At 70.5% G+C, this 111,995-nt stretch carries 110 protein-coding genes and 3 pseudogenes (2 of these 113 cut by a window edge); 63 read left to right on the top strand and 50 right to left on the bottom strand.

The features are described 5' to 3' along the window. The 7 genes from BMY97_RS33625 to BMY97_RS33655 all read left to right on the top strand — a co-directional run. Window positions 1-359 carry the end of a substrate-binding domain-containing protein gene (locus BMY97_RS33625; protein ID WP_091625402.1) on the top strand. 661 nt of this gene lie to the left of the window's left edge, so 359 of the gene's 1,020 nt are visible here — the last part of the coding sequence; the start codon falls outside the window, past its left edge; its stop codon occupies window positions 357-359. Next, window positions 356-1,351 (top strand): ABC transporter permease, encoded by a 996-nt coding sequence (locus BMY97_RS33630; protein WP_091625033.1) that lies wholly within the window; start codon window positions 356-358, stop codon window positions 1,349-1,351. Before BMY97_RS33625 ends, BMY97_RS33630 begins: the two co-directional genes overlap by 4 nt. Beyond that, window positions 1,348-2,166 carry an ATP-binding cassette domain-containing protein gene (locus tag BMY97_RS33635; protein ID WP_091625035.1) on the top strand — a complete coding sequence of 273 codons (819 nt, stop codon included), beginning with the start codon at window positions 1,348-1,350 and terminating at the stop codon, window positions 2,164-2,166. The genes BMY97_RS33630 and BMY97_RS33635 overlap by 4 nt, the downstream gene beginning before the upstream one ends. A gap of 7 nt (window positions 2,167-2,173) precedes the next feature. After that, the gene (locus BMY97_RS33640; protein WP_091625038.1) at window positions 2,174-3,022 is read left to right on the top strand and encodes a PfkB family carbohydrate kinase; all 849 of its coding nucleotides are present in this window, start codon (window positions 2,174-2,176) and stop codon (window positions 3,020-3,022) included. After that, a complete protein-coding gene (locus BMY97_RS33645) occupies window positions 3,019-3,654 on the top strand; it encodes a nucleoside/nucleotide kinase family protein (protein WP_091625042.1) in 636 nt (211 codons plus the stop codon). Before BMY97_RS33640 ends, BMY97_RS33645 begins: the two co-directional genes overlap by 4 nt. Continuing rightward, the gene (locus BMY97_RS33650; RefSeq protein WP_091625045.1) at window positions 3,651-4,394 is read left to right on the top strand and encodes an SDR family oxidoreductase; all 744 of its coding nucleotides are present in this window, start codon (window positions 3,651-3,653) and stop codon (window positions 4,392-4,394) included. The genes BMY97_RS33645 and BMY97_RS33650 overlap by 4 nt, the downstream gene beginning before the upstream one ends. Before the next feature lie 243 nt (window positions 4,395-4,637). After that, window positions 4,638-5,051: a VOC family protein gene (locus BMY97_RS33655; RefSeq protein WP_091625048.1), complete on the top strand. Its 414-nt coding sequence runs from the start codon at window positions 4,638-4,640 to the stop codon at window positions 5,049-5,051. 36 nt (window positions 5,052-5,087) lie between these two features. On the opposite strand, the gene BMY97_RS33660 is transcribed toward BMY97_RS33655, so the two are convergent. From BMY97_RS33660 to BMY97_RS33675, 4 genes are all read right to left on the bottom strand, one after another. Next, window positions 5,088-5,762, bottom strand: coding sequence for a DedA family protein (locus tag BMY97_RS33660; protein WP_091625050.1), 675 nt, complete (start codon window positions 5,760-5,762; stop codon window positions 5,088-5,090). Window positions 5,763-6,544: 782 nt separating this feature from the next. Further along, entirely contained in the window at window positions 6,545-7,369 is an 825-nt protein-coding gene (locus BMY97_RS33665) for a YceI family protein (protein ID WP_091625053.1), read from the bottom strand. Then, complete coding sequence (locus BMY97_RS33670) at window positions 7,366-9,978, bottom strand: MFS transporter (protein WP_091625055.1); 2,613 nt, start codon at window positions 9,976-9,978, stop codon at window positions 7,366-7,368. The genes BMY97_RS33665 and BMY97_RS33670 overlap by 4 nt, the downstream gene beginning before the upstream one ends. After that, window positions 9,975-10,502, bottom strand: coding sequence for a MarR family winged helix-turn-helix transcriptional regulator (locus BMY97_RS33675; protein WP_091625058.1), 528 nt, complete (start codon window positions 10,500-10,502; stop codon window positions 9,975-9,977). The genes BMY97_RS33670 and BMY97_RS33675 overlap by 4 nt, the downstream gene beginning before the upstream one ends. A 231-nt stretch (window positions 10,503-10,733) precedes the next feature. Here BMY97_RS33675 and BMY97_RS33680 point away from each other — a divergent pair, with 231 nt between their 5' ends. Beyond that, window positions 10,734-11,159, top strand: coding sequence for a PPOX class F420-dependent oxidoreductase (locus BMY97_RS33680; protein WP_091625061.1), 426 nt, complete (start codon window positions 10,734-10,736; stop codon window positions 11,157-11,159). A gap of 50 nt (window positions 11,160-11,209) precedes the next feature. Here BMY97_RS33680 and BMY97_RS33685 read toward each other — a convergent pair whose 3' ends face one another. Next, window positions 11,210-11,737, bottom strand: coding sequence for a TetR/AcrR family transcriptional regulator (locus tag BMY97_RS33685; RefSeq protein ID WP_091625063.1), 528 nt, complete (start codon window positions 11,735-11,737; stop codon window positions 11,210-11,212). Window positions 11,738-11,825: 88 nt separating this feature from the next. Between BMY97_RS33685 and BMY97_RS33690 the strand changes: the two genes are divergently transcribed. After that, entirely contained in the window at window positions 11,826-13,364 is a 1,539-nt protein-coding gene (locus BMY97_RS33690) for an MFS transporter (protein ID WP_091625066.1), read from the top strand. Window positions 13,365-13,856: 492 nt separating this feature from the next. Then, on the top strand, window positions 13,857-15,251 hold the full coding sequence (locus tag BMY97_RS33695) for an FAD-binding oxidoreductase (protein ID WP_177231667.1): 1,395 nt from the start codon (window positions 13,857-13,859) through the stop codon (window positions 15,249-15,251). A 54-nt stretch (window positions 15,252-15,305) separates the two neighbouring features. Here BMY97_RS33695 and BMY97_RS33700 read toward each other — a convergent pair whose 3' ends face one another. From BMY97_RS33700 to BMY97_RS33715, 4 genes are all read right to left on the bottom strand, one after another. Beyond that, complete coding sequence (locus BMY97_RS33700; RefSeq protein WP_091625069.1) at window positions 15,306-16,016, bottom strand: DedA family protein; 711 nt, start codon at window positions 16,014-16,016, stop codon at window positions 15,306-15,308. A gap of 547 nt (window positions 16,017-16,563) precedes the next feature. Further along, on the bottom strand, window positions 16,564-17,415 hold the full coding sequence (locus BMY97_RS46355) for a TrbL/VirB6 family protein (protein ID WP_143086359.1): 852 nt from the start codon (window positions 17,413-17,415) through the stop codon (window positions 16,564-16,566). A gap of 34 nt (window positions 17,416-17,449) precedes the next feature. After that, window positions 17,450-18,643: an N-acetylglucosamine-6-phosphate deacetylase gene (gene nagA, locus BMY97_RS33710; RefSeq protein WP_091625072.1), complete on the bottom strand. Its 1,194-nt coding sequence runs from the start codon at window positions 18,641-18,643 to the stop codon at window positions 17,450-17,452. Window positions 18,644-18,701: 58 nt separating this feature from the next. Next, window positions 18,702-19,277, bottom strand: a complete 576-nt coding sequence (locus tag BMY97_RS33715) for a SigE family RNA polymerase sigma factor (protein WP_091625408.1) — start codon at window positions 19,275-19,277, stop codon at window positions 18,702-18,704. A 235-nt stretch (window positions 19,278-19,512) separates the two neighbouring features. Here BMY97_RS33715 and BMY97_RS33720 point away from each other — a divergent pair, with 235 nt between their 5' ends. Next, window positions 19,513-19,791, top strand: a complete 279-nt coding sequence (locus tag BMY97_RS33720; RefSeq protein WP_091625075.1) for a YciI family protein — start codon at window positions 19,513-19,515, stop codon at window positions 19,789-19,791. On the opposite strand, the gene BMY97_RS33725 is transcribed toward BMY97_RS33720, so the two are convergent. From BMY97_RS33725 to BMY97_RS33750, 6 genes are all read right to left on the bottom strand, one after another. After that, window positions 19,792-20,799 carry a PDR/VanB family oxidoreductase gene (locus BMY97_RS33725; protein ID WP_091625077.1) on the bottom strand — a complete coding sequence of 336 codons (1,008 nt, stop codon included), beginning with the start codon at window positions 20,797-20,799 and terminating at the stop codon, window positions 19,792-19,794. Beyond that, window positions 20,796-21,692 (bottom strand): metal-dependent hydrolase, encoded by an 897-nt coding sequence (locus BMY97_RS33730; protein WP_091625080.1) that lies wholly within the window; start codon window positions 21,690-21,692, stop codon window positions 20,796-20,798. The genes BMY97_RS33725 and BMY97_RS33730 overlap by 4 nt, the downstream gene beginning before the upstream one ends. Continuing rightward, window positions 21,689-23,161, bottom strand: a complete 1,473-nt coding sequence (locus BMY97_RS33735; RefSeq protein ID WP_091625082.1) for a flavin-containing monooxygenase — start codon at window positions 23,159-23,161, stop codon at window positions 21,689-21,691. The genes BMY97_RS33730 and BMY97_RS33735 overlap by 4 nt, the downstream gene beginning before the upstream one ends. Before the next feature lie 83 nt (window positions 23,162-23,244). After that, a complete protein-coding gene (locus tag BMY97_RS33740; protein WP_091625085.1) occupies window positions 23,245-23,718 on the bottom strand; it encodes a pyridoxamine 5'-phosphate oxidase family protein in 474 nt (157 codons plus the stop codon). Window positions 23,719-23,790: 72 nt separating this feature from the next. Beyond that, window positions 23,791-24,687 carry an SDR family oxidoreductase gene (locus BMY97_RS33745; RefSeq protein WP_091625087.1) on the bottom strand — a complete coding sequence of 299 codons (897 nt, stop codon included), beginning with the start codon at window positions 24,685-24,687 and terminating at the stop codon, window positions 23,791-23,793. A gap of 97 nt (window positions 24,688-24,784) precedes the next feature. Next, window positions 24,785-25,702, bottom strand: coding sequence for an aldo/keto reductase (locus tag BMY97_RS33750; RefSeq protein ID WP_091625088.1), 918 nt, complete (start codon window positions 25,700-25,702; stop codon window positions 24,785-24,787). Between the two features lie 72 nt (window positions 25,703-25,774). Between BMY97_RS33750 and BMY97_RS33755 the strand changes: the two genes are divergently transcribed. Both BMY97_RS33755 and fbaA read left to right on the top strand, forming a co-directional pair. Further along, window positions 25,775-26,596: an LLM class F420-dependent oxidoreductase gene (locus tag BMY97_RS33755; RefSeq protein ID WP_091625091.1), complete on the top strand. Its 822-nt coding sequence runs from the start codon at window positions 25,775-25,777 to the stop codon at window positions 26,594-26,596. Window positions 26,597-26,699: 103 nt separating this feature from the next. Further along, window positions 26,700-27,731: a class II fructose-bisphosphate aldolase gene (fbaA, locus tag BMY97_RS33760; protein WP_091625093.1), complete on the top strand. Its 1,032-nt coding sequence runs from the start codon at window positions 26,700-26,702 to the stop codon at window positions 27,729-27,731. A gap of 63 nt (window positions 27,732-27,794) precedes the next feature. On the opposite strand, the gene BMY97_RS33765 is transcribed toward fbaA, so the two are convergent. From BMY97_RS33765 to BMY97_RS33775, 3 genes are read right to left on the bottom strand one after another with little or no spacing between them, the layout of a single operon-like run. Continuing rightward, on the bottom strand, window positions 27,795-28,199 hold the full coding sequence (locus tag BMY97_RS33765; protein ID WP_091625096.1) for a PIN domain-containing protein: 405 nt from the start codon (window positions 28,197-28,199) through the stop codon (window positions 27,795-27,797). After that, entirely contained in the window at window positions 28,192-28,473 is a 282-nt protein-coding gene (locus tag BMY97_RS33770) for a type II toxin-antitoxin system Phd/YefM family antitoxin (RefSeq protein ID WP_245787631.1), read from the bottom strand. Before BMY97_RS33770 ends, BMY97_RS33765 begins: the two co-directional genes overlap by 8 nt. Before the next feature lie 32 nt (window positions 28,474-28,505). Continuing rightward, window positions 28,506-29,678, bottom strand: a complete 1,173-nt coding sequence (locus BMY97_RS33775) for a hypothetical protein (protein ID WP_177231668.1) — start codon at window positions 29,676-29,678, stop codon at window positions 28,506-28,508. Between the two features lie 243 nt (window positions 29,679-29,921). Here BMY97_RS33775 and BMY97_RS33780 point away from each other — a divergent pair, with 243 nt between their 5' ends. Beyond that, on the top strand, window positions 29,922-30,332 hold the full coding sequence (locus tag BMY97_RS33780) for a DUF3151 domain-containing protein (protein WP_091625104.1): 411 nt from the start codon (window positions 29,922-29,924) through the stop codon (window positions 30,330-30,332). A 95-nt stretch (window positions 30,333-30,427) separates the two neighbouring features. Here the strand turns inward: BMY97_RS33780 and BMY97_RS33785 are convergent, their stop codons facing one another. Continuing rightward, window positions 30,428-31,609, bottom strand: coding sequence for a sensor domain-containing diguanylate cyclase (locus BMY97_RS33785; protein ID WP_091625107.1), 1,182 nt, complete (start codon window positions 31,607-31,609; stop codon window positions 30,428-30,430). Between the two features lie 313 nt (window positions 31,610-31,922). Next, the gene (locus tag BMY97_RS33790; RefSeq protein ID WP_091625111.1) at window positions 31,923-33,182 is read right to left on the bottom strand and encodes an MFS transporter; all 1,260 of its coding nucleotides are present in this window, start codon (window positions 33,180-33,182) and stop codon (window positions 31,923-31,925) included. Window positions 33,183-33,499: 317 nt separating this feature from the next. Between BMY97_RS33790 and BMY97_RS33795 the strand changes: the two genes are divergently transcribed. After that, complete coding sequence (locus BMY97_RS33795) at window positions 33,500-35,443, top strand: FAD/NAD(P)-binding protein (RefSeq protein WP_091625114.1); 1,944 nt, start codon at window positions 33,500-33,502, stop codon at window positions 35,441-35,443. Here the strand turns inward: BMY97_RS33795 and BMY97_RS33800 are convergent. From BMY97_RS33800 to BMY97_RS33810, 3 genes are all read right to left on the bottom strand, one after another. Then, window positions 35,440-36,339: a glycosyl hydrolase family 18 protein gene (locus tag BMY97_RS33800; protein WP_091625411.1), complete on the bottom strand. Its 900-nt coding sequence runs from the start codon at window positions 36,337-36,339 to the stop codon at window positions 35,440-35,442. The two genes, BMY97_RS33795 and BMY97_RS33800, sit on opposite strands and share 4 nt — an antisense overlap. A 79-nt stretch (window positions 36,340-36,418) precedes the next feature. Beyond that, window positions 36,419-37,057: an HNH endonuclease family protein gene (locus BMY97_RS33805; RefSeq protein WP_177231670.1), complete on the bottom strand. Its 639-nt coding sequence runs from the start codon at window positions 37,055-37,057 to the stop codon at window positions 36,419-36,421. A 109-nt stretch (window positions 37,058-37,166) separates the two neighbouring features. After that, window positions 37,167-37,844 carry a hypothetical protein gene (locus BMY97_RS33810; protein ID WP_425425362.1) on the bottom strand — a complete coding sequence of 226 codons (678 nt, stop codon included), beginning with the start codon at window positions 37,842-37,844 and terminating at the stop codon, window positions 37,167-37,169. Between the two features lie 75 nt (window positions 37,845-37,919). Between BMY97_RS33810 and BMY97_RS33815 the strand changes: the two genes are divergently transcribed. Beyond that, window positions 37,920-39,206 (top strand): adenylosuccinate synthase, encoded by a 1,287-nt coding sequence (locus BMY97_RS33815; protein WP_091625117.1) that lies wholly within the window; start codon window positions 37,920-37,922, stop codon window positions 39,204-39,206. Window positions 39,207-39,359: 153 nt separating this feature from the next. Here BMY97_RS33815 and BMY97_RS33820 read toward each other — a convergent pair. Beyond that, window positions 39,360-39,658 (bottom strand): annotated as a pseudogene (locus BMY97_RS33820) (OsmC family protein). A 123-nt stretch (window positions 39,659-39,781) separates the two neighbouring features. On the opposite strand from BMY97_RS33820, the gene BMY97_RS33825 reads away from it, so the two are divergent. After that, on the top strand, window positions 39,782-40,705 hold the full coding sequence (locus BMY97_RS33825) for a TIGR03564 family F420-dependent LLM class oxidoreductase (protein WP_091625120.1): 924 nt from the start codon (window positions 39,782-39,784) through the stop codon (window positions 40,703-40,705). Here BMY97_RS33825 and BMY97_RS33830 read toward each other — a convergent pair. The 5 genes from BMY97_RS33830 to BMY97_RS33850 form a co-directional block, all read right to left on the bottom strand. Further along, window positions 40,686-42,320, bottom strand: a complete 1,635-nt coding sequence (locus BMY97_RS33830) for a Na+/H+ antiporter (RefSeq protein WP_091625122.1) — start codon at window positions 42,318-42,320, stop codon at window positions 40,686-40,688. The two genes, BMY97_RS33825 and BMY97_RS33830, sit on opposite strands and share 20 nt — an antisense overlap. 43 nt (window positions 42,321-42,363) lie before the next feature. Then, window positions 42,364-42,780, bottom strand: coding sequence for an alpha/beta hydrolase (locus BMY97_RS33835; RefSeq protein ID WP_091625125.1), 417 nt, complete (start codon window positions 42,778-42,780; stop codon window positions 42,364-42,366). Between the two features lie 786 nt (window positions 42,781-43,566). Further along, window positions 43,567-45,111, bottom strand: a complete 1,545-nt coding sequence (locus tag BMY97_RS33840; RefSeq protein ID WP_091625128.1) for an amino acid permease — start codon at window positions 45,109-45,111, stop codon at window positions 43,567-43,569. 85 nt (window positions 45,112-45,196) lie between these two features. Then, on the bottom strand, window positions 45,197-46,183 hold the full coding sequence (locus BMY97_RS33845; protein ID WP_091625131.1) for a serine hydrolase domain-containing protein: 987 nt from the start codon (window positions 46,181-46,183) through the stop codon (window positions 45,197-45,199). Window positions 46,184-46,253: 70 nt separating this feature from the next. Then, on the bottom strand, window positions 46,254-47,390 hold the full coding sequence (locus BMY97_RS33850; protein WP_091625134.1) for a glycerophosphodiester phosphodiesterase: 1,137 nt from the start codon (window positions 47,388-47,390) through the stop codon (window positions 46,254-46,256). Between the two features lie 208 nt (window positions 47,391-47,598). Here BMY97_RS33850 and purD point away from each other — a divergent pair, with 208 nt between their 5' ends. The 10 genes from purD (at window position 47,599) to BMY97_RS33900 (ending at window position 56,530) form a co-directional block, all read left to right on the top strand. After that, on the top strand, window positions 47,599-48,864 hold the full coding sequence (purD, locus tag BMY97_RS33855) for a phosphoribosylamine--glycine ligase (RefSeq protein WP_091625137.1): 1,266 nt from the start codon (window positions 47,599-47,601) through the stop codon (window positions 48,862-48,864). Window positions 48,865-48,956: 92 nt separating this feature from the next. Then, on the top strand, window positions 48,957-49,346 hold the full coding sequence (locus tag BMY97_RS33860) for a PE domain-containing protein (RefSeq protein WP_091625139.1): 390 nt from the start codon (window positions 48,957-48,959) through the stop codon (window positions 49,344-49,346). Beyond that, window positions 49,327-49,929: a DUF3558 domain-containing protein gene (locus BMY97_RS33865; protein WP_245787632.1), complete on the top strand. Its 603-nt coding sequence runs from the start codon at window positions 49,327-49,329 to the stop codon at window positions 49,927-49,929. The genes BMY97_RS33860 and BMY97_RS33865 overlap by 20 nt, the downstream gene beginning before the upstream one ends. 9 nt (window positions 49,930-49,938) lie before the next feature. Further along, on the top strand, window positions 49,939-51,531 hold the full coding sequence (locus BMY97_RS33870; RefSeq protein WP_091625142.1) for a hypothetical protein: 1,593 nt from the start codon (window positions 49,939-49,941) through the stop codon (window positions 51,529-51,531). After that, window positions 51,528-52,286 (top strand): ESX secretion-associated protein EspG, encoded by a 759-nt coding sequence (locus BMY97_RS33875; RefSeq protein WP_091625144.1) that lies wholly within the window; start codon window positions 51,528-51,530, stop codon window positions 52,284-52,286. The genes BMY97_RS33870 and BMY97_RS33875 overlap by 4 nt, the downstream gene beginning before the upstream one ends. 321 nt (window positions 52,287-52,607) lie before the next feature. Continuing rightward, entirely contained in the window at window positions 52,608-52,925 is a 318-nt protein-coding gene (locus BMY97_RS33880) for a hypothetical protein (protein ID WP_091625146.1), read from the top strand. Between the two features lie 34 nt (window positions 52,926-52,959). Beyond that, the gene (locus BMY97_RS33885; RefSeq protein ID WP_091625149.1) at window positions 52,960-54,093 is read left to right on the top strand and encodes a WXG100 family type VII secretion target; all 1,134 of its coding nucleotides are present in this window, start codon (window positions 52,960-52,962) and stop codon (window positions 54,091-54,093) included. Between the two features lie 211 nt (window positions 54,094-54,304). Next, entirely contained in the window at window positions 54,305-55,015 is a 711-nt protein-coding gene (locus tag BMY97_RS33890; RefSeq protein WP_091625422.1) for an NPP1 family protein, read from the top strand. 37 nt (window positions 55,016-55,052) lie between these two features. Then, window positions 55,053-56,219 (top strand): aminotransferase class I/II-fold pyridoxal phosphate-dependent enzyme, encoded by a 1,167-nt coding sequence (locus BMY97_RS33895; protein WP_091625152.1) that lies wholly within the window; start codon window positions 55,053-55,055, stop codon window positions 56,217-56,219. 125 nt (window positions 56,220-56,344) lie between these two features. After that, window positions 56,345-56,530 (top strand): hypothetical protein, encoded by a 186-nt coding sequence (locus BMY97_RS33900; RefSeq protein ID WP_091625154.1) that lies wholly within the window; start codon window positions 56,345-56,347, stop codon window positions 56,528-56,530. A gap of 75 nt (window positions 56,531-56,605) precedes the next feature. On the opposite strand, the gene BMY97_RS33905 is transcribed toward BMY97_RS33900, so the two are convergent. Next, complete coding sequence (locus BMY97_RS33905) at window positions 56,606-57,106, bottom strand: HAD-IA family hydrolase (protein ID WP_425425363.1); 501 nt, start codon at window positions 57,104-57,106, stop codon at window positions 56,606-56,608. A gap of 97 nt (window positions 57,107-57,203) precedes the next feature. Further along, complete coding sequence (locus BMY97_RS33910) at window positions 57,204-58,226, bottom strand: threonine aldolase family protein (RefSeq protein ID WP_091625157.1); 1,023 nt, start codon at window positions 58,224-58,226, stop codon at window positions 57,204-57,206. A gap of 135 nt (window positions 58,227-58,361) precedes the next feature. On the opposite strand from BMY97_RS33910, the gene BMY97_RS33915 reads away from it, so the two are divergent. The 3 genes from BMY97_RS33915 to BMY97_RS33925 are packed head-to-tail and all read left to right on the top strand — an operon-like array spanning window position 58,362 to window position 60,206. Then, window positions 58,362-58,871: a SigE family RNA polymerase sigma factor gene (locus tag BMY97_RS33915; protein WP_091625160.1), complete on the top strand. Its 510-nt coding sequence runs from the start codon at window positions 58,362-58,364 to the stop codon at window positions 58,869-58,871. Beyond that, a complete protein-coding gene (locus BMY97_RS33920) occupies window positions 58,864-59,565 on the top strand; it encodes a hypothetical protein (protein ID WP_091625161.1) in 702 nt (233 codons plus the stop codon). The genes BMY97_RS33915 and BMY97_RS33920 overlap by 8 nt, the downstream gene beginning before the upstream one ends. Before the next feature lie 32 nt (window positions 59,566-59,597). Further along, on the top strand, window positions 59,598-60,206 hold the full coding sequence (locus BMY97_RS33925; RefSeq protein WP_091625164.1) for a TetR/AcrR family transcriptional regulator: 609 nt from the start codon (window positions 59,598-59,600) through the stop codon (window positions 60,204-60,206). 8 nt (window positions 60,207-60,214) lie between these two features. Here the strand turns inward: BMY97_RS33925 and BMY97_RS33930 are convergent, their stop codons facing one another. Continuing rightward, window positions 60,215-60,919 (bottom strand): FadR/GntR family transcriptional regulator, encoded by a 705-nt coding sequence (locus BMY97_RS33930; protein WP_091625167.1) that lies wholly within the window; start codon window positions 60,917-60,919, stop codon window positions 60,215-60,217. 190 nt (window positions 60,920-61,109) lie between these two features. On the opposite strand from BMY97_RS33930, the gene BMY97_RS33935 reads away from it, so the two are divergent. The 4 genes from BMY97_RS33935 to BMY97_RS33950 are packed head-to-tail and all read left to right on the top strand — an operon-like array spanning window position 61,110 to window position 66,265. Then, on the top strand, window positions 61,110-62,411 hold the full coding sequence (locus BMY97_RS33935) for an ABC transporter substrate-binding protein (protein ID WP_091625170.1): 1,302 nt from the start codon (window positions 61,110-61,112) through the stop codon (window positions 62,409-62,411). Window position 62,412: 1 nt separating this feature from the next. Then, window positions 62,413-63,324 (top strand): carbohydrate ABC transporter permease, encoded by a 912-nt coding sequence (locus tag BMY97_RS33940; protein ID WP_091625172.1) that lies wholly within the window; start codon window positions 62,413-62,415, stop codon window positions 63,322-63,324. Between the two features lie 2 nt (window positions 63,325-63,326). Beyond that, complete coding sequence (locus tag BMY97_RS33945) at window positions 63,327-64,214, top strand: carbohydrate ABC transporter permease (protein WP_218156934.1); 888 nt, start codon at window positions 63,327-63,329, stop codon at window positions 64,212-64,214. Between the two features lie 20 nt (window positions 64,215-64,234). Then, complete coding sequence (locus tag BMY97_RS33950; protein ID WP_218156935.1) at window positions 64,235-66,265, top strand: alpha-galactosidase; 2,031 nt, start codon at window positions 64,235-64,237, stop codon at window positions 66,263-66,265. A 495-nt stretch (window positions 66,266-66,760) separates the two neighbouring features. Here the strand turns inward: BMY97_RS33950 and BMY97_RS33955 are convergent, their stop codons facing one another. The 3 genes from BMY97_RS33955 to BMY97_RS33965 are packed head-to-tail and all read right to left on the bottom strand — an operon-like array spanning window position 66,761 to window position 68,636. Further along, window positions 66,761-67,021, bottom strand: coding sequence for a class I SAM-dependent methyltransferase (locus BMY97_RS33955; protein WP_091625178.1), 261 nt, complete (start codon window positions 67,019-67,021; stop codon window positions 66,761-66,763). Beyond that, window positions 67,018-68,022 (bottom strand): lactonase family protein, encoded by a 1,005-nt coding sequence (locus BMY97_RS33960; protein ID WP_091625181.1) that lies wholly within the window; start codon window positions 68,020-68,022, stop codon window positions 67,018-67,020. Before BMY97_RS33960 ends, BMY97_RS33955 begins: the two co-directional genes overlap by 4 nt. Continuing rightward, window positions 68,019-68,636, bottom strand: a complete 618-nt coding sequence (locus tag BMY97_RS33965; RefSeq protein WP_091625183.1) for a bifunctional 4-hydroxy-2-oxoglutarate aldolase/2-dehydro-3-deoxy-phosphogluconate aldolase — start codon at window positions 68,634-68,636, stop codon at window positions 68,019-68,021. Before BMY97_RS33965 ends, BMY97_RS33960 begins: the two co-directional genes overlap by 4 nt. A gap of 177 nt (window positions 68,637-68,813) precedes the next feature. Between BMY97_RS33965 and BMY97_RS33970 the strand changes: the two genes are divergently transcribed. From BMY97_RS33970 to BMY97_RS34010, 10 genes are all read left to right on the top strand, one after another. Further along, window positions 68,814-70,877, top strand: a complete 2,064-nt coding sequence (locus BMY97_RS33970) for a DUF8189 domain-containing protein (RefSeq protein WP_091625186.1) — start codon at window positions 68,814-68,816, stop codon at window positions 70,875-70,877. 25 nt (window positions 70,878-70,902) lie between these two features. Beyond that, window positions 70,903-71,592, top strand: coding sequence for an SDR family NAD(P)-dependent oxidoreductase (locus BMY97_RS33975; protein WP_091625427.1), 690 nt, complete (start codon window positions 70,903-70,905; stop codon window positions 71,590-71,592). Between the two features lie 17 nt (window positions 71,593-71,609). After that, a complete protein-coding gene (dgoD, locus tag BMY97_RS33980; protein ID WP_091625189.1) occupies window positions 71,610-72,758 on the top strand; it encodes a galactonate dehydratase in 1,149 nt (382 codons plus the stop codon). Beyond that, a complete protein-coding gene (locus BMY97_RS33985; RefSeq protein ID WP_091625191.1) occupies window positions 72,752-73,648 on the top strand; it encodes a DUF4380 domain-containing protein in 897 nt (298 codons plus the stop codon). The genes dgoD and BMY97_RS33985 overlap by 7 nt, the downstream gene beginning before the upstream one ends. 28 nt (window positions 73,649-73,676) lie before the next feature. Next, on the top strand, window positions 73,677-75,104 hold the full coding sequence (purB, locus tag BMY97_RS33990; protein ID WP_091625194.1) for an adenylosuccinate lyase: 1,428 nt from the start codon (window positions 73,677-73,679) through the stop codon (window positions 75,102-75,104). Window positions 75,105-75,243: 139 nt separating this feature from the next. Beyond that, window positions 75,244-76,044, top strand: coding sequence for a substrate-binding periplasmic protein (locus BMY97_RS33995; RefSeq protein WP_091625196.1), 801 nt, complete (start codon window positions 75,244-75,246; stop codon window positions 76,042-76,044). Then, window positions 76,044-76,184 carry a hypothetical protein gene (locus BMY97_RS47345; RefSeq protein ID WP_177231665.1) on the top strand — a complete coding sequence of 47 codons (141 nt, stop codon included), beginning with the start codon at window positions 76,044-76,046 and terminating at the stop codon, window positions 76,182-76,184. The genes BMY97_RS33995 and BMY97_RS47345 overlap by 1 nt, the downstream gene beginning before the upstream one ends. Before the next feature lie 9 nt (window positions 76,185-76,193). Next, window positions 76,194-76,964 carry an ABC transporter substrate-binding protein gene (locus BMY97_RS34000; protein ID WP_091625199.1) on the top strand — a complete coding sequence of 257 codons (771 nt, stop codon included), beginning with the start codon at window positions 76,194-76,196 and terminating at the stop codon, window positions 76,962-76,964. Window positions 76,965-77,004: 40 nt separating this feature from the next. After that, window positions 77,005-77,757: an amino acid ABC transporter permease gene (locus BMY97_RS34005; RefSeq protein WP_091625201.1), complete on the top strand. Its 753-nt coding sequence runs from the start codon at window positions 77,005-77,007 to the stop codon at window positions 77,755-77,757. Beyond that, window positions 77,754-78,500, top strand: coding sequence for an amino acid ABC transporter ATP-binding protein (locus BMY97_RS34010; protein WP_091625204.1), 747 nt, complete (start codon window positions 77,754-77,756; stop codon window positions 78,498-78,500). The genes BMY97_RS34005 and BMY97_RS34010 overlap by 4 nt, the downstream gene beginning before the upstream one ends. On the opposite strand, the gene BMY97_RS34015 is transcribed toward BMY97_RS34010, so the two are convergent. Next, entirely contained in the window at window positions 78,497-79,288 is a 792-nt protein-coding gene (locus tag BMY97_RS34015; RefSeq protein ID WP_091625430.1) for an SAM hydrolase/SAM-dependent halogenase family protein, read from the bottom strand. The two genes, BMY97_RS34010 and BMY97_RS34015, sit on opposite strands and share 4 nt — an antisense overlap. A 47-nt stretch (window positions 79,289-79,335) precedes the next feature. Between BMY97_RS34015 and BMY97_RS34020 the strand changes: the two genes are divergently transcribed. The 5 genes from BMY97_RS34020 (at window position 79,336) to BMY97_RS34040 (ending at window position 83,796) form a co-directional block, all read left to right on the top strand. Then, window positions 79,336-80,226, top strand: coding sequence for a phosphoribosylaminoimidazolesuccinocarboxamide synthase (locus tag BMY97_RS34020; RefSeq protein ID WP_091625207.1), 891 nt, complete (start codon window positions 79,336-79,338; stop codon window positions 80,224-80,226). Between the two features lie 65 nt (window positions 80,227-80,291). After that, window positions 80,292-81,113 (top strand): helix-turn-helix domain-containing protein, encoded by an 822-nt coding sequence (locus BMY97_RS34025; protein ID WP_091625209.1) that lies wholly within the window; start codon window positions 80,292-80,294, stop codon window positions 81,111-81,113. 43 nt (window positions 81,114-81,156) lie between these two features. Further along, window positions 81,157-82,017, top strand: coding sequence for a patatin-like phospholipase family protein (locus tag BMY97_RS34030; RefSeq protein WP_245787633.1), 861 nt, complete (start codon window positions 81,157-81,159; stop codon window positions 82,015-82,017). A 511-nt stretch (window positions 82,018-82,528) separates the two neighbouring features. Further along, window positions 82,529-82,999: an NADPH-dependent FMN reductase gene (locus BMY97_RS34035; RefSeq protein WP_245787645.1), complete on the top strand. Its 471-nt coding sequence runs from the start codon at window positions 82,529-82,531 to the stop codon at window positions 82,997-82,999. An 89-nt stretch (window positions 83,000-83,088) separates the two neighbouring features. After that, window positions 83,089-83,796 (top strand): DUF2334 domain-containing protein, encoded by a 708-nt coding sequence (locus BMY97_RS34040; RefSeq protein ID WP_177231672.1) that lies wholly within the window; start codon window positions 83,089-83,091, stop codon window positions 83,794-83,796. A 44-nt stretch (window positions 83,797-83,840) separates the two neighbouring features. On the opposite strand, the gene BMY97_RS34045 is transcribed toward BMY97_RS34040, so the two are convergent. Together BMY97_RS34045 and BMY97_RS49665 are read right to left on the bottom strand one after the other, a co-directional pair. Next, the gene (locus BMY97_RS34045; RefSeq protein WP_091625212.1) at window positions 83,841-84,476 is read right to left on the bottom strand and encodes an MBL fold metallo-hydrolase; all 636 of its coding nucleotides are present in this window, start codon (window positions 84,474-84,476) and stop codon (window positions 83,841-83,843) included. Between the two features lie 28 nt (window positions 84,477-84,504). Continuing rightward, window positions 84,505-85,896 carry a DUF5937 family protein gene (locus BMY97_RS49665; RefSeq protein ID WP_425425364.1) on the bottom strand — a complete coding sequence of 464 codons (1,392 nt, stop codon included), beginning with the start codon at window positions 85,894-85,896 and terminating at the stop codon, window positions 84,505-84,507. A 150-nt stretch (window positions 85,897-86,046) separates the two neighbouring features. Between BMY97_RS49665 and BMY97_RS49670 the strand changes: the two are divergent. From BMY97_RS49670 to BMY97_RS34075, 4 genes and pseudogenes are all read left to right on the top strand, one after another. Continuing rightward, window positions 86,047-86,565, top strand: a pseudogene (locus BMY97_RS49670) (hypothetical protein); the annotation flags it as partial. 648 nt (window positions 86,566-87,213) lie between these two features. Next, a pseudogene (locus BMY97_RS49675) lies at window positions 87,214-87,747 on the top strand (MFS transporter); the annotation flags it as partial. Window positions 87,748-87,940: 193 nt separating this feature from the next. Continuing rightward, window positions 87,941-89,437, top strand: a complete 1,497-nt coding sequence (locus BMY97_RS34070) for an aldehyde dehydrogenase family protein (protein ID WP_091625217.1) — start codon at window positions 87,941-87,943, stop codon at window positions 89,435-89,437. A gap of 138 nt (window positions 89,438-89,575) precedes the next feature. After that, window positions 89,576-90,748, top strand: coding sequence for a lactate 2-monooxygenase (locus BMY97_RS34075; RefSeq protein WP_091625220.1), 1,173 nt, complete (start codon window positions 89,576-89,578; stop codon window positions 90,746-90,748). A gap of 157 nt (window positions 90,749-90,905) precedes the next feature. Here the strand turns inward: BMY97_RS34075 and BMY97_RS34080 are convergent, their stop codons facing one another. Next, the gene (locus tag BMY97_RS34080; RefSeq protein ID WP_091625440.1) at window positions 90,906-91,781 is read right to left on the bottom strand and encodes a LysR family transcriptional regulator; all 876 of its coding nucleotides are present in this window, start codon (window positions 91,779-91,781) and stop codon (window positions 90,906-90,908) included. 128 nt (window positions 91,782-91,909) lie between these two features. On the opposite strand from BMY97_RS34080, the gene BMY97_RS34085 reads away from it, so the two are divergent. Continuing rightward, window positions 91,910-92,803, top strand: coding sequence for an MBL fold metallo-hydrolase (locus BMY97_RS34085; RefSeq protein ID WP_091625222.1), 894 nt, complete (start codon window positions 91,910-91,912; stop codon window positions 92,801-92,803). 17 nt (window positions 92,804-92,820) lie between these two features. Here BMY97_RS34085 and BMY97_RS34090 read toward each other — a convergent pair whose 3' ends face one another. After that, on the bottom strand, window positions 92,821-93,735 hold the full coding sequence (locus tag BMY97_RS34090; protein ID WP_091625225.1) for a LysR family transcriptional regulator: 915 nt from the start codon (window positions 93,733-93,735) through the stop codon (window positions 92,821-92,823). A 113-nt stretch (window positions 93,736-93,848) separates the two neighbouring features. Between BMY97_RS34090 and BMY97_RS34095 the strand changes: the two genes are divergently transcribed. Both BMY97_RS34095 and BMY97_RS34100 read left to right on the top strand, forming a co-directional pair. Continuing rightward, window positions 93,849-94,478 carry an NADPH-dependent F420 reductase gene (locus tag BMY97_RS34095; protein WP_091625228.1) on the top strand — a complete coding sequence of 210 codons (630 nt, stop codon included), beginning with the start codon at window positions 93,849-93,851 and terminating at the stop codon, window positions 94,476-94,478. A 14-nt stretch (window positions 94,479-94,492) separates the two neighbouring features. After that, entirely contained in the window at window positions 94,493-95,464 is a 972-nt protein-coding gene (locus BMY97_RS34100; RefSeq protein WP_091625230.1) for an LLM class F420-dependent oxidoreductase, read from the top strand. On the opposite strand, the gene BMY97_RS34105 is transcribed toward BMY97_RS34100, so the two are convergent. Continuing rightward, window positions 95,421-96,989: a GMC family oxidoreductase gene (locus BMY97_RS34105; protein ID WP_091625233.1), complete on the bottom strand. Its 1,569-nt coding sequence runs from the start codon at window positions 96,987-96,989 to the stop codon at window positions 95,421-95,423. The genes BMY97_RS34100 and BMY97_RS34105 overlap by 44 nt on opposite strands. 206 nt (window positions 96,990-97,195) lie before the next feature. Here BMY97_RS34105 and purS point away from each other — a divergent pair, with 206 nt between their 5' ends. Both purS and purQ read left to right on the top strand, forming a co-directional pair. Then, window positions 97,196-97,435, top strand: a complete 240-nt coding sequence (gene purS, locus BMY97_RS34110) for a phosphoribosylformylglycinamidine synthase subunit PurS (protein ID WP_091625235.1) — start codon at window positions 97,196-97,198, stop codon at window positions 97,433-97,435. After that, window positions 97,432-98,109, top strand: a complete 678-nt coding sequence (gene purQ, locus BMY97_RS34115; protein WP_091625238.1) for a phosphoribosylformylglycinamidine synthase subunit PurQ — start codon at window positions 97,432-97,434, stop codon at window positions 98,107-98,109. Before purS ends, purQ begins: the two co-directional genes overlap by 4 nt. 58 nt (window positions 98,110-98,167) lie before the next feature. On the opposite strand, the gene BMY97_RS34120 is transcribed toward purQ, so the two are convergent. Both BMY97_RS34120 and BMY97_RS34125 read right to left on the bottom strand, forming a co-directional pair. Then, entirely contained in the window at window positions 98,168-99,910 is a 1,743-nt protein-coding gene (locus tag BMY97_RS34120; RefSeq protein ID WP_091625240.1) for an ABC transporter ATP-binding protein, read from the bottom strand. Beyond that, the gene (locus BMY97_RS34125; RefSeq protein ID WP_091625243.1) at window positions 99,907-101,541 is read right to left on the bottom strand and encodes an ABC transporter ATP-binding protein; all 1,635 of its coding nucleotides are present in this window, start codon (window positions 101,539-101,541) and stop codon (window positions 99,907-99,909) included. Before BMY97_RS34125 ends, BMY97_RS34120 begins: the two co-directional genes overlap by 4 nt. Window positions 101,542-101,649: 108 nt before the next feature. On the opposite strand from BMY97_RS34125, the gene purL reads away from it, so the two are divergent. Next, window positions 101,650-103,956: a phosphoribosylformylglycinamidine synthase subunit PurL gene (gene purL / locus BMY97_RS34130; RefSeq protein ID WP_245787634.1), complete on the top strand. Its 2,307-nt coding sequence runs from the start codon at window positions 101,650-101,652 to the stop codon at window positions 103,954-103,956. On the opposite strand, the gene BMY97_RS34135 is transcribed toward purL, so the two are convergent. The 5 genes from BMY97_RS34135 to BMY97_RS34155 form a co-directional block, all read right to left on the bottom strand. Beyond that, window positions 103,953-105,017 carry a pentapeptide repeat-containing protein gene (locus tag BMY97_RS34135; protein WP_091625244.1) on the bottom strand — a complete coding sequence of 355 codons (1,065 nt, stop codon included), beginning with the start codon at window positions 105,015-105,017 and terminating at the stop codon, window positions 103,953-103,955. The genes purL and BMY97_RS34135 overlap by 4 nt on opposite strands. Before the next feature lie 4 nt (window positions 105,018-105,021). Beyond that, the gene (locus BMY97_RS34140) at window positions 105,022-105,912 is read right to left on the bottom strand and encodes a hypothetical protein (protein WP_091625247.1); all 891 of its coding nucleotides are present in this window, start codon (window positions 105,910-105,912) and stop codon (window positions 105,022-105,024) included. Window positions 105,913-106,087: 175 nt separating this feature from the next. Beyond that, window positions 106,088-106,984, bottom strand: coding sequence for a lysozyme (locus tag BMY97_RS34145; RefSeq protein ID WP_091625249.1), 897 nt, complete (start codon window positions 106,982-106,984; stop codon window positions 106,088-106,090). A 174-nt stretch (window positions 106,985-107,158) separates the two neighbouring features. Next, window positions 107,159-107,971, bottom strand: a complete 813-nt coding sequence (locus BMY97_RS34150; protein WP_091625252.1) for a lysozyme — start codon at window positions 107,969-107,971, stop codon at window positions 107,159-107,161. A gap of 124 nt (window positions 107,972-108,095) precedes the next feature. Then, window positions 108,096-108,761, bottom strand: a complete 666-nt coding sequence (locus tag BMY97_RS34155; protein ID WP_091625255.1) for a type VII secretion system-associated protein — start codon at window positions 108,759-108,761, stop codon at window positions 108,096-108,098. 59 nt (window positions 108,762-108,820) lie between these two features. Here BMY97_RS34155 and BMY97_RS34160 point away from each other — a divergent pair, with 59 nt between their 5' ends. The 4 genes from BMY97_RS34160 (at window position 108,821) to BMY97_RS34175 (ending at window position 111,121) form a co-directional block, all read left to right on the top strand. Then, window positions 108,821-109,201 carry a sterol carrier family protein gene (locus BMY97_RS34160; protein WP_177231673.1) on the top strand — a complete coding sequence of 127 codons (381 nt, stop codon included), beginning with the start codon at window positions 108,821-108,823 and terminating at the stop codon, window positions 109,199-109,201. A gap of 173 nt (window positions 109,202-109,374) precedes the next feature. Next, complete coding sequence (locus BMY97_RS34165; protein WP_091625260.1) at window positions 109,375-110,256, top strand: helix-turn-helix domain-containing protein; 882 nt, start codon at window positions 109,375-109,377, stop codon at window positions 110,254-110,256. A gap of 270 nt (window positions 110,257-110,526) precedes the next feature. Next, complete coding sequence (locus BMY97_RS34170) at window positions 110,527-110,766, top strand: DUF397 domain-containing protein (protein WP_091625446.1); 240 nt, start codon at window positions 110,527-110,529, stop codon at window positions 110,764-110,766. Then, on the top strand, window positions 110,753-111,121 hold the full coding sequence (locus BMY97_RS34175) for a hypothetical protein (RefSeq protein WP_091625263.1): 369 nt from the start codon (window positions 110,753-110,755) through the stop codon (window positions 111,119-111,121). The genes BMY97_RS34170 and BMY97_RS34175 overlap by 14 nt, the downstream gene beginning before the upstream one ends. A 66-nt stretch (window positions 111,122-111,187) precedes the next feature. Here the strand turns inward: BMY97_RS34175 and BMY97_RS34180 are convergent, their stop codons facing one another. Together BMY97_RS34180 and BMY97_RS34185 are read right to left on the bottom strand one after the other, a co-directional pair. Further along, window positions 111,188-111,847 carry a response regulator gene (locus BMY97_RS34180; protein ID WP_091625265.1) on the bottom strand — a complete coding sequence of 220 codons (660 nt, stop codon included), beginning with the start codon at window positions 111,845-111,847 and terminating at the stop codon, window positions 111,188-111,190. Beyond that, window positions 111,844-111,995, bottom strand: the 3' portion of a protein-coding gene (locus tag BMY97_RS34185) for a sensor histidine kinase (protein WP_245787635.1). The gene runs 1,027 nt beyond the window's last position; 152 of the gene's 1,179 nt are visible here — the last part of the coding sequence; its start codon lies off the right edge, out of view — the gene reads right to left on this strand; it ends in the stop codon at window positions 111,844-111,846. The genes BMY97_RS34180 and BMY97_RS34185 overlap by 4 nt, the downstream gene beginning before the upstream one ends.

The raw sequence follows: 111,995 nt of genomic DNA on the forward strand, positions 1-111,995 counted from the left end.
TGCAGCGCACCACGGACATCAACGCGGTCTACTCGATGAACGAGCCGATGGGCCGCGGCGCGTACGCGGCGCTCAAGGCCCGCGGGCTGACCGGGCAGGTCGTGATGGGCTCGATCGACGGCGGCTGCGAGGGCGTCCAGAACGTCAAGGACGGCCTGTACGCCACCACGGTGATGCAGTTCCCGAAGAAGATGGCCGAGCAGGGCGTGCTCGCGGCGGTCCAGTACGCCAAGACCGGCAAGAAGCCGGCCGGCTTCGTCAACACCGGGTCCGCGGTGATCACCGACAAGCCGATGCCCGGCGTGCCGAGCCAGAACACCGCGTGGGGCCTGCAGAACTGCTGGGGAGGCACGAAATGACCACCGCGACGGTGAACGGGAACCGTGAGCGCGAGTCGCTCGGCGAGTTCCTCCTCCGGGCCCCGGCCGTGGGGCCCGCGCTGGCGTTGATCGTGGCCATCGTGGTGTTCTCCCTTGCCACGGACACGTTCTTCGACCTCGACAATCTGTCCACAGTGGTCCAGCAGTCGCTGGTGGTCGGCACGCTGGCGCTCGGCCAGACGCTGATCATCCTGATCGCCGGCATCGACCTGTCCAACGCGTCGTCGATGGTCGTGGCCACGCTGGTGATGGCGAAGCTGGCCGCGGCGGGCTCGAACGGCTTCTTCGCGCTGATCGTGGGCGTGATCCTGACCGTGGTGGTCGGCCTGTTCATCGGGACGCTGGCGACGCGGATCAAGCTGCCTGCCTTCATCATCACGCTCGGCACGTTCACCGGCCTGACCGCCGTGGCGAAGCTGATCGCGGGCGGCCAGGCCGTGCCGGTGACCGACGGGCTGCTGCAATGGCTCGGCACCAAGCGGTTCCTCTTCGGCGGCATCCCGATCACCTACGGCATGACGCTCGCGCTGATCATGTTCCTGATCGTCTGGTACGCGCTCACGAAAACCGCGTGGGGCAAGCACGTTTACGCCGTGGGCAACGCTCCGGAGTCGGCGCGGCTGTCCGGGATCAAGGTCAACCGCACGGTGATCTCCGTGTACGTCGTCGCGGGCGTGTGCTTCGGCATCGCCGCGTGGCAGGCGCTCGGCCGCACGCCGAACGCCGACCCGAACCAGTTCCAGCTCGGCAACCTCGACTCCATCACCGCCGTGGTGCTGGGCGGCACCAGCCTGTTCGGCGGCCGCGGCTCGGTGCTCGGCACGCTGTTCGGCGCGCTGGTCGTGGCGGTGCTGCGCTCGGGGCTGACGCAGATGGGCGTGGACGGCAACTACCAGGACCTCGCGACCGGCGCGTTGCTGATCGTCGCGGTGGTCGTGGACCGGATCGCACGGAGGGGCCAGCAGTCATGACTTCTGCCAAGGAGACCACGCTGTCGGCCCGCGGCCTGGTGAAGCGCTACGGCCGGGTGACCGCGATCGACGGCGCCGACTTCGACCTGTACCCGGGCGAGGTGCTCGCCGTGGTCGGCGACAACGGCGCCGGCAAGTCCAGCCTGATCAAGGCGTTGTCCGGGGCGGTGGTCCCCGACGCCGGCGAGATCAAGGTGGACGGCAAGACCGTCCACTTCAAGACCCCGCTGGACGCCCGGCACTACGGGATCGAGACGGTGTACCAGGACCTGGCCGTGGCGCCGGCGCTGGACATCGCGTCGAACATGTTCCTGGGCCGGGAAAAGCGGCGCGGCGGGCCGTTCGGATTGCTGGCGCGCAAGCTGGACACCGCGGAGATGCGCAGCGAGGCGCAGCGGATCCTGGACGAGCTGGGCATCCAGGTCAAGTCGATCACGCAGGCCGTGGAGACGCTTTCCGGCGGCCAGCGCCAGGGTGTCGCGGTCGCTCGGGCGGCGGCGTTCGGCACCAAGGCCGTGATCATGGACGAGCCGACGGCCGCGCTGGGCGTCGCGGAGTCGGCGAAGGTGCTGGAGCTGATCGGGCGCATCCGGGATCGCGGCCTGCCGGTGGTGCTGATCAGCCACAACATGCCGCACGTGTTCGACATCGCGGACCGCATCCACGTGCACCGGCTCGGCAAGCGGGTCGCCCTGGTCTCGCCGAAGACGCACACCATGAACCAGGTCGTCGGCCTGCTGACCGGCGCGCTGCGGCTCGACGAGAACGGCGAGGTGGCCGAGGTCGCGGCCACCACCCACGCCGGGCTGACCTGAGGTGAGAGTGCTGCTGGCGGGCCTGTGCACCGTCGACGTCGTCCAGCGGGTCGCCGATTTCCCGGCGCCGGGCGAGAAGGTGCAGTCACTCGCGGTGGACGTCGCGGCCGGTGGGCCCGCGACGAACGCCGCGGTGACCGTGGCCGCGCTCGGCGCGGAGGCGACCCTCGTGACGGTGCTCGGCGCGCACCCGTTGGCCGCACTCGCCCGCGCGGACCTCGCCACGTGCGGGGTCCGCGTCGTTGATCTCGCGCCCGGCCTGGCGACGCCGCCGTCCGTGAGCGCGGTCGCCGTCCGTGACCACGACGGGGAGCGAACGGTCGTCTCGCGCAACGCCGCCGCGCAGGCCGACTTCCCCGTCCCCGAGCCTGATCTCGACGGTGTCAGTGCCGTGCTCGTCGACGGCCATCACCCGGCGTTGGCGCTGAAGACCGCGCGCGCCGCGAAGGAGCGAGGCGTGCCGGTGGTCCTCGACGCGGGCAGCTGGAAACCGGTGCTGGACGAGCTGCTCCCGCTGGTCGACGTCGCCGCCTGCTCCGCGCACTTCCGCGTTCCCGGGCCGAGTCTGACCGCGCGCGGGGTGCCCGTCGTGATCACCACGGCGGGCCCGGATCCGGTGCGCTGGAGCGCTGGGGAAGACTCGGGTGAGGTGGCTGTCCCCGCGGTCGCCGCGCGGGACACACTGGGGGCAGGCGACGTCTGGCACGGCGCGCTCGCCTTCGCGGTGGCAGGCCTGGGAAACGACGTGGCCGGCTGGGTCCGGCACGCGAACGAGGTGGCCGCCGAGCGCGTCCGCCACGTGGGGCCGAGGTCGTGGACGGCCGCGATCAGGGAGCTGGGAAAGGGAGTGCGATGACGGCGTTCGAGGACCTCCTGACACGGGCCGAAGGGCTCGCCAAGCCGCGGCAGCGTTGCGTGCTGGGCATCATCGGCGCGCCCGCGTCCGGCAAGACCACGCTGGCCTGGGCGATCGCGAACGCGCTGGGCTCGCGCGCCGCCGTCGTCGGCATGGACGGCTTCCACCTCGCGCAGGTGGAGCTGCGGCGGCTCGGCCGCACCGACCGCAAGGGCGCCCCCGACACCTTCGACGCCGCCGGGTACGTCCACCTGATCCGCCGGCTCGCGGACGGCAACGAGACCGTCTACGCGCCGGAATTCCGCCGGGAGATCGAGGAGCCGATCGCGGGCGCGGTCCCCGTCGCGCCGGAGGTCCAGCTGGTCATCACGGAGGGCAACTACCTGCTGCTGCCGGACGACCCGTGGAGCGGCGTTCGCCAGCACCTCACCGAGGCCTGGTACCTGGCGCCGGACGAGCCCGAGCGGATCGAGCGGCTGGTTTCGCGCCACCGCCGTTACGGCCGGTCACTGGTCGAGGCCCGGCAGCGCGCGCTCGGCTCCGACCAGCGCAACGCCGACCTCATCTCGAGCACCCGCGACCGCGCCGACCTCGTGCTGGAGAACCTCCCGCTGGTGAACTTCGCCCTGTGAGCGTTCTGGTCGTCACCGGCGGGAGCCGGGGCATCGGCGCGTCCGTGTGCGAGCTGGCCGCTCGGCGCGGTTACGACGTGGTGGTCAACTACTCCGGCGAAGCCGAGCCGGCCTCGCGCGTCGTGGAAAGCGTGCGTGAGCTGGGCCAGAAGGCGCTGGCCGTGCGCGCGGACGTCGCCGACGAACAGCAGGTGAGCGAGCTGTTCGACGCCGCCGGTGAGCTGGGCCCGCTGGCCGGTCTGGTCAACAACGCCGCGATCACGGGCAACACACCGGGACGGCTGGACGAGCAGTCCGCGGCCACCGTGCGGCGGGTCATGGAGGTCAACGTCGGCGGGGTGTTCCTGTGCTGCCGCGAGGCGGTGCGCCGGCTGTCGTCGAAGTACGGCGGACCCGGCGGCGCGATCGTGAACATCTCCTCGACCGCGGCGCGCACCGGCTCGGCCGGCGAGTGGGTGCACTACGCGGCTTCGAAGGCGGCGGTCGACACGCTCACCTTCGGCCTGGCGCAGGAGGTCGCCGCGGAGGGGGTGCGCGTGAACGCCGTCGCGCCGGGCCTCATCGCCACCGGCCTGCACGCGGCCGCGGGGATGCCGGACCGGCTGCAACGGCTGGCCCCGGGCATCCCGATGGGCCGCCCCGGCGAGCCGGGAGAGATCGCCGAAGCGGTGCTCTGGCTGCTTTCACCGGCGGCTTCGTTCACCGCGGGCGCGGTGCTCGAAGTCGGCGGAGGACGCTGAAGCACCTTCTCGTGACAGACGGGTCTCGGACCGGCGTCATCCCGGCTTGTGGGACGCCCGGCGACGAGGAGATCACGATTCGTAGGGGAAGTCGGTGAATCCTCCCATCGTCGCGTGGCGGCTGTCTTACCCTGGCGGAGCCGGCGGTTCACGGGGTGGGTGACGCCCGGCGGCGGGTGAAACCGCACTGGAAAGCGCACCGAGGTGCGTAAATGGGGGGTCGAAAGGACGGCCGTTCTAGTCATGCCCAAGCTCACGTCTGTGCACCATCTGGCGCTCACCGTGACCGATGTGGACCGAAGCGTCCCCTGGTACGCGCGTGTGCTCGACCTCGAGGAAAGCCACCGCCGCGAGGATCCGGACACGGGGATCCACAAGGTGGTGCTGAGATCGGCGGGCGACGGCTTCTCCGTGGTCCTCGTGCAGCACCCGGACACCGAACGCCGCGAGTTCGACGAGCGCCGCACCGGCCTCGACCACGTCGCGTTCTCGGTGTCGTCCAAGGCCGAGCTGGTCGACTGGGAGGCGCGGCTCGCCGAATTCGGCGTGTCCTACCTGCCCTCGACCGCCTCACGCACCTTCGAAGGCTCGTCGGTGGTGGTGTTCCGCGATCCGGACGGGATCCAGCTCGAGATCTGGTCGGAACCGGAGATCTAGGCCGGGCTCTTCCGGGACGGTCCCGGCGCTCGGGTTTCAGGCGGGCGCGTTGGTGTCGTCCGGCTCGTCGACCGGGCGGCGCATCTCCTGGCGGTAGCGGTACACGCCGTAGCCGGTGCCGAGCACGAAGAACGCGACGCTCGCCCAGAGCGCGGCCGTCTTGAGCCAGGGCAGCGCGTCGAGCAGACCGGCGCCGTAGTAGCCCAGCAGCACGAGCGTCGGCACCCAGAGCAGCCCGCCGGTGGCGGTCGCGAGCAGGAAGCGGCGCGGGTCCATCCGCGCGGCCCCGGCGACCAGCGGCGCCAGCGTCCGGATCCACGGGATCCACCGCGCGGCGACGATCGCGAAGAACCCCTTGCGGTCGAGGAACGCCTGCGCCCGATCGAGGTTGTGCCGGTTCAGCACCTTCCCGCCACGGCGCGCGATCAGCCGCGTGCCGGTACTGCGCCCGATGTAGTAGCCCACCTGGTTCCCCAGCACCGCCACGACGAGCGCCGCCGCCGACAGCAACCAGGCATTGGCGTCCGACCCGTGCTGCGCGAGCACCACCCCCGCCGCGAACAGCAGCGAATCGCCCGGCAGAAAAAGCCCGACGATCAACGCGCACTCCGCGAACACAAAGCCCAGCACGATCACCCAGACGAGGAACGGCCCGGCTGTGTCCAGCCAGCTCACGCCCACGCCCGCGGCCTCGATGCTTTCGACCTTCACGCGTAGAGCCTACGTGGCCGTGCAGCGGGGTAATACCGAACCATCGGATCCTGCCTTCCGGTCACTTTGGGTATTCCTGCCGTGAACGGGTCGTTCACGGCTGGTTTTGGAGGGTGGGGTTCTTGGTTGCTTTTCGCCATCGCTGTGGTGTGTGACCGGGGTTGTTCGTGCCGGCGCGCGGTTGCGAATGGCCCTCTCGTATCGGCACCCTGGGTTACGAACGGTCCTTTCGCGCCGGTGCCAGGGTCGCGAATGGCCCTCTCGCGGCGGTGCCCGGTCGTGAACGGTCCTCTCGCACCGATGCCCGGCCGTGAATGGCCCTCTCGCAGCATCGCCCGGGTCGCGAACTGTCCTTTCGCACCGATACCCGGTCGCGATCGGTCCACTCGCATCGATGCCCGGCTGTGAAAGGTCCTCTCGCGCCAGCGATCGGTCGCGACTGGTCCACTCGCGCCGATGCCCGGCCGTGAAAGGCGCTCTCGCGCCAGCGATCGGTCGCGACCGATCCACTCGCACCGATACCCGGTCGCGAACGGTCCACTCGCACCAAACCTCGCCCACAAGTCCCTTTCGCGTCAACGGTTCGCGATGAACACCCTCGTTCGCGCCACCGTCCGCCATGCGCAACTCCCACCGGCGCCTAGCGAAGCCCGCGAGGCCCCACCAGAGCGGCGAGCATCGCGAAAGTCCCCCTCGCGACACCGGCGGAGAACCCCCTTTCAACCCAACGAAAAAGCCGCCCGTGACAGTTCCCGTCACGGGCGGCTTTTCTCGGTGCGGCCTCAGAACTGTGGCAGCGACTCGCCTTGCACAGCTTCGATATCGAGTTCCACCTTGACCGTCGTGCCGATCACGGCGACGCCGGCGCGGACCATCGCGCTGTAGTTGATCGAGAAATCGTTGCGGTGCAGCTGGGTTTCGGCGTGGAACGAGGCGCGGACGCCGCCCCAAGGGTCGGGGCCGTGGCCGTTGTAGCGGAGGTCCAGTTCGACCTGGCGGTGCTCGCCGTGCAGGGTCAGGTCGCCGGCGAGGACCCAGGTGTCCGTGCCGCGCTGGGACAGGCCGGTGCTCCGGAAGCCGATCACCGGGTGCGCGTCGACGTCCAGGAACTCAGCCGAGCGCAGGTGGTCGTCGCGCATCTTGATGCCCGACTCGATGCTGGCGGCCTTGATCTCGGCCTGCACCGAGGACCGCTCGACCGGGCGGCCGATCTCGATCCGCCCGACGACGTCCGGGAACCGCACCTTGATGCTGGCGATGCCCATGTGCCGCGCGGTCGCGACCACCGACGAGTGCACCGGGTCGATCATCCACGGGCCCGCCGGCGGCAGGGCCACGGCCTCCGCGACCGGCGCGAGGGAGATGTCGCCCAGCAGGCCGGCACCGTCCGAGCCGACCTGCACCGTGCGCGCCATCGGGTTGTAGCCCGGCGCGGTGATCACGGCGGTGTAGACGCCCGGGGGCAGCGGCTCGGTCGCCACCGCCCCCTTCGCGTCCGTGACCTGCCGCGCCACCTGGCGGCCGTTGAGATCCGTCACCGTCAGCACGGCGTTCTCGACCGGCCAGCCCCCGTTCGCGCGGAGCTGCGCGCGCAGGCCCCCGCTCATGACCGGTCGACCAGCTCGTCGAACGCCTGGTCATAGCTCAGGCGGACGTCGTGCTCGGCCTCGCCGTCACTGAGCGACACCCGGCTGGTGGCCGGCGGGTAACCGCTCGCCACCACCGTGTAGGAGCCGGTCGGCAGGTCGCTGACCACATACCGGCCCTCGCCGTCCGTGCGGGCCACGGCCGCGACGTTGCCGTTCTCGTCCAGCACCGTGATCCGCGCGTCCGGCACGATCCGCTCGCCCTCGGTGCGCGCGGTGCCCTGCAGCAGCACGGCACCGGCCAGCTCGACGTCGTGCCGCAGCACACCGCTGTCCGGCACGGTCAGCGTGACCGCGACGGGGCGGTAGTGCGCGCCGCTCGCGACCAGCGTGTACTGCCCGGCTCCGACCCCGTTGAAGGTGTAGACGCCGTCGTCGGCGGTGATGAACGCGCCGTTGACCTCGCCGCGCGAGTCGGTGAGCGTCACCGTCGCGTTGACCAGCGGGTTGCCCATGCCGACCGACCGGACCACGCCGGTCAGCTCGCCCGAGCCGGTGAGCGTCACGTCCAGCTTCGCCGGGCCGCCGCCGACCACCACGCTGGAGGCCTGCGGCTGGTGCCCGGGGGCCGCCACGATCAGCACGTACGTGCCAGGGCCCTGCGTCGGCACGGAGTAGCTGCCGTCGCCGTTGCCGGTCGCCCGCGCCACCTGACGGCCCTGCTGGTCGATCAGGGTGAGCGCGGCGCCGCTGACGTGGCTGCCGTCCTGCCGCCGCACGTGCCCGGTCACCGGCACCCCGCCGTTGCCGGTCGGGAGGTCGAGGCCCGCGCCCGCGGCCGAGTTGGTGATCGGCATCGGCAGGGCGCCGGAGATCGCCTCCGGGTCGCCGTGACCGTTTCCGTTCAACGAGTGCCTTCCGCCCGCGCCGACCAGTACCGGCTCACGCGGGGCTTCTTCGAACAGGGAACCCGGCTTGGCCGCCGGCTCGATGACCTCGGTCGGCGCGCTGTCCTCGTCGAGCAGCGCCTCGGCGCCCTCCATGGTCGACGCCGCGGACATGCCGGCCAGCGGGATCTCCTTGAGGAACAGCAGCACGATCGTGGCCAGCAGCGCCACGCCGCCCGCGACGTAGAACACCGTGGTGATCGACTCGGTGAAGCCGATCAGGATCGGCGTCTTGAGTGCCGGCGGCAGCGTCTCGATGATGCTGGTGTTGCTCTGCAGGTCGGCCAGCTTCGCCCCGGCGCCGGTCGGCGGGTTGCCGCCGAACGCCTTGGTGATGTTGCCCGGCAGCACGTTGAACAGGATCGTCAGGAACACCGCGACACCGGCGGTGCCACCGATCTGGCGGAAGAACGTCGCCGCGGCGGTGGACGCGCCCATGTCGCTGCGCGGCCCGGCGTTCTGCACCGCGATCACCAGCGTCTGCATGCACTGGCCGAGGCCGAGGCCGATGATGGCCGCGGCGACCAGCGGGTGCCACAGCGGCGAGTCGTACTTGACCTGCGCGAAGAAGAAGGCGCCCGCCGCGATCAGCAGGGTGCCGACGATCGGGAAGACCTTGTAGCGCCCGGTCTTCGACATGATCCGGCCGGACCCGATCGAGCTCAGCATCAGGCCGCCCATCAGCGGCAGCATCAGCAGCCCGGACTGGGTCGGCGTGTAGCCCTGCACCACCTGCATGTACTGCGGGATCATGGTGATCGCGCCGAACATCGCGACACCGACGATGATGCCGCCGATGATCGCCACGGTGAACGTGGAGTTCTTGAACAGCCGCAACGGGATCAGCGCGGCGTCCTTCATGGCCCGTTCGACCAGGATGAACGCGATCACGCCCACCGCGCCGACGGCGTAGCAGAGGATCGCCTTGCCGTCGCCCCAGCCCCACTTCTGGCCCTGTTCGGCGACGATCAGGAACGGCACCACAGCGACGATCAGGCTCAGCGCGCCCCACCAGTCGATCTTGTGCTTCTGTGGCGTGTGCGGGACGTTCAGCACCTTGGCGACCACGAACAGCGCGACGATGCCGATCGGCACGTTGATCAGGAAGACCCAGCGCCAGCCGTCGAAGCCGCCGAGCTTGTCGAAGCCCGCGAAGAAGCCGCCGAGCACCGGGCCGAGCACAGTGGACAGACCGAAGACGGCGAGGATGTAACCCTGGTACCGCGGGCGTTCCCGCGGCGGCACCACGTCACCGATGATCGTCATGGCCAGCGACATCAGACCGCCGGCGCCGAGGCCCTGAACCGCGCGGAACGCGGCCAGCTCGTACATCGAAGTCGAGAACGACGAAGCCAGCGAGCCGGCGACGAAGATCGAGATCGCGGCCAGGTAGAACGGCTTGCGTCCGTAGATGTCGGACAGCTTGCCGTAGATCGGCGTGACGATGGTCGAAGTGATCAGGTACGCCGTGGTCGCCCAGGCCTGCAGCTCGAAGCCGTGCAGGTCGTTGGCGATCTTGACGATCGAGGTACCCACGATCGTCTGGTCCAGCGCGGCCAGGAACATGCCGCACATCAGGCCGCTCAGGATCGTCACGATCTGGCGGTGTGTCAGCCCCAGAGCCCCCGGCGACGCGGGTGCTCCCCCTTGGGTCTGAGGTTGTTTCTCGACTGTGGACGTCATAACGCTGAGGCCCCCTTGGCCTGCGACACCGCGGCGGTGTCGGACAGTGGTGGAAAGTTGTTCTCGATACCGGTGTTCAGCCGCTCGAACAGGTTGTTCAGCTGCTCGCGGTCCTGCTGGCTCCAGTCGCCGAGCACGTCGGCCAGCCACTGGTTGCGCTGCTTGCGGTTCTCGTCGAAGACCCGAAGGCCTTCGGCAGTGGGCGCGAGCAGGCAGGCCCGGCCGTCCTCGGGGTCGGCCTGGCGTTCCACCAGCCCGTGTTGCACGAGCGAGCTCGACTGCCGGCTGATCGTGGAGATCTCCGAGTGCAGGAATTCGGCGAGCTTGCTGGTGCGCTGCGGACCCTCGTGGATGAGGCAGAAGAGGATCGCGTACGCGGCCCTCTCGATCCCGTCCGGACCCTGCTTGGCCACCTGGGACTTGGCCTTGGTGATCAGGCGCATGAACCGGACCAGCTCGTTGCTGAGCTGGTCGGCCAGTTCCAGTTCGGCCTTGGGCCTGGTGGCGGAGCTGTTCGGTGCCATGGGTGGGGTCTTCCTCGCGGGTGGAACGAACCGTTGTTTGGCGGCTGCAACTAGTTGCCTAAGGCAAGGGTGTTCTCAATTCAACGTTTGTGCAAGCGAGAAGAGCCCGGTTGTGTCACACAACACCTTAGTTGTTGCATGCAAGCAGATTCCCGCGTGGTGGTTGGTCCGTTTCGTCCTGTGGACGGTTACCTGCGGGAACAAGACGGTGACGCACCGGTTGAACAGGGTATGACCGACGACACAGCGCTCTACGACCTCATCGGCTCCCGGCGCAACGGCGTGCTGGCCACCCTCAAGCGCGACGGGCGCCCGCAGCTGTCCACCGTTTCGCACCACTTCGACGCCGAGGCGCGCACCCTGCGCGTCTCCATCACCGAGACGCGCGCGAAGACCAAGAACATGCGCCGTGACCCGCGGGTCAGCTACCACGTGGGCAGCGAGAACGGCTGGTCGTACGCGGTCGCGGAAGGCACTGCGGAGCTGTCGCCGGTCGCCGCCGCCCCCGACGACGCGACGGTGGAGGCCCTGATCGCGCTGTACCGCGAGGTCGCCGGCGAACACCCGGACTGGGACGAGTACCGCGCCGCCATGGTCGCCGACCAGCGGCTGCTGCTCACGGTGCACATCGACCGGGTTTACGGCATCGCCCGCTGACCCCGCCGGGCTCGCCGGGTGAAAGCCGTGCCGGGCAAGGCTTTCCTGGCTCAGTGGTCCTCCAGGCGCACGGCGATGTCGTCGATCCGGTCGAGCAGGCCGCGGTCTTCCTCGCCGAGCGCCGCGCGCATGTAGAGGCCCTCGGCGACCAGCATCACCAGCTCGGCGGACAGCCGGTCTTCGGCGTGTTCCAGCAGCAGCTCGCGGGTGTCGTTCATGCAGCGCTGTGACACCTCGGCGGCGGTGGGGTCGTTGAGCACCAGCCGGATGGTCGCCATCGTCGTGCGGTGCAGCGGCAGGTTGCGGGTCACGTCGGTGATCGCCGTGCGCAGGTAGTAGCGGAAGACGCCCTCCGGGGCGGCGCGCGCGAGTTCGAGGTCCTCGGTGTTGAGCCGGACCAGCCGCTCGAGCAGGCCGTCGCGCAGGGCGTCCTTCGAGCCGAAGTGGTACAGCAGGCCGCCCTTGGACACCCCGGCGTGCGCCGCGACCGCGTCGAGCGTGATCTCCTGCGGCCCGCGCTCGATGAGGATGACCTCGTAGGAGTCGAGGATGCGCTCGCGAGCGGAGGGTTTCGGCACTTCTTGACTGTACCGTCCGGACGGTTTATCTTCTACACCAGGAGCGAAACTGTACCGTCCAGACGGTGCAAGAAGGGAAGAGTGCGCCATGGAAAGGCGCGGACAGTGGTGGGCGCTGGCGGTACTGGTGTTGCCGGTCCTGCTGATCAGCGTGGACTCGACCGTGCTGGGGTTCGCCCTGCCGTACCTGAGCGAAGACCTCGGGCCCACAGGGGCGGAACAGCTGTGGATCGTCGACGTCTACTCGTTCGTGCTGGCCGGGCTGCTGGTGTTCATGGGCACGCTGGGCGACCGCATCGGCAGGCGGCGGCTGCTGCTGGCGGGCGCGGTGGCCTTCGGGCTGGCGTCGGTGCTGGCGGCGTTCTCGACCACGCCGATGATGCTGATCCTCGCCCGCGCGCTGCTGGGTGTCGGCGGCGCGACGCTGATGCCGTCCACGCTGTCGCTGATCCGCAGCATCTTCACCGACGACCGGCGCCGGCGTACCGCGGTGGCGGTGTGGAGCGCGGCGTTCTCCGGCGGCATGGCCGTGGGGCCGGTGATCGGCGGCTGGCTGCTGGAGCACTTCTGGTGGGGCTCGGTGTTCCTGATCAACGTGCCGGTGATGGTGGTGCTGCTGATCGCCGGGCCACTGCTGCTGCCGGAGCACCGCGACCCGAACCCGGGCCGGTTCGACCTCCTGTCCGCGCTGCTCTCGCTGGGCGCGATGCTGCCGGTGGTGTACGGCGTCAAGATCGCGGCCACTTCGGGCTTCACCTGGTCCGCGGCGCTGGCGGTCGTGGTGGGGCTGGGCCTCGGCGTGCTGTTCGTCGGCCGTCAGCGCCGGCTGGAGCGGCCGATGCTGGACCTGGCGCTGTTCTCGAACCGGATGTTCACCGCGTCGGTGGTGACCAACCTGCTCGGCGTGTTCGCGTTGGTGGGGCTGCTGTTCCTGGTGCCGCAGTACCTGCAGCTGGTGCTGGGGCTGTCCCCGGTGACGGCCGCGCTGTGGATGCTGCCGGCCACGGTCGCGGGCATCGCCGGGGCGCTGCTCGCGGCTTGGCTGGCCCGTCGGGTCCGGGTGCCGGTGCTGGTCAGCGTGGGCCTGCTGCTCGGCGCGGCCGGGTTCCTGGTGCTCACTTCGCTGGGCACCACGGCGGGCCTCGCGGCGGTGGTCGTCGCGTTCGTGCTGGTGGGCGGCGGCGTGGCGTTGTCCGAGACGCTCACCAACGACCTGGTGATCTCCGCGGCCCCCGTCGACCGCGCTGGCGCGGCCTCGGCCATCTCCGAGACCGGCTACGAACTGGGCGGCGCCCTCGGCACCGCGCTGCTCGGCAGCCTGGCGACGGCCGTCTACCAGTCCGGCGTGACCGGCTCCCTGAGCGCGGCCCCGCACGACCCCGCGATGGACACCGCCGTCGCCGCCGCCCACGACACCCTGGGCGGCGCCGTCAGCGCAGCGAAGTCCCTGCCCGCCCCGGCCGCGGAGGCCCTCGTGACGTCCGCCCGCGAGGCGTTCGTCTCGGGCCTGCACGTCACAGCCTGGGCAGGCGCCGCGATCCTCCTCTACACCGCGGTCCAGGCCTACTTCCTGCTCACCCGCGGCCGCCGCCCGGCCAACACGAAGGAGACCCCACTACCCGTGTGATCCGGCTGTCGCTCGTGCTGTCGCCCATGCCGCTGCTGCTGACGCGGGTGCCGCCCATGCCGCTGCTGCTGACGCGAGTGCCGCCTCCTGTACGCGTAGCGTGCGCGGCTGCCGCCTCCCACGCTGCTGCTGCCGACGCTGCTGCTGCTCGGGGTGCCACCGGTCGTGGCGTGGTGCTGCTTACGCGGCCGCCGTTCACGCAGCTGCCGTTCGCGCCGCCACTGCTTGCGCAGCTGCCGTTCGCGCGACGGCCGGTCCGGGCGCCATGTCCAGCGTGAACTGGCTCCCGCGGCCGTCGTCGCGGGCCTGCGGACGCGAAGCCCTCCGTCGACCCGAGACGGTCGCGTCGCGGACCCGGGGTGCAGCGGCGCCTCGGCCAGGCCGCTCAGTCGCCGGCTAGCGCTGGACATTCCAAGGCTCCCGAACACGGCCATCCTGTTGAACTGGAAGAAAAATTCCGTACTGCGGAGATATTTCGCCTACGATGGTGGCATGAGCAACGAGGCCCTGGTCCAGCGACTCCGTGACGAGCTCGGCAAGGACGCCGTGCTCACCGACGCCGACGTCACCGACAGCTACGCGCGCGACATGATGCCGTTGGCTCCCGGCGGGAAGCCGCTGGCGGTGGTGCTGCCCGTCGACACCGCGGGGGTGCAGGCCGTGGTCAAGGCGTGTGCCGAGGCGGAGGTCCCCATCGTGCCGCGTGGTGCGGGCAGCGGGCTTTCCGGTGCGGCCAACGCGATCGACGGCTGTGTGGTGCTGGTGCTGACCAAGCTCAACGAGATCGTCGAGGTCGACGCCGGCAACCGGCTCGCCGTGGTGCAGCCCGGCGTGGTCAACCTGGATTTCCGCAACGCCGTCGAGAAGCATGGCCTGTTCTATCCGCCGGACCCGTCGAGCTACGACTGGTGCACCATCGGCGGCAACCTCTCCACCAACGCCGGCGGGCTGTGCTGCGTGAAATACGGCGTCACCACCGATTCCGTGCTCGGGCTGGAAGTCGTGCTGGCCGACGGCTCACTGCTCAAGACCGGCCGCCGCACGGTGAAGGGCGTGGCGGGTTACGACCTGGCGAAGCTGTTCGTCGGCAGTGAGGGAACGCTCGGTGTGATCACGCAGGCGACCGTCGCGCTCAAGCCGCTGCCGCAGGCGCCCGCGACGTTCGTGGCCGGGTTCAGCAGCACCGAGGCGGCGGGTGAGGCCGTCGCGCGTGTGGTGCGGGAGGGGCTGGTGCCGTCGCTGCTGGAGATCATGGACGCGGCGTCGATCAAGGCGTCGGAGACCTACCTGAAGACCGACCTCGGCGCGGGCTCCGACTGTCGCGCCCTGCTGCTCGCCCAGTCCGACGCCGGTGGCGAAGCCGCCCGCCGCGAACTGGCCGCGCTGGAGCAGATCTGCACCGACTGCGGCGCCGACCTCGCGTACGCCACCGAGGACCTCGAAGAGGGCAAGATGCTGCTGCAAGCGCGACGGGTGGTGCTCACCGCGCTGGAGACGTACGGGGTCTGGCTGACCGACGACGTCTGCGTGCCGCGCACCCGCATCGCCGAGCTGATCCACGGCTGCGAGCAGGTCAGCGAGAAGGTCGGTCTGAAGATCGCTGTCGTCGGGCACGCGGGCGACGGCAACATGCACCCCACGATCGTCTACGCCCCCGACTCCGAGGACGAGTTCGCTCGCGCCAAGCAGGCGTTCGACGAGATCCTGGAGATCGGCCTCGCGCTGGGCGGCACCGTCACCGGCGAGCACGGCGTCGGCAAGATCAAGCGTGACTGGCTCGTGCGCGAGATCGGTCCGGTCGGCCTGCGGGTGCACCGGCAGATCAAGCAGGCGCTGGACCCGGGGAACCTGTTCAACCCGGGCTCGATGTTCTCGATGACGGACTGAAACGGCGCCGGTCCCCCGAGGGGAGCCGGCGCCGTTTCGCGAGTTCGGTTGTGGTCAGTCGCGCACGCGCGGGATCCGCTGCGTGACCTCGGCGGGAGTCTCGGCCGCGTCGCCCCGCGCCTTCTTCGCGCGGCGCCCCTTCAGGTACTCCAGGCCGATCGGGACGACCGACACGAGCACGATCACCACGAAGATGGCGTCGACGTTGTCGCGGATGAAGCCGATGTTGCCCAGCAGCGAGCCCAGCACCGTGATGCCCGCCGCCCACAGGATGCCGCCCAGCACCGTGTACGTGAAGTAGCGCTTCGGGTCCATGCGGCCGACGCCGGCGATCCAGGTGATGAACGTCCGCACGAACGGCACGAACCGCGCCAGCACCACGGCCTTGGGCCCGTGGTGGTCGAGGAAGGCGTGCGTCTTGTCGACGTACTCCTTCTTGAAGAACTTCGAATCCGGCCGGTTGAACAGCTTCGGGCCGACGAAGTAGCCGAGGTAGTAGCCGCCGACGTTGCCGAGCAGCGCCGCGGCCGTCACCAGCACGCAGACCAGCCACAGCGGCGCCTTCAGCGTGTCGTTCGCGATGAACAGTCCCGCGGTGAACAGCAGCGAATCGCCCGGCAGGACCGGGAAGATGCTGCTCTCGATGAAGATGATCAGGCAGAGCACGGCGATGACCGGCGCGGTGAGCCCGGTCAGCAGGTGCTGCGGGTCCAGCCACGACGGCAGGAGGGACATGGTTGTCACTGTGCTCTGGGCGAGAATCACACCGAAAACGGTACAGGGTGACGCTGTGTGCCCTCACCGGGCAAGGAACCCCAGGTCACATGGCGACCGGACCGCAAGCCCGACACCCGCCCCCCGGACGTCTCGCATCCAGGGAATCGGGTGTACCGGACAGACCACGGCGGTGACGTCGGACGCCCGGGCCACCAGGGATTCGGCCTTCCGGGACTGCGACGGCTGGACGCGGATTGTGCGGCGCGGAGGCGGCGGCCGGGTGCGCAGTGTGAGAGGGGAACGCGGCCAGGGTGGGCTGTGGGAAGGCGGCAGCTGGGATCCGCAGCGGACCCAGAGGCAGCTGGGTTGGCCACGCGGGCAGAGGTGGCCGAATAACGCCGCGGGGGGCTGCCGGGGTGGGGCGCGTGGAGGTGGCTGGCCGGGTAGGCCGCGTGGAGGTGGAGGCCGGGGTGGGGCGCGTCGAGGTGGCGGCCGGGGCGGGCCGCGCGGAGGTGTTGACCGGGTAGGGCGCGCGGAGGTGGCTGCCGGGGTGGGGCGCGTGGAGGTGGGAGCCGCAGTGGGACCGTTGGAGGGGTCAGACCAGCGTGAGGAGCCCGATTACCGAGCCTGCGGCTAGACCGAGGAGTAGGGCGAGCAGGAGGACCCAGTGGACCGGCAGCGGGGTGCTCGCCGGGGCGGGGGTTTGGCGGACGGTCGCGGCGTCGGGCGAGAGGGACGGGGCATGGGGGGTCGCGGCCCCAGCGGGGTAACCAGAGGCTGGCTGGCCGCCGCCGTTGCCGGACGCGTAACCCGCCTGGCCATAACCGGCACCGGCCTGAGCGTTGCCGCCGGAGGCGTAACCAGCGCCTGCCTGATTGCTGCTGCCGGATGCGTAGCCGGAGCTGGTCTGGCCACTGCTGCCGGAGGCGTAACTAGCGCCGGTCTGACCGCTGCCGCCGGACGTGTAACCGGCGCCGCTGCCGCCGGAGGCGTAAGCGGCGCCTGCGTGACCGCTGCCAGGTGCGTAACCGCCGTTGGCGGGATAGCTGCCGCTCGGCTGGCTTGGGTAGCTGCCGCTTGCGCCGGCGTAGCCGGAGCCTTGGCCGGTGGTGCCGGAGCTTGTTGTGCCGTCGGCCCAGTCGAGGGCGGCGCGTTCGCGTTCCAGGGAGTCCGCGCTGGCGCCTGACAGTAGGCCGTAGCGGGGCGGTAGTTCGGCTGTTGGGCCGGTGCCGGTCGCGCTGCCGCTGCCGGAGCCTTCGACCGGGGTGGTGCCGGTCGAGCCGCCGTTGCCAGTGCCTTCATCCGGGACGGAGGCAACAGCGCCAGTTCCGCCGTCGGCGGGTTCGGGGTCCTCGCGAGGCAGGCCGGGCGAGGTGTGCGGGGCGAAGACGGCTTGGGCGCGCAACGCGTCGGCCAGCAGTCGCTCCGGGTCCTTCGGCTCGGTCATCCCGCTCGTCTTCCCCCGTGTCGTGGCTGGATCGTTACGTGCTCAAGGTAGCCCGGCCGACCTCGGCGACCCATTCGCCCCGGCGGAGCACCTTCACCGGGCGCAGGTCGTCGTCCAGCACTACCACGTCGGCGGCCAGGCCGGGGCGCAGCGAGCCCGTGCGGTCCGCGACGCCCAGCAGCTCGGCGGGACGCCCGGAGGTCGCCCGGACGGCGTCGAGGACACCGAGTTTCGCACCCTTCACCAGGTTGCGGAAGGCGTTGTCCATCGTCAAGGTGCTGCCGGCCAGCGAGCCGTTGTCGGCCAGGGTGGCGACGCCGTCGTGGACGTCGACCTCCAGCCGGCCCAGCGTGTAGCGGCCGTCGGCGGCGTCGGTGGCCGACATGGCGTCGGTGATCAGGACCGTGCGGCCGCGGCCGGCATGGGACGCCGCCAGCCGCACCACCGTCGGGTGCAGGTGGACGAGGTCGCAGATCAGCTCGACCGTCACGCGCTCGTCGTCCAGCAGCACGCCCACCGGGCCCGGCTCGCGGTGGTGCAGCGGACGCATGCCGTTGAACAGGTGCGTGGCCACGGTGGCGCCCGCGTCGATGGCCGGGACCAGCTGCTCGGCGACGCCGTCCGTGTGCCCGATCGCCGCGGTCACGCCCGACTCCGCGAGCTGCCGGACGGCCTTGACGCCGCCGTTCAGCTCCGGCGCGAGCGTGACCATGCGGATCGCGCCGTGGCCCGCGCGCAGCAGCTTCTCCACCGTGCCGGTGTCCGGTTCGAGGAGCGTGTCCGGGTCGTGCGCGCCGCAGCGGGCGCGCGAGATGAACGGGCCCTCCAGGTGGATGCCGGCCAGCTCGCCGTCCTGCACCAGCTCGCGCAAGGCCGCGATCTGCTCGGTCAGCAGGTCGACGGGGTCGGACACCAGGCTGGCCAGCGTGGTCGTGGTGCCGTGCCGGCGGTGCGCGCGCACCGCGGTGAGCATCTCGTCCGGGTCCAGCGTGGAGAACGAGCCGCCGCCGCCACCGTGGCAGTGCGTGTCGATGAACCCGGGGACGACCAGCGCCCCACCCACGTCGACGCGCGGGAGTTCGGGGCCGCCCGGCGGCGTGCCCGTGCCCACTGCGGCGATCCGCCCGTCGGCGACGGACAGCCAGCCGTCGTCGAGTACGCGGTCCGGGGCGGCGACCCGGCCGCCCGTGATGACGAAGTCTGCGGCGTGCTTCACGTCGCCCAGCATATATTGGTCTGGACCAAGCGTGGCTACGCTACTCGGTGATGGGATTGCTCCACCCGGGTCACTTCTGGGTCTGCATGGCCTTCTGCAAGGCCTCCAGGGCCCGGCTGGCGGTCGATTTGACCGTGCCCTTGGAAATGCCGGCGGCTTCGGAGATCTCGGCCTCGCTCAGCCCGCCGTAGTACCGCAGCACCAGCACCTCACGCTGGCGCGGCGGCAGCTTCGAAAGCGCGCTGACCACGGCCTGGTGCTCGCTGGACAGCATGGCGAGGCTCTCCGCGGACCGGGCGTTCACCGCGTGCGGCGGCACGTACTCACGCGCCGTCTTGCGCCGGCGCAGCACGCTGCGCGACCCGTTGACCACGGCGGTGCGCAGGTAGCCGACGGCCGCGGCCGCGTCGCGCAGCCGGCCCCAGTTCCGGTGCAGCCCGGTGAAGGCCTCCTGCACGACGTCCTCGGCCGTGGCCGGCTCGTCGACCAGCAGGATCGCCAGCCGGACCAGCCGCATCCGGTGCTGGCGGTACAGGTCCTCCAGGTTCAGCGGCGCGGCCGGCGGCTGCACCGCGACCGGTCCGTCGATGGTCCGCAGGTGGCCGAGGGTCGCCTCGACGCTGCGTTCCGCGTTGCCCTCCAGCATGAACCCCTGCCTGTCCTCGACCCCGCCGAATCCGTGCCGGTCGTCCCGGACGGGATCAGGCACGGTGTCCCGCGCCGGCGGCCTGGTCACGGTATTCACAGCGTTCACACAGCCACTGACGCACGCCTAGCGTATCGGGTCGCCCCCCACCCGCCACCGATCGGATGCTGAGACCGGCACGGTAGTGACAGGTAGCGTCGGGACCGTCACCGCCGCACTAGCCCGGGAGATCCACATGGCCTGGTACCTCGTCGAAATCCGTTACGTACAGGAGAAGCTGGCCGAGGTCCGGCCCCGTCACCGCGAGTACCTGTCCGGCCACGCCGCCGAGGGCCGGGTCGCGGTCGCGGGCCCGCTCGGCGACGGCACCGGCGGCCTCACGCTCTGGCAGGCCGACGACGAGGCCGCGCTCACCGAATTGATCAACACCGACCCGTATTACCTCGAGGGTGTGGTCGCGGAGCGCTCGGTGCGCGAGTTCAAGCCCGTGCTCGGCGCCTGGCTGCCGAGCTAGTCACAGCTCCAGGACGGCGGGTCCGCGGTCCACGCAGATCCGCACCGATCCGCCGTCCGGGGTGGGCACCGCGCAGGTGCCGCAGAAACCCTGGCGGCACGAGTAGGGGACGTCCGGCAGCCGCTCCCGCACCACGTCGAGGGTCGAGCGGTCCGCGGGCACGTCCAAGGTCACGCCGGTGCGCCGCAGCTCCACCCGGTACGGCTGCCCGTCGACGATCGGCGGCGTCGAGAACCGTTCGAAGTACACCGCCGCGGCGCCCGTGAGCGCCAGGTCCACGCGCACGCCGGTGATCATCGGCACCGGCCCGCAGCAGTAGACCGAGGCGCCGTCCGGCACGCCTTCCAGCAGCTCCGCGCCCGAGGCGGGGATCCCGTACTCGGTGTCCGGCCGGATCCACACCCGTTCCGCCGGCAGGTCCGCCAGCTCGTCGAGGAACGGCATCGACGCGCGGTCCCGTCCGGTGTAGACGAGCCGCCAGCCGACGCCGTTCGCGGCCGCGCGGCGCACCATCGGCAGGATCGGCGTGATCCCGATGCCGCCGGCCACGAAGAGGTAATCCGGCGCGGCGACGAACGGGAAAGCGTTGCGCGGCCCGCGCACCATCACCTTCGTGCCCGGCCGCAACGTGTGCACCTCCGCCGAAGCCGTCCCGATCCGCCGCACCGCCACGCGGTAGTACGACGGGTCCTCGGGGTCGCCGCACAGCGAGTACTGCCGCAGCCGGCCCGACGGCAGGTGCAGGTCCAGGTGCGCGCCCGGCCGCCAGCCCGGCAGCGGCCCGCCGGCCGGGCGCGCGAGCCGCAGGCTGACCACGCCGTCGGCTTCCTCGCGCACGGCCTCCACCAGCAGTTCCAGGTCCCGGTCGACCTCGCGTACGGGCGGGCGGCTGCGCCCCGATCGGTCGGCGAGCCTGCGGTAGGCCGCGGTCACCCCGATCAGGGTGGACATCAGCCGGTCGCGCCGCCCGCTGCCGTCGAGCTTCGCCGGGAAGTCGGGCGTGCTCACTTCGGCGCGTCGGCCGCCTGCGCCGCGGGTGAGCTGGCGAGGTACGCGACGGCCTGGTCGGTGTTGCCGGTTTCCGTGGGGTGATAGGACTTCCGGAAGTACGGCCGGATCTCCCGCAGCAGCTCGCGCGGGCCCGGCAGGAGCCCTTTTCTCGCCGCGTCCCGGTATCCGCGCAACGACGCCTTCCCGGGCCGGGACGGGTCGTTCGCCATCAGGAACCGCGTGCCGCGCGCGAAAACCCAGAACAACGCGGGCGTCACCACGGCCATGCTCCGCACCCGTCGCGAGTAACGGCCGTCGAGGTGGCAGAACAGGTCGTACGCCACGGAACGGTGCTCGACCTCCTCCGCGCCGTGCCAGCGCAGCAGGTCGAGCATCGTCGGGTCGGCGCCCGCCTCGTCGAGCGCCTTCGCGTCGAGCACCCACTGGCCGAGGAACGCCGTGTAGTGCTCGATCGCCGCGATCAGCCCGAGCCGCTCGATCAGCCACTCTTCCGGCGAGTGCCCGGCGCGCCTGGTCCGCCCGCGCGGGTCGCGGTCGCCCAGCAGCTTGCGGAACAGCCACTCCATCTGCGCGACGTACGGCCGGACGTGCAGTCCCGCGGTTTCGAGGTGCGCCGCGGCGCCGTCGTGGGCCTCGGCGTGCATGGCCTCCTGGCCGATGAAGCCGAGCACGTCCTCCTTGAGCCGCGCGTCGCGGATCAGCGGCACGGCCTGCTTGAACACCTCGACGAACCAGCGCTCGCCCTCGGGCAGCGCGATGTGCAGGACGTTGATGGTGTGCGTGGCCTGCGGTTCGCCGGGGACCCAGTGCATCGGCAGCGCGGCCCAATCGAACTCGACGTCACGCGCGTGCAGCACGATCTGCTCGTGGTCGATGGGCTCCGCGCTCATGACGCTCGCCCGCTCAGCTCGTAGTCGCTCGGGTCCACGCGGCGGGTCTCCAGCCAGTACCGCCAGGTGAAGCCGGGCCAGATGGTCCGGTTCACGCCCTTCGCGTCGAGGTACCAGCTCTTGCAGCCGCCCTGCGTCCAGACGCCCTTGGCCAGCCGGTCCTGGATCTCGGCCTGGAACTTCGCCTGCACGGACGGGCGCACGTCGAGCGCCGCGGCGCCGTGGGAGTCCGCCAGCCTGATCGCGTCGACCACGTACCGCGACTGCGACTCGATCATGAACACCACGGAGTTGTGGCCCAGCGCGGTGTTCGGGCCGAGCAGGAAGAACAGGTTCGGGAAGCCGGCGACAGTGATGCCCTTGTGCGTCTGGATCCCTTCGGTGGCCCAGGATTTCGCCAGGCCGCGGCCCTCGGCGCCGGTGATGTCCAGGTATTCCAAGGCATCCGTGACGTGGAAGCCGGTGCCGTAGATGATCGCGTCGACCTCGTGCTCGACGCCGGCACCGTCGATCACGCTGTGCGCCTTGACTTCCCGCACGCCTTCGGTGTTCACCTCGACGTTGTCGCGGGCCAGCGCCGGGTAGTAGTCGTTGGACAGGAGCACGCGCTTGCAGCCCATGGTGTAGTCCGGCGTCAGCTTGCGCCGCAGTGCCCGGTCCTTGATCGCCTTGGCCATGTGCCGCTTCGCGATCTGCTGGCCGGCCTTCATGATCGCCGGGTGGCCGTTGAAGCCGATGCCCTGCGCCTCGCGGCCCCAGTAGACGAAGCCGCGGTACAGCCGCTGGGCGCCCGGGACCCGCTTGAACAGGGTCTTCGCCCAGCCGGGCATCTCGTGGTCGGGCTTCGGCATGATCCACGGCGGGGTGCGCTGGAACAGCGTCAGCTCACCGACGGCCGGCGCGATCCGCGGCACGAACTGGATGGCGCTCGCGCCGGTGCCGACCACGGCGACCTTCTTGCCGGTCAGGTCGAACTCGTGGTTCCACTGCGCGGAGTGCCACGACTGGCCCTTGAACGCCTCGATGCCGGGCAGCTTCGGGATCTGCGGGATGTGCAGGCCGCCGACGCCCGACACCAGGAACTGGGCGGAGAACTCCTGGCCGCTCTTCGTGCTCACGGTCCAGCGGCGCTCGCCGTCGTCCCAGTGCGCGCCGGTGATCTCGACGCCGAACCGGGTCTTCTCGCGCAGCCGGTGCTTGTCCGCCACGCCCTTCAGGTACTCGAAGATCTCCGGCTGCGGCGAGAACGACCGAGACCAGTCCGGGTTCTGCTCGTAGGAGAACGAGTACATGTGCGACTGCACGTCACAGGCGCACCCGGGGTACGAGTTGTCCCGCCAGGTGCCGCCCACTTCGTCGGCCTTCTCCAGGATCACGTAGTCCCGGATACCGGCCTTTTCGAGCTGGATCGCCTGGCCGAGCCCGGAGAACCCGGTGCCCACGATCACGACCTTGAACCGCTCGGTCATCTCCTCGGCCTCCGCTGCGCTGGGGGGTCTGCCGAAGATGACGTTACCTCAGGTAACAGTTACTTGGAAGTACAACCTACTCGCTAGTATGAACCGCCGAGCTTCGTGTGGTCCCAGCTGACCAGCTTCGTCGGGCGGAAGACCAGCCCGATTCGCTTCGGGGCCTGGCCTTCGATGAACGAGCGCAGCTGGTCCGGCACCGGGTCGCCCGGCTTGGCGCCGGCGTAGCGCTGCATCAGCGTGATCCCCATCCGCGTGACCTCGGCGGTGTCCTCGACGAGCTGGACGTCGGCCTCCATGGAGATGCCGCGCAGCTTCTCGTAGGAGTCGCCGTCCTCGAGCAGCACGGTCGCCTCGGGCAGCCGTTGCAGGTTCTTCGCCTTCTGCGACGTGGCGTACGTCCAGGTCGCGACCCCGCTCTCGTACGGGTAGTACCAGAGCGGCGTCAGGTGCGGCCTGCCGTTCGGCCCGATCGAGGCGACGTTGATGACCTTCTGCTGGTCGAAGTACTCGCGGACCTCGTCCTCGGTCATCCTGATCTGGTCACGACGCGACACGGGCGGCCTCCCCGGGGAGTAGTTGTCAGTGCGTCAACCATCCTCCGGGCGGCCGCCCGTGTCGAGCCCGAGCTAGCGCTTGGTCGCGGCCCGGCCGCCGTGGCCGGTGACCGCCGATTCGAACGCGCCGCGCTCCTTGATGTCCGCGAGCGCGGCCTTGTCCGCGGCCGGCACCCGGGACCGCGAGCCGAGTTCGATGATCGGCGGGAGGAACGCGCGCAGCAGCTTGAGCCCGCCCACCCAGCGCGGCACGTGGATCGTCCTGGCGCGCTTGAGGATGCCGGCCTCGAGGTCGTCCAGCGCCACGCTCAACGGGTAGGTCTTGCCGATCAGCCCGGGCATCGACGAGCGCAGCTTGCCGAACACCGGGTGCGTGTCCGCGCTCTCGACCAGGTCGGTGCGGATCCACGAGGGGTGCGCGACGCCGACCTTCACGCCCAGGTGCGCGACCTCCGCGCGGAGGCTGTTGGAGAACGCTTCGACGCCGGCCTTCGCGGCGGCGTAGTTCGCCATGCCGGGCGCGTGCGTGATCGCGGCGAGCGAGGAGATGGCGAGCAGGTAGCCCTTGCTCTCGATGACGTGCGGCAGCGTGACGCGGAAGGTCCGCCAGACGCCCAGCAGGTCGACCTCGATCACCTTCTCGAACGCGGCCGGGTCGACGGACCGCACGAAGCCGGCCGTGGCGATCCCGGCGTTGGCGATCACGATGTCGATCCGGCCGAAGTGCTCGACGACGCCGGCGGTGGCTTTTTCGAGGGCGTCCCAGCTGGTGACGTCGGCTTCCCAGGCGTGCGCGCTCGGGCCGATCTTCGCCGCCACCTTCGCCTGCTCCTCGGCCTCCAAGCCCACCAGTGCGACCTTGGCGCCGCGTGCCGCCAGCCGCTCCGCGAGCCCGGCCCCGATGCCCCGAGCCGCCCCGGTGATCAGCACGACCTTGCCGTCGACCCCGGTGTTCCTGAGCAGTGCCACGGTGCCCTCCTTGGCCTCGTTTCCGCCTCTGGAGGGCACCGTAGCTCAACCTACCCCGAGTAAGCTACTGCTAAGTAGGTTCGGTTCCGCGGCCGGATCAGCTCGCGGAGGCCTCGCTCAGCGCGGCGATCTCGCCGGTCGACAGCTCCAGCGAGACCGACGCGACCAGGTCTTTCAGCTGGTCCGTGTTCCGGGCGCTCGCGATCGGCGCGGCGATCGTCGGCTGCGAGCGCAGCCACGCCAGCGACACCGCGGCCACCGACGCGCGGTGGGCTGCGGCGACCTCGTCGAGGGCGGCCAGCACGCGCTCGCCGCGGTCGTCGAGGTACTTCAGGGCCCGCGGCGCGCGGGGTGAGTCGCCGGGCTCGTCCTTCGAGCGGTACTTGCCGGTGAGGAAGCCGAGCGCGAGCGCGAAGTACGGCAGCGTCGAGAGGTCCTCACGCTCGACCAGCGGCGCGAAGTCCTTCTCGTAGTCCCGCTCGACGAGGTTGTAGTGCGGCTGCAGCGCGACGTACCGCGCGAGGCCTTCACGGTCCGAAATGGACAGTGCTTCGGCGAGGCGGTCCGGCGCGTAGTTCGAGGCGCCGATGTAGCGCACCTTCCCAGCTCGCACTAGGGCGTCGAACGCTGTGAGGGTCTCCTCGAGCGGGGTGTCCCGATCGTCCTCGTGCGCGTAGTAGAGGTCGATGTGGTCGGTTTGCAGGCGTCGCAGGGAATCCTCCGCCGCGGCGGCGAGGTTCTTCGCGGACAGGCCGGGCCGCTCGGCCCACTTGGCGACCTTCGTCGCGATCACCACGTCGTCGCGGCGGCCGCGTTTGGCCAGCCAGGTGCCGATGAAACGCTCGGAGCCGCCGCCTTGGCCGTACGTGTCGGCGGTGTCGAGGAAGTTCCCGCCCGCCGCGGTGTAGGCGTCGAGCACCTCGTGCGAGGCGGGCTCGTCGGCGGTGTAGTTGAAGACGTTGCAGCCGAGATTGAGGCCGTACACGTCGAGTTCGGAGCTGCCGATCTTCGTCATGCTTCGAAAATAGCTGCGATCCGAGCGGGCCGATCGGGAGGAAATCACCGCCCGGGTGCGTTTGACTGAGGCATGGCTATCGAACTGGGCAGGATCGGCATCTGGCGGGCCGCGACGCAGACCAACGGCGAGTTCGCTGCGGAGGTGGAGAAGCTCGGCTACGGCGCGCTGTGGCTCGGCGGCTCACCCGGCGGCGACCTGAAGATCGTCGAAGAGCTGCTGGACGCGACCGACCACCTCGCCGTCGCGACCGGCATCGTCAACATCTGGTCGGACAGCGCGGAAAGCATCGCGAAGGCCTTCCACCGCATCAACGACAAGCACCCGGACCGCTTCCTCCTCGGCATCGGCGCCGGGCACCCGGAGGCGACGCAGCAGTACACCAAGCCGTACGGCGCGCTGGTCGAATACCTCGACGCGCTGGACGCCGCCGGCGTCGCGAAGGAGGCCCGCGCGCTGGCGGCGCTGGGCCCGAAGGTCGTCAAGCTGTCCGGCGACCGCTCGGCGGGCGCCCACCCGTACCTCGTCACGCCGGAGCACACGCGCTCGGCGCGGGAGATCCTCGGCGCCGGCCCGCTGCTGGCGCCGGAGCAGAAGGTCGTCTTCGACACCGACCCCGAGCGGGCGCGCGTGCCCGGCCGGCAGTCGGTCAGCTTCTACCTCAAGCTGTCCAACTACACCGCCAACCTGCGGAAACTCGGCTTCACCGACGAGGACCTCGCGGGCGAGGGCAGCGACCGCCTGGTCGACGCGCTGGCTCTGCACGGCGACGCGGCGACCATCGCCGCGGGCGTGCGGGCGCACCTCGACGCGGGCGCGGACCACGTGAACATCCAGGTGCTCGGCGAGGATCCGTGGCCCGCTTACCGGGCACTGGCGGCCGAGCTGATCTGAATCGGTCCACGTTCCGCTTCGTTTGTGAGGTGGGACCGGTCCGCGTGACCGGTCCACCTCGTACGATGCGGCTGTACAGGCCAGCCGTCTCGAGGAGGAAACGATGCCCATCGCCACCCCCGAGGTCTACGCGGAGATGCTCGACCGGGCGAAGGCGAACGAGTACGCCTTCCCGGCCATCAACGTGACCTCGTCGGAAACCGTGAACGCCGCCATCCGCGGGTTCGCCGAGGCGGAGAGCGACGGGATCATCCAGTTCTCCACCGGCGGCGCCGAGTTCGCGTCCGGGCAGAAGGTCAAGGACATGGTCGTCGGCGCCGCGGCGCTGGCGGAGTTCGCCCAGGTCGTGGCCGCGAAGTACGACGTGCACGTCGCGCTGCACACCGACCACTGCCAGAAGGACAAGCTGGACGGATTCGTCCGCCCGCTGATCGAGATCTCGGCCGAGCGGGTCAAGAACGGCCAGAACCCGCTGTTCCAGTCGCACATGTGGGACGGCTCCGCGATCGACCTCGACGAGAACCTCGAGATCGCGCAGGAGCTGCTGGCGAAGACCGCCGCCGCGAAGATCATCCTCGAGGTCGAGATCGGCGTCGTGGGCGGCGAGGAGGACGGCGTCGCGCACGACATCAACGAGAAGCTCTACACCGCCGAGGGCGACTTCCTGAAGACGATCGACGCGCTCGGCTCCGGCGAGCACGGCCGCTACCTGCTGGCCGCGACGTTCGGCAACGTGCACGGCGTGTACAAGCCGGGCAACGTCAAGCTGCGCCCGGACGTGCTCAAGGGCGGCCAGGAGGCGGCGTCGAAGAAGCTCGGCCTGGCGGCCGGCTCGAAGCCGTTCGAGCTCGTCTTCCACGGCGGCTCGGGCTCGCAGCCGGAGGAGATCCGCGAGGCGGTGTCGTACGGCGTGGTGAAGATGAACGTCGACACCGACACGCAGTACGCCTTCACCCGCCCGATCGCCGACCACTTCTTCAAGAACTACGACGGCGTCCTGAAGATCGACGGCGAGGTCGGCAACAAGAAGGTCTACGACCCGCGCAGCTACCTCAAGGCCGCGGAGACCGGCATGGCGCAGCGTGTCGTCGAGGCGGTCGAGGCACTGGGTGCGGCGGGCAAGAAGCTCGGCTGATTCCGGTTCCGCAGCAACGAGAACGGCCCTTCCCGGCTCGAACCGGGGAGGGCCGTTTCCGGTTCAGACCGCGACCATTTCCAGCATGCTCTCGAGCCCCTTGAAGTCCGCGGCGTTGCGCGTGTAGAGCGGCAGCCCGCAAGCGGACGCCACGGCGGCGATCATCAGGTCGAGCTTGCGGGGCTTGGGATCCCGGTTCGCCGCGATCGTCAGCGCGACCAGGGTCCCGTAGCGGGCCGCGGCTTCGTCGTCGAACTGCGGCGGCGTGAATTCCGTGAGCGCGGCACCCAGTTGCTCGGTTCGCGCGGCGCGCACCAGAGGATCCTTGGCCATCGCGATGCCCTGGTGCAGCTCGGCCATGGTGATCGAGGTGAGCGCCGGGAAATGCGGCAGATCGCGGGGATTCAGCTTGGCGAGGTCGATGTACGCGCAGGTATCGAGGATGCCTGCGTCGTGGCGGTCAGCCACGCGAGCGCTCCCACGGATCGGTGGCGTCGATGCGCTCGTCGCCGAAGTGCTCATCCGAGTCCCGGCGCAGTTCGGCGGCGTCCACCTGCGGAAGCCGCTTGTGGCGGGTCACCAATTCCTCCGCGGTGAGCCGACGACGACGAGGGATCGGGCGCACTTCGGCGACCTCGACCCCGTTGCGGGTGATGCGGAACGTCTCGCCCGCCTCGACCGCGTCCATGACCGCAGCCGAGTTGTTGCGGAACTCCCGCTGGCTGATCAGGCTCATTGTCATAAGCCCAGTGTAGCCCCCTGTAGCACCCAGGGCTACTGGGCGATCTGCCGCGCGGCCCACCACCGGGTCGTCGGAGCAGCCGCCGCCCACAGGGCAAAAACACCCGCCAACGCGACCAGCGCGGTCCAGTACGCGACCGGTGGAGCGGACTCCGTGTGCGCGTCGCCCAGCAGCCACGGGCGGAACTGGGACTGGAGCCACAAGGCGCTGTACCCGAAGGCCGTCACCAGCAGCGCGCCGATGCCCGCCGTGGCGACGCGGTGGCCGGCGCCGACGCGGAAGGCCAGGTCCACGGCGAGGCCGACGGCCGGCAGGTAGAACGGGACCGTCGAGACCGGGAAGCCAAGGCCCAGCAGCAAAGGCCACATCACCGAGCGGTACCCCACGTACGCCGCCGCCACCGAGAGCGCCGACCAGCGGCGGCCGAGCGTGTGCCGCGCCAGCGCCAGGATCAGGCCCGAAACCGCGATGCCCCACAGCGGATACACCCACGACGGGATCGGCATCGTGAAGTGCAGGATCGCGGCGCGGTCCACCGGGTGGCCGATCTGGTTCGCGGCGAAGGACAGCAGCGTCGGCTCGGCCTCGGGCGTCCCGCGTTCCCACGCGCGCAGGCCGAGGATGCCGTACTCCTGCTGGCCGTTCGGGAAGAACGTGTTCTCCAGGAAGAACGCCCAGAGCGCCAGGAGCACGCCGGTGCGGAAGCGCCCCGGCGGCGCCAGCCGGAACCACGCGAGCAGCACGCCGGCCTGCATGACGCCGGTGCCCAGGTACAGCATCAGGTGCGAAGGGCTCCACGCGGTGAGGTCGAGGCCGTTCACGCGGTGGTTGATCACGTCCAGCGGCGCGGCCACGAGGAACACCACGAGCCCGGTCTGCATCAGCCGCAGCGAAGGCTTGTCGCAGCCGAGGCCCGTGTAGCTGTGGATGGCCACCAGCACCACGATGATCACGGTGCCGACGGTGTTGATCAGGTGCGGCGGCGCGAGGTCGTCACGCAGCCAGCGGAAGTGCCACGACATGTCCCACGAAGAGCCGACCAGCTTGAACGCGAACGCCGTCAGCCACATGCCGAAGCAGAACCGCAGCACCCACGCGGGTGTCGGCTGACCCGGGGCGCCGCGGTGCCAGTGCCGCGCGAAGAAGAGCCTGGTCTTCCCGAGCGGGCTGCGCGGGACGACGAGGCCGGCGACTGCGTTGGTCATGGCGGACATCATTCCGGGCCGGGACGCCCAAGCGGGCCGGAAAGTGGCAAACCGCTCGAAGACCAGGGTTCACCCCTACGGGTGGCGGATTTGCCTCCGCGGCGGCGGGTTCGGCATCCTGTCGCGCCATGATGCCGAAACGCGTGGTTGCCGCTGTTGTGATCGCCGCCCTGGTGCTGGCCGGCGGCGGGGTCCTCGCGGGCCTGTTCCTCTGATCCGCCGGGCAGTGGGCAGAATGGCAGCATGACGCACAACCTGCTCGGCCCCGAGCCGACCCTGCTGCCCGAGCACACCGCCGCGCAGGCCGCGCTCGACGCGGGCACCGATCCCGCCGCCGTCGCCGCCGAACACCCCGACTTCAGCGCGGCGTGGGCCGCGCTCGCGGAGAAGGCGCTGGAGTCCGGCGAGACCGTCGCCGCCTACGCCTACGCCCGCACCGGCTACCACCGCGGCCTCGACCAGCTCCGCCGCGCGGGCTGGAAGGGCTTCGGCCCGGTGCCGTGGTCACACGCCCCGAACCAGGGGTTCCTGCGGGCGCTGGCCGTGCTCGGCCTCGCCGCCGGCCGCATCGGCGAGACCGAAGAGTACGAGCGCTGCCGCACCTTCCTCGCCGACTCCGACCCGGCCGCGGCCGAGGCGACCGGCCTGAAGTGACGGATGACCTGACGCCGTGAGGATCGGCGCCAGGTCAGAAGCAGTGAAGAAGCGGGCCCGGCCGCTGGGGGGAGGAGGGCCGGGCCCGCCGGCTGTCAGGCGACTGCCGCCAGGGCCGGTTTGGTCACCGAGCCGACCACGCGGTTGCGGCCGCTGTCCTTCGCCACATACACGGCGGCGTCGGCGGACGCCATCACTTCCTCGATGCTGGAGCCGTCCATCGGGAAGGACGCGACGCCGATCGACGCCGTCCTCCGTTCGATCTCGACTTGTTCGCCTTCGTTGGTACGGGTCGGGATCACCAGCTCGCTGATGCGCTGGCGGATCCGCTCGGCCGTCACGATCGCGTCCTCTTTGGAGGTCGACGGCAGCAGCGCCACGAACTCCTCGCCGCCGAACCGGCCCACCAGGTCGTGGGCGCGCGTCTCCTGCTTGACCACCGCGGCGACGGCCTTGAGCACGTCGTCGCCCGCGAGGTGGCCGAAGGTGTCGTTGATGTGCTTGAAGTGGTCGAGGTCGATCATCAGCGCGCCGAAGGTGCTGTGCTCGCGCTCGGCGCGGGAGATCTCGCGCTGCGCGCCGTCCTGCCAGGTGGTGGCGTTGAGCAGCTGCGTCTTCTGGTCGGTGGTGGCCAGCTCCTCGAGCCGCTTGATCAGCACCGACCGCTGCAGGATGTAGAGCGGCAGGATGACCAGCAGCGACAGCAGCGGCTCGTTGGTGAGCACCATCGTCAGCAGGCCGCCGACACACAGGATCGACGCCTCGAGGAGGTTGTCGTCCATGGTGCCGAGGCAGGACGCGGGCGTCGCCTTCGCCGGGTTGGCCAGGTACAGGCCGAGGCCGGTCAGCGCGGTGTTCACGAGGAAGTAGCCGAGCGCGGCCGCGGCGACGGTCGCGACACCCTGCTCGCCCGCGAGGTGGCCGGCGAGCCCGGCGCCGAACCCGGACAGGACCATCGTCGTCGCGTTGGCCGCGACGCGGTGGGCCTCACCCGCGCCGATGCCGTTCCAGCTCCGCAGGGCGAGGTAGGCGTAGAGCACGACGGCCAGCGCGGCCACGAGCTGCGGCGGCACCAGCAGCGCGGCGGGCAGCAGCCACACCGAAGTCACGTTGATGTGCGGGCCGTGGCTCAGCATCCGGCGCTGGCGCTCGATCCGCCGCGTGACCTCGGTCTGCGCGATGGCCAGACCGGTGATCAGGGCGAACAGCCGCAGGTCGGCCATGGTGACGGAGATCAGCACAGTGCTCACGACCGTGAGCGCCGCGGCGGCGGCCATGCTCGTGAGCGTGACGGCGATCCATCGCCGCGGGCGTGACCACAGTGCCCACCCCCGGGCGATAGTGATCAAACCTTGTCCAGACCATTCCCCCGATGTGACCATTTTTCCCCCATGCTCTTGCGCGGCTGTCCGGTGACAACTTCCTCACTGACAGTTTCAGACCGTTTGCCGCCTGTCCACAAGAGCCTTAGGTGTGTACATTTTTCCCGAACACGCCGAAGGAAGGGTGACCAGCTATGCGCAGCAAGGACCAGTGACCGCGTAGCAGCACCGTAAGGTCGCGCAGGTCAAAGCCCACGCGCGGAACATGTCATGCATGTTCGGCGCGTGTGGCTTCCCTACCTGTGCCCTCTTCGGTCCCCCCGGACAACGCCCGCTGCCACATCAGCGTTAGCGGAATCGTAATCAACAGGCCCACCACGCCGAAGATGCCGACCGTCGTCTGTGCGGTCAGGTGATCGGCGAGTACTCCGCCGATCAGGGGAACTACGCCCATGGTCGTGGTCAGGCCGGTGTTGGACAGGCCCATCGTCAGCGCCCGGGTGTCGTCCGGCACCGCGACGGTCAGCGAGGCGGTCGCCTGCAGCAGCGCGATCGTGCCGAACCCGCCGGAGACCACGAACAGGACGATCGACCAGACCGGCCCCGGCTGCAGGAAGCACAGCAGCAGCGGGATCGCGGCGAGGGCCGTCATCGGCCCGATCAGCTTCGGCCGCACGTGAGCCGGGACCCAGCGCGTGTAGGCGAAGGTGAAGATCACGCTGCCCACCGGGTCGGCGGCGAGCAGCAGGCCGATCACGGACGGGCCGCCGCCGGACGAAGCGACGTACGGCGCCGCGATGCCCTCGTACACCGGCATCAGCCCGGCCAGCCAGGTGAACAGCATCAGCGAGCGCAGCGCCGACGTCGCGAAGGCGATCTTGCTGCCCGTGCCGAGTGAAGAGAAGAACGGCTTGCGCTTCTCGGTGCTGGTGGCGGCCGGGCGAGCCTTCACGCCGAAGCGCACGAACGTGGCCGACAGCAGGAATGTCGCGGCGTCCATCACCAGCGCCAGCCGCGGGTCGAGCGCGAGCAGCAGCGCGCCGCCGCCGGCGAAGCCGAGCAGCTGGGCCGACTGCACCGTCATGCTGCGGATGCCCATGCCGACCACGAACCGGTCGCCCTCCAGCACCTGCGGCAGCAGTGCGAGCTGGGACGCCTTGAACGGCGGGTTCAGCAGTGAGACGCAGCCGACCAGGATGCACAGCGCCCAGAACGGCAGCCCGGGGATCGCGACGAGCAGGATCAGCACGGCGCGCATCAGGTCGACCGTCACCATCACCGACCGCCGCGAGAAGCGGTCGGCGATGCCGGTCAGGAAGATGCCGCCCAGCAGCGACGGGAAGAACGTGAGCGCGTAGGTGAGGCCGGTCAGGGTGGCGGAGCCGGTGTTGGCGTAGACGAGCACGGAGAGGGCGACGCGGGCCAGCTGGTCGCCGGCTATCGACAGCAGTTCGCCGAACCACATGGCGCGGAACTCGGCGACTCCGAACACCTCGCGGAACGTGACCCGTTCCGGTGCTGCCGTCATGCGTGTTCTCCCCGACATCGTGTGCAGACCGTGCCGCACTGGTGATCAGTCGGTGACCTTAGGACCCACTGGTCACGGCCCGATCACAAAACGTGAGTTACCAAGGTCAGTGTCTCGTGACTGTTGGTGAATCTCTAGGTTCTTTCGCCGGTATCCAACGGGTCGCAGACAATTCTCCGGGTGTCCAGACGATAGCGCTCCGCACCGACACGATCACGACCAAGCCGGGTTTGTGGTTTGTGCCACACCGGTTGACCAGTGCGTCCGCACTCTGGGACCGGGTCCCTCCGGCCCTGGCCGCGCGTACCTTCGATCGAGTGACCGATCTCGCGACGTTCACGCTCGCCATCGTGGGCGCCGGACCTCGTGGGGCCGGCGTCCTGGAGCGGCTGTCCGCCAACGCCCCCGAGCTGCTGACCGGCAGGCGGCGCCTCGTCGTCCACCTGATCGACCCGTTCCCGCCGGGCGCGGGCCGGGTCTGGCGGTACGAGCAGTCGCCGCTGCTGCGGATGAACTCGATGCCCGAGGACGTCACCGTGTTCACCGACGAAAGCGTGTTGATCGAGGGCCCGGTGGTGCCCGGCCCGTCGCTGATCGAGTGGGTGCGGCAGGTGCGTGAGGGCCGCATCGGCTGGGACGTGCCGGACGGCCTGCGTGAAGAACTCGACTCGCTCGCGGCCACGGACTTCCCCACCCGGCAGCTGCAGAGCCTGTACCTGACCTGGTTCTACCGGAAGGTGGTCGCCGAGCTGCCGCCCGGGATCGAGGTGGTGGAGCACCGGGCCACGGCCGTGCACGTCGAAGACGGGGCGCCGCAACGGGTGTGGCTGGCCGGCGTCGAGGAGCCGGTGTTCGCGGACGCCGTGGTGTTCACCGTCGGCCACCTCGACGCGCGGCCGGACCCGGCGGAGCGGGTGCTGCAGGACTTCGCCGAGCGCCACGAGCTGGCCTATTACCCGGCCGGCTACACCGCCGACGTCGACTACTCCGCCGTGCCGCCGGGTGAGCCCGTGCTGGTGCGCGGGTTCGGGCTCGCGTTCGTCGACCTCATGCTGCTGCTCACGGAGGGCCGCGGCGGCCGGTTCGAGGAGCTGCCGGGCGGCGGCCTGCGCTACCACCCGAGCGGCGCGGAGCCGGTGCTGCACGTCGGCTCGCGGCGCGGCGTGCCGTACCACGCGAAGACGGGCTACCGGCTGCGCGGGAAACCGTTGCAGCTGCCCAGGTTCTTCGACTCGTACGCGATCGGGAAGCTCTGCGAGCGCCCCGGCCCGATCGACTTCCGCGCGGACGTGTGGCCGCTGATCGCGAAGGAGCTCGCCTGGGCGTACTACACCGAGCTGTTCACCGGCCACCCCGACCGGGTGCGGATGGACTTCGCGGTGTTCGCGGACGCCTTCGCGGACACCGGCTGGGGAACGTCCGAAATGGACGAACTGGTGCTCGCCGCCGTGCCGGGCGCCGAAGACCGGCTCGACCTGGAGAAGCTGGACCGCCCGCTGGCCGGGCAGCACTTCGATTCGGCGGAGGAGTTCGGCAAGGTCGTGCGCGAGTACGTGGAGGCCGATCTGGCGCGGCGCGCGGATGTCCGCCACAGCGCGGACCTCGGCGCGTTCATGGCCCTGCTTTCGGTGGTCGGCCAGCTGCCCGCGCTGCTGTACACCGGCCGCCTGTCGGCGACCTCGCAGGTGTCCGAAATGGACGGATGGTTCCACGGCTTCTTTTCCTATTACGCCAGCGGCCCGCCACCGCGTCGCCTGGAGGAGCTGCTGGCACTGGCCGACGCCGGGCTGATCTCCTTCCTGGGCGCGGAAACGCTCGTCACGGCCGACGAGGAGGCGGGGGTGTTCACGGCGTCCGGTGCGAGCTTCCCGGAGACCGTGACGGCCCGGACGCTGATCGAGGCCCGCCTGCCGGAGCCGAGCATCCGCCGCGCCGCCGACGAGCTGCTGCGGCAGATGCACGCCGAGGGCATCATGGCCGAGGAGACGGTGCCCGACCCCTCCGGCGACCACCTGCCGTCCGGCCGCATCGCCACGCGCATCGGGGACTCACGCCTGCTCGACGCGGCGGGCTCGGCGCACCCGTACCGGTTCGCGATGGGGCCGCACACCAGCATCCGCTCGGCCGCCGCGTTCACCCGTCCACGGACGAACGCCATTTCGTTCCGCCAGAACGACGCGCTGGCCCGGGAGATCCTGAAGCTGGTGAGTGTTCGTGACGGTTCCAACCGTCACGAACACCCACGAGCCGGTTGTCACTAGGCCTTCACCGTCGGGGCGATCTGCTGCGCCCACTGCCACGGCGCGCCCGTGCCGCCGGGCAGCGAGTTGAAGTACTCCCAGCCGTCGATGCCGCCGAAGTCCGGGTACTTCCGCACCAGGCTGCCGACGGTCGACTGCAGCGTCGGCATGTCGACGTAACCACTGCAGTTGGCCGGGTTCGTCACGGTCCCCGCGACGACCTTGCTCGCCGGGACCACCCCGCGGCCGATGATGCCATCGTAGCCGCTGGTGTCCTGCAGCGAGCCCCAGCCGCAGTAGAACTGCGTGTTGAACCAGGAGATCTGCGCGCCACGGTCGCGGTAGAGCTGGTCGTAGTCCATCCCGGACAGCCCGCCGCCGCCGCTCAGCTCGGTCGCCACCGGCGCGAGCGTGATCAGGAAGTCCGCGCCGAAGTCCGCGCGCAGGGCGTCGATCAGGCGGTTCATCGCCGCGTTGGACATGTGCTCCTCGACGTCGAGGTCGATGCCCGACAGCGAGTAGTCCTGGATCAGCTTGCGCAGCACCGGGTAGTAGGTGTCGAAGTCGTTCTCGAGCTTCTGGAAGCTGCCCTGCGCCGCGCCGCCGACGAAGGCGAGCGTGTGCACGCCCTGGCTGCGGAGCGTGCCCAGGTCCTGCCACATCTGCGTGAACTTGGCCGCGTCCGGCGGGTCGTCGTTGAGGTGCACGACGCCGCCGTCGTTGAGGTGGATCGCGCCGACGACCACGTCGGTCACGCCGGAGTTGTTCTGCGTCAGCGCCAGCGGCGAGACGTAGGTGCTGCCGTCGTAGATGGTCTGGTAGTAAACGATCACTCTGCGCCCGGTGGCAGCCGAAGCCGGCACCGCACCGAAAAGCACCAGGAGCACGGCCAGGCCGGCCGCAGCGATCTTCTTCATGGTCCAGACCATAGGTTCGCCGGCGGGTCCGCGGTACCACCGTCGGTAGGGCACCGCAGCCCGCCGGTGAAAACGCAGGTCAGCAGCGGCCGAGCATGTCGGTCAGCGCGGACTTCTCGGCGGTGTTCACGGTGAGGTCGAACTTCGCCTTCACGGCCACCCACATCTCCGCGTAGGTGCACCAGTAGCTGGTCAGCGGCGGCTTCCACTGGTCGGGCGACTTGTCGCCCTTCTGCTGGTTCACGTTGTCGGTGACGGCGATCAGCTGCGGGTCGGTCAGGTCGTTGGCGTAGGCCTGCCGCTGCGCCGTGGTCCAGGCCGAGGCGCCGGTGCGCCAGGCGTCGGCCAGCGGGACGACGTGGTCGATGTCCACATCGGACGCCGCGGTCCAGGTCGCGCCGTCGTAGGGCGAGAACCAGCTGCCGGAGGTGGGCGCGCAGTCGGAGCCGGTCTTCACGTTGGTGCCGTCGCGCTTGAGCACGACCTCGCGGGTGTTGCAGCTGTTGCCCTGGTCGATCCAGTGCGGGAACTTGTCCCGGCTGTAGCCGTCCAGCGAGCCGTCGGCCTTCACGGTCAGCCCGGCCAGGTCGCTCTTGGCCGTCGCCGCCGACGGGATGCCGGGCGGGGTCGCGCCGGCGACGCCGACCACGGTCGCGGAGAGGACGGCGGCGCTGGCCAGGATGGTCAAGGAGTTGCGAACAGCACGCGTTGTGGGCATATTGCTGCCTCCGAGTCAGGTGTGGGGACGGATTCACCCTTAACCACGGAAGTGGCATTTGCAACACCTGTGGGTGACGTGTAACAAACCTTTACGAGACGGTCCGTGTTCACGTTCCGGCTGGTCGCACCAGTCGCAGGTCCTCGATGTGGCGGTACCAGGTCCATTTCGTCACTTCACGCGGATGGCGGACACCGTCGCTGACCAGCGACGTCGGGTGGCAGCCGAGCTGGAACGCGCGCCCGCGCAGGGTCGTGGACCGTTTGACGAGCTTGCCGCGGGTGACGCGCGCGGCGATGCCGGCGGCGTCGGGCGAGACCTCGATCGTGGCCGCCGTGCCGTCGAAGGCGACCGTTTCGTCGCAGTAACCCTGTCCGTGGACGTCTCGCAGGGTCGCCCGGCCGACGAGCACCCCGCCGTTGTCCTCGCGCACGAGGGGGACCGCCGCGTCCTCGCCCGTCAGCGCGAGTTCGAGGGCCTCGGCCGGGTCCGCGGGCAGCCGCCAGAGCGCGGCGACGGCCGAATCGGCGGCCGAAGGCACGAAGCCGACCGACACGCCGGAGACGCGGTCCTTCCGCAGCAGCCGCAGCACCACGGCGGCCAGGTCCGCGTCCGTCCCCAAGATCACCAGCCGGTCGTGTTCACCCAGCAAGGGATCGATTTCCGCCTTGCCAGGGCGGCTCGGGACGCGGATCATGGGCGCGTCGCCGCCGTCGGCGAAAGTGTGCTGATCCGCACCGCAGGCCACCACGATTCCGCGCACCCCGGCGACCTCCGTTACAGTCATGCACCGGCATTTACCAGCGCCACCCGTGTCCCACCGGGGACACTTTTCCCTGTTGCCGAACACCTGGAGTGTCACATGCCGGCCATCGTGCTCATCGGTGCCCAGTGGGGGGACGAAGGCAAGGGCAAGGCCACCGACCTGATGGGTGACCGAGTCCAGTGGGTCGTCCGCTACCAGGGCGGCAACAACGCCGGTCACACCGTCGTCCTGCCCAATGGCGAGAACTTCGCCCTGCACCTCATCCCGTCGGGCATCCTGACCCCCGGCGTCACCAACGTCATCGGCAACGGTGTGGTGGTCGACCCGGGTGTCCTGCTGGACGAGCTCGCGGGCCTGGAGGAGCGCGGCGTCGACACCGGCAAGCTGCTCATCTCGGCCGACGCCCACTTGATCATGCCGTACCACGTCGCGATCGATAAGGTCACCGAGCGTTACCTCGGGAGCCGCAAGATCGGCACCACCGGCCGTGGCATCGGGCCCTGTTACCAGGACAAGATCGCCCGAGTCGGCGTCCGCGCGCAGGACCTGCTGGACGAGAAGATCTTCCGGCAGAAGGTCGAGGCCGCCCTGGAGTTCAAGAACCAGGTGCTGGTGAAGGTCTACAACCGCAAGGCCCTCGACGCCGACCAGGTCGCCGACGAGGTGCTCGCCGCGGGTGAGAAGTTCGCGCACCGCATCGCGGACACGCGGCTGCAGCTGAACCAGGCGCTGGAGCGCGGCGAGACCGTGCTGCTCGAGGGCTCGCAGGGCACGCTGCTCGACGTCGACCACGGCACGTACCCGTTCGTAACCTCGTCGAACCCGACGTCCGGCGGCGCCAGCGCGGGCTCGGGCATCGGCCCGGGCCGCATCACCACCGTGCTGGGCATCCTGAAGGCGTACACCACGCGCGTCGGCTCCGGCCCGTTCCCGACCGAGCTGGACGACGAGTCCGGCGAGTACCTGCGCAAGCAGGGCGGCGAGTTCGGCGTCACCACGGGCCGCTCGCGCCGCACCGGCTGGTTCGACGCGGTGATCGCCCGCTACGCCGTGCGCGTCAACGGGATCACCGACTACTTCCTGACCAAGCTGGATGTGCTGTCCGGCCTGGAGAAGGTGCCGGTCTGCGTGGGCTACGAGGTGGACGGCTTCCGCACCTCCGACATGCCGATGACCCAGACCGACGTGCACCACGCCATCCCGATCTACGAGGAGCTGCCGGGCTGGTTCGAGGACATCTCGGCCTGCCGGACCTTCGAGGAGCTGCCGGCCAACGCACGGTCCTATGTGGAGCGTCTGGAGGAACTCTCGGGCGCCCGCATCTCCGCGATCGGCGTCGGCCCCGGCCGAGAGCAGACGATCGTGCGGCACGAGTTCGTCTGAACTGCTGCTTGACGGGGCCCGCCACCGGTTTTCGCCGGCGGCGGGCCCCTTTTACGCTCATCTCCGCGGGCTGGGCGCTCTTCGGCAACCTCCAGCCTGAGTTGGAAGGGCTCGGTCCGAATGGGAAAGGCGGCCGGACAACCGCCCCCACCCTCAAGCGAGCTTGGTGCTCACCGGTGTCTCGTTGCGGAACAGGTCCAGCACCGGGCAGTGCTCGTCCACGGTTACGCGGACTGCGGTCAGTGGGATGCCCAGGCGCGCGGCCCAGAACTGGTAGGTGACCACCTGGCACGAGCCCAGCGCGGCGAGCGCGAGTGGTTGCGCACCCGCACGTCGACCACGGTCGCGGTGTCCGGTACCAGTGCGTTGGCCACGCTGAACGACACGGCCGCGTTGTGCGGGTCGCTTTTGACGGCCTGGCGGGTTCCTTCGATGACATCGGTCAGCGACACGAGTGCTCCTCGGGAGTCGGGACGTCGGGCCCCCCAGAGTGCGGTCCGCGCCGAATGGCCACATCGGCGTCCCACGCGGTGGGAAGCCGGAAACCGTTGCCGCGGCTGGATAGCGTGGGGTGCATGACCATCGGGATCACCCTGCCGGCGGGACTGCCCGCCGGAGTGGACGAGTTGATCGGGCAGGCGCGGCAGGCGGCGGGGGCCGGCGTCGGGTCCGTCTGGTTTTCGCAGCAGCCGTTGTCCTACGACGCCATCGCGGTCGCCGGGCTTGCCGGGCGGGAGGTGCCCGGGCTGGCGGTCGGGACGTCGGTCGTGCCCGTGTACCCGCGCCATCCCCTCGTGCTGGCGAGCGCCGCGCGCACCGCCCACGCCGCGACCGGCGGGCGCTTCACGCTCGGTCTCGGGCTGGGAGCGCAGAACTTCCACCAGCCGATCTACGGCGTCGAGTACCCGCCGCCGATCCGGCACCTGCGCGAGCAGCTCACGGTGCTGCGCCAGGTTTTCGCCGGGGAGGTGGTGGACTTCGCCGGCGAAACGCTCGACGTCCACCCGGCCGAGGCTGCTGCCGAGCCCGCGGACGTGTCGATCGTCGTCGCGGCGATGGGGCCGCAGGCGCTGCGCGTGACCGGTGAGCTGGCCGACGGCACCCTGCCCTTCCTCGCCGGGCCGCGGACCTTGGCCGAGGAAGTCGTGCCGACGCTCACGAAGGCCGCCGAACGCGCCGGTCGGCCGGCGCCGCGGGTGATCGCGGCCGTCCCGGTCGTCGTGACCGGTGACGTCGCCGCCGTGCGCCAGATCGCCGCCGCCGAGCTCGGGTTCTACTCGACGATCCCGTCCTACCAGAAGGTGCTGGCCACCGAGGGTGTCGACCACGCCGCGCAGCTCGCGCTGATCGGCGACGAGGAGGCCGTCGCCGCGGGGGTCCGGCAGTATTACGAGGCCGGCGCCACCGAAGTCCTCTTCGCGCAGACCGGCCTCAACGGCCCGGCGGACCGGGAACGCACGTGGCGGCTCGCCGGGGCGCTCAACTCATCCGGTTCGTGAGCGAGTTCGACACCGACAGCTCCTCCAGGTCCAGTTCGCGCAGCACCTTGTTCAGCACGACGTCGTCGAGGCGGCCCGCGCGGTTCTCCTCGATCAACGCCGCGCGCTGGGTGAGCAGCAATTCCTTGCGCGCCTTCGCGAACTGGGCCTGCGGGCTCGCACTGCGCTCCTCGCCGGACATGGTGATCGCCGCCTTCGCGAAGCGGTAACGGGTGTCCACGAGCCGCTCCAGCCGTTGCCGCAGCCGCGCCACCTTCTCCTCTGGGATGTCCAGTGTGGACAGTCGTTCCTTCGTGATTTCCCGCAGTCGCTCGTGGGCGGCTTTCTGGGCGACCTCGCGTGCGGCCAGCTCCTCGGCCTCGTCGCGGGCTGCCTCGCCCGGGTCCTGCACCTTCAGCAGCCGGATCAGCGGCGGCAGCGTCAGGCCCTGGATCAGCACCGTGCCGACCGCGACGGTGAACGCGAACAGCTGGATCTCCTCCCGCCCCGGCGTCCCGGTCGGCACACCGGCCGCCGCCGCGAGCGTGACCACCCCGCGCATGCCGGTCCACGACACCACGGCCAGCGCCCGCCACGACGTCCCCTCTCTGGCCCGGCCGAACAGCCGCAACGTCCGGGGCAGGTAACTCGACAGGAACACCGCCGGGATCCGCACCAGCATCGTCACCGCCAGCACCACGAGGGCGACCAGCGCGAGAGTCCCGTTGTCGCGCGCCGCGTGCTGCGCGCCGTCCAGGACGAACGGCAGCTGCAGGCCCATCAGCGCGAACACCAGCGCCTCCAGCAGCACGTCGATCGACGCCCACACCGAGCGGTCCTGCATGCGCGTGGCCGGCGACGCGTTCAGCGCCCGGTGTCCGAGGTACAGCCCCGCGGTGACCACCGCCAGCACGCCGGAGCCGCTGAACTCCGAGCCGAACGGGTGCAGGTGCTCCGCCGTCACGTACGCCGCGAACGGGACGATGATGCCGAACGCCGACTCCAGCAGCGGATCGTCGAGCCGCCCGCGGATGAACACCACCACGAACCCGGCGACCAGCCCGACGGCGATGCCCAGCACCGTCGCCACCGCGAACACGGCGAACCCGTGCCCGATCGACCCGGCGGTCCCGGCGACGGCCGCCAGCGCCACCTTGTACAGCGTCAGCGCGGCGGCGTCGTTGACCAGGCTTTCCCCGGTCAGCACGGTCATGATCCCGCGGGGCAGGCCGAGCTTGCGCCCGATCGCCACGGCCGTCACGGCGTCCGGCGGGGACACGACGGCGCCGAGCACCAGCGCGGACGCCCACGGCAGGTCCGGCAGCAGCAGGTGCACCACGAACGCGACCACGGCGGCCGTCAGCACCACCAGCAGCACGCCGAGCGAGATGATCGGCCGCAGGCTCGCGCGGAAGTGCGTGAGCGAGCTTTCCAGCGACGTCGAGTACAGCAGCGGCGGCAGGACGACCGTCAGGATCAGCTCGGGCTCCAGCTCGATCCGCGGCACTCCCGGGATCAGCGCGATGCCGAGCGCGACGACCACGATCAGCAGCGGCGCGGACAGGTTGTAGCGCCGGGCCAGCGCCGTCAGCCCCAGTGAACCCGCGAGGACGCCCACCAGCGTCAAGGTCTCCATGCCCGCATCTTGACCCACCCGCCGGGATCGCGCTCGTGCTCCGTTACGGGGTGGCCCCGCAAGCGGCGTCGTTGGTCGGGAGCTGGTTGTGCAGCAGGAAGTCGGTCAGCCGGGCGGCGGTGCACGGCTTGGTGAGGTCGACGCCGTGGCCCACGTCGTCGACGGGGTCAGCTCGGCGGCCACCCAGCGCGGTGCGCATCCGCAGGGCGTCGGAGTAGGCGGTGACGGCGTCGCGCGGCCAGAAGGCGCATGCCCAGATGTTCGCGGTGTTCACGTACGGCGGTACGCCCCGCCGTTGGCCGCCCAGCCGTCCGCGACCTGCTTCGCCAGCGCCGAAGCCGCGGTCCGCTTCGGACAGTCCATAGTGGATCGTCGGGGAGTGCCCGATTCCCCGGCCGTCGAACCCGATCAGGTCGTACGCCCCGAGCACCTGCCGCCCGACCGCCGTGCCCGACCACACTGGGCTCGTCCAGCCCGATATCCCAGGCCACCGGGCGCGACGACCAGCGCCTGGTCCCGAACCCCGGCAATCCGCGAGACGGTGAGGGCGATCGCGGCGCCGCGCGGCTTCGCGTAGTCGAGGGGAACGGCCAAGGTGGCGCACCGCTGCCGCGGGTCCCGAGTGGTGACGGCGCCGTTCGCACCGGGGGTTGGGGGTGGGCAGCTGCCCCAGCGCAGGGGCGCGTTGGGTGTCTCGGCGAGCGCGGTTGTTACTGGGGCGGCTGTGGGCGCGCCTGTCGCTGCGGCGGTGGTGGGTGTCTCGGCGAGCGCAGCTGTTGCTTGGGCGGCAGTGGGCGCGGCGGCTGCGGGCGTGTCCGCGAGCACGGCCATTGGTGCGGCGGCGGCTTCTCTGGTGATGGGTGTCGCGGCGGGCGCGGCTGTCGCTGGGGAGGCGGTTGCGGGCGTGTCGGCGAGGGCGGCGGTGTCTGTGGCGGCGAGCGCGGCTGTCGCTGGGCGGTTGTGGGGTGCGGTTGTTGCTGGGGCGGTGGGCGTGTCGGCGGCTGCGGGTGTCGCTGCCGCGGCGGCTGCGGGGGTGGCGGCGGGTCCGGTTATTGATACGGCGGCGGCTCCTCTAGCAGTCGGCGTCGCGGCGAGGGCGGAGGTTTGTGAGGCCGCGGCGGTGGTGGCGGCCAAGGCGACGGCGGCGAGGGTGATGATCCGGCGAAGTGTTACCGCCGTGATCCTCACCGTGGCCGCCGGGCCGCGCCTTCGCCTTCGGGTCCGGCCCGGGTTGATCTCGCGGGGATCAGCCGAGTTCCTTCAGCTCCTGTTCGACGGCCTCGAGTTCGGCTGCGGAGCCCTGGACCTTCGGGCCGGTGAACCACTTCCGCGCCGAGAGGGCCCACCACAGGGCCGCGCCGCCTAGGACTACCAGGAAGGCGATCGGCGTGTAGTTGAACGAGTCGACCGTGACCGGGAAGGCTTGTGGCAGCATGAACAGCACGAAGATCACCACGACCCACGCTGTCGCGACGATGCCGATCGGCTTGCCCCAGCGGCCGAGGTTCCACGGGCCCTTCTCGAAGCTGTCGCCGCGGCGCACGCGGAGGAACACGGGGATCACGTACGCCACGTACAGCCCGACGGTCGCGATCGAGGTCACCGCCGCGTAAGCCGTGGCGCTCCACAGGTAGGGCAGCGCCAGGATCAGCGCGCCGCCCGCGGCGAGCCACACGGCGTTGGTCGGGGTCTGCGTGCGCTTGTTGATCCGGTGCCAGAGCTTCGAACCCGGGATGGCGCCGTCGCGGGCGAAGGCGTAGATCATCCGCGAGTTCGCCGTCACCGAGGCCATGCCGCAGAACAGCTGGGCACCGATGCAGATCAGCAGCAGGAACTTGCCCGTGACGGCGCCGGTAGCGTCGATGAAGATCTGCGCCGGCGGCACACCCGTGGCCGAGTTGACCGCGCCGTCGTAGTTCTGGATCGCGAAGGTCAGCCCGATCAGCAGGATCCACCCGGCGACCAGCGACACCAGGATCGAGTTGATGATCCCGCGCGGCCCCGCCTTCGCGGCGTTCTTGGTCTCCTCCGTCATGTGCGCCGACGCGTCGTACCCGGTCAGCGTGTACTGCGCCAGCAGCAGCCCGAGCGCGAACACGTACACCGACGAGCCCCAGCCCGTCTGGTTCACGAAACTCCCGAACACGAACGACGCTTCCTGGTGCTTCGCCGGCACGAAGATCAGCACGCCCACGATCACCAGCACCCCCACCAGGTGCCACCAGACGCTGACGCTGTTGAGGATCGCCACCACCCGCACGCCGAACGTGTTCAGCGCGCCGTGCACCACCAGGATGATCGCCAGCAGCAGGATCGTGTGTCCCGGCGTCGCGCTGAAGCCCCATTGCAGGTCGAGGAACGCGTTCAGGAACAGCGCCGCGCCGAAGTCGATGCCTGCCGTGACGGCGATCTGGCCGATCAGGTTGAACCAGCCGGTGAACCACGACCACGCCGGGCCGTTGCGCGTCGCCAGCCGCGCGGCCCAGTAGTACAGGCCGCCCGCCGTCGGGTAGCTCGAGCACACCTCCGCCATGCCGAGCCCCACGAGGATCACGAACAGCCCGACCAGCGGCCAGCCCCAGATCATCGCCGCCGGACCACCGGTTTTCATGCCGAAGCCGTACAGCGTCAGGCAGCCGGACAGGATCGAGATGATCGTGAACGACACCGCGAAGTTCGAGAACGACGACATCGTCCGCCTGAGTTCCTGCGCGTAGCCGAGTGCATGCAGGCGTGCGCTGTCCTCATCGGTTTCGTCGGGCTCGGCGGTCTGCTGGTTGGAGACATCCATCGGGCACCCACCTGAAAGGTATGTGGACAGACCATTGAAGTTCCGGAGAAGCTAGCCCGGCCGCTCGACAGGTGTCAAGGTCGCGTCAAGAATCCCCGGGCGGCTCCTGTTCCAGCAACGCGGCCATCGGCCAGGCGCCCTCCGCGGTGTTCGACAGCACGGTGCAGGTCAGCCCACTCGACGGCCGGTACGTGCTCCGGAACGAAACGCCGTGGTCGTAGCCCTCCAGCAGCACCGCGTCGCCTCGGGCGGGCAGCCAGAACCCCAGCCCGTACCGGTATTCCTGCCGGGTCCCGGTCGACGCGCTGTGCACGGCCGTCATCCGCGCCACCCACTCGCGCGGCACGATCCGGCCCGCCGCCAAGGCCGTCCAGAAGGCGCGGAGATCCGGCGCCGTCGAGTAGCTGCCGCCGTCGCCGAAGCCCACGACCGGCAGGCTGAACACGTTCGCCCGCCCGCTCTCGAGGTACCCGATCGCGGTGCGGCCGGGCAACTCGTCCGAACGCAGGAACGCCGTGTCCGCCATTCCGGCCGGCGCGCACACCCGCTCGCGCACCAGCCGCTCGAACGGCTCGTTCGCCGCCCGCGCGGCGACGATCGCCAGCACGGCATAACCACCGTTGTTGTAAGCGAACCGCGCGCCCGGCGGAAACTGTTGCGGGAACCCGCCGAGCGCGCGCAGGTAGCCCTCCGGCCCCGACAGCTCCTGCGGCCGCGGCGGCGGCTCCGCGTCCTCGTCGTAGTAGTCGCCGATGCCGGACCGATGCGCCAGCAGGTGCTCCACCGTGACGCCGTCGTCGATCAGCGGCAGGTCCGCGCCCAGCAGCGTGCGCACCCGCGTGCCGAGCGAAAGCAGCCCTTCGACGATCAGGCTCACGATCACCAGCGCCGTGAAACCCTTGGTGCCGCTGGCGATCGCGAACCTTGTGTCCACCGTGTTCGGTACCGCGTACCCCCGGTGCGCCATTCCGTGCGCACTCGAGAGCACCGTCTCTTCTCCGCGACTGGCCAGTACGACGCCGGAAAACCGCGTCTCCCCGGCCAGCCGGTCGATCTCCTCCCCGAGGTCCATGCCGCGACTCTAACGGCCGGTACCGACAAAAACCGGAAACTGTTGTGGGACAAGGACCTCGGGGAAGAAATCAGCGGCTGAGGAAGTCGTGCAGCGACTCCAGCGCGGTGTCCGACTGGTCCGCGAAGAACCCGTCGACCCCGGCCTTCAGGAACGCGGCCTCCTCGGCGAACACGTTGCCGAACGCGGTGGGGCTGTTCGACGAGCGCAGATTCGCCGGCAGGAACGGGTTTTCGTTGCGGAAGGTGTACGGCTGCACCTTCAGGCCCGCCCGGTGCGCGTCGGCGACCAGCGAACTCGGCTTGCCCAGGTTCCCGGCGGAGTCGAGCGGGATCACCTGCGACTTGTCCGGGCCCAGATACGTCGCGTACTTCGCGACCTCACGCAGCCCCGCGGGCGTCACGAGGTCGGCGTACGTGCGCTTGTCGCCGGAGGCGACGAAGTCGGCCGGCGCGCCCGTCGCGGAGGTGAGCTGAAGCAGCGGCACCCGCACCTGCTTGTGCAGCGCGATCAGGTTCGCCACCTCGAACGACTGGATGGCCACCGGCGCGTCCGCCCGGTTCAGCCCGTTGCGGTTCAGGATCGACACCAGCTTCGGCTCGACCGGGTTGCCGAGCTGCTGGAAGTGCGTCGAGTGCTTGACCTCGGGGTAGGTGCCCAGCGTCCGGTGCAGCTCGCGGCCGAGCCGCCGGGTCAGGTCCAGCACCTCCTGGTAGGTCGGCACCTCGAACCGCCCGTTGTACAGCTGGTTGTTGGGCCGGTTCTCCGGGATCCGCTCCTTGGCGCGCAGCGTCTTCAGCTCCGCCAGCGTGAAGTCCTCGGTGAACCAGCCGGTCAGCGGGACGCCGTCGATCACCTCGGTCTTCTTGCGCGAGGCGAACTCGGGGTGGTCGGCCACGTCGGTGGTGCCGCCGATCTCCGGCTCGTGCCGGGCGACGAGCTGGCCGTCCTTCGTCGGCACGAGGTCGACGTCGACGTAACTCACGCCCATCCGGAACGCGAGCTCGTAGGAGGCGAGCGTGTGCTCGGGGCGATAGCCGGGCGCGCCCCGGTGGCCGATGATCACGGGGTCATCGTGCCCGCGGCCCTGCGCCGCCGCACCCGCCGCGGCCGGCTCGCTCGCCGCGGCGGGGCCGATCGCCAGGCCCGCGACGCCGAGCAGGGCCAGTCCGGACAGTACGAGCACACCGACACGTTTGCGCTTCATGGAGCACCTCTCTTTACGGCAGCCTGCCTCGACGACGGGCGTGCCACGACATACCGCGTCACCCTCACAGCCGCAAGCGACGGGCGCGAGACGGAGGAGGGGGCAAAGGACCGACAACCGGGTAAACGGCGCATGGAATCCGCTTCCGGGCGGGCCCACCCGGACGGCGACATGTTCCGCCCGGCGGCCCCCGGTTAGGCTGTTCGGCGTGCGCGTACTGGTAATCGGGTCCGGCGCCCGTGAGCATGCACTCGTCCTCGCGGTGTCCGGCGATCCCGCCGTCACCGCGCTCGCCTGCGCGCCCGGCAATGCCGGTACCGCCGCGGTCGCCGAGCAGATGGGTGTCGAGGCGGCCGATCCCGAGGCGGTGGCCGCCCTGGCCAAAGAATGGCAGGCCGACCTCGTGGTGGTCGGCCCCGAGGTGCCGCTGGTCGCGGGCGTCGCGGACGCGGTGCGCAAGGCCGGCATCGCCTGCTTCGGCCCTTCGGCGACGGCGGCCCGGATCGAGGGCTCGAAGGCGTTCGCGAAGGACGTGATGGCCGCCGCCGAGGTGCCCACCGCGCGCAGCGAAGTCGTCGACACCCCGGCGCGCCTCGATGCCGCGCTCAACCGCTTCGGCCCCACCTGGGTGGTGAAGGACGACGGACTGGCCGCGGGCAAGGGCGTCGTCGTCACCGAGGACATCGAGGTGGCGCGCAAACACGCGCTGATGCTGCTCGACGGCGGCCACCCCGTGCTCCTGGAGTCCTTTTTGGACGGACCGGAGGCCTCGCTGTTCTGCTTCGTCGACGGCCGCACGGTCGTGCCGCTGCTGCCGGCGCAGGACTTCAAGCGCCTCGGCGACGACGACAAGGGACCGAACACCGGCGGCATGGGTGCGTACGCGCCGCTGCCGTGGGCCCCGGAAAACCTCGTGGCCGAGGTCGTCGAGAAGGTCGTGCAGCCCGTGGTCGACGAGCTCGACGCACGCGGCGCCACGTTCTCCGGCCTGCTGTACGCGGGCCTGGCGCTGACCTCGCAGGGTCCGCAGGTGATCGAGTTCAACTGCCGGTTCGGCGACCCCGAGACGCAGGTCGTGCTGGCCCTGCTGCGCTCGCCGCTCGCGGCGCTGCTGCATGCGACGGCCACCGGCAAGCTCGCCGAGCACCCGCCGCTCGAGTGGTCGGGCGGCGCGGCGGTCACCGTCGTGATCGCGGCCGACGGCTACCCCGGCAAGCCCCGCACCGGCGACGTGATCGGCGGCGGCGAGATCGAGGGCGTGCTGCACGCGGGCACGCGGCGCCGTGAAGACGGCGCGGTGGTCTCCTCCGGCGGGCGCGTGCTGTCCGTGGTCGGCACCGGCAAATCGTTGAAGTCGGCGCGAAAGCACGCGTACGAGACGGTGGACCGGGTGCGTCTCGCGGGCTCGCACCACCGCACCGACATCGCGTTGAAGGCGGCGAGCGGCGAGCTCGACGCGACCGTCGGCGCCTGAACTTTCCGGCGGACTTCGCCTCGGCGGTACGCGGTCGTTGGTAGCCTCGTAACGGGTCCGTCCGGTCACCGTCTGTAGGTGAGGGGTAGCGCATGCCAGGAAGCAGTCCGCTGTCCGACCTCGCGTCGTCCGTCCCGGCGGCGCCGGGGGTCGCGGACATCGTCGTCGCGCCCGGGAAGCTGCTGGACGTCGCGCGCGTGGTCGAAGAGCAGGTCGGCGCGTTGGAGGACAAGCTGCTGACGCGCCTCGGCGAGCTGCGGATCGACACGCCGTCGGCCGACACGGTGAGCGTGAACGCCGTCGCCGCGTGGAACACCGTCGTCGCCGAGGGCGATCACTCGTACGTCGCGCAGGTGCGCGAGTACGTCGCCAACCTGCACCAGCTCGTCGCCCAGCTGCGCGACGCCGCCAAGACCTACCAGGCCAGTGACGCGGACAAGGCCGCGGCGTTCGGGGACCGCGGTGCCCACGGCGTCCAGTAAGCGGCTGGTCGCGGTGGCCCTGCTCTTCGGCGCGGCCGGCTGCTCCTCGGGCGACCCCGGCACGGCGTACCCGGTGCAGACGGCCGTGAGCGCGATGTCGCAGGCGGCGAAGGCCTCCGACCTGCCGCAGCGGCCCGCCGACCTTTCCGTCGCCGGGCTCGACCCGTGCGACCTGCTGTCCCAGATCCAGCTCGACGAGCTGAAGATCACCGGCGCCCCGCGCAAGGCCGCCGACCAGCAGGACGGGCCGACCTGCGTGTTCGACGTCGGCCAGGCCCCGCCGTTCTCCGCCTACCACCTGCGGGTCGTCGGCGCCGACGTGCAGGAGTGGCTGACCGGGGCACGGCGGAAGAACAGCATGACCACGGCGCCGGCGACCGTCGGCGGCTACCCGGCGATCACGAACTACCGCGCGGCGGGCACGCCTTCGGACTGCGAGACGCTGGTCGGCGTCGCGAAGGGGCAGACCGTGGCCGCGCAAGCGTTTGCCATCACCGCCGGCGCCTACAACCAGCAGCAGCTGTGCGACATGTCGACCCACGCCGCCGGCCTGGCGCTGCAGAACCTGAAGTCACGGAGCTAGGGAGGGCGCGTGGAGATCTCCGACCTCGCGGGCAGGATCCGCGACCACCGTTTCGACGGCTGGACCGACACCGCCATCGCCACCGAGATCGAGCGGTTCGGCACCGGCGACGGGATCGGCAGCATCGGCACCGCGGTCGACGCGCTGAAGGCCGTCGCGTCCGCGCTCGCCGACACGGACAACACGTTGCGCACGCAGCTGACGCAGCTCGGCGTCGAATGGCAGAGCGAGGCGGGCGGCCAGGCCGGGCAGGTGTTCACGCAGCAGGCCGGCTTCTCCCAGGACGCCATGACCAAGGTGTCGCACACCGCGGAGATGCTGTTCGCGCAGGGCGAGGCCTTCAACCGCACCAAGTACAAACTGCCGGACGCCGACACCGTGCTGAAGGGCGCGGGCGGCTACACCATCGGCGATTCGCTGGCCAGCCTGATCGGCTTCGAGACCGACCACGCGTCGCAGGTGGACGCGGCGCAGAACGCGCGCAGCCAGGCGCTGGAGGCGTTGAACGACTACGCGCAGCAGAGCGGCGAGAACCTGCTCTCGTCCGAGACGCTCAGCGCTCCGCAGACGTTGACCGTGGCCGGCCCGAGCGGGCAGAAGAGCGTGACGGACCTGGCTGGTTCGGTGATCGACGTGACGCCGGACGGGAGCGTCAAGCCGGCTTCGGCGTCCGTGCAGTCGCATTACGTCGCGCCGCCGGTGGCGCAGCCGGTCAGCAACGCGCACGTCGACCCGCCCACTCCCGCGTACGGGATCGCCGTGCAGGCGCCGCCCGCGCGGCCGAGCGCGGGTCCGGGAAACAGCACGACGACGTCTTCGGCTCCGGCCGTCTCCTCGGGTGGGCAGGCGTCGGCCCCGCCGCCGTCCGGCTGGGTCGAGGCGCCGGGGCGTGGGACGGCGCGTGAGCCCAGTGGTGGGCAAGGGCGGGCTTCCGATGGTTTCGTGCCGCCGGTTTCCGGTGGGCCCGGTGTTCCCGGCTCGGGCTCTGGTCCGGCGCTGGGTTCCGGTTCCGGCTCGGGTTCCGTCGGCCGTCCGCCGATGAGCGGTTCGGCCGCGCCCGGCGGGTCCGGGACGATGGCCGACGGGGTGTTCGGCCGCGGTGCGACGGGCGGGACCGGCGGCGGCGACCAGGCGCTCGGCCGGGGCCGCTTCGTCGGCAGCGCGCCGGAGTCGACGGTGACGCCGGTCCAGGGCGGCAGTCCGGCCGCCGCGCCCAAGGGCGGGATGTCGGCCGGTGAGCTGGGCGCGGGCGCCGCGGCGCTGGGCGCGGGCGCGGCGGGCGGCGCGCTGAGCGGCGAGAAGGAGCGGCAGGGCCGTGGTTTCGGCGCGGGCGGGTCGGGCAAGGGCCCGGTGCGGCCGCTGCCCGTCGACGACCTGCCGGAGGAGGAGGCGATCGCGCTGCGCAAGGCCGAGCAGATCACACCCGAGCCGCCACACGACGACACGAAGTTCCTCGCCCCGGCCGCGACGCAGGGCGAAGGCGAAACGGACGAGGAACACGTGCGCCGTTTCGGCGTCGACGACAAGGACCTGTTCAACGACCGGCGGATGGTCTCGCGAGACGTCATCGGCGACGACCCGGGGGATGGGCACCGACCGTGAGCCTGGTGCTTTCCGCGCTTGAGTTCGATGTGTTGTGGGAGTCGCTGGAGCTGCCCCGGCGCCCGGCCGCGCTGGGCGTGCCGTCACCGGGGCGGACGCACTCCGAGCGGGCCGAGCTGGTCGACTCGGCGTGGGCTTCGCTCGCTTCGCGGCGCCTGGCGCGCGGCCGTCGAGCGTCGGGTGAGCTGATCGACCAGCTGCACCTGCTGGCGCGTCCGCAGTACGCGGTGGACGCGTGGGTGTGGGCCGAGCGGGAGATCCACGGGCGTGCGGTGAGCCTGGGCAGCCAGGCCGTGCTGGCCGTCGTGGACTCCGACCAGGTCTGGCTGATCCCCGCGCGCGAGGGCGCCTTGGCCGAGGCCGCCGTCCCCGTGGCGGGCGACCTGGCCCCGGGCGTCGGCCAGTCCATCTCCGTCCCGCACGACCTGCTGGTCGCCGCCGACGCGAAGGCGCAGGGTGACCCGAAGTCGCTGGTCACGGCGTTGGAAGACCGGGGTCTGGCGCTGTGGGAGGCCCAGGAGCTGGCGGGAATGCTGATGGGCCAGGAGGCGCGCGGCCAGTTCTGCGCGGAACGCACCCTGCGCGACGGCACCGTCCGCCGTTCCCCGGGAGTGGCGGCCTTCTACGACACCGACGCGGGCCGCTACCTCTTCCAACTCGCCTCCGACCCCGACGGCCGCCCCTGGGCGACGGTGGCACCTGCGGACAACGCGTTGCTGGTGGAACGGGTGCGGGAGTTGCAGGCGGAGCTGTAAGGGGATTCGCATTCAGCTCGGAAAGCGGCTCGGAATCGCGGGCGAACCGATGATCGAACCCATGTGGGTGATTTCCGGATCGCCCTCGACGGCGACTGGAATCATTCGGCGGCGCCCGACTTGTCGGACTTGACCCGAATCCGGCGGCTTCGCGTCGGGTGCCATTTCCCTGGTGGCCATGCGGCAAGGCGCTGGGGGGTGGAAGTTGTGCGGGATCCGTACCCCGGGCGCGGCCGAGGTCTTAAAGTAATCGGGGGAACCGGCCGGATCATGCCCACGTCTGATCAGCCGGAAGAGGACTTCAGAAGGGGATGAGCGACGGTGCCTGTCTACGACGCTGATTCGATGGCCATTGCGGCCCGGCAGGTGGAGAGGCTGAAGGACGAGTTCGAAAAGTCCAAGCGCCACCTCACTGGTGTCGATGACGAGCCCGAGAGTCCGTTCGGCACCATGGGCGGCTCGAAGGACGTGCACGGCGCGGTCGGGAACTTCAAGCAGGGCGTGCACACCGAGTTCGACGCCGCCGGGAAGCTGATGGAGGCGACCGGCTTCGTGCTGCGCAAGGCCGCCGGCCTGGTCGAGGAGACCGACCAGGTGGGGAAGACCGATCTGACGCTGCACGTGACCGAAAACCAGTGAGGGCAGGGGAAATCGTGGTTGAGGGGGCAGCAGGGTGGCGCTGATCGACTTTCCGTCGAACTGGTCGAAGGTTACCGACGAAGCGGCCAAGGTCGACGGGATCAAACCGGACGCGATCGAAAAGGCGGCGCAGCAGTTCAAGGATTCGGCGGGACAGGCCGGCGATCACAGCGCCGCGCTGAAGTCGTCCACCGATTCGCTCGCCAGCGGGGTGTGGAAGGGCGACGCCGCGGACGCTTTCGTCGCGTACGTCCGGCAGATCACCACCGCCGGCGACAAGGTGCAGTCGCACCTCAAGGAGGTCGGCGACGACCTCAGCAACCTGTCGTCGGACCTCGGCACGCTCAAGACCAAGGTGACCGGTGCGCGGGATGACGCGCAGAAGGCCATCCAGAAGGTCATCGACGACACGACCCCGAAGGTCCAGGCCGCGCAGAATGCCGAGGCCGCGTACGCGAAATCGGACAAGAAGGGCCCCGCGCCGAGTCCGACCGCCCAGTCGCTGATCGACCAGGCGAACACGGCCAACACGAAGACCGCGGCCGACGCGGCGACGACGATCAGCCCGCTGCTCGACCAGGCCGACGGCCTCGTCAAGAAGTCGCAGGCGCTGATGCAGACCCAGATCAGCGGCGGCTACAAGGACGTTCCCCTCCCGGCCGGCGACGGCACGGTGCCGCAGAGCACCGGGGGCATCCACAGCAACGGCGCTTCCCACCACCACAGCGGTGGCGGCGGCGCCGGAGGCGGAGGGGGTGCCGGCGGGGGCGGGCTCGGCCCCAGTGGCGGCCCGCCGTCCTCCCCGCCCCCGGGGAACGTGCAGCAGTGGATCGAAGAGGCGATCAAGGAGCTGCAGGCCGCCGGGGTGAACGTCACCGACGCCGACATCCCCAACATCTGGGCGATCATCCAGCACGAGTCCGGCGGCAATCCCAACGCGATCAACAACTGGGATTCCAATGCGGCCGCCGGCCACCCGTCCAAGGGTCTGATGCAGTGCATCGACTCGACGTTCAACTCGAACAAGCTGCCGGGGCACGACAACATCTACAACCCGGTCGACAACATCATCGCCGGGGTGCAGTACTCGATCCACCGGTACGGCGGGGTCGGGAACGTGCCCGGCATCCAGGCGATGGCGCACGGCGGCGCGTACCGCGGTTACTGACGCAGACACCGAACACCCCCGGCCCGGGATGGCAGAACGGGCTGGGGGTGTTCCCTTTTGTCCCTTGTTTCCCCTCTGGCGTCGTTGGAAACTTTCCACCCCGGGATCAACTACGGGAAATCGATGCCTGGACGGACTCAAGGAGGACGAACGCGTGGCGAAGACGACCCGATTCCGCAATCCGGCCCTGGTGATCGGGGCCGCGCTGGTGATGGCGGTGGCGTTCCCGGCCGCCGCGCTGGCCGACCCGCCGCCGGCGCTGCCCGGCAACGCCACTGATCTCGAGAAGAATTTCCAACCGGCCTTCGACTACGACAAGGACGGTTGCTACCCGACTCCCGCCATCGGGCCGGACGGCACCATCGCGCCCGGGCTCGCGCTGGGCGGCGACGTCAACGGCAACTGCCGGGACGAGTCGGACCTCGACAACACCAACTCGTACTCGCGCACGAAGTGCAACAACGACTGGTGCGCCTCGATGTACACGCTCTACTTCGAGAAGGACCAGGCCGCGCTCGGCCCCGGCAGCGCCGGGCACCGCAACGACTGGGAGCACGTTGTGGTGTGGGTCAAGGACAATCAGGTCCAGTACGTCTCGACGTCGCAGCACGGCGGGTTCGCCGTGCACCCCGCGTCGGAGATGTTCTTCGAAGGCTCGCACCCGAAGGTCGTCTACCACAAGGACGGCGCGTCCACGCACTGCTTCCGCGCCGCCAACTCCAACGACGACCCGCCGGAGAACCACAAGGGCGTCTGGCAGTACCCGACTCTGGTCGGCTGGGACGGCTACCCGGCCGGTCTGCGCGACAAGCTCGTGGCGGCCGACTTCGGCAGCGCCACCTTCGGCATCAAGGACGACCAGTTCAACGGCAACCTCGGCAAGGCGAAGCCGAGCGGCATCCCGTTCGACGAGAACGCCTGACCGGACTGGCAACCAAGAGCGCAGTAGCCTGGCGGGCATGGTCGACATCGGTGACTACGCCGGTCCAGCGCTGCGCTCCGGTGTGCCGCCCTTTCACGTGATGGACGTGCTTTCCGCGGCGCAGGCTCGCCGGCGCAGCCACGGCGATCTCGTCTCGCTCGCCGCGGGGCAGCCGTCCGCGCCCGCGCCGGCGGCGGTCCGGCAGGCGGCGGCCGAAGCGCTGGGCCGCGACCACCTGGGCTACACCGAGCAGCTCGGCATCCCCGAACTGCGGGAGGCCGTCGCGGGGCACTACCGGCGGACCTACGACCTGGACGTGAGCGCGCAGGAAGTGGTGCTGACCACCGGGTCCTCCGGCGGGTTCCTGCTCTCGTTCCTCAGCGCGTTCGACGCGGGCGCGCGGGTCGCCATGGCCCGGCCCGGTTACCCCGCGTACCGGAACCTGCTGAAGGTGCTCGGCTGCGAGGTCGTCGAGTTCCAGACCGGGCCGGAGACGAACTTCCAGCCCACCGTGGCGCTGCTGGACCGGCTCGGGCCGCTGGACGGGCTGATCGTCGCCAGCCCCAGCAACCCCACCGGCACCGTGCTGCCGCCGGGCGAGCTGGCGGCCATCAGCGGCTGGTGCTCCTCGCACGGGGTCCAGCTGATCAGCGACGAGATCTACCACGGCATCTCGTTCGGCGGCGGCCTCGACTGCGCCTGGCAGTACGGCCGTGAGGCGCTGGTGCTCGGCTCCTTCTCGAAGTACTTCGCGATGACCGGCTGGCGGCTCGGCTGGATGCTCGTGCCGCGGCGGCTGCACCGCGCGGTCGACGTGCTGACCGGCAACTTCACCATCTGCCCGCCCGCGCTTTCGCAGCACGCCGCCGTCGCGGCGTTCACTCCGGAGTCGTACGCGGAGGCCGACGCGCACGTCGAGCACTACCGCCGTAACCGGGATCGGCTCTTCACCGGGCTGAAGGGCATCGGCATCGACAAGCTCGCGCCCGCCGAAGGCGCCTTCTACGCGTACGCGGACGTCTCCGAGTACACCTCCGACAGCCTCAGCTGGTGCCAGCGACTGCTCGCCGACACCGGGGTCGCGATCGCGCCCGGCATCGACTTCGACCCGGTGGACGGTGGCCGCTACGTGCGGTTTTCCTTCGCCGGAGCGGCCGAGGACATCGACGAGTGCGTGCGCCGCCTGGGTGGCTGGTTGCCGTGATGCCGGTCAGGGGGAACCCCGATATCCCCCTGAACGTTGGCCAGTACGAGAGAGTTTTCACGCCGCAGGTGGCACGCTGGACTTCACCGGGCCGAGAGCGGCGCGGAAACGGCATCGGAGGAGCCATGTTCTGGAAGATCGTTGGAGGGCTCATCGTCGCTTGGGTGGCCTTCATGGTGCTCGGCGCGGTGATCGGCTTCTTGTTCAAGGCTGTCCTGTGGATCGCCATCATCGCCGGCGCGGTGTTCCTGGGCACGGCGGCTTACGGCGCCATCAGCGGCAAGAAGAACACCAAGCAGGTCGGTCGCTAACCGACCGCACCTCTGCCATGAAGGCCTCCTTACCCGCGTCCGAAGCGGGCAAGGAGGCCTTCATGGCGTCACGGGTCAGCCCAGCGCGGCGCGCGCGGCCTCGGCACCGTCCCACAGGTGCGCCTGGATCCCGACTGCCCTCGCACCATCCACATTGGACTGACGGTCGTCGAAGAACAGGCAGTCCGCTGGCTCGGCGCCGAGTTTTTCCAGCAGCAGGCGGAAAATCTCCGGGTCCGGCTTCGCGCACCCGACCGTCGCCGGAGAACAGCGTCTCGCGGAACATCCGGGCCCAGTCCTGCGCGCGCACCCAGCGGCCGAACGCCGCGGGCGCGTTCGAGAGCAGCGCCAGGTTCGCGCCCGCTTCCGACAGCGATTCCAGCAGCTCCCGCGAAGACGGCGCGAAGCTCGACCAGCCCGCCACGTCGATGCCGGTGAGCTCGTCCGACAGCGCTTCGTCCACCTTCGCGCCGAAGCGTGCGCCGACGGCCGTCCAGTACTCGAGGTCGCCCAAGCCGCGGTCGTACGATTCGCGCTCGGCCCAGTACGCGGCCTCGAACGGCTCCACGGCGACACCCATCGTCGCCGCCAGCTTCGGCACGGCCGTGGTGCGCGTGGAGAGCACCTCGCCGTAGTCGAACACGATCCAGTTCGTCAACCCGTTCCCCTGTCTTCAGACGCCGTTTTTGATGCGGCGCAACGCTTCTTCGACGTCGGTGGCGGCGAGGTCCCGGTGCGTCACGAACCGCACCTTGCCCGCCATCCGGCTGGTCCGGATGCCGAGCGAGTCGAGCCATTCCTCCGCCGTGCGCAGGTCCGGGACGTCGGCGAGCACGATGTTGGTGTCCGGTGTCCGCACGCCCCAGCCGTGCTCGGACAGGCCGGCGGCCAGCCGCCGCGCCAGCTCGTGGCTCTCGGCCAGCTCGTCGACGCGGCCCAGCGCGACCAGGCAGGCCGCGGCGAGCACCCCGCCCTGGCGGACGCCGCCGCCGAGCATCTGCCGCATCCGCTGCGCGCGTTCCACGAACTCGACGCTGCCCGCGACGACCGAGCCGACCGGCGCGCCGAGGCCCTTGCTGAAGCAAGCCGACACGCTGTCGACGCCCACGGTCAGCGCGGCGGGCGGCACCTCCAGCGCGACGGCCGCGTGCCAGATCCGCGCGCCGTCGAGGTGGACGGTGAGCCCGGCCTGCTTCGCGACGGACATCAGCTGCGCGTGCTCGTCCGGCGGGGTGACCGCGCCGCCGGCCGCGTTGTGGGTGTTCTCCAGGCACAACAGCCTGGTCCGGAGCGTGTAGTACGGGCCATCGGGGCTGATCGCGGCCGAAAGCGCGTCCGGCGTGCAGCGGCCGGGGCCGGCGTCGTGCTCCAGGATGTCCGGCATGCCGCCGGCCAGCCAGGCGGCCGAGCCCAGTTCGTTGACGAGCACGTGGGCGCCGCGCGTCGCGAGGAAGCGGTCGCCGCGCTCGAGGTGGACGCTCAGCGCGATCAGGTTGGCCATCGTGCCGCTGGGCGTCCACAGCGCGGCCGGCATGCCGAGCGTCTGGGCGGCGCGCTCCTCCAGCTTCGCGATGGTGGGGTCGTGGCCGATGACGTTGTCATCGACCTCGGCTTCGGCCATGGCCCGGCGCATGACCTCGTCCGGGCGGGTGACGGTGTCGGAGCGGAAGTCGAGCGGCTGCGGAGTCCAGGTCACGGTCCGATCACATCACACGTCCGCTCGCGCGATCAATGCGGCGGGGGGTGGAGGGATTCCGGGGACTCGTGCAACCTTGGACGCCCCCGGTTCCGTCTTCAGCGGCGGACAGACAAGAGCGGAGCACGAAACCGCGTGGACCAGCGCGACGAACAGGAGTTCGCGGAGTACTTCGCCGCGAAGCGCGACGCCGTGCGCAGGACCGCGTACATGCTCTGTGGCGATTGGCACAAGGCGGACGACCTGGCCCAGACGGCCTTCGTCGCGCTGCACCGGAGGTGGAAGAAGATCAGGGACCGCGCGGCGACCGACGCGTACGTGCGCAAGACGCTCGTGCGCGCGGTCATCGACGAGTCACGGCGGCCGTGGCGGCGGGAGTGGCAGACCGAGGTGCTGCCCGAGCCCGCGCCGGACGGGCCGGGGCTGGCCGAGCGCGTCGCGACGAAGGAGGACCTGCACGCGGCGCTGCGGGAGGTCCCGCCGAAGCAGCGCGCGGTGCTGGTGCTGCGGTTCTTCGAGGGGCTCGACGTCTCGGCCGCGGCGAAGGCGCTGGGGTGCAGCGAAGGCAATGTGAAGAGCCAGACCGCCCGTGGGCTGGCGAATCTGCGGCAGGTACTGGACCGGGAGGTGGAGGCCAATGGATGAGCGTGAGCTCGAGACGTTGTTCTCCGGCGCTCCCGAAGCCGCGCCGCCGCCGACCTTCACCAAGGACGACGTGGTCCGCGAGTCGAAGCGCCAGACCCAACGCAGGCGTAACCGCATCACGGCCGGAGCGGGTGCGTTTGTGCTGGTCGTGGTGGGTTTCGGCACCTACGGCCTGGTGTCCGGCCCCGGTGACCGCGCCGCCGTCATGAACTCGGCCGTGGCTCCCGCGCAACCTGGCGCGTCGGCCGCACGTCCTCTGGGTACAGGTAATGGGGAAGCACCGAACTTCTCGGCCCGGCCGTCTCAGCAGGGAGACAGCGGGACCGTGAAGACCGGCCCTCGGGTCGAAGGCGCCTCCGGGTGCGAAAAGGTGGACTGGGAGCTCGCCACAGCCCTCGCTGGCGAGCTCCCAGGCCACTTCACCGCCGGCCAGGCTTCTCCGGGCAGCGTCTGTACGACGGGGACACGCTCGGCCGGGTTCCCCTTGTCCGACGGCATGATATCGGCGGCGGTGTTCGCCCGCGGCGCGCCGGTGAACGTGCCCCCGCAGCCGGCCGACGCGGTCACCGTGCGTCAGACCACCGGCTCCGGGGGGACTCTCGTGCTGGCCGGCGTGCCCGGAACCGCCGGAAGTCCGGCACCGTACGCCGCAGACCTGGCCCGGTTCGCCGCCGCGTTGGCGCCGCGCTTCTGACCGGAGCGCCTGAGCTGGCACAATTCACCGCCATGACGGCAGCAGCGACCACCCCCAAGGGCGAGCGGCGGCGGGCCACACTCGTCGAGGCCGCGGCGGAGCTGCTCGCCGAGGGCGGGTTCGACGCCGTGCGTCACCGCGCCGTCGCCGAGCGCGCGGGCCTGCCGCTGGCGTCGACCACCTATTACTTCGACTCGCTCGAGGACCTGGTGACGGCCGCGGTCGAGCACCACTCGACGGTCGAGCTGGCGAACGGGCAGCGTCAGCTCGAGGAGCTGGCCACCCGCAACCGCGGGGTCCAGGCGACCGTGGAGCTGGTGCTGGACCTGCTGCTCGGCCCGTCGAGCGGCGATGCGGAGGCCGACGCCGAAGCCGTGCTCCTGCGGTACGAGCGGCTGGTCGCCACCGGGCGGCGGCCCTACCTGCGGCCGTTGATGCGCACGCTTTCCGCCCAGCTCAACGAGTTGCTGATGGCGATCTTCGCCCGCTCCGGCACCCCCGTCACCGAGGCGGAGCTGGAGAAGCTGGTCGCGCTGGTCGACGGCGCCGTGGTCAACGCCCTGATCGCCATCGACCCGGCCCCCCGCGCCGCCGCGGCCCGCATGCTGCAGACGGCGCTGGCCGAGTCCGGTCAGGGCTGAGCCCGGCTTTAGCGGCGCACGCGTTTCGCCCGGTCCAGGTCGTCGCGCGACTTGGTGACCAGTGCGAACATCGCGGTCTCCGCGGCGGCCGGGTCGCGCGCCACGATGGCGTCGAGGACCTTGCGGTGGCTGGGCACGGGGTTGTCGGACGGCCGCGCGCCGTGCACCAGCTTGTCGCGCTCGGCCAGCCCGATGGCGATCACCCGCTCCACCTGGAGCAGGAAGTTGTTGTGCGTGGCCGACATCAGCACGCGGTGGAACGCGAGGTCCGCGCGCACGCTCGCCTCGATGTCGTCGCCCGCGGCGGCCATCCCGTCGAGGGCCGTCCGGAGCGCGGCCACGTCGTCTTCGTCGGCGCGCGAAGCGGCGATGCGCGCGGCGGCCGGCTCGACGACGGTGCGGACCTCGGTCAGCTCGTCCAGCAGGTCCGGGTCTTCGCCGGCGGCGGTCTGCCAACGCATCACGTCGGCGTCCAGCACGTTCCACTGCTCGCGCGGCTGCACGAAGGTGCCGCGCTTCTGCCGGGCGTCGATCATCCCCTTGGCGGCCAGCACTTTCAGGGCCTCACGCAACGCGGTGAGGCTGATGTCCAGCTCCTCGCGCAACGCGGGCAGGTCGAGCACGGTGCCCTCGCCCCACTCCTCGGAGAGGATCCGCGCGGCCAGTGTCTCCACGGTCTGCCCGTGCAGGCCCCGGGGCCGGTGTTCGCTCAATGCTGGTCCCCTCGATGAGCCCTGGTGGGTCGGCGTGCGGACATCCTACCTCGATCGCCATTACGTCATAAATTATGAATACATCTTGACACCGGCGGGCCCCGGTTGCCACTCTGTGCCAGCGGTCACCCCCTCGGACGGGTGGTGACGGTCCACCAGGCAGGGTTCATCAGACAAAGGGGTCTCCGCGATGACGAGTGCAGCAGGCCTGTCCCGCCGTCATTTCCTGCGCAACACCGGCCTCGCCGGCCTGGGCGTGCTCGGGTCGAGCAGCTTCCTCGCCGCGTGCGCCACCTCCGTCTCCTCCGGGCCGGTCAAGCAGGCCGCGGGCGCGGTCACCGTCCAGTCCAACCTGTCCTCGCCGCAGGCGAAGGTCGCGATCGAGGCGCTGGCCAAGGCGTTCGGCGAAAAGGGCGGCGCGCAGGCGACGGTCAACACCGTCGCGTCCGAGACGTTCCGCACGCAGCTGCCCAGCTACCTGACCGCGGCGAACCCGCCCGACACCTTCACCTGGTACCCCGGTTCGCTGCTGTCCGGTTACGCGCGCAAGGGCCTGCTGCTCGACGTCGGCGACGTCTGGCAGACCATGGGCAACTACAGCCAGGCCTTCCGCACGCTGTCGGGCGACGGTGCGGGCCACCAGGTCTTCGTGCCGACCACCTACTACTGGTGGGGCTTCTTCTACCGCAAGTCGAACTTTGCCAAGTGGGGCGTGCAGCCGCCGAAGAGCTGGAGCGAGTTCCTCACGCTGTGCGAAACGTTGAAGGGCAAGGGGATTTCGCCCATCGGGCTCGGCGCGGGCGGCACCACGCCGTGGACCGCGTCGGCCTGGTTCGACTACCTGAACATCCGGATCAACGGCGCGCCGTTCCACCGGCAGCTGCTCGCCGGGCAGCAGCGCTTCGACGACCCGAAGGTCAAGAAGATCTTCGACCCGTGGCGCCAGGCCCTGCCGTACTTCGACCCCAACGGCACCGCGCTCGCGTTCCAGGACGCCACCACGGTGCTGCTGCAGGGCCGCACCGGCATGGTGCTCACCGGCACCTTCTTCGCCGACGCTGCCCCGAAGGACGCGCTCGACGACCTCGACTTCTTCCAGTTCCCGATCCTCGACCCGAGCGTGCCCACCGCGGAGGAAGGGCCGACCGACGGCTTCTTCGCCAGCGCGCGCACGCCGCACGTCGCCGAGGTCAAGGAGTGGTTCAAGTACGTCGCGACCGCCGAGTCGCAGGAGCTGTACATCAAGAACTCCTCCGGCACGGTGCTGCCGGCGAACCCGTCGGCGAAGGACAGCGGCACCCCATTGGTCCAAAAAGGACGAAAGATGCTGGCGGACGCCAAGGAGCTGACGCAGTTCTTCAACCGCGACTCCTCCGACGCGCTGCAGCCGACCGCCGACGCCGCGTTGATCCGCTTCATCCAGAAGCCGAACGAGCTGGACTCGATCCTCGCCGACTGGCAGACGGCCGCGCAGAAGGTCTGGCAGTCCTGAGATGGCAGTGCTCGCTGCCGGTGCTCCGGCCGTCCGGAGGCGGCGGTCGGTCCGCCGCGTGCCGCCGGTGCTGCTGCTGTTCGTGCTCGTCCCGGTCGCCGTCGAGGGCTTCTGGGTGTTTTGGCCCGCGCTGCAGGGTTTCTACCTCTCACTGACCAATTGGGACGGTGTCTCGGCGCCCGAGTTCGTCGGGCTCGGCAACTACGCCGAGATGCTGTCCGACGACATCTTCCGCACTGCCGCGCTGGACACCGTCATCTGGATCGTGCTGTTCGGCGGCATCTCGGCGGCGGGCGGGCTCGGGCTGGCGCTGCTGCTGAACCGCGAGCGCCGCGGCGTCGGCTTCTACCGGGCCGCGCTGTTCACCCCGGTGGTGTTCTCGCTGGTCGCGACCTCGCTGATCTGGCAGGTGATCTACCAGCCCGACGGCGTGGTGAACAAGCTGCTCGCCGCCGTGGGACTCGGGAGCTGGCAGCACGCGTGGCTGGCCGACCCGCAGACGGCGCTGTACGCGGTGCTGATCCCGGCGCTCTGGCGTCAGCTCGGCTACGTGATGGTGCTGTACCTCGCCGGGCTCAAGGGCATCGACCCCGCTCTGTACGAAGCGGCCAAATTGGACGGTGCCACCTCGGTCCAGCAGTTCCGGCACATCACCTGGCCGCAGCTGCGCAGCGTCAACTCCGTGGTCCTGTCGGTGATCATCATCGACTCGCTGCGGTCGTTCGACGTGGTCTGGTCCATGACCAAGGGCGGGCCGTACCACTCGTCGGAGCTGCTCAGCACGTACATGTACTCCACGGCGTTCCAGTCGTTGCGGCTCGGGTACGCCTCCGCGCTGGCCGTGGTGATCTTCGTGCTCGCGTTCGGCGTGATCGTCACCTATCTCGTGCGGGCGTTCCGGGAGGACCAGTGACCGTGACCACCACGAGGCCGGCGCCGGTGTTGTCCGGCGAACGCCCGGCCCCGGCCCGGCGCAGCCGTCGCCGCCAGGCCCGGACGTTCGGCTTCCACCTGGCCGCCGGCGGGCTCGCGGTGCTGTGGCTGCTGCCGATCCTGCTGGTGCTGACAACCAGCGTGCGATCCTTTTCGGACATCGCATCGAACGGGCTGGGCGCGCTGCCGGACTCGTTCGACCTCGGCTCGTTCGGCGAGGCCTGGGGTGTCGGAGGTGGCGGGCACGCGATGCTCAACAGCCTGGTGGTCACCATCCCCACGGTGTTCCTTTCCCTGCTGCTCGCCGCGGCCGCCGCGTTCGCGCTGAGCCGGTACCGGATCCCGTTCCGGCGCACGATCATCCTGGTGATGCTGTCGGGAAACCTGCTGCCGCCCCAGATCCTGCTGGTGCCGGTGTCGAAGCTGGCCGAGCTGCTGGGAATCTACGACACGCTGACGGCGCTGGTCGTCGTCCAGGTCGGCTTCGGGCTCGGCTTCTACACCTTCGTGCTGCAGGGGTTCATGCGGTCCATTCCGGACGAGCTCCAGCAGGCCGCGCTGATCGACGGCGCGGGCCCGGTCCAGATCTTCTGGCGGATCATCCTGCCGATGACCCGCCCGGCGCTGGCCGCGCTCGGCGCGCTGGCGTTCACCTGGACGTTCAACGACCTGCTGTGGTCGATCACCGTGCTGCGCACCGAAACCGTGATGCCGGTGACGCCCGCGCTGCTCGGCCTGCAGGGCCAGTACGTGTCGAATTGGAACGTGATCGCGGCGGGTTCGGTGATCGCGGCCGTGCCGACCGTGCTGGTGTTCCTCCGCTTCCAGAAGCACTTCATCTCCGGGCTCGCGATCGGGGCGATCAAATGAAGACACAGTGGACTCTTCAGTTGCGGTCCACTTCGTACACCGTGGCGCTGGAGCCGGGCCACCGTTGGCTGGAACTGGTGGCGTGGGGTCCCCGTGGGGTCGAGCACGGGCCGTCGGCGTTCGCGAACCGCGGCGCCGTCCACTTCATCACCGAGGCGGACGCGGCTCCGGTGGAGTACGCGCCACGCGGTCAGCGGCCGTTCTCCGGCGCCGATCTGGCCGTGGCCGGGGATTCCTGGTGGCGCTTCGACGGTGACGAGTCCACCGAGGACGTCTTGCGGCTCGCGTTCCTGGACGAGGTCAACGGTTTGCGCACGGTGTTGTGCTACCGCGCCGAGCCGGGCACCGACGTACTGTGCCGCTGGGCCGAACTGACCAACACTGGCGCTTCGGCGCTGGAGATCGAACGGCTCGGCTCGGCCGGGGTCAGTGTGGCGACCGGACCGGCGGGCGCGCGGCTGACCTACCTGACCGGCCAGTGGCTGCAGGAGTTCACGCGGCGCACGACAGTGCTGCCGGCCGGCGGATTCCGCATGGAGAGCCGGTTCGGCGTACCGGGTCACGCGCACGTGCCGTGGCTCGCGGTGCAGGATGCGGCTGTCGACGACGGTCCGGCGTACGGCGTTTCGCTGGCCTGGTCGGGTTCCTGGGAGCTGGACGCCGACATCGAGCCGTCCGGCCTGACCCGCGTGCGGGCCGGGCGGCTGGCCAGCCCGGGCCCGATCCGGCTGGCTCCGGGCTCGCGGCTGGTGACACCGGAGCTGGCGCTGGCGTCCAGTGTGGACGGGCTGCACGGACTGGCCTCGGTCTGGCACGAGTACTCGCGGTTTCTGGCCGGGCCGCGGCTCGATCGTCGTCGGCCGGTGCTGTACAACTCTTGGGAGGCAACGGAGTTCGACGTCTCCGGCGAACGGCAGCTCGAACTCGCCGAGCAGGCCGCCAAGCTGGGGGTCGAGCTGTTCGTGGTGGACGACGGCTGGTTCACCGGCCGCCACGACGACACCGGCGGCCTCGGTGACTGGACCCCGGAGGAGTCTTCGTTCGAGGGCGGCTTCGGGGCGTTCGTGGACTCAGTGCGCGCGCTGGGCCTGGACTTCGGCCTCTGGGTGGAACCGGAGGCGGTCAGCCCGAAATCCCGGCTGTACGCCGAGCACCCGGACTGGGTGTACCAAGTGGACGGTCGGCCGCTCACCCTGATCCGCAACCAGCTGCTGCTGGACCTCGGCCGTCCCGAGGTGTTCGAGTACGTGCGGGGAATGCTCGACACGCTGCTGACCACGTATCCGATCGGATACCTGAAGTGGGACATGAACCGGCCGCCGACGGAGCGCGGCCGCCCCGGCTTCCCGACGGCGGACCTCGACGCCGAGCACGTCGACGCGTATCACCGCCTGCTGGACCACCTGCGCGTGAAGTACCCGGACGTGCTGATCGAGTCTTGTTCCGGCGGCGGCGGGCGCGCCGATCTGGCGACCGTCTCCCGCAGTGATGTGGTTTGGCCCAGTGACAACACCGCGCCACTCGACCGGCTGGCCATTCAGGACGGTTTCCTGCTCATGCACGCGCCGCACCTGATGAGTTCGTGGGTCACCGATTCACCCGGCGCCTTCGATCCGCGGCCACGGTCCCTGCGGTTCCGTTTCGTCCTCGCCATGGCAGGGGTGCTGGGTATCGGCGCCGACCTCAACCGCTGGACTCCGGAGCAGCGTGACGAGGCTGCGGAGATGATCGCGCTGTACAAGGAAATCCGCCCGATCGTACATAAGGGACAGTGTCGCGTCCATTCCGGACCATCATCACCGACTGCCGCGATCCAATACACAATGGACAGTATGGTGGTCGTGCTCGCCTGGAGTACGGGCCAGTTGACCGGAGCGCCGCTGACTCCCGGCCGGTCATCCCGTATTCCCTTGCACGGCCTCGTTTCCGATGCCGTCTACATCGACGCCGAGGGTGCGGAGTACTCGGGCGCCCACCTTCGGCACGTGGGTCTGCCGGTCGAATGGACGGAGACCCACGACGCACAGGTAGTGGTGCTCCACCGGTCCTGAGCCCGGGTCACGGGCTGGTCGCGAGGACCAGCCCGTTGTCCGGATCTCCGGTCGCGACGCCGCGGCCCAGCGGCGCGGCGAGGTCGTCCCAAGCGCGGAACTCCGTGGCCCACCCGATCTCGCGCAGCCAGGCGGCGGGATCGGGCCCGAGCCCGCGTGAAGGCTGGGCCTCCTTGCCGACGAACTCCTTGAGCTTCCGGTAGTGCTCCGCGCTTTCGTCGACCTTCAGCGCCCCGGCGATGAAGCGGCTCGGTCACGGGGGACAACCACTTATTCGTGATAGCCAGTGCGCGCCGGACTGCCCGCTTTTCGGGAGTCCACTTGCGCGGCCTCCCCAAGTTGGCCCGGCCTGCCGCCTTACGTTGACACCAATCAGAGCAGTATCGGCCTTGAGACCGCCCTGTAGCGCCGCACTCTGCGCAGACGATCTCGGGTGCTTTGGACTTACGAGCCTCGCGTGAGCACGCCTTGCAGGCGTACATCCGGCCTAACCGGTTAGCCTTGGCCACGTAGAAGTCTGTAAGCGGCTTCTCTAGTTTGCACCCGCACGCCGACGATTCGGCCCTCGTAGAACCCGTCGACCAGCTGCTCGACCATGGCCCAGGTCTCGGGTGTTTCGAGGTACGCGGCCCGCGCGGCGTCGCCGAACGCGCGGGCGTACGGGTCGTTGAGCAGGCGGTCTTCGCGCTCGGACTCGCGGGCGCGGATCAGGGCCACGCCGACCGCCGTCGTCGAGACCTTCGGGAGGACGCTCATACCGTCACCGCCAGCACGAAGCTGGGCGAGCCGGTCGGATAACGGTGCAGCTCGGCATTTCCCTGGTCCGCCAAGGAGAAGGTGGTGATCGCGTGGTCGTCCTGCGCCGCGACGTAACACAAGCCGTCGACCACGGCGAAGTGACGCGGCCCGGCCCCGCACGGCTGATCGGCGACGGCGGCGAGCGGTGATCCGGCGAAGGCCGTCACACAATCCGGGCCACGGTTGGACAAGTACACCGCGTCGTCGAGGACTTCCAGGTGCGCCACCAGGTTCGTCACGTCGCTGCCGGCAAAGGTGGACGGCACGGAGTCCGTCACCTCGAACGCGCCCGGCGAGGTCTCGCGCAGCGTCAGCAGCGTCCCGGCCAGCTCGCCGGCGACGTACGCGGTCGAGGTCCCCGGCCGTCGCACCAGCTGACGCGGGCCGGTGCCCGGCGGCAGTGTGGTGAGGGCGAGCGGGGTGAGCTTGCCGTCGGCGGCGAGCGTGTAGCTGCGGATCTCGTCGGTGCCCAGGTCCACGGCGCTGACGACGGAGCCGTCCGGCGAGGGCACTGCCATGTGCACGTGCGCGGCCTCCTGGCGTTCGGGGTCCGGGCCGGAGCCGTTGTGCTGCACGAGGTCGGTGCGCGCGTCGATCCGGCCGTCCGCGCGCAGGGCGAACACGGCGAGGCTGCCGCCGGTGTAGTTGGCGCACAACAGGAATCGCCCGTCGGGGGTGACCGCGAGGTGACACGGGTGCGCGCCGCCGGTGCCGACGACGTCCAGCGCCTCCAGCTCCCCGTCCACAATCGACACCGAGGTGACCTCGCCGGTGTCGGTCTCGTTGGCGGCGTAGATCATCGGCTGGGTGGGGTGCTTGACCAGCCACGACGGCGACACCATCGGCAATGTCGCCTCGAGCGCCAGCGCGCCGCCGACACCGCGGCTGAACGTGGAGATGCCGTAGCCTTTGCCGCCCATTTCGGCGGTGTAGCAGCCGACCAGTACGAGCTCGGTCACGCCGGGTCCTTCCTGACCAGTGCGGCGACCCGGGCGCGGATGTCGTCCGCGGTGCCGCGGGTCAGCGCGGAGCCGATGCCGCACGCGACCGCGCCGGCAGCGAGCCAGCTTGGCACGTCTTCGAGCGTGACTCCACCCGTCGGCACCAGCGGCGCCTGCGGCAGCGCCGCCCGGACGTCCTTCACCCACTGCGGGCCCAGCGCGGACGCGGGGAACACCTTGACGGCGTCGGCCCCGTCTTCAAGCGCGTGCACGATCTCCGTCACCGACCCGGCGCCGGGGAACGCGGCCGCGCCGTATCGGTGAGCGGTACGGATCACGCCGGTGTCGACGGACGGCGACACCAGGAATCGTGCCCCGGCGCGGATCGCGAGCACCGCGGCCGTCTGGTCGAGCACGGTGCCGGCGCCGATGGTCGCGTCCGGGTAGGCCGCGGTCAGCTCCTCGATCGCGGCCAGCGCGCCGGGGTTCGTCAGCGGCACTTCGACCGAGTGCAGGCCCGCGTCGAGAACCGAGCGGGCGGCCTCGACGGCGGATGCCGCGTCCGCGGTCCGCACAATGCCGACGACCCCCTGTCGCAGGGCCGCGTGCGTGATCTCCCACCGGTAGCTCATGCGCTCTCCTTGTTCGCGCCTTCATGGGGATGAGCATAGCGGGCGTGCGAGTGAAATCTTAATTTAGGATTTATTCTTGACGGAGCCTCGGCCACCCCGGCATGCTGCTGACGGGCCGGAGCCGATCACCGGGCGCGGTCCCGCTAGGCACTGTTTCGACGACGAAAGGTGTCGCCAATGCTTCTCCGCCCACCAAGAAGACTGCTGGCCGTCGCGACCGCGGTCCTCGCCGCGACCGCAGGTCTCGCGTCGCCCGCGCTGGCGTCCCCGGCCACGGCCGCGGACCAGGGCTCGCCCGCGTACTACGACTCCGGCCTCGCGAGCACGCCGTACATGGGTTGGAACAACTACTTCGGCATCCCGACCGCGTCCGAGGCCGCGGTCAAGTCCGTGGCCGACTACCTGCTCTCCAGCGGCCTCGCGAAGGCCGGCTACCGCTACGTCTGGATCGACGGCGGCTGGAACGCCAAGGTCCCGCGTGACGCGAACGGCGAGCTGGTCCCGGATCCCGCGCGGTTCCCGTCCGGTATGACGAACCTCGTCCGGTACCTGCACGACCGCGGCCTGCGCGCCGGCATCTACACCGACGCGGGCCCGTCCGACGGCAAGAACTGCGCGGCGGGCAGCCAAGGCCACTACGAGCAGGACACCAAACGCTTCGCCGACTGGAAGTTCGACGCGATCAAGGTCGACTTCCTCTGCGGCATCTCGAACAACCTCGACCCGCAGCAGGCGTTCACCGACTTCAGCAAGGCGCTGCGGAAGGCGGGCCGTCCGATGCTGCTGAACGTCTGCAACCCCGTGACCGACGACTGGAACGTGCCGCACACCCCGCGCCAGACCGCCGGGTTCAGCTACACCTTCGGCCCGCTGGTCGCCGATTCCTGGCGCACCAACACCGACGTCGCCTTCGGGACCCCGTACGAGGGGATCTACCAGGACATGCTGCGCAACATGGACGTCAACGCCGCGCACCCCGAGGCGAACGGCCCCGGCCACTGGAACGACCCCGACTACCTGATCCCCATGCGCACGACCGAGCAGGGCACCCTCGAAATGAACGAGGAGGAGTCGACCACCCAGCTCGTCATGTGGGCGGAGATGGCCTCCCCGCTGATCATCGGGTCCGACCCACGCACGCTTCCACAGTCGATGATCGACACGCTCAAGAACCCCGAGATCATCGCGGTGGACCAGGACAAGCTCGGCATCCAGGGGGTTCGGGTGGCGTCGAGCGGTGCCACGGACACCTACAGCAAGCGCCTCGAACGCGACGGTGACCGTGCCGTCGTCCTGCTCAACCGCGGTGACGCCGCCGCGCCGGTGACGCTGACCTTCGCCGACGCCGGCCTCACCGGCACCGTCTCGGTCCGCGACCTGCGCGCCCGCGCCGACCGCAGCCGCGCCACCGGGACGTACACCGCGACGGTTCCCGCGCACGGCACGGTTTTCCTGCGTCTGCACGGCACGGACCTGGTGCCCGGCACCGATGCCGGCGGCGGCGCCTCGGCCAGCCCGGCGGTGGTCCGCACCGGCGGCAAGACCGTCACGTTCACCCGTGGCCCGGCGGGAGTCCTGCGAGTGGACGGCCGCGAGGTCATCGGCGGCCCGTTCCTCGGCCAGCCGGCCGCGATCGCCGGCGCGGACGGCCGGATCGACGTGTACGTCCGTGGTCTGGACAACGCAGCGTGGCAGCGCGGTTACGACGGGAAGCATTGGGGCGACTGGCATCGGCTCGGTGGCACGCTCACCGACTCCCCGTCGGTCACCGCGGACGGGACGCTCTACGCTCGTGGTGCCGACGGCCAGGTCTGGACCCGGGCCACCGACGGCCGCTGGTCCTCGCTCGGCTCGCCGGGCGGCGCGGCGATCTACGGCCGCCCGGGTGCCGCGACCTCCACGGCGGGCACCGTGGTCGTCGTCCGCACGCCGGACGACAGCGTGTGGGCCCGCTCCCGGAACGCCGACGGCACGTGGTCGGATTGGGCGTCGATCGGCGGCACCGTGAGCAGCAGCCCGACGCTGGTCGCGAACGGCGGCAAGGTGTCGTTGTTCGCGCTGGCCAGTGACTACACGCTGTGGCAGAACGACCGGAACGGGACCACCTGGGCCGGCTGGTCCAAGCAGCCGAAATACCCGTCCGGCAGCGTGGTCGGCACCCTCGGTGCGACGGCCGACGCGGACGGCGCCTGGCTGGCGGTTCGCGGTCCGGACGACCATGTGCGCGTAGACAAGCTGTAGAGGGAAAGGCAGGGTGGCGATGTCCATGCGGACCGCGGTGGTGACCGGAGCGGCTTCCGGGATCGGGGCGGCGACGGCCCGGCGGCTGGCCGCGGACGGTTACCGCGTCATCGGTGTGGACCTCGCCCCGCTGCCCGAAGGCCTCGGCAGCATCCAGGGCGACGTGACCTCGGACGACACCTGGTCGCGCGTCCTGGAGGTCGCCGGCAAGGTCGACGCGCTGGTCAGCAACGCGTACGTGCCCGCGACCGGGCCGTTGCACGAGCTGCCCAGAGACCAGTGGCAGCACCAGATCGACGTCAACCTCACCGGCTCCTACCTGGCGCTGAAGGCCTGCCTGCCGTCGTTGCGGGAACGGCGCGGGGCGGTGGTGCTCGTCTCGTCGGTGCACGCGAGGTTCGGCCTGCCCGGGCATCCCGCGTATGCGGCGAGCAAGGGCGCGCTGGTGTCGCTGTCCCGGCAGCTCGCCGTCGAGTACGCCCCCGACGTGCGGGTGAACGCCGTGCTACCCGGCCCGGTGCTGACCCCGGCGTGGAGTCGCATCAGCCCCGAGGATCAGGCGCGCAGCGCGAAGGCGACCCCGGCCGGCCGGCTCGGCGACCCGGCCGAGGTCGCCGCCGTGATCGCGTTCCTGCTCTCGCCGGGGGCGTCGTTCGTCACGGGCGCCGACCTGACCGTCGACGGCGGCTGGTCGGCCGCCAAGGACTCCGCATGAACTCCGAAGGGGGCTAAGTGAAGATCACCGGGATCGAGACGTTCCTCGTCGCGCCGCGCTGGCTGTTCCTCAAGGTCAGCACCGACGAGGGCATCTCCGGCTGGGGCGAGCCCGTGGTCGAGGGCCGCGCCGGGACGGTGCGCGCGGCCGTGCACGAGCTGGCCGAGCTGATCGTCGGGCAGGACCCGCTGCGCATCGAGGACCACTGGCAGGTGCTGCGCCGCGGCGGCTTCTACCGCGGCGGCCCGGTGCTCTCCAGCGCGCTCGCCGGCATCGACCACGCGCTGTGGGACATCGCGGGCAAGGTCCGCGAGGCCCCGGTTCACGAGCTGCTCGGCGGGCCCGTGCGTGACCGCGTGCGGGTGTACTCGTGGGTGGGCGGCGACCGTCCCTCGGGCATCTTCGACGCCGTGTCCGCGCAGGTGGAGGCCGGGTTCACCGCGGTGAAGATGAACGTCGCGGGCCCGCTCGCGGCGATCGCGTCGCCGGCCGAGGCGAACGCCGCGCTGGCCCGCGCGCGTGAGGCGCGGGAGGCGCTCGGCCCCGAGCGGGACCTGGCCATCGACTTCCACGGCCGGGTCTCGCCCGCCATGGCGCGGCGGCTGGTGCGGATGCTCGAAGAGGTCCAGCCGATGTTCGTCGAGGAGCCGGTGCTGCCGGAGACCCAGGGCGGCGCGCTCGCCTCGGTGGTCGCCGCTTCGACGGTCCCCATCGCGGTCGGCGAACGGCTCTATTCACGCTGGGAGTTCAAGCCGGCGCTCGACGCGGGTGTCGCCGTGGTCCAGCCGGACCCGTCGCACGCGGGCGGCATCTCGGAGCTGCGGCGGATCGCCGCGCTCGCGGAGGTCTACGGCGCCGGCCTCGCGCCGCACTGCCCGCTGGGACCGATCTCGCTCGCCGCGTCGCTGCAGGTCGCGTTCGCGACGCCGAACTTCCTGATCCAGGAGCAGAGCGTCGGCATGCATTACCACGACGGGCTGGAGCCGCTGCGGTACCTGACCGACTCCTCGCTGTTCCGGTTCACCGACGGCTACGCCGCGCGCCCGACCGGGCCCGGCCTCGGCATCGAGGTCGACGAGGCGGCCGTGCGCCGCGCCGACGAGGTCGGCCACGCCTGGCGCTCGCCGGTCTGGCGCCTCGAAGACGGCGGCCTCGCCGAATGGTGAGCGGCGTCCACTGGCTGGACGACGGCGTGCTGCGCCTCGGCGTCGTCCCCGCGCTGGGCGGGCGGCTGTTGTCATTGCAGCACAAGGGTTTCGAGCTGTTGTGGCGCAACCCCGCACTGCTGGACGCGGACCTGCGGGTGCGAGGTGGGGCCCGGCCGAACTCCGGCCGGATGGGCGACTGGGTCAACTACGGCGGCGACAAGACCTGGCCCGCGCCGCAGGGCTGGGACCACGACGGCCAGTGGCCCGGCCCGCCCGACCCGGTGCTGGACTCCGGCCCGTACGCGGTGTCGGTCACCGAAGGCGGCCTGGTGCTGACCAGCGGCGCCGAGCCGCGCACGGGGCTGCGGTTCACGCGCGCGCTCACCCTCGGCGCCGGCGCGTCGTACACGCTCCGGCTCACCGCGGAAAACGTGTCCACGCGGCCGGTGCGCTGGGCGTTGTGGAACGTCACGCAGCTGCCCGGCGGCGGCACCGTGACCGCCGGGCTGGCGGGCCGGCGGGCACCGGCCGTGGTGGAGCTGATCGCGGGCACCGGCACCCCTGAGTACACAGTGGACGGTGACCGCCTGGTGGTGCCGCCGCAGGACGTCGTCGGCAAGCTCGGGGTGCCGGACACGGCCGGCTGGGTCAGCTACCGCGTCGGCGAGGCCTCGCTCACGCTCTCGTTCGACGTCGACCCCGGGGCGGAGTACCCGGACGAGGGCTCGCCGCTGGAGGTCTGGCTGGAGCACCCGCTGCCCGCGCCGCTGGCCTCGCTCGGCGACCTCGACCCGCCGGCGCGGATCGTCGAGCTGGAGGTGCTCGGGCCGCTCACCACGCTGGCCCCCGGCGCCTCGACCGCGCTGACGATCACCGGCACCGTGCACGCCACCCGCCCAGCTCGGTGACGCTGACCTGCACAGGTATCGTGGGGCTGTGACGGACAAGCCCCGCATTCCGAACGTGCTCGCCGCCCGCTACGCGTCGCCCGAGCTGGTCCAGCTGTGGTCGCCCGAGCGCAAGGTCGTGCTGGAGCGGGAGCTGTGGCTCGCCGTGCTCCGCGCGCAGGCCGAGCTCGGCGTCGAGGTCCCCGAAGGCGTGCTCGCCGACTACGAGCGTGTCATCGACCAGGTGGACCTCGAGTCGATCGCCGCGCGCGAGCGCGTCACGCGCCACGACGTGAAGGCGCGCATCGAGGAGTTCAACGCGCTGGCCGGCCACGAGCACGTGCACAAGGGCATGACCTCGCGCGACCTCACGGAGAACGTCGAGCAGCTGCAGCAGCTCCGTTCGCTGGAGCTGATGCGCACCCGCGTCGCCGCTGTGCTGGCCCGGCTCGCCGCGCTGGCCGTGGAGCACGCCGACCTGGTGATGGCCGGCCGTTCGCACAACGTCGCCGCGCAGGCCACCACGCTCGGCAAGCGGTTCGCCAGCGCGGCCGACGAGCTGCTGGTCGCGTTCGCCCGGCTCGACAACCTGATCGACCGCTACCCGCTGCGCGGGATCAAGGGCCCGGTGGGCACCTCGCAGGACATGCTCGACCTGCTTGGCAATAAATCCACTTTGGACGACCTGGAGTCCCGGATCGCCGCGCACCTGGGCTTCCGGAACCACTTCGTCAGCGTCGGCCAGGTCTACCCGCGCTCGCTGGACTTCGACGTGCTGTCCACTGTGGTCCAGCTCGCCGCGGCGCCGTCCAGCCTGGCCAAGACGATCCGGCTGATGGCGGGCAACGAGCTGGTCACCGAGGGCTTCAAGCCCGGCCAGGTCGGCTCGTCGGCCATGCCGCACAAGATGAACACCCGCTCGTGCGAGCGCGTGAACGGCCTCGCCGTGGTGCTGCGCGGGTTCCTGTCGATGATCGGCGAGCTGGCCGGCGACCAGTGGAACGAGGGCGACGTCTCCGATTCGGTCGTGCGCCGCGTCGCGCTGCCGGACGCGTTCTTCGCGCTCGACGGGCTGCTGGAGACCTTCCTCACGGTGCTGAACGAGTTCGGCGCGTTCCCCGCGGTGGTCGAGCGTGAGCTGGATCGCTATCTGCCGTTCCTCGCCACCACGAAGGTGCTGATGGCCTCGGTGCGCCAGGGCGTCGGGCGTGAGTCGGCGCACGAGGCGATCAAGGAGAACGCCGTCAGCGTGGCGCTGGCGATGCGCGAGCGCGGCGCGGAAAACGACCTGCTCGACCGCCTGGCCGCCGACGAGCGCATCCCGCTCGACCGCGGTGACCTGGACAAACTGCTCGCCGACCGGGTCTCCTTCACCGGCGTCGCCCCGCAGCAGGTCGAAGAGGTCGCCCGCCGCGTCGAGGCGGTCCTGGAGCGTTTCCCGGAGGCCTCGGGTTACGCGCCGCAGCCGATCCTGTGACGCCGCGCACGAAGTCCACTCACTGAGACGAAGTTACTCGATCGGGCTAATTCCCTAATCTCGGACGCCGAACCCGGAAAGCGCCAGGCCGCACCCCCGCGGCCTGGCGCCTTCTTGTCATGAGCAGCAGGAAGAAGCGATGAGAAAGCTCCTCAGCACCCTTGCCGTAGTGGTCGCCGCCGCTGTCACGCTCACCGCGTGCGGCTCGTCTTCGGGCGCCGAGACCCTGCGCGTCGGCACCCTCACGGACGCGCCGCCGAGCATCTACGTCGACAACGGCCGGTTCACCGGCTACGACAACGAGCTGCTGCGGGACATCGCCAAGCGCGAGGGCTTCCAGGTCGAGTTCGTCGGCACCGAGTTCGCCGGCCTGCTCGGCCAGGTCGCGAGCGGTCAGCTCGACATCGGCAGCTCGACGATTTCCGCGACCGCCGCGCGTAAGAAGACCGTGGCGTTCTCAAATGGTTACGACACCAGCTACACCACCGTCGTCACGAAAAAGGGTGCCGGTCTGACCGGGACGGGGTCGTTCGCGGGCAAGCGGCTCGGCGCCGTCCAGGGCTCCGTGCAGGACGAGTTCGCGGGCAAGCTGGCCGGCGCCCAGGTGGTGCGCTTCCCCGACTACAACGCCGGATTCGCCCAGCTGAGGACCGGCGGGCTCGACGGCTGGGTGGTGCCGAAGGACATCGGCCAGAAGTACCTCGACCAGAACCCGGCCGTGCCGCTGGAGTTCGGCTACACGGTGCTGGACAAGGACACCCCTTCGTCGTACGCCGTCTCGAAGTCGAACAAGGACCTGCTGAACAAGCTGAACGACGGCCTCGCGAAGGCCATCGCCGACGGCACCGTCGCGCGCCTGCACGGCCAGTTCTTCAAGGCGGCTCCGGTGGCGAAGGAGCTTTCCCAGGGCGGGGCCGGCCTTCCGGTGAAGAACCTCTGATGCGCCGCGACCTTTCCGCCGCGCTCAAGACCGGCGCCGTCGACGACGGTCTGTCCCAGGTGGTCAAGGACGGAACCTGGCTTAAGCTGCACCGGCAGTTCCTGCCGACCGCTCCGGTGCCGGCCGGGTTCGGAAGCTGAGGAGTGACAATGAAGAGGACGATGGCCACGGCCGTCACCGCCGCGTTGATCGCCACGCTCACCGCGTGCGGCGGCGGCAGCAGCGGCGGGGACACGCTGCGCGTCGGCACGCTGAGCGACTCCAGGCCCAACGCCTACCAGGAGAACGGCCAGTTCACCGGGTTCGACAACGAGCTGCTCCGCGACATCGCGGCCAAGGAGGGCCTGAAGCTGGAGTTCGTCTCCGTCGACTTCTCCGCGCTGCTCGGCCAGGTCGCCAGCGGCTCGTTCGACATCGGCAGCGCGGCGATCGCGCAGACCGACGCGCGCAAGCAGACGGTGGCGTTCTCCGACCCGTACAACTACCAGTCGCTCGGCATCGAGACCACCGGCACCGGCGGCATCACCGACGAGAACTCGTTGGCGGGCAAGCGGATCGGCGTGGTGCAGGGCACCGTCTCGGACACCTGGCTCGCGGCCAACGCCCCGAACGCGGTGGCGGTCCGGTTCCCCAACGACGCGGCGGCGCTCAGCGCGCTCAAGTCGTCCGGCATCGCGGGCGCGGTGTTCGACCAGGCCTCGGCCGAGGACTACGCGAACAAGAACCCGGGCCTGAAGGTCACCAAGGAGATCACCACCAACATCCCGCACGGGTACGCGGTGAAGAAGGGCAACAACGACCTGCTCGCCAAGCTGAACGACGGCATCAAGAAGACCATCGCGGACGGCAGCTGGCAGAAGGTGCACCAGCAGTTCGAGCCGAACGCGCCGGTGCCCGCGGACTTCAAGGCAGGGCACTGACCCCATGGGCCGGACACGGGCGAGCGGGGGTGCGTGAGGAGTGGACCAGTTCCTCAACACGTTCCTCAACTGGGACTACATCTGGCAGGTCTTCCCCGACCTGCTGAAGACCGGGCTGGTCAACACGTTGATCCTGGCCATCACCTCGTTCGTGATCGGCACCGCGCTGGCCGTGCCGCTGGCCATCATGGGGCTGTCCACCAAGCGGTGGCTGCGCTGGCCGGCGCGGGTGTACACGGACATCTTCCGCGGGCTGCCGGCGATCCTGACCATCCTGGTGATCGGCCAGGGCCTCGGCACGCTCGCGCGGCCGATCGTCGGCACCAGCCCGTACCCGCTGGGCATCCTGGCGCTGAGCCTGATCGCCGCCGCGTACATCGGCGAGATCTTCCGGTCCGGCATCCAGAGCGTCGAGAAGGGACAGCTGGAGGCCAGCCGCGCGCTCGGCATGAGCTACAGCCGGGCGATGCTGCTGGTGGTCATCCCGCAGGGCATCCGGCGCGTGCTGCCCGCGCTGGTGAACCAGTTCATCTCGGTGGTCAAGGACACCCCGCTGGTGTACTTCCTCGGCTTCGCCACCGACCAGCGCGAGCTGTTCCGCATCGGGCAGGACCTGACCGCCAACACCGGCAACCAGTCGCCGCTGGTCGCCGCCGGGATCGTCTACCTGGTGATCACCGTCCCGCTCACGCACCTGGTGAACTTCATCGACAAGCGCCTGCAGACCGGCCGGAAGGTGCAGGCCGCGCCGGACGACGGCGACCTCGTGGCCGGCGGAAAGGTGGCCTCGTGACCACGGCGGCGAAGGTGCGCTCCTCCAGTGTGGAGCTGCGCGACATCCACGTCAGCTTCGGCACGCTCGAGGTGCTGCGCGGGGTGGATCTGAAGGTCGAGAGCGGGAAGACGACTTGCGTGATCGGGCCGTCCGGCTCGGGTAAGTCGACCTTGCTCCGCTGCGTCAACCGGCTCCAGGAGCCCGCGAGCGGCGACCTGCTGCTCGACGGCGAGAGCGTGATCCGCTCGGACCCGGACGCCCTGCGTCAGCGCGTCGGCATGGTGTTCCAGCACTTCAACCTGTTCGGCCACCGGACGGTGCTGGACAACATCGTGCTGCCGCTGCGCAGCGTCCGCCGGCTGTCCAAAGAGGACGCCGTCGGGATCGCCCGCGCACGGCTGGCGGAGGTCGGCCTCGCGGACAAGGCGCCGTACCGGCCTTCCGCGCTTTCCGGCGGCCAGCAGCAGCGCGTCGCCATCGCGCGAGCCCTGGCCATGGACCCCGAGGTGATGCTGTTCGACGAGGCGACCAGCGCGCTGGACCCCGAGCTGGTCAAGGGCGTGCTGAACCTGATGGCGGGCCTGGCCTCGCGCGGCCTCACCCTGATCGTGGTGACGCACGAGATGGGCTTCGCGCGCAACGTCGCCGACGAGGTCGCCTTCATGGACGCGGGCCGCATCGTCGAGCAGGGCAGCCCGGACGCGATCTTCGACTCGCCGCAGAGCCCTCGGCTGCAGCACTTCCTTTCGCAGGTGCTCTAGGCCGTCGGCGACGCCGTGATCGTGCACTCCTGCCCCGAACCCAGGTCCAGCAGTGCGGCCGCCGAACCGCCGTTCACGGCGATCGCCAGCCGGCCCGCGGAGTCGGGGTAGAGCAGGTTGGCGCCCGGCGGCACGTCGCCGAAGGTGCGCCCGATCGTGGCGGGCACGGCCAGCCGCGTGCTGTGCACCGTGACCCCGCCGGTCAGCCCGGTCAGCTCCAGGTCGGCGGGGGTGGCGGCGAGCTGGACGTTGCCGAAGTGGTCGACCGTCAGCACGTCGGACACCAGTTTGCCGGGAAACGCGGCCACCAGCGGATCCGGCAGCCGGACCGGATCCGCCACGGCCGCGCCGAAGGACGCCGGGTCCGCGCCGAGCGCGAGCTGTGCGGCGACAGGCGCGAAGACGTCACGCCCGTGGAACGTCGCGTACGTCGGCTCCGGCGCTTCAATCGCGTACGCCGCCTTCACTCCGCCCAGCGCCTCCGCCGCGGGAAGCAGCAAGCCGTTGTCCGGCCCGACCAGCACCCCGCGCTCGGCCACCACGACCAGCCCGCGTCGCGCGGTGCCGACGCCCGGGTCCACCACCGCCAGGTGCACCGATTCCGGCAGCGACGGCACGGTCTGCGCGAGCACCGCGGCACCCGGCCGCACCTGCTGCGGCGGCACCAGGTGGGTGACGTCGATGACCCGGACGTCCGGCGCGAGCCGCGCGAGCACGCCGTGGCAGGCCGCCACGAAGCCGTCACGAAGGCCGTAGTCGGTGGTGAACGAGATCCAGCGGTAGGGCATGACCTGCATCATCCTCGCTTCGGAGGCGTCCGGGTTAGGGTTCAGCGGTGACGACGCTCGCCGAATACCCGCAGATCTCCGCCGGCAAGGTCCGTGAGTTGTACGCCGTCGACGACGACCACCTGCTGATGGTGGCGTCCGACCGCATCTCCGCCTACGACTTCGTGCTGGACACCCCGATCCCCGACAAGGGCCGGGTGCTCACCGCGATGAGCGTGTTCTGGTTCCGGCAGCTGGCCGACGTGCTGCCCAACCACCTCGTGGCCTACGACGACCCGCGCATCCCCGCCGAGGTCCGCGGCCGCGCGTTGCTGGTGCGGCGCCTGGACATGCTGCCGGTGGAGGCCGTCGCGCGCGGTTACCTGACCGGGTCCGGCTACTCGGACTACCGGCGCACGGGCGCGGTCTGCGGCGTGGAGCTGCCCGCGGGGCTGCCGGAGTCGGCGAAGCTGCCGTCGCCGATCTTCACCCCCGCGACGAAGGCCGAGCTGGGGGAGCACGACGAGAACGTCAGCTTCGAGGTCGTCGCCGGCCTTCTCGGCCGCGAGCGCGCCGAGGAGGTCCGCGAGGCCACGCTCGCCGTCTACCGCCGTGGCGCGGAGTTCGCCGCCGAGCGCGGAATCCTGTTGGCGGACACCAAGTTCGAGTTCGGCCGCGACGCTTCGGGCACGCTCGTGCTCGCCGACGAAGTGCTCACGCCGGACTCTTCGCGGTACTGGCCCGCCGAGGGTTACGAGCCCGGCCACGCGCAACCCTCCTTCGACAAGCAGTACGTGCGGGATTGGCTGACCGGCCCGGAATCCGGCTGGGACCGTTCCTCGAACACCCAGCCGCCGCCCCTGCCGGACACCGTGGTCTCCGCTACCAGGGCCCGTTATGTCGAAGCGTACGAACGAATTTCGGGACTGTCCTTGAAGGACTGGCCCACTTCGGAGTGACACGCGTTTCCGTAGGGAAACGGTCCAACCCGAAAAGTGTCAGATCCCCCTGAGACACTGCCCAAATGGTCGTACCCTACGCAACACCCCGGGCCAGAGCGCTCGGCCTGGAACTCCGCGCTGCCAGGGAGAAGCGCAAGCTCGGCGTGCGCGAGCTGGCCCGGTTGCTCGGCATCGCACCGGGCTTCCTCTCCAACTGGGAGCGCGGCGTCCGGCTGCCCAAACCCGAAGACGTCGGCGCCGTGCTCGCCCACTGCCGGATCGTCGGCGAAGAGCGCCACCGCATCGTCGAAATGGCCCGCGGCGCCCAGGAAACCAACTGGCTCGGCACCAGCACCGAGGGCGCGTACCTCGAGTGGGAGAAGACGGCCACCGCGCTGTTCGCCTGGGAACCACTGCTGGTGCACGATCTGCTGCAAACCAGTTCGTACTCGCGGATAGTGCTGCGCAGCCCCGGCGTGGAAAACGTCGAGCGGCTGGTGGCCGCGCGGCTCGCCCGCCGGGAGGTCTTCGAGCGCGGCAAGCTCGCCGAGTGCGCTGTCGTGCTGGGCGAAGCCGCGCTGCGCAAGCGCGTCGGCGGCCCGGAAGTGATGGCGGACCAGTTGCGCTACCTGCGTTCGGTGCTGGAGTACGACCACATCGACCTGCGGATCATGCCGCTCGACAACGACTACCACCCGGGGCTCAGCGGCGCCTTCTCGATCTTCGACTTCGCGGACCTGCCGACCATCGTCTACGAGGAGCTGTCGAACGAGAGCGCGCACAGTTCGAGCACCGTCCGCGTGCGGCACTACCGCTCCGCCGCGAAGTCCATTAAGGACCTGTCGCTGCGCGGCGACCGGGCGCGCGAGCTGATCGACCGCATCCTGCGCGGGCTGGTGGAGTGAGCGCCGCCGGGAATTGTCGGTGCCGGCTGGCACACTGATGATCGTGGACGGCGAGAGAGGACAGGACATGAGCGAGGCATTGGTACTGGGCGGCGGCGGAGTGGCCGGGATCGCCTGGATCACCGGGCTGCTCGCGGGGCTGGCCGAAGCGGGACAGGACGTCACCGGTGCGGGCCTGCTCGTGGGCACGTCCGCGGGCGCCACCGTGGCCGCGCAGCTGGGCAGCGGTCTGAGCCTGGAGGAGCTGTACGCGCGCCAGGCGGACCCGGCGCGCCAGAGTCCCGAGCTGATGGCGGAGCTGGACATGGAGGCCCTGGGGGCGCGGATGGCCGCCGCGCTGGGGGACACCACCACGTTCACGGAGATGCGCCGTGCGATCGGCGGGTTCTCGCTGGCCGCGGACACGGTGTCGGAGCCCGAGCGCCGCGCGGTGATCGAAGGCCGCCTGCCGTCACACGAGTGGCCGGAGCGCGCCTTGAAGATCGTCGCGGTGGACGCCGAGACCGGCGAGCCGCGGGTGTTCGACAACTCGTCCGGCGTGGGCCTCGTCGACGCCGTCGCCGCGAGCTGCGCGGTCCCCGGCATCTGGCCCCCGGCCACGATCGAAGGCCACCGTTACGTCGACGGCGGCGTCCGCTCAGCGGTGAACGCCGACTACGCGGCGGGCGCCTCGCGCGTCCTGCTGATCCTCCCACTGGGCCAGGACGAACCGCTGGCCAGCGAGAAACCCCTGGCCGAAGCCCTCGCCGACCTGCGCGCAGCGGGCGCCGAGATCGCGATCCTGGAGCCGGACGAGACTTCGCTCGCCGCCATCGTGACCAACCCCCTGGACCCCGCGTCCCGGACTCCCGCCGCCGAAGCCGGCCGCGCACAGGGGCGGACGGCGAAGCTCAACTGGTCTTGACGGCGCCTCGCCTGACGGCGCCTCGCCGCGCCTGCCTGCGCCTCGCCTGCCTGCGCTGCGCCTTGCCTGCCTGACGGCGCCTCGCCGCGCCTGCCTGGCGCCTCGCCTGCCTGCGCTGCGCCTTGCCTGCCTGCGCCGCGCTGCGCCTGACGGCGCCTCGCCTGGCGTTTGTCTGCCTACCTGCGTCGCCTGACCGTGTGTCGCCGGGAGGTTGCCTGCCTGCACCTTGCCCGAGCGCCTCACCTGACCTCCTGCACACGGACCGCGCGTCCTCGCCGGGCGGTGCCTTGCCCGAGGGTGCTTCGCCCGACGGCGCCTCGCCCGACACATCCCTTTCCTGACGTTGCCGCCGGATTGCCCGGCCGCCACCGGGGATGCGGGCTCGTCCGTCGCGGAGGCAGGCTCGGCCATCGCGGGAAAGCAGTCTCCTGACCCGCCTTTCGCTGGCACACTGGTCTTCGTGATCCTGCTCATCTGCGGCAGTCTGAGGGCGGGCTCGGGAAACGCGGCGGTGCTGGCGACCGCCGGGCGTTTCGCCGAGTCGAAGAGCTACGCCGGGCTGGCCGATCTCCCCCACTTCAACCCCGACGAGGACGTCGAGCCCCTGCACCCGGCCGTCGTCACCCTCCGCGCCGAGATCGCCGCGGCCGACGCCGTGCTGATCTGCACCCCCGAGTACGCGGGTGGCCTGCCCGGTTCGTTCAAGAACCTGCTGGACTGGACCGTCGGCGGCGGCGAGGTCTACGGCAAGCCGGTGGCGTGGATCAACGCCGCCTCCGTCGCGGCCCCGACCGGCGCCGCCGATGCCCACAACTCCCTGCGGAAGGTGCTCACGTACGCCGGCGCGCTGATCGTCGACGAGGCGTGCGCCCGCATCCCCGTGCCCCGCCACGCGGTGGCCGAGGGAGAGGTGACCGATCCCGACCTCCGCGGCCGGATCGCGGTGGCCGTCCGCCGTCTGCTGGAGGGTGCGAAAGCGTAGGCGCCGCCCTGGTCGGAGGGCAAAGTCTCACGTGTCTTTTCTGCGTAGTTCACGGCGTGGTCAGGCGGGCGCCACCGGCGTCGGGCCCAATGGTCTCCGTGGAAGCACGCCTGCTGGTATCGCTGTCCGGGACCACCCCGCGCACGCTGCACCGCTGCGCCGACCTCGCGGCCGAGCTGGAACGCCGCCGTGTCCCGCTCTCCATCCTGCACGTCGCGCGGACCGAGAGCGGCCCCGTCACGGCGTGGGTCCGCGGCCGCGCCGCCGCGGGTGATTCCGTGCTCCTGCACGGTTACGACCACCGCGTCGCGCCGACGCACCGAGCCGTGCAGCTGGGCCGGAAGGCCGAGTTCGCCGCGCTGCCCGCGCACGAGGCGCGCCTGCGCCTGATCGCCGCGAAGGCCGCGCTGGACACCACCGGCGTCACCGTCGACGGGTTCGCGCCGCCGCGCTGGCTCGCGTCGTCCGGGACGCTGCAAGCGTTGCGGGAACACGGTTTCACCCTCTGCGCGGACCTCGTCTCGGTACGCGACCTGGTGACCGGCGAGGTCCGGCGCGCCCGCGTGCAGGAGTTCGCCAGCCAGTCGCACCGCACCGAGACGGTCCGTTGTTTCGCCCTCGTGCTGGCGGCCGCGCGTGCCGCCCGTCGCGGCGGCTTGGTGCGCCTGGACATCGACGCCGTCGACCTCGCCCGCCCCGGCCTGCGCCAGGCCTTCCTGGACGCCGTCGACGTCGCCCTCGAGAACCGCGCCTTCGGCAGCACATACGGCTCACTGCGCGACACCGCCGCGGCCTGAGCCCTCGCCGTCACCGCCACGAATGCGGCGGTGACGGTTGAGCGTCAGACGTCGGTGAGTTCGCCGCGTTCGAGCACCTTGACCTCGGTGCCCTCGGGCGAGAGGTTGCCGAACAGGCCGTAGTGCATGCCCGGGTTCGCGAGCACCGCCTCGTGGATCGGCACGGCGCGACGCGGTGCGACGGCGCGCAGGAAGTCCACGGCCTCGCCGGCCTTGAGCCAGGGCGCGCCCGTGGGCAGCCCGAGCACGTCGATCTTCTGCTCGGGCACGAAAAACGAGTCGCCGGGGTGGTAGAAGGCGCCGTGGTCCACCACGTAGCCGATGTTGGGGATCTGCGGGATGTCGCTGTGGATCACGGCGTGCCGGCCGCCCACGACGTTCACCGCGGTGGCGCCGATTTCGAAGGCGTCACCGGGATTGGCGACCTCGAACCGCAGGTTGAGCTTCTCCACCGTCTCGGCCGAGCCCGGGTCGACGATCAGTTTCGCGTCCGGGTTCGCCGCCAGCACCTTCGGCAGCCGCTCGCCGTCGATGTGGTCGAAGTGCTGGTGGGTGATGAACACGGCCGACAGCTCGCGCTCGTCCTCGAAGCCGGTCGAGAACGTGCCCGGGTCGATCAGGATCCGCTCGCCGTCGGTCTCGAGCAGTACGCAGGCATGTCCGAAATGGACGATCCGCATCAGGATTCTCCTTCACACATGGTCACTTTCAGCTTATGCCTGCGCAAAGAGCGTCGCCAAGCTCGGTCCGCCGGTAGAGCACGCGGTGCCCGCTGCGGTCGGACGCGGCCAGTCTCGCCGCCCGCAGCGCCGTGAGGTGCGCGGAGACGGTCCCGGCGGCGAGGCCCAGTCGCTCGGCCAGCTCCGCGGTGGAGGCGGGCCGGTCCAGCGTGGTGAGCAAGGTCGCCTTGGTTCGCCCGAGCACCCCGGCCAGCGCGTCCGGCGGTTCCGTGCGCGCCGTCCAGAGTTCGCCGACGCCGCGAGCGGGGTAGAGCAGCGTCGGCTGCCACGGCGGAACGGTCACGACCCCCACCGACGGCCAGGTGAACACACCGGGCACCAGCAGCAGCCCGCGCCGGTCCAGCTCCAGCCGCTCCCGCGCGGCGACGTCCACCAGCACCGAGTCGCCCGCCACGCGCACCCGGGGATGCAACCCCTCGAACACCGCCGCGACGCCATGCTCCCCGAGCACCCGCGTCCGGTGCCGGATGTCGGCCGCCAGCACCTCCCGAAACCGCGGCCACCGCGGTGAGATCAACCGTCGCCACACAAGTTCCAGCTGATCCGCAAGCACATCCCGAGCGACGGCCGGATCGGACGGCAACCCCCGCAAATCGGCGTCCACCATCCCCAACTCCAACGCCACCTGCCCCGGCGGCGTACTCCGCACCACCTCGAGCTGCACCTCCACCCGAGTCTCCGCCGACTCCGGCGGCGGACTGAGAAACTCAGTGACGTAATGCCGCCCCCGAAGGACCGCCGCCAACTCTGGGATCACGAGATCCTCGAGGTCGCCAAGACCGCCAAGATCGCCAAGACTGCCAGACCTGCCGAGGCCGCCGACGCCGCCGCCAACGCCGCTGACGCCGCCGCCAACGCCGCTGACGCCGCCAGGGCTGCCGAGGTCACCAACCCCGCCAACCCCGCCAACCCCGCCAACCCCGCCAACCCCGCCAGCGCTGCCGGGGTTGCCGAGGCCGCCGCCAACGCCGCCCACACCGCCGACACCGCCGACACCGCCGACACCGCGAAGGCTGCCAGCGCTGCCAGCGCCGTCAGGGCTGCCGAGGTCGCCAACGCTGCCAGCGCCGCCAACGCTGCCACGGCTGCCGAGGTCACCAACGCCGCCAAGACCGCCTGCGCTGCCAAGACCCCCAACGCCGCCAGGACTGCCAACGCCGCCGACCCCGCGACTGCCGGTGGCATGTCTGTCGCGCCCGGGCGCGCGGGCGCCGGGGTTGTCACTGTTGAACCCCGCAGTCCATGGCCGGTGTGCCGGGTGGCCGCGCATCCCGAGCAGCGTTTGGACAGCGCCGAGCGCTTCCTCCAGCGGCGAGATCGCGAACCGCACCCCCGCCGTGCTCAGCACCAGCTCCAGCATTCGCTGTCTGCACCTCCAAGATTCGGCCTCACCCGAATCAGTGTCCTGCCCGAGGGCGGCGACGTGAAGCTCTCAGCCATGGCTCTCCTGACTCATCGAGCGTATTGGCGCTGGTCGGCGGGTGTGCAGCTGGCGCGTCTGCCCGGCGCGATGGCTCCGTTGGCGTTCACTGTGCTGGCCACGTCCGTCACGGGCTCGTACCGCCTCGGCGGCGTGATGATGGCGGTGTACGTGGTGGCCGAAACAGCGGGAGCCCTACCCGTCGGACGTCTCCTGGACCGCATCGGCCCAGCCCGGGGCCTGCGTATCTCGCTGCCGCTAGTCGCACTGAGCCTGGCGGCCCTGACCATCGCCGCCTGGGTGAGCACGAACGACCCGTCGATGCCCTTGCCAGGCGCTCCAACGGAAACCACGCCGGTCCCCTGGACGAACGCGCTGGCGCTGATCGCCCTGGTGGCCCTACCCGGCATCCTGGGCGCCGGCCTGTCCGGCGGCTTCCGCTCACTCCTGGCCACCACCGTGGACGACGCCCTGCTCCCCCGAGCCGTAGCAGTGGACGCAATGCTCCTGGACGGCATCCTCATCACCGGCCCCGCCCTCGTCGGTGGGCTGGCCCTGCTGGATCCGCTCACCCCGTTGGCCGCCATGGCCATCGCCTGCTGCGCCGCCGCACTGCTGGTACCCGGCCGCCGCTCCGCCACCCCACCGCCAACGCACCAACCACGACCTCCGGTCCCGCCACTCGATGCGGATCCGCCACGACCTCCGGTCCCGCCGCGATCGGTTGGCTCACCGCTGTCTCCGGACGGGCGGCGATCCGCGGATTCGTCGCGGTCTGTGGACCCGCCGCTGTCTCCGGATCGGCCGCGCCCTGCGGATCCGCCGCGATCGGTTGGCTCGCTGCTGCCTCCAGCCCCGCCGCGACCCGCGGATCCACCGCAACCCGGCGCGATGCCCACCAACCTGAGGCCAGACCGCGACCCACGGCCAGCGCCGCGACCAATTCCCGCAGTCCCCGCGGACTCGGTGCACCGCCAGGACTCGCTGCACCGTCTGGACCCACCGCACCACTCGGACCCGCCGCACTGCCCAGCGCCGTCGCATTGCCTGGATCCGGCGCACCGGCTGGACCCACCGCGCCACCCGGCGTGCCACCCGGACCCGGCGCGCCGCCCGTCGCACTGCCCAGCGTCGTCGGATCGCCCGGATCTGGCGCACCACCAGGCGCACCGCCCGGGCCCGCAGCATCGCTCCGAGTCGTCCGTAGCGGGGTGGGGCGTTGGTGACAAGGTGGCCGTCGCGCGTGGTTTCGGTGCGAGGGTCCCGCTCGGGCGTTGTCTGCCGTGGTTGGCGTGCCAGTTCACTGTTGGGTTGTTGCTCTCGACGATCGAGGTTGCGCCGTTGCCGCTGGTGCAGCGGCTTGGTGCGCCGGACAGCTTGGCGCCGTTGGTTGTGGCCGTGTTGTGTGGGGCCAGTATCGCGGGGAGTGGCCTCTACGCGTGGCGCGGAAGTGCCTGGCGGCCCCGGTTGTTCCTGGGGGGCTTCGTCGTGGGTGGGACGGTCGTCGCCGCGGGGCTTGGGTGGTTCGGGCTGATGGTCGGGGTGGTGTTGGTGGGCGTCGCGACGGGGCCGCTCGTTGCGGTGGCCTCGGTGAACATGCAGCGGTTACTTCCGAAGGGTCGCCGGTCGGAGGGGTTCTCGCTGTCGTTCACGGTGCAGTCCTGCGGGTTCGGTCTGGGGGCGCTGGCCGTCGGGGTGCTGCCGTTGTGGCTTGCCCCGCTGCCGGGCGTCGCGGCGGCTCTCTTCACCGCCACCCGGCTGAGGGATTCTTGCGAGGCATCGCCTCGGTGACCACACGAGTCACTTCTGCCCCTCCCATCACACCTGACGGCCATCCCATTCAGGCTCCGAGCTGGGCACGGCGTGGCTACCCTTTCCCCCGGGCGCCCCCGATGCGATGCTGGCGGTGAGTCTCGGGCGAGTATTGGCACTGCGTCAGCAACCTCGTAGCCTGGGCCGTAGCCGAGAGCAAGGGGAGACGCCGATGACCGCCGTCCAGCCGAAGCCGACTTCGGTCGGCGAGACCTTCGATTCGCTCAGCCCGGCGACCGACGAGGTCGTGGGCACGTACCCGGTGCACAGCGCCGAAGACGTGCGCGCCGCCGTCGACAGCGCTCGCGCCGCGGCCGAGTGGTGGGACGGCCTCGGTTACGCCGGCCGCGCGGATCGGCTCCGGCAGTGGAAGGGCGTGATCACGCGACGCCTGCCGCAGCTGTGCCAGGTGGTGCGCGACGAGACCGGGAAGCCGATCGCCGACGCCCAGCTCGAGAGCGTCCTGGCCATCGAGCACATCGCGTGGGCAGGCAAGCACGCGCGCAAGATCCTCGGCAAGCAACGCCGTTCGGCCGGCTTGCTGATGTCGAACCAGGCGGCGACGGTGGAGTACCGGCCGCTCGGCGTGGTCGGTGTGATCGGCCCATGGAACTACCCGGTGTTCACCCCGCTCGGCTCGATCGTGTACGCGCTCGCGGCCGGCAACGCCGTGGTGTTCAAGCCCAGCGAGTACACCCCGGGTGTGGGCAAGTGGCTTGTGGATGCTTTCGCCGAGATCGTCCCGGAGCACCCGGTGCTGCAGCTCGTGACGGGCTTCGGCGAGACCGGCGCGGCGCTGGTCGGCGCGGGTGTGGACAAAATCGCCTTCACCGGATCCACCGCCACCGGCAAGAAGATCATGGCGGCCGCGGCCCAGACGCTCACCCCGGTCGTGATCGAGGCCGGCGGCAAGGACCCGGTGCTCGTCGACGCGGACGCGGACCTCGACGCCGCCGCCGACGCCACCGTGTGGGGCGCCTTCTCGAACTCCGGCCAGACCTGCATCGGCGTCGAGCGGGTGTACGTCCACGAACGGGTGCACGACGAGTTCGTGGCCAAGGTTGTGGAAAAGTCCCGCGACATCCGCGCGGGCTCCGACGAAGACGCCCAGTACGGCCCGGTCACGATGCCCTCGCAGCTCGCGGTGATCCGCCGCCACATCGCCGACGCCATCGAACGCGGTGGCCGCGCGGTCATCGGGGGCGTCGACTCCGTCGGCGATCGTTATGCCCAGCCCACCGTGCTGGTGGACGTTCCCGAGGACTCGGAGGCCGTGCGCGAGGAGACCTTCGGCCCGACCGTGACGATCGCCAAGGTCCGCGACATGGACGAGGCTGTGGACAAGGCCAACGCCACCAGGTACGGCCTGGGCTCGACGGTCTTTTCGAAGTCGCGCGGCGTGGAGCTCGCGAACCGGCTCCGCACCGGCATGACGGCCATCAACGCGCCGCTGTCCTTCGCCGGCATCGCCTCGCTGCCCTTCGGCGGCGTCGGCGACTCCGGCTTCGGCCGGATCCACGGCCCGGAAGGCCTGCGTGAGTTCGCCCGGTCGAAGGCCGTCGCACGGCAGCGTTTCACCGCGCCGCTCACGCTGACCTCCTTCGACCGCAAGGAATCCACAGACGCGCTGGTGGCCAAGCTGATCACCATCATGCACGGTAAGCGTTAGGTCCGACCCAGTCATTCCCGCACATCGACCGGAAGCCGACTGCGGCCGGTTGCCCGTGGCCAGGTGGGTTGTCCACACCCGGTCGACGGCCGTGGTGTGCCGCACCTGACCGGGTGTGGACCGAGCAGAAAGAGCACCATGACTCGCCCTTCGTCCTTCGGCGACTTCCAGAACGAGATCTACTTCGCCGGGCTCACCGGCCGGGTGCCGACCATGCCGATGGCCTACGCCGAGTTGGAAGCCCGCGCGGCCCAAGCACTTCCGCCGTCGGTTCTGTCCTATGTGGCCGGTGGTGCCGGCGACGAGGCCACCCAGCGCGGCAACGTCGAGTCCTTCGGCGACTGGGGCCTCGTCCCGCGGATGTTCGTCGGTGCCAAGGAGCGTGACCTGTCGGTCGACCTGTTCGGCCTGAAACTGCCGAGCCCGCTTTTCCTGGCGCCGGTGGGGGTCATCGGGATCTGCGCGCAGGACGGCCACGGCGACCTCGCGACCGCCAGGGCCGCCGCGAAGACCGGCGTGCCGATGGTCGCCTCGACGCTCACCGCCGACCCGATGGAACAGGTTGCCCCCGAATTCGGTGACACGCCTGGCTTTTTCCAGCTCTACACCCCGACCGACCGGGACCTGGCCGCGTCGCTGGTCCAACGCGCGGAGGCGGCGGGCTTCAAGGGCATCGTGGTCACGCTCGACACCTGGGTCACGGGCTGGCGCCCGCGCGACTTGTCCACAAGCAACTTTCCCCAGCTGCGCGGGCACTGCCTCGCCAACTACTTCACCGACCCGGTCTTCCGCAAGCTCCTCGGCAAGGCGCCGGAGGAGGACCTGTTGGCGGCCGTCGGCCTGTGGGCTCAGCTCTTCGGCAGCCCGCTGACCTGGGACGATCTGCCGTGGCTGCGGTCGCTGACGAAACTGCCGTTGATCGTCAAGGGCATCCAGCACCCCGACGACGCGCGCCGGGTCATCGACGGCGGCGTCGACGGAATCTACTGCTCCAACCACGGCGGCCGTCAGGCCAACGGCGGTCTACCGGCTCTTGCCTGCCTGCCCGGTGTGGCAGAGGCGGCCGGTGATGTCCCGGTCCTGTTCGACTCGGGGGTCCGCTCGGGCGCCGACGTGATCAAGGCGCTGGCCTTGGGCGCCACCGCGGTCGGGGTCGGCCGCCCCTACGCCTGGGGCCTGGCCCTGGACGGTGCGAACGGAGTGGTCCACGTCCTCCGCACCCTCCTGGCCGAAGCCGACCTCATCATGGCCGTCGACGGCTACCCCACCCTCGCCGATCTGACCCCGGACACGCTCCGCAAGCTTCGTTAGGTCCGACCCAAACGGTCCTGTGGATGATCGATCGGGGCCAAGACTCGCTGGGCCGGACCTACTGTGCCGGTCGTTACTAATCCGACTACAGCCACGGCGGAAACGGGTCCCTACAAGCAAATCGGCTGCGGCCCGTGTCCGCCTACTTCCGGTCGGATTAGTAACGGGTTGGGCGGTCCGATCGGTAAACGGCCACGGCGAGCTGGGCGAACGAGCGAATGAGCGGCCCGGGGTTGGCACCGACCCAGGCGACAACCAGGTTGCTGGGCGGCATGTCCACCAGTGGCACCGTGGTCAGCCCCACGGGCAGCTTGTGGATAAGTGGCGTCATCCCCACCGAGCCGTTCCACAGGACGGCCTGCAGGCATTCGTGGACGGTCCGCACGACCGGGCCGTCCTGGAGCGCGCCGCTCGGGCTGCGCCAATACGCGCGCCAGATCGGGTCGGTGCCCTCCGGCAGCTGGAACCACAGGCGGTCGGCGAGGTCGCCGGAGTGGAGGCTTTCCCGGCCGGCCAAGGGATCGTCCGCGCGCAGGACCACGCCCATCGGGTCGGTGCGCAGCACGTGGGTGACGATGCCCGTTTCGTCGAAGGGCGCGCGGGTGAGGGCCACGTCGACCTGGCCGCTGCGCAGGCCGACAGTCGGGTCGGTCAGGTCCGCCTCGCGGATCCGGACGTGCAGCCCCGGATGACGTTCGCGGTACGCGGCGGCGAGCCGGGTGCCGACTTGCTCGGCGCTGTCGGCGAGGGTGCCGACGGTGATGGTCGCCGCGCCGGCCGCCGCGGTGACCTTGGCGCGAACCCGGTCGGCCTGCGCCAGCAGGGTGCGTGCCTCGTCGTAGAGCGACGAGCCGGCGGCGGTGAGCGCCACCCCGCTGGGCGAGCGGTGCAGCAGGACCTGGCCGAGTTCCGTCTCGAGCTGTTTGATGGCCCGGCTCAGCGGCGGCTGGGTCATGTTCAGCCGCGTGGCGGCCCGGCCGAAATGCAGCTCCTCGGCGACCGCCACGAAATAACGTAGCTCGCGTAAGTCCATCACCAGCGACAATACTCGGACGGTATCGGCGGCACGGAATCGGACTTGGACAACCGCGCGAGCCCGCGATGGACTGGGGACACCGCCCCTTTCCGCGGGCGGCTCGTTTGTCACGGGGAGAAATTGTCATGGCCGAACAAGTTTCGTCAGATCCGGTCGTTCAGGTGGGGGAAGTCCAGGAGATAGCCCCCGATCTGGTGGTGATTCCGGACCGGAATGTTCCGCTCGTCCCGAATATCGGCATCATCGGCGGAAAAGAGGCTGTACTCATTGTCGAAACGGGAATGGGCCCGAGCAACGCGGAAATCGTGCTGAAATTCGCGGAGGAGCACGCGCGAGGTCGAAAACTTTACCTGACGACCACGCATTTCCACCCCGAGCACGCATTCGGCGCGCAGGTATTCGCCGGAAAGGCGACGTTCCTGGTCAACCAGGCCCAAGCCGACGACCTCAGGACGAAGGGTCCCGGCTACCTCGGGATGTTCCGGGGGCTCGGCGACGCGGTCGCGCGCCGGCTGGAGGGCGTTGAGCTGGCCCAGCCCGACGTCGTTTACGGCCAGGCGTACGACCTGGACCTGGGCGGTCGCGTCGTGCAACTGCGGGCCACCGGCCGCGCGCACAGCCGGGGCGACCAGGTGGTGAAGGTGCCCGACGCGGACGTCCTGTTCACCGGGGACCTGGTGGAAGCGGGCCAGTTCGCGATTTTCCCGTGGTTCCCGCCGCACGGCGTCGACGTTTCGGGCACCCGTTGGCTCGCCGTGATGCAGTGCCTGGCCGCCGAGCCCCCGCGGGTTGTCGTCCCCGGCCACGGCGCCATTGGTGACGCCAGTCTGCTCGCCGACGTCCGCGATTACCTGACCCTGCTTCGAGACGAAACCTGGACCCGTCGTGATTCGGCGATGAGCGAGGGAACCATCGTCGAGGAGATTTCGGCGTTGATGATCCAGCGGTACCCGGAATGGGCCGGCCGGGAATGGCTCGAAACGGGAGCGAAGTGCTTGTGCTCCGAGCATTCGGTGTGACGGACACCGCCGTCAGCTCAACCCAGGCAAGAAACCAATTGCCGGGCAACGTCGTCCGGTATCCGCAGGCCCGCTTCGCGAAGATCGTCGACCAGTCGCGTGGTGAGCGGATCACGCGGGGTGGTGGTCATCGCGACGAGACGTCGCCGCCATCGTGGTTCGAACGGCCGGACCGCCCCGGGGAAACCGGCGGTGATGGCGCTGATCGGGACGACGGCCACGCCCAGTCCGGTGGCCGCCAGCTGGGGCGCGTGAGTCGTCACGGCAGTGCGGGCCACTACCGATCTCCGCAGGTCGACGTCGTCGAGGCGGTCCTCGATCCAGCTGCCGAGCCCGTTCTCGGTCGTGAAGTGGACAAACGGCAGGCCCTGGAGTTCCTGCCGCCGGATGGCCGGGCGGGAAGCGAGCGGATGCGAGGCCGGAAGGGCCACGACGACCTCTTCTTCGGCGACGGTGGTCGTCATGAACTCGGTTTTGCCGGGGTCGGCGAACAGGAGGAGATCGGTCTCGCCGGACTCCAGCGTCGCGAAGCTCCTTTCCAGATTTGTGCTCTCGCGGAACGAAATGGTGATGTCGGGGCGGTCGCGGTGCCAGTCTGCCAGCACCGGAGCCAGCAACCCGACCGTGAGGCTTTGCGCGCACTCCACGCGAACGGTGCCGCCGACGCCCTGCCCGACGGCGCGGGCGAGCCGGATGGCGTCCGAGGCCGCATCCACGGCTCGACGCGCTTCGGCCGACGCGGCGCGTCCGGCCGCGGTGAGGCGGACTCCGCGGCGGTCGCGGATCAGCAGCGCGGTCCCGGCCTCCCGTTCGAGAGCGGCCAGCTGGTGGGAGATCGCCGGTTGGGAGAGGTGGAGGTGGTGGGCGGCGCGAGTCACCGACCCCAGTTCCGCGGCGGCGAGCAGGCACTCGAGCGCCCTCAACGTTGGCATGAATAAAACTTATCACTAACGGTATTTATATCGATTCCAAGACGGGAAGGGTGGCTCGGCACCGGCGGTTGGACCCCTTGACGGAACACGCACTACCGAAAGCGGGACGAACCGTGAGCAGCATCAGCATCATCGGCGCGGGAGGCATGGCTCGCGCCCTGGGCGCCCGCGCGCTCAAGGGCGGCAACAGTCTCGAGGTCATCGGCCGAGACCCGGCCAAGGCCGCCGAGCTCGCCCGCGAGCTGGGCGGGGCCACGGTGGGGACGTTCGGCGCCGCCCCGGCCGGCGACCTCGTGATCCTGGCGGTGCCGTACGCCGGCGCCGCCTCGATCGTCGGCCAGTACGGGGATGCGTTGGCGGGCAAGGTGATCGTGGACATCAGCAATGCCTTTTCGCCCGACTTCACCGAACTCCTCGTTCCCGACGGAACCTCCGCCGCGGAAGAGATCGCCAAGGCCGCGCCCGCCGGCGCGCACGTCGTGAAGGCGTTCAACACGATCTTCGGCCACGTCCTGGCCGCCGATCCCGGCGAAGGCCGGCCGTTGGACGTGTTCCTCGCCGGCGACGACGAGCAGGCCAAGGCGAGTGTTTCGGCGTTCGTCACCGGCATCGGGATGCGCCCGCTGGACGCCGGTCCGCTGGCGATGGCCCGCCGGCTGGAGGGAACCGGCCTGCTGATGATGGGCCTCGGCCGCCACGGCGTGAAGAGCTTCGACTTCTCGCTCCACGTCGACGCCCGCTGAAAGGGGCCGCAGCCATGAAGATCGGCCTGAGTCTCCCGCATCTGGGGGCGCAAGCGACCACCGAGAACATCCGGGACTTCACGTTGTACGCGGAGCGCAACGGCTGGGACTCCCTGTGGACCGGCGATCGGGTGCTCTACCCCGTCGAGCCGAAAACCCCTTACCCGGCAAGGCCCGACGGCCGGCTCGACCCGGTGGCCAAGCGGGTGTTCGAGCACCTCACCGTCCTGACCTACGCGGCCGCCGTGACCGAGCGCGTCCGGCTCGGCGTGAGCGTGCTCAACCTGCCCTTCTACAACCCCGTGCTGCTGGGCCGACGGCTCGCGACGCTGGATCAGCTCTCGCACGGCCGGCTCACCGTGGGCGTCGGGCTCGGCTGGTCGGCCGACGAGTTCGAGGCCGCCGGAGTGCCGATGCGCCACCGCGGCCGGATGACCGAAGAAGCGGTCCGGGCGTTACGGGCGGTCTGGGGTCCCGATCCGGTGGAGTTCTCCGGCGAGCACTACACGATCCCGCCGTCGATCATCGGCCCGAAGCCGGTCCAGGACCCGCTGCCGATCCTCATGGGCGGCTTCAGCCCGAAGGCCCTGGACCGCGTGGGGCGTCTTTCCGACGGCTTCAACCCGGCCGCCGTCCCCGTCGGCAACCTCGTCGATATGCGGGACCTCGTGCACGCCGCGGCGAAATCGAGCGGCCGCGAAGCCGGTGATCTGCCGACGATCGTCCGCGCCAACGTCGCGCTCACCCCCGACGGCGCGGACCTGCCGGAGGAAGGCCGCCAGTTCACCACCGGCAGCTGGAACCAGATCGCCGAGGACGTCGGCCGGCTCGCCGCCGTGGGCGTCGACGAGGTCTTCTTCGACCTCAATTACGTGCCAGGGGCGGAAAACCTGCGGACCCAGCTGGAGATGGCGGACCGGCTGCAGGAGATCTGCCGGGCCGCTACACCGAGCGGATCAGGTCGGCCGCCTTCTCCGCGATCATGATCGTCGGCGCGTTGGTGTTGCCGCGCGGCACCACCGGCATCACCGAAGCGTCGACGACCCGCAGGCCGTCCACCCCGCGGACGCGAAGGTCCGGGTCGACGACCGAGCCGATCGCGCAGGTGCCGACCGGGTGATACAGCGTCTGGGTGTTCTCGCGGACGTGGTCGGTCAGCGCGTCGTCCGACAGCTCGTGGGTGGACGGCAGGAAGGGCTTGTCCAGGAACCGTGCGAGCGGGCCGGAGCGGCCGATCTCGATCAGCGAGCGCAGGGCGGACTTCATGATGTCCAGGTCGATCGGCTCCGCGTAGTACGCCGGGTCGATTTCGGGCTTCCACATCGGGTTCGCGGACTTCAGCCGGAGGCGGCCCCGGCTGGCGACCTCGACCAGGGTGGCCGCGGAGGTGAAGCCGGGCATCGTGGGCTCGCGCATGCCGTTGTCGTAGAACAGGGTCGGGGCGACGTGCACCTGCATGTCCGGGCCGGGCAGGCCGTCGCGGGTGGAGAAGAACGCGCCGGCCTCGCCGATGTTCGACACCAGCGGGCCGCGCCGCGTCAGCTGGTAACGCACGAGCCCGGCCGGGGTGGCGGCGTCGACGAGGTCCGTGGTGCCCTTGGTGGACCAGATGATCCCGGCGGCCGGGTGATCGTGCAGGTTGTCGCCGACGCCGCTCAGCCCGGTCACCACGTCGATTCCCAGCTCACGCAGGTGCTCGGCCGGTCCGACGCCCGAAAGCATCAGCAGCTGCGGCGAGTTCACCGCGCCGCCGGACAGCAGCACCTCGGCCGAGGCGCGGGCCGTCACCTCCACGCCTTTGTCCATATAGGACACACCGACCGCGCGCGTGCCCTCGAAGACCACGCGGGTCGCCTGCGCGTGGGTGCGCACGGTCAGGTTCGGCCGCGAAAGCGCGGGCCGCAGGTAGGCGTCGGCGGTGGACCAGCGTCGGCCGCGTTTGCAGGTGACCTGGTAGACGCCCGCGCCCTCCTGCGTCTCGCCGTTGAAGTCCTCGGTGCGCTTGAGCCCCCAGTCCACCGCGCTGTCGACCCAGGCGCTCGACAGCTCGTGGGTGAAGCGGCGGTCCTCGACGTGCAGCGGGCCGTCGGTGCCGTGCAGGGGCCCGTCGAAACGCTGGTTGCCCTCGGCGCGCTTGAAGTACGGCAGCACGTCGTCCCAGCCCCAGCCGGTGGCGCCGTGGGCATCGCGCCAGCCGTCGTAGTCGGCGCGGTTGCCGCGGATGTAGATCATCGCGTTGATGGACGAGCTGCCCCCGAGCATCTTGCCGCGCGGCCAGTAGGCGGGCTTGCCGGTGTGCTTCTGCTCGACGGTCTCGTAGTTCCAGTCCCAGCGGGTCTTGAACAGCGAAGCGAACGCGGCCGGGATGTGGATCTCGTCGGCGGTGTCCTCGCCGCCGGCTTCGAGCAGCAGCACCTGCGCCGACGGGTCCTCGCTCAGCCGGGCGGCCAGCACGCACCCCGCGCTGCCCGCGCCGACGATGACGTAGTCGAAGGACTCCTGACCGGCCACGATGCCTCCAGCTGCTCATGTTGACGTGCTGCCAACGACTCATCATGGCCCAGCCCGCGGCCTGGGGAAAGGCCTCGCGAGCAGCATCCTCCTGGCGCACCGCCGTGGCCAGTCGGACAGCGCCCGGCCCGGTCGGGCGGGCGGCCGGACCGGTCAAGTAGGCTCGGGCCGTACCCACGACCTGCGTGAATAAGGAGCAGCCTGCCGTGGCCCGAGTCGTCGTCGACGTCATGCCGAAACCCGAGATCCTCGACCCGCAGGGCCAGGCGGTGGCCCGCGCGCTGCCGCGGCTGGGCTTCAGCGGGGTCGCGGACGTGCGCCAGGGCAAGCACTTCGAGCTCGAGGTCGACGATTCCGTCGACGACGAGACGCTCGCCAAGATCGCCGAGGGCTTCCTCGCCAACCCCGTGATCGAGCAGTGGACGATCCGGCGGGTGGACGCGTGAGCGCCCGGATCGGCGTCATCACCTTCCCCGGCACCCTCGACGACGGCGACGCCGCGCGCGCGGTCCGTTACGCCGACGCCGAGGCCGTGCCCCTGTGGCACGCCGACGACGACCTGCACGGCGTCGACGGCGTCGTCGTCCCCGGCGGCTTCTCCTACGGCGACTACCTGCGTGCCGGCGTGATCGCGCGCTTCGCGCCGGTGATGACGTCGGTGATCGAGGCGGCCCGCAAGGGCATGCCCGTGCTCGGCATCTGCAACGGCTTCCAGATCCTCTGCGAAGCCGGCCTGCTGCCCGGCGCGATGATCCGCAACGTCGGCCTGCACTTCGTCTGCCGCGACCAGTGGCTCCGCGTCGAGAACAACGAGACGGCCTGGACCACGCGGTACGAACAGGGCGCGGAGATCCTGATCCCGCTGAAGAACAACGACGGCTGCTACATGGCCGAGCAGTCCACTTTGGACATGCTGGAGGCCGAGGGCCGCGTCGCGTTCCGTTACGTGGGCGGCAATCCCAACGGCTCCCGCAACGACATCGCGGGCATCCGCAGCGAGAGCGGCCGCGTCGTCGGCCTCATGCCCCACCCCGAGCACGCGATCGACGCGCTGACCGGCCCGTCCGACGATGGTCTCGGCATGTTCTACAGCGCGGTGGACGCGCTCGCGAAGGTCTGAGCTGTACGGGAAAGGCCTCGCACCGGACGTTCGGTGCGAGGCCGTTTTCGTCGTCGCCTCAGCCCGCAGCCGCCACCAGCCGGGCGTATGGGCCGCCCGCGGCGATCAGCTCCGCGTGCGAGCCGAGTTCCGTGATGCGCCCGCCCTCGACCACGGCGACGCGGTCCGCGGCGGCCGCCGTGTGGAGGCGGTGGGCGATCGCGATCACCGTGCGGCCCGCGAGGACCGCGTTCAGCGAACGTTCCAGCTCACGCGCCGAGCCCGTGTCCAGCAGCGACGTCGCCTCGTCCAGGACCAGCGTGTGCGGGTCGGCCAGGACGACGCGGGCCAGCGCCAGCTGTTGGGCCAGGCCCGCGGGCACGGCGTACGCGCCCGAGCCCAGCTTCGTGTCCAGCCCGTCCGGCAGCGCCGCCGCCCACTCGGCCGCCCCGGCCGAAGCCAGCGCGGCGGTCAGCTCCTCGTCCGTCCAGTCGCCCCCGTCGCGGCGGGCGGGCAGCGACAGGTTCTCGCGCAGCGTGCCGGAGAACGTGTGGTGCTCCTGCGTGAGCAGCAGGACCTCGCCGCGCAGGACGTCGTCCGCCAGCGTGGACACTTCGGTGCTGCCGACGCGGATGGATCCCGCCGTCGGCGCCGAGATGCCCGCCAGCAGCCGGCCGAGGGTCGACTTGCCCGCGCCCGACGGGCCGACGATCGCCAGCCGCTCGCCGCGCGGCACCCGCAGGTCGATGCCGTGCAGCACCTCGCGGTCCTCGGTGTAGCCGAAGCGGACGTCCTCGACGGTGATGTCCCGCCCGCGCGGCACCGACGCGTCCTTCGCCGCCGTCGACGAAGACGGCTTCACACCGAGGATCCGGCGCGCGGCGGCCAGCGCCACCTGCAGGTCCTCCATCCAGAACAGCGCCTCGTTCAGCGGCGCGGTCATGGCCTGGGCGTACGCGAGCATGGTCGTGATCGTGCCCAGCCCGGCCCAGCCCCGGCTGTACGCGAACGTGCCGATCAGCAGCATCACCGCGATCGGCAGCACGTAGCTGATCTCCAGCGACGGCAGCCAGCGCAGCTGCAACGCCCGCATCCGCCGCTCGCCGAGCACGGCCTGGTCCAGCGCGTCGGTGCCGGTGCGGATGCGCCGCTCGGCCAGCCCCAGCGCCTCCGTGGTCCGCGCGCCCTCGACCGTCTCGTGGGTGGCCGACTGGAGGTCGCCCCAGCGGTCGAGCATCCACGCCATCCGCGACGGGATCCGCCGCTGGTACCAGATGTTCACCGGCACCAGCAGCGGCAAGGCCACCAGCAGCCCCAACGCGAGCAGCGGCGAGGTGACGATCATCGCCACGGTCGTGAGCAGCACGGTCACCACGGCGATCAGGATCTCCGGCGCGGCGAAGCGCACGGCGTGGTCCAGCCGGCTGATGTCGCTCGTCGCGCGGCTGAGCAGGTCGCCCGTGCCGGCCGCCTCGACGGTGCCGAGCGGCAGGTCCAACGCGTTCGTCACGAACCGTTCGCGGGTCTGCGCCAGCACGCGCTCGCCGAACATCCGCCCGCGCAGCCGCGCCGCCTTCTTGGCCAGCGCCTGCAGCACGAGCACCACGACGAAGCCGCCCGCCAGCAGGTCGACGCGGGTGGTGCTGCTGCCGCTGACGACGCCGTCGACCAGCTGGCCGAGCAGCTGCGGCCCGGCCAGCCCGATCAGCGTGGCCAGGAAGAACAGGCCGAGCATCACGCTGAACTCGCGACGGTGCTCGGCCGCCGTGCTCAGCACCCAGCGCCGGACCTCGCGCCGCGAGGCCAGGGGAAGCCGTTTCACACCGTCACCGCTTTCGCGCTCACCACGTCGTCCGCCACGTGAATCCACAAAGGACTCTGGCTGAAGACGACGGTCGTCCGTCCGCGCCGCAGCTGCGCGACGCGCTTCGTGATCCTGGCCTCCGTGTGCGCGTCGACGGCCGAGGTCGGCTCGTCGAGCAGCAGCACGTCGGCGTCCACGGCCAGCGCCCGCGCCAGGCTCAGCCGTTGCCGCTGGCCGCCCGAGACCTCCCGGCCGCGCTCGCCGATCACCTCGTCGACGCCCTTGGGCAGGGCCTCCACGATGTCGTCGGCGTCGGCCGCGTACAGCGCCTCGGTGACGCCGACGTCGCTGGGCCGGGCGGGCGTCAGCTGGTCGCGCAGCACACCGGAGAACCAGATGTCCTGGTTGTGCGCGAACACCACGCGGGCGCGCAGTTCCGCCAGCGCGACCTGGTCCGCGGGCACGCCGCCGACCAGCACACGCTCGCCCTCGGCCGCGTCGGCGAAACGGGCCATCCGCTCGGCGATCGCCTCCGCCTCGGCGCCGAGGTCGACCACGGTCAGCCGGCCGGGCGCGACGCGGATGCCGCTCTCGGTGTCGACCAGGTCCAGCTGCCCCTCGGGCAGCGGCACCGGCGAAGCGGACTCGGCCAGCTTCGGCCGCAGGGACAGCAGGGCGCAGATCTTCCGCGCCGACACCGTGCCCGAGCTGAGCGCGCCGACCGCCTCCGTCGCGGTGTCCACCGGCACCACCAGGAACGCCGAGACGCCGTAGAACGCCACCAGCTCGCCGACGCCGATGGTCCCGTCGAGCGCGAGTCGCGCGCCCAGCCAGGTGATCGCGATCGTGACCAGGCCCGGCAGCAGGATCGCCGCGGCCGCCAGCCAGGCCTCGCTGCGCCCGACCTCGACCCCGGACCGGCGCACCAGCTGGCTCGCCACGCGGAACCGCTTCAGGAACCGCCGCTCGCCACCGACTCCGCGCAGGATCCGCAGGCCGGACACGATGTCGGCGCCCAGCGCGTTGACCTCGCTCAGATTCTCCCGCTGCACCGCCTTGCGCTTCTGCAGCGGCCGCAGCAGCGGCCCGATGCCGAGCACCGCCAGCGGCACGCCGACCAGCGCGACGATCCCGAGCAGCGGCGACGAGGACAGCATCGCGATCCCGATCACCACGAACGCGACGATCGAGCCCACCGTCCGGCCGATCACCTCGAAGGTGTTGCCGATCCAGTTGATGTCCGAGGAGGTGACCGCGACCACGTTGCCGGTGGTCGTCGCCTCGCGCAGCACCGCGCCCAGCCTCGTGGTGTGCGAGGTCACGAGCCGTTGGGTGGTGCCCGCGCCGTGCAGCCACAGGCCGTACGACACGAAGTGCAGCCACGTGCCGAAGCCCGCCTGCACCACGCCGAGCCCGGCCGCGACCAGCGCCCACCGCCAGAGCGCGCCGGTGTCACCCGCGGCGATCGCGTCCACGCCGCGGCCGATCACCAGCGGCAGCAGCGCGCTCGGCAGCGACCACAGCGCGCCGGTCACGGCCGCGGTGACCACCAGCCACGGCCGCGTGCGCAGCATGGCGAGCAGCAGGCGTCCGGCCGTCGGCCGGTCGGGCAGCCGCGGTGTCGGGAAGGGGTACGTGGCGGAGAGCACGATTGCCAACGGTAAGCGGCTCGCCACGACAAGCGCGACCGATTTATCCCCTGGCGAACGGGCTGGCCACCTGAAGGCGTGACCGGCTCAACACGTAGTCTTGAGCGCGTGGCGAACCCTGACACGGACACCGTGACCAGCACCGTTGACACCACCGCGCGGGCCGCGGCAACCCCGGAGACGACGCAGCCGTACGTCGAACTCGGCCTCGCCGAGGACGAGTACGCGCGGATCCGCGAGATCCTCGGCCGCCGCCCGACCGACGCCGAGCTGGCGATGTACTCGGTGATGTGGAGCGAGCACTGCTCGTACAAGTCCTCGAAGAAGCACCTGCGCTACTTCGGCGAGACGGCCACGGACGAGATGAAGTCGAAGATGCTCGCGGGCATCGGCGAGAACGCCGGCGTCGTCGACATCGGCGAGGGCTGGGCCGTCACGTTCAAGGTGGAGAGCCACAACCATCCGTCCTATGTGGAGCCTTATCAGGGCGCGGCCACCGGCGTCGGCGGCATCGTGCGCGACATCATGGCCATGGGCGCCCGGCCGCTCGCGGTGGCCGACGCGCTGCGCTTCGGGCCGGCCGACGCGCCGGACACCAAGCGCGTGCTGCCCGGCGTCGTCGCGGGGGTCGGCGGCTACGGCAACTGCCTCGGCCTGCCGAACATCGGCGGCGAGCTGGTGTTCGACCCGTCGTACGCGGGCAACCCGCTGGTGAACGCCCTGTGCGTCGGCGCGATGCGGGTCGAGGACCTGCACCTGGCGTTCGCCTCGGGCGCCGGCAACAAGATCATCCTGTTCGGCGCCCGCACCGGCCTCGACGGCATCGGCGGCGTCTCCGTGCTGGCCAGCGACACCTTCTCCGGCGACGAGTCGGCGTCCGGCCGCCGGAAGCTGCCGAGTGTGCAGGTCGGCGACCCGTCCACCGAGAAGGTGCTGATCGAGTGCTGCCTCGACCTGTTCGCCGACGACCTGGTCGTCGGCATCCAGGACCTCGGCGGCGCCGGGCTGTCCTGCGCGACCTCGGAGCTGGCGGCCGCGGGTGACGGCGGCATGCAGATCTACCTCGACCGGGTTCCCTTGCGCGCCACCGGGATGACGCCGGCCGAGGTGCTCTCCAGCGAGTCGCAGGAGCGCATGTGCGCGGTCGTCTCGCCGGAGAACGTCGAGGCGTTCATGGCCGTCTGCCGCAAGTGGGACGTGATCGCCACCGACATCGGCGAGGTCACCGACGGCGAGCACCTGGTGATCACCTGGCACGACGAGGTCGTGGTCGACGTCCCGGCGCACACCGTCGCGCACCAGGGCCCGGTGTACGACCGGCCGATCCAGCGTCCGTCCACTCAGGACGCCCTGATCGCGGACACCTCGGCCGGCCTGCCCCGTCCGTCCACTCCGGACGAGCTGCGCGCGGACCTGCTGAAGCTGATCTCGTCGCCGAACCAGGCTTCGAAGGAATGGGTGACCGCGCAGTACGACCGCTACGTGCGCGGCAATTCCGTGCTCGCCCAGCCCTCGGACTCCGGCATGATCCGGATCGACGAGTCCAGCGGCCGCGGCGTCTCGGTGGCCACGGACTGCAACTCGAAGTTCGTCTACCTCGACCCGTACCGCGGCGCGCAGCTGGCGCTGGCCGAGGCGTACCGCAACGTGGTCACCGGCGGCGCGACCCCGGTCGCGGTGTCGGACTGCCTGAACTTCGGCGCCCCGACCGACCCGGCCGTGATGTGGCAGTTCGAGCAGGCCGTGCACGGGATCGCCGACGGCTGCGTCGAGCTGGGCATCCCGGTCACCGGCGGCAACGTGAGCTTCTTCAACCAGACCGGCTCGACGGCCATCCTGCCCACCCCGGTGATCGGCGTGCTCGGCGTGATCGACGACGTCACCCGCCGCATCCCGACCGGCATCGGCGCGGAGGCCGGCGAAACCCTGCTGCTGCTCGGCGACACCCACGACGAGCTGGACGGCTCGGCCTGGGCCCGCGAGCTGCACGGCCACCTCGGCGGCGTGCCCCCGCGCGTCGACCTGGCCCGCGAGAAGCTGCTGGGCGAGATCCTGGTGGCCGGCTCGCGTGACGGCATGATCTCCGCCGCGCACGACCTCTCCGACGGCGGCCTGGCGCAGGCGCTCGTCGAGACCGTCCTCATCGGACAGTGCGGCGCGCGCGTGTTCCTCGACGCCGACCAGGACCCGTTCGTGCAGCTGTTCTCCGAGTCCTCGGGCCGGGTGCTGGTCGCCGTGCCGCGCACCGAGGAGCTGCGGTTCACCGAGATGTGCACCGCGCGCGGCCTGCCCTGGCGCAAGACCGGCGTCGTCGACCCGGAGTCCGGTGCCCTGGAACTGCAGGGCATCACCGAGTTCACGCTCGACGAGCTGCGCACCGCGTTCGAGAGCACGCTGCCCGCGCTGTTCGACTAGTACTTCTGGGTCAGGCGGGCGGAGCCGTCGGGTAGCGGTTCCGCCTGCCAGTCTTCCGGCAGCAGGAGATCCTTTGTGGACTGCACCTTGGTGTTGTACAGCGAAGGCCGTTCCGGCTCCCGCGCGAAGTCCAGCTCGGCAGGGCCCTGGAAAGACGTGCGGCTCAGGTCCAGTGAGCCGTCGAAGGAAGCGCCGGTGAACACGGCCTCCTTGGCGAACACCGCGTCCTTGAACGTCGTGCGGCCGCTGAAGACGGTCTCGGTGAAGTCGGCCTTCTCGCTGAACCTGGTGCCGCTGAACCACGCGTAGTCGAGGAATTTCGCGCCCCGGCAACGGAAGTAGCCGATCTGCCGACCGTCCTCGGTGCCCGCGGTGGTGAAGTAGGCGCGGCCGGTGATCACGCAGCCGCTGAGGTTGGTGCTGCTGTAGAGCGCCGCGTACCGCAGCAGCAGGCCACCGATGCGGCGGCCGGAGAGGTCGAGGTACTCCAGCACTGCGCCGGTCAGGTCGAGGTCGTGACTTTCACCGTCCACTTCGGACGCAGGTGGCAGCAGGTCGGCGACGAGCCGTTGCGCGGTCAGGCGGACTTGCAGTTCCCGCTCGTCTTCGGGCGTGGCATCGCCGTCGGTGTACCGGGTGTGGGTGAACGGGCGGCGCAGGTACGAGCACAGCACGTCCAGCACCGTCTGCGTGTACTGCGGCCGGCTGCGCGCGAGGCCCGCCAGCGCGTGCAGCGCGCCGACCCGCACCTGATCGGCCTCGTGGCCGAGCAGTTCGACGGACTTCGCGAACCGCTCGTCGGAGATCCGCTCGCGGTCCTGCTCGGCGCGGCTCATCTCCAGGGCGTGGCGCTGCCGCTCGACTTCCTGCCGTGCCTCCTCGACGCGGCGGCGGCGGTCGTTGAGCCACAGTGCGTACAGCGCGACGACCGCGCCGCCGGCCAGGCCCGCGGTCTTGAGCGCGTCGCTGCGGCTCGTCGCGGGGTCGGTCAGCAGCCAGCCGCCGACCCCGCAGAGCAGCACAAAAGACGCGACGAACGTCCAGAGCAGGGGGGAGCGCACCGCGTCAGTAGGCGATGACGAAGAACCCGCCGATGCACCACTTGCCGTCGAACGAACTGGCGATCACCGAGCCGTTGGCGTCCTTGCCGGACACCGAGCCGCTGATCGTGGCCGTGACGATCGCGCTGCCCGAGTACTCGCCCGCCTTCAGCTGCGGCGTGCCGGCGGTGGACTCGGTGATGCTGTCCTTGGAGAAGGACTCGCTGCCCTGGCAGACCATCGAGGTCGCGCCGGCGGCGTCCTTCGCGTTGATCTTCGCCAGGAACGCCTCGACGGTCGACTTGCCGGCGCCCGCGTCGCTGCTGCCGCCCGTGCCGGGCGATTCGGACTGGTCGGTGGGCGGCGCGGACTGATCCGTCGGCAGCCCCGGCGCCGAGGAGCCCGGCAGCTGCTGCTGCGAAGGCGGGTTCTGCGCGGTGTTCGTGTTGCTGTCCTTGCTCAGGAAGAACCCGGGGGCGACGAAGCCGGTGATGCCGAGCGCGACGACCAGCACCACCGCCACGGCGATCCCGACCCACAACGCGGTCTTGTTCTTCTGCGGCGGCTGCCCACCCGGCCCGCCCGGTCCGCCGTAGCCCTGGCCGTACTGCTGCTGGTTCGGGTCCCAGCCCTGCTGCGGCTGGTTGGGGTCCCAGCCCTGCTGGGGGTACTGCTGGGTCGGATACGGCTGCTGGCCCTGCTGGTACGGCTGCCCGTACTGCTGCTGCTGGTTCGGGTCCCACGCCGGCTGCTGTTGCTGCGCGTTGGGGTCCCAGCCCTGCGGCTGTTGCTGCTGCTGCGCGTTCGGGTCCCAGCCCGGCTGCTGCGGGACCCCGCCCGACGGGGGCTGCTGCTGCCAGCCCTGGCCGTAAGGGTCGGGCTGGCCGCCCTGCCCGGGCTGCGGTGGGTAGGTCATCTCCGGTTCCGCCTTCCTGCTGCACCGATTCGCGCCGCGGTCTGACGCCCGGTGAGCGCCGGCGGTTCCTCCGCCCCACAGTGCCTGCATTCTGCAAGGTCGGGCGGCTCGGCACAAAAGCGGCTCCCGGCCGCCCGCCTCTTCAGGGCGGGGACGGCCGGGAGCCACCGGTGGATCAGCCGTTGGCCAGCGCCTGCACCCGGTCCAGCCCACCGTTGAAGGTGTCCTGGTCAAGCGGGCTCGAGGTGTACTGCCAGACGGTGTAGTAGCCCCAGCCGTTCGGCAGCGTGCCGACCGACGAGGCGTACCGCGCGACCCAGAGCGGGACGGTGTCGCCGAAGGTCTGCGACGTGCCCACGCACTGGCTCCACCAGCTCGTCGAGGTGTAGATGACGGGCCAGCGGCCGGTCTTGGCGTGATAGGTGTCGTGGAAATCGCGGATCCACGCGCCCATCGACGCCTGGCTCAGCCCGTAACAGGTGTCGCCGTACGGGTTGTACTCCATGTCGAGCGCGCCCGGCAGGGTTTTGCCGTCCCCGGACCAGCCGCCGCCGTGCGCCACGAAATACGTGGCCTGCGCGGCGCCGCTCGAGGTATTCGGAGTGGCGAAGTGGTACGCGCCGCGGATGAAGCCCTGGTTGTACGAACCGTTGTACTGCTGCGCGAAGTACGGGTTCGTGTAGTTGGTGCTTTCCGTCGCCTTGGTCCAGACGAACCGCTTGCCCTGGCCCCACCAGCTCGCCCAGTCGACGTTGCCCTGATAACTGGCGACGTCGATGCCGGCGGTGGTCGCCAGCACCTGGTTCGGAATGGCGGCGGCCGGCTGCGGCTGCTGTGCCGCGGCGTCGGTGCCGGGGGTGGAGGCGTCGCCTTCGACCCGCCGGATCTGCGACCCCAGTGTGTGGTTGTGGGCCATGATGTCGGCGTTGATCGCATTGATCTCATTCGCCGACTGGTCCGGGTTGTGCGGAACGGCCGTCGCCTGAGCCGTGGAGCCGAGCAGGAGCGCCACGGTGGGGATGGCCAGGACGGAGAGCAGAATCGAGCGCCGTCCTCTTCGGGAAGTGGACATCGTTGAATCCCTTCACAGATACCCTCGCTGAGGGCGGCTATGTGCAGGTAGCCGCCCGTGGGGAGATTCTTGAGGACAGGCTCGCGTTTGTCATCAAGTTCCGCGAAGTTAAAAGTTCACGTGGGTGATTTTCCTCAGTGGATGAACGTCAATTCGGCAGCAGATAACAAATGTTCACCCGATTGCCAGATTGCGCAGGAGCGCGAGGGGGCCGTTGAGCCAGTTCTGGTCGCCCGGCAGCACGCCCTGGTCCGCGAACTGCCAGATCGACTGGCTGCGCCAGCCGGCGGGCAGCTCCCCGACCTGGGTGTTGTAGCGCGCCAGCCACAGCGGATTCGCGCCGAACGCGGGGGTGTTGCCGGTGCACTTCTTCCACCAGCTCGTGGACGTGTAGATCGTCGGCAGCCGGCCGGTGCGCGCACGGTAGGTGTCCGAGAAGGACTGGATCCACGCGACGAGCGAGCCCGGGTCCTTGCCGTAACAGGTGTCGCCGTACGGGTTGTACTCCATGTCGAGCGCGCCCGGCAGGGTCTTGCCGTCGCCGGACCAGCCGCCGCCGTGCGCGATGAAGTAGCCGGCCTGGGTGGCGCCGTCCGAGACGTCGGGCCGGGCGAAGTGGTAGGCGCCGCGGACGAGCCCGACGGCGTACGAACCGTTGTACTGCTGCGTGAACTGGGGGCTGACGAACCCGGTGCCCTCGGTCGCCTTGATGTAGACGAACTTCGCGCCCGCGTTCGCGGCCGAGGGCCAGTCGACGGCCCCTTGGTGCCCGCTCACGTCGTGGCCGAGCACCTGGTCTTCGGCCGCGTACTGGACGTTCGGCGTGCCGTCGACGCCCTCGTGTTTCGCGATCTGCGAGCCGGCGAAGTTGTCGTCGGCCCCGGCGTAGCTGGGGGTCGCCTCCGCGGGCGGTCCGCACAGCGCCAGCCCGGCCACGCCGGCGAAGAGAACCGCGCCGAAGCGCAGCAGCGGGTTACGACGCTTCACCCTGGACTCCCAACCGGACGCGTGTACTCCTTACGGGGCCACGATGCCCGCCCTCCGCCGTTCCGGCGAATCGGTGATCACTCAGTCGGGTTATTTCCGCAGGTCAGAGCCGATACTGTGCCATTCAGCGCCGTTCTTCGGCCAGCGCCTTGATCAGGTGCTCGGCCGGGACGACGGCCGTGATCAGGTCGTGCGGGTTGACCGCCACCGGGTGGCCGGCCAGCAGGCCCACGATGTCGCGGCCCAGCACGGCGCGGGCGTGCGGCCATTCGCGCGGCACCAGCGACTTGCGCGTGTACGCGGGCACGAGCACCCGGCCGTCGGTGTTGTGGAAGCCGATGATCGTGCGCTGGATCGGCGACATCGCGTAGACGAACAGCGTCGCGTCCAGGATCACCTGCGGCAGGTCCTCGGCCGGGCGGTGCTCCGTGCGCACGAGCTGGAGCAGCCGCTCGAGGTCGTTGGCGGGCTCGGGGAAGCCGAGCGCCTTCGGGGAGGGCCGGTAGCGGTCGTTGGGGTGGAAGTCCTCGACGACGTCGCCACCGCCGTTCACCGGGTACGCGCCCACGACGGCCCACGAGGGGACCGGGCCGTTGGGGTCGAAGGCCTCGTCGATGACGTACAGCCAGCTGTTGGGGTTCGCCCGCGCGTTGGCCCGCATCTCCTCGGTGATCTCCGGCTTGCCCTGGGGGCCGCGGCGGCCGTGCCGCCCGCCCGAAGGCTGTTTCCCGCGGCGCTCCGCGGGGGTGGTCCGGGAAGCCGTCCGATCTGCCTCGTCCCGCTGCGCCATCGCCGTCCCTCGGTGCCGGGTGCCAGAAATCTCGTGTACGGCCACTCTACTGTTCTCCCATGGCCTCATCGCGTTCGGTCGACCCCGCTGAGTTACGAGCCGCGGTGCTGGCCGTTTCCGGCTGGCTGCGAGGCGGGGGCCCGGATCCGGCCCGGCCCGAGCTGGCCGCGGCCGTCCGGCTGAGCCTGCGGACGCTGGCGCAGGACGCGCCCGGGCACACCGTCGAGGTCCGGGTCCCGCCGTTCGCGGCGGTGCAGTGCGTCGAGGGGCCCCGGCACACCCGCGGCACTCCGCCGAACGTGATCGAGACGGACCCGCGCACCTGGCTCGAGCTGGCCACCGGCCTGCTCGGCTGGGACGGCGCCGTGGACGCCGGGCGCGTGACCGCGTCGGGCACCCGGGCCGACCTTTCGCACTGGCTCCCGGTAGTCCGGCTTTGATCCACTCGGGTCCGGACCGGCCAATACTCACCTGACTGTGTCCTTTGACTCCGACTCTCCGTAGACTGCCGGGACGGGGCCCGAGCCTTGCTATACGGCGTGGCACCGTAGGTGTACTTTGGGTAGTCGGGCTGAATCCCCAGGTCAACCAGCGGCGTACGGAAGGTCCGGTCATGAACGCGGTGAACGCGTCCGGTGGTGGTGAGCCGAGTCTCGGGCCCACCGCCCGCCGCATGATCCTCGGCTCGCAGCTGCGCAGGCTGCGGGAGGACGCGGGCATCACCCGCCAGCAGGCCGGCTACAACATCCGCGGCTCGGAGTCCAAGATCTCGCGCCTCGAACTGGGCCGGGTCGGCTTCAAGGAGCGTGACGTCAGCGATCTGCTGACGATGTACGGCGTGGCCGACGTCGAAGAGCGCCAGGCCTTCCTCGAGATGGTCAAGCAGTCGAACGAAGCCGGCTGGTGGCGGAAGTTCGGCGAAACGGTGCCGGGCTGGTTCACCGACCTCGTCGGCCTGGAAGAGGCGGCGTCCCGGATCCAGATCTGGGAGCCGCTGTTCGTGTCCGGCCTGCTCCAGGTCGAGCAGTACGCGCGGGCCATCTTCAGCCACGGCCGCCCGGAAATGGCGGACGAGCGGGTCGACCAGCTGGTGGCCCTGCGCATGCGGCGGCAGAAGATGCTGGCCCGCCCGGACGCGCCGCGCATCTGGGCCGTGCTCGACGAGTCGGTGCTGTACCGGCCGATCGGCGGGCCGAAGGTGTTCAAGCAGCAGCTGGAGTACCTGCTCGAGGTGACCACGCTGCCGCACGTTTCGGTGCAGATCCTCCCGTACTGCCGAAGTGGCCTCTCGGCCGAGCACGCGTTTTCCCTGCTGCGCTTCGCCGAGACGGAACTGCCGAACATCGCGTACGTCGAGTACCTCACCGGCGCCCACTACCTCGACAAGCGCGACGAGATCGAGAAGTACGGCCGCGCGCTCGACTTGCTGGCCGTCGACGCCGAGACCCCGGAGCGCAGCCGGGCCCGGCTGGCGAAGCGCCGCCAGGAGATCTGACTCCACTTTCCCGTGGCCTCGGTGTTCCGTTGAGCGGAGCGCGACCATTACCCGGCAAAGTAATACTTACCGTAACTATTCACCCTATCGGGTAGTGGTGTGTTCGCCTGACTGGGACTTTCTACTGAACTGTGTCGTTACGTAGGGAGAAACTTGCAAAAACTTCTGCACGTGCATTTACCGCTGCAACCGCGCGTGCTAGCGTCGAAGTCGCAAGCAAATGCACATGCAGATTCCTGAGCTTTTCATCGTCCCGGAAGGGTGGCGATCATGGCTGAGCGGTTCGAGAACGGTGTTCCGGCCGACCGTCTGACCGGCGTCGCATGGCGCAAGGCGAGCTACAGCGGCTCGGTCGGCAACTGTGTGGAGGTCGCCCCTCTCGCCTCCGGTGAAATCGCGATGCGCAACTCGCGTTTCCCGACCGGACCGGCGCTGGTCTACACCCGCGCCGAAATGGCTGCCTTCCTCGCGGGAGCGAAGGACGGGGAATTCGACGATGTCCTCCAGTGACATCCTCGACATCGAAACCGGCCTGCAGGAGCTGATCGCCCGCGGGTACCAGTTCGTGCACCCGGCGGACGAGCGCGGCGAGGTGCTCGCCGTGGTCGGGGTCCGGGTCCACGACGACGTGGTGGACGTCGTCCGGCTCAACGCCGAGGACGACGTGGTCGCCCTGCGGGTGCCCGGCACCGAGGAGAACGTCCTCGAACCCGAGAAGTGGTTGTGGCGTGCCGATGGCGACGCCACGGAGGTCCTCGCGGAGGTGCTCGCGCTGCCCGACCGGCAGGATCCGGACGGCTCCCAGACCAAGGGCTGCTGGCTGCCCGGCCGCGGCGGCACGTCCAAGTGGCTCGCGGCCCGCTGAGGCCGCGCCGCCCCAGTTTTCAGGCCCCGTACGAAGTGTCCCAATACACCTCGTGCGGGGCCTGGTTCATGCCCGCGGCAGAACCAGCCCGGCCCGGACGGCGAGCACGACGAGCTGGGCGCGGGACCGGGCGTTGAGCTTGCCCATCGCCCGCGCCACGTGGGTGCGGACGGTGGCGGGCGAAAGGAACAGCGCCTCGGCGATCTCGCCGTTGGACCGGCCGGTGGCCACCCACGCGGTGATCTCCCGCTCCCGGCCGGTGAGGGTGTCCAGGCCGTCGACGGTGGCGGGCACGGCCCAGCGCTGCGCGAAGGTGGACACCATCAGCCGGGTCACCGAAGGGGACAGCAGCGCTTCGCCGGCCGCCACGACCCGGACCGCGTGCACCAGTTCGGCCGGCGCACTGTCCTTGAGGATGAAGCCGCTGGCCCCGGCGCCGAGTGCCTCGAACACGTACTGGTCGATTTCGAACGTGGTGACCACGATGACCCGCACCGGGCGTAACGCCGGATCGGCGGCGAGGTGGCGCAGCACCTCCAGCCCGTCCATGCCGGGCATCCGGATGTCCAGCAGCATCACGTCGGCAGGGCTGTGGCGGAGCCGGGTGAGCGCCTGCCGGCCGTTGTCGGCCTCACCGACCACCCGCATGTCGTCCTCGCGGTCGACGAGCACCCGCAGTCCCATCCGGACCAGTTGATGGTCGTCGACCAGCAGCACGCGGATCATCGGGCCGGCTCCGGCGCGGGCAGCCAGGCCACGACCTGGAACCCGCCGCCGTCACGGGGGCCGGCGGCCAACCGGCCGTCAAGCTCCTCGACCCGGCGGCGCATCCCGGCCAGTCCACGGCCGGCCGGCGCTGTGGCGGTCGGGCCGG

This window comes from Amycolatopsis saalfeldensis (assembly GCF_900110575.1).
In the GTDB taxonomy this organism is placed as follows: domain Bacteria; phylum Actinomycetota; class Actinomycetes; order Mycobacteriales; family Pseudonocardiaceae; genus Amycolatopsis; species Amycolatopsis saalfeldensis.

What these genes read in the sequence shown, in the direction of transcription:
- BMY97_RS33630 (WP_091625033.1), top strand. Translation starts at nt 356, where the DNA reads ATGACCACCGCGACGGTGAACGGGAACCGTGAGCGCGAGTCGCTCGGC.
- BMY97_RS33635 (WP_091625035.1), top strand. Translation starts at nt 1,348, where the DNA reads ATGACTTCTGCCAAGGAGACCACGCTGTCGGCCCGCGGCCTGGTGAAG.
- BMY97_RS33645 (WP_091625042.1), top strand. Translation starts at nt 3,019, where the DNA reads ATGACGGCGTTCGAGGACCTCCTGACACGGGCCGAAGGGCTCGCCAAG.
- BMY97_RS33655 (WP_091625048.1), top strand. Translation starts at nt 4,638, where the DNA reads ATGCCCAAGCTCACGTCTGTGCACCATCTGGCGCTCACCGTGACCGAT.
- BMY97_RS33665 (WP_091625053.1), bottom strand. Translation starts at nt 7,369, where the DNA reads ATGAGCGGGGGCCTGCGCGCGCAGCTCCGCGCGAACGGGGGCTGGCCG.
- BMY97_RS33670 (WP_091625055.1), bottom strand. Translation starts at nt 9,978, where the DNA reads ATGACGTCCACAGTCGAGAAACAACCTCAGACCCAAGGGGGAGCACCC.
- BMY97_RS33675 (WP_091625058.1), bottom strand. Translation starts at nt 10,502, where the DNA reads ATGGCACCGAACAGCTCCGCCACCAGGCCCAAGGCCGAACTGGAACTG.
- BMY97_RS33680 (WP_091625061.1), top strand. Translation starts at nt 10,734, where the DNA reads ATGACCGACGACACAGCGCTCTACGACCTCATCGGCTCCCGGCGCAAC.
- BMY97_RS33690 (WP_091625066.1), top strand. Translation starts at nt 11,826, where the DNA reads ATGGAAAGGCGCGGACAGTGGTGGGCGCTGGCGGTACTGGTGTTGCCG.
- BMY97_RS33695 (WP_177231667.1), top strand. Translation starts at nt 13,857, where the DNA reads ATGAGCAACGAGGCCCTGGTCCAGCGACTCCGTGACGAGCTCGGCAAG.
- BMY97_RS46355 (WP_143086359.1), bottom strand. Translation starts at nt 17,415, where the DNA reads ATGACCGAGCCGAAGGACCCGGAGCGACTGCTGGCCGACGCGTTGCGC.
- nagA (WP_091625072.1), bottom strand. Translation starts at nt 18,643, where the DNA reads ATGCTGGGCGACGTGAAGCACGCCGCAGACTTCGTCATCACGGGCGGC.
- BMY97_RS33715 (WP_091625408.1), bottom strand. Translation starts at nt 19,277, where the DNA reads ATGCTGGAGGGCAACGCGGAACGCAGCGTCGAGGCGACCCTCGGCCAC.
- BMY97_RS33720 (WP_091625075.1), top strand. Translation starts at nt 19,513, where the DNA reads ATGGCCTGGTACCTCGTCGAAATCCGTTACGTACAGGAGAAGCTGGCC.
- BMY97_RS33730 (WP_091625080.1), bottom strand. Translation starts at nt 21,692, where the DNA reads ATGAGCGCGGAGCCCATCGACCACGAGCAGATCGTGCTGCACGCGCGT.
- BMY97_RS33735 (WP_091625082.1), bottom strand. Translation starts at nt 23,161, where the DNA reads ATGACCGAGCGGTTCAAGGTCGTGATCGTGGGCACCGGGTTCTCCGGG.
- BMY97_RS33750 (WP_091625088.1), bottom strand. Translation starts at nt 25,702, where the DNA reads ATGACGAAGATCGGCAGCTCCGAACTCGACGTGTACGGCCTCAATCTC.
- BMY97_RS33755 (WP_091625091.1), top strand. Translation starts at nt 25,775, where the DNA reads ATGGCTATCGAACTGGGCAGGATCGGCATCTGGCGGGCCGCGACGCAG.
- fbaA (WP_091625093.1), top strand. Translation starts at nt 26,700, where the DNA reads ATGCCCATCGCCACCCCCGAGGTCTACGCGGAGATGCTCGACCGGGCG.
- BMY97_RS33770 (WP_245787631.1), bottom strand. Translation starts at nt 28,473, where the DNA reads ATGACAATGAGCCTGATCAGCCAGCGGGAGTTCCGCAACAACTCGGCT.
- BMY97_RS33775 (WP_177231668.1), bottom strand. Translation starts at nt 29,678, where the DNA reads ATGACCAACGCAGTCGCCGGCCTCGTCGTCCCGCGCAGCCCGCTCGGG.
- BMY97_RS33780 (WP_091625104.1), top strand. Translation starts at nt 29,922, where the DNA reads ATGACGCACAACCTGCTCGGCCCCGAGCCGACCCTGCTGCCCGAGCAC.
- BMY97_RS33785 (WP_091625107.1), bottom strand. Translation starts at nt 31,609, where the DNA reads ATGGCCGCCGCCGCGGCGCTCACGGTCGTGAGCACTGTGCTGATCTCC.
- BMY97_RS33790 (WP_091625111.1), bottom strand. Translation starts at nt 33,182, where the DNA reads ATGACGGCAGCACCGGAACGGGTCACGTTCCGCGAGGTGTTCGGAGTC.
- BMY97_RS33800 (WP_091625411.1), bottom strand. Translation starts at nt 36,339, where the DNA reads ATGAAGAAGATCGCTGCGGCCGGCCTGGCCGTGCTCCTGGTGCTTTTC.
- BMY97_RS33805 (WP_177231670.1), bottom strand. Translation starts at nt 37,057, where the DNA reads ATGCCCACAACGCGTGCTGTTCGCAACTCCTTGACCATCCTGGCCAGC.
- BMY97_RS33810 (WP_425425362.1), bottom strand. Translation starts at nt 37,844, where the DNA reads ATGACTGTAACGGAGGTCGCCGGGGTGCGCGGAATCGTGGTGGCCTGC.
- BMY97_RS33815 (WP_091625117.1), top strand. Translation starts at nt 37,920, where the DNA reads ATGCCGGCCATCGTGCTCATCGGTGCCCAGTGGGGGGACGAAGGCAAG.
- BMY97_RS33825 (WP_091625120.1), top strand. Translation starts at nt 39,782, where the DNA reads ATGACCATCGGGATCACCCTGCCGGCGGGACTGCCCGCCGGAGTGGAC.
- BMY97_RS33830 (WP_091625122.1), bottom strand. Translation starts at nt 42,320, where the DNA reads ATGGAGACCTTGACGCTGGTGGGCGTCCTCGCGGGTTCACTGGGGCTG.
- BMY97_RS33840 (WP_091625128.1), bottom strand. Translation starts at nt 45,111, where the DNA reads ATGGATGTCTCCAACCAGCAGACCGCCGAGCCCGACGAAACCGATGAG.
- BMY97_RS33845 (WP_091625131.1), bottom strand. Translation starts at nt 46,183, where the DNA reads ATGGACCTCGGGGAGGAGATCGACCGGCTGGCCGGGGAGACGCGGTTT.
- BMY97_RS33850 (WP_091625134.1), bottom strand. Translation starts at nt 47,390, where the DNA reads ATGAAGCGCAAACGTGTCGGTGTGCTCGTACTGTCCGGACTGGCCCTG.
- BMY97_RS33860 (WP_091625139.1), top strand. Translation starts at nt 48,957, where the DNA reads ATGCCAGGAAGCAGTCCGCTGTCCGACCTCGCGTCGTCCGTCCCGGCG.
- BMY97_RS33890 (WP_091625422.1), top strand. Translation starts at nt 54,305, where the DNA reads ATGGCGGTGGCGTTCCCGGCCGCCGCGCTGGCCGACCCGCCGCCGGCG.
- BMY97_RS33895 (WP_091625152.1), top strand. Translation starts at nt 55,053, where the DNA reads ATGGTCGACATCGGTGACTACGCCGGTCCAGCGCTGCGCTCCGGTGTG.
- BMY97_RS33900 (WP_091625154.1), top strand. Translation starts at nt 56,345, where the DNA reads ATGTTCTGGAAGATCGTTGGAGGGCTCATCGTCGCTTGGGTGGCCTTC.
- BMY97_RS33920 (WP_091625161.1), top strand. Translation starts at nt 58,864, where the DNA reads ATGGATGAGCGTGAGCTCGAGACGTTGTTCTCCGGCGCTCCCGAAGCC.
- BMY97_RS33925 (WP_091625164.1), top strand. Translation starts at nt 59,598, where the DNA reads ATGACGGCAGCAGCGACCACCCCCAAGGGCGAGCGGCGGCGGGCCACA.
- BMY97_RS33935 (WP_091625170.1), top strand. Translation starts at nt 61,110, where the DNA reads ATGACGAGTGCAGCAGGCCTGTCCCGCCGTCATTTCCTGCGCAACACC.
- BMY97_RS33940 (WP_091625172.1), top strand. Translation starts at nt 62,413, where the DNA reads ATGGCAGTGCTCGCTGCCGGTGCTCCGGCCGTCCGGAGGCGGCGGTCG.
- BMY97_RS33955 (WP_091625178.1), bottom strand. Translation starts at nt 67,021, where the DNA reads ATGAGCGTCCTCCCGAAGGTCTCGACGACGGCGGTCGGCGTGGCCCTG.
- BMY97_RS33965 (WP_091625183.1), bottom strand. Translation starts at nt 68,636, where the DNA reads ATGAGCTACCGGTGGGAGATCACGCACGCGGCCCTGCGACAGGGGGTC.
- BMY97_RS33970 (WP_091625186.1), top strand. Translation starts at nt 68,814, where the DNA reads ATGCTTCTCCGCCCACCAAGAAGACTGCTGGCCGTCGCGACCGCGGTC.
- BMY97_RS33975 (WP_091625427.1), top strand. Translation starts at nt 70,903, where the DNA reads ATGCGGACCGCGGTGGTGACCGGAGCGGCTTCCGGGATCGGGGCGGCG.
- BMY97_RS33985 (WP_091625191.1), top strand. Translation starts at nt 72,752, where the DNA reads ATGGTGAGCGGCGTCCACTGGCTGGACGACGGCGTGCTGCGCCTCGGC.
- BMY97_RS33995 (WP_091625196.1), top strand. Translation starts at nt 75,244, where the DNA reads ATGAGAAAGCTCCTCAGCACCCTTGCCGTAGTGGTCGCCGCCGCTGTC.
- BMY97_RS47345 (WP_177231665.1), top strand. Translation starts at nt 76,044, where the DNA reads ATGCGCCGCGACCTTTCCGCCGCGCTCAAGACCGGCGCCGTCGACGAC.
- BMY97_RS34000 (WP_091625199.1), top strand. Translation starts at nt 76,194, where the DNA reads ATGAAGAGGACGATGGCCACGGCCGTCACCGCCGCGTTGATCGCCACG.
- BMY97_RS34015 (WP_091625430.1), bottom strand. Translation starts at nt 79,288, where the DNA reads ATGCCCTACCGCTGGATCTCGTTCACCACCGACTACGGCCTTCGTGAC.
- BMY97_RS34025 (WP_091625209.1), top strand. Translation starts at nt 80,292, where the DNA reads ATGGTCGTACCCTACGCAACACCCCGGGCCAGAGCGCTCGGCCTGGAA.
- BMY97_RS34040 (WP_177231672.1), top strand. Translation starts at nt 83,089, where the DNA reads ATGGTCTCCGTGGAAGCACGCCTGCTGGTATCGCTGTCCGGGACCACC.
- BMY97_RS34045 (WP_091625212.1), bottom strand. Translation starts at nt 84,476, where the DNA reads ATGCGGATCGTCCATTTCGGACATGCCTGCGTACTGCTCGAGACCGAC.
- BMY97_RS49665 (WP_425425364.1), bottom strand. Translation starts at nt 85,896, where the DNA reads ATGCTGGAGCTGGTGCTGAGCACGGCGGGGGTGCGGTTCGCGATCTCG.
- BMY97_RS34070 (WP_091625217.1), top strand. Translation starts at nt 87,941, where the DNA reads ATGACCGCCGTCCAGCCGAAGCCGACTTCGGTCGGCGAGACCTTCGAT.
- BMY97_RS34075 (WP_091625220.1), top strand. Translation starts at nt 89,576, where the DNA reads ATGACTCGCCCTTCGTCCTTCGGCGACTTCCAGAACGAGATCTACTTC.
- BMY97_RS34080 (WP_091625440.1), bottom strand. Translation starts at nt 91,781, where the DNA reads ATGGACTTACGCGAGCTACGTTATTTCGTGGCGGTCGCCGAGGAGCTG.
- BMY97_RS34085 (WP_091625222.1), top strand. Translation starts at nt 91,910, where the DNA reads ATGGCCGAACAAGTTTCGTCAGATCCGGTCGTTCAGGTGGGGGAAGTC.
- BMY97_RS34090 (WP_091625225.1), bottom strand. Translation starts at nt 93,735, where the DNA reads ATGCCAACGTTGAGGGCGCTCGAGTGCCTGCTCGCCGCCGCGGAACTG.
- BMY97_RS34100 (WP_091625230.1), top strand. Translation starts at nt 94,493, where the DNA reads ATGAAGATCGGCCTGAGTCTCCCGCATCTGGGGGCGCAAGCGACCACC.
- BMY97_RS34140 (WP_091625247.1), bottom strand. Translation starts at nt 105,912, where the DNA reads ATGACCTACCCACCGCAGCCCGGGCAGGGCGGCCAGCCCGACCCTTAC.
- BMY97_RS34145 (WP_091625249.1), bottom strand. Translation starts at nt 106,984, where the DNA reads ATGTCCACTTCCCGAAGAGGACGGCGCTCGATTCTGCTCTCCGTCCTG.
- BMY97_RS34155 (WP_091625255.1), bottom strand. Translation starts at nt 108,761, where the DNA reads ATGGCGCAGCGGGACGAGGCAGATCGGACGGCTTCCCGGACCACCCCC.
- BMY97_RS34160 (WP_177231673.1), top strand. Translation starts at nt 108,821, where the DNA reads ATGGCCTCATCGCGTTCGGTCGACCCCGCTGAGTTACGAGCCGCGGTG.
- BMY97_RS34165 (WP_091625260.1), top strand. Translation starts at nt 109,375, where the DNA reads ATGAACGCGGTGAACGCGTCCGGTGGTGGTGAGCCGAGTCTCGGGCCC.
- BMY97_RS34170 (WP_091625446.1), top strand. Translation starts at nt 110,527, where the DNA reads ATGGCTGAGCGGTTCGAGAACGGTGTTCCGGCCGACCGTCTGACCGGC.
- BMY97_RS34175 (WP_091625263.1), top strand. Translation starts at nt 110,753, where the DNA reads ATGTCCTCCAGTGACATCCTCGACATCGAAACCGGCCTGCAGGAGCTG.
- BMY97_RS34180 (WP_091625265.1), bottom strand. Translation starts at nt 111,847, where the DNA reads ATGATCCGCGTGCTGCTGGTCGACGACCATCAACTGGTCCGGATGGGA.